The 81,648-nt window shown below is 41.8% G+C and carries 82 protein-coding genes and 2 pseudogenes (1 of these 84 cut by a window edge); 63 read left to right on the top strand and 21 right to left on the bottom strand.

Annotated elements, in window-relative coordinates; translation table 11 throughout:
• Positions 1–465 precede the first annotated feature (465 nt).
• The gene (locus ACGF7G_RS01990) at positions 466–1,155 is read left to right on the top strand and encodes a FadR/GntR family transcriptional regulator (protein ID WP_133814134.1); all 690 of its coding nucleotides are present in this window, start codon (positions 466–468) and stop codon (positions 1,153–1,155) included.
• 69 nt (positions 1,156–1,224) lie between these two features.
• On the top strand, positions 1,225–2,607 hold the full coding sequence (gene mdtD, locus ACGF7G_RS01985) for a multidrug transporter subunit MdtD (protein ID WP_387463188.1): 1,383 nt from the start codon (positions 1,225–1,227) through the stop codon (positions 2,605–2,607).
• 12 nt (positions 2,608–2,619) lie between these two features.
• Here mdtD and rbsR read toward each other — a convergent pair whose 3' ends face one another.
• The 6 genes from rbsR to rbsD all read right to left on the bottom strand — a co-directional run bounded on the left by rbsR (position 2,620) and on the right by rbsD (position 8,443).
• Entirely contained in the window at positions 2,620–3,621 is a 1,002-nt protein-coding gene (rbsR, locus tag ACGF7G_RS01980) for a ribose operon transcriptional repressor RbsR (RefSeq protein ID WP_387463186.1), read from the bottom strand.
• A 2-nt stretch (positions 3,622–3,623) separates the two neighbouring features.
• Positions 3,624–4,553, bottom strand: coding sequence for a ribokinase (gene rbsK / locus ACGF7G_RS01975; RefSeq protein WP_387463184.1), 930 nt, complete (start codon positions 4,551–4,553; stop codon positions 3,624–3,626).
• A 64-nt stretch (positions 4,554–4,617) separates the two neighbouring features.
• Positions 4,618–5,508, bottom strand: coding sequence for a ribose ABC transporter substrate-binding protein RbsB (rbsB, locus tag ACGF7G_RS01970; protein WP_387463182.1), 891 nt, complete (start codon positions 5,506–5,508; stop codon positions 4,618–4,620).
• 24 nt (positions 5,509–5,532) lie between these two features.
• The gene (rbsC, locus tag ACGF7G_RS01965) at positions 5,533–6,504 is read right to left on the bottom strand and encodes a ribose ABC transporter permease (RefSeq protein WP_387463180.1); all 972 of its coding nucleotides are present in this window, start codon (positions 6,502–6,504) and stop codon (positions 5,533–5,535) included.
• Between the two features lie 6 nt (positions 6,505–6,510).
• Positions 6,511–8,016, bottom strand: a complete 1,506-nt coding sequence (rbsA, locus tag ACGF7G_RS01960) for a ribose ABC transporter ATP-binding protein RbsA (RefSeq protein WP_387463177.1) — start codon at positions 8,014–8,016, stop codon at positions 6,511–6,513.
• 7 nt (positions 8,017–8,023) lie between these two features.
• Positions 8,024–8,443, bottom strand: coding sequence for a D-ribose pyranase (rbsD, locus tag ACGF7G_RS01955; RefSeq protein ID WP_133814128.1), 420 nt, complete (start codon positions 8,441–8,443; stop codon positions 8,024–8,026).
• 253 nt (positions 8,444–8,696) lie between these two features.
• Here rbsD and ravA point away from each other — a divergent pair, with 253 nt between their 5' ends.
• Together ravA and viaA are read left to right on the top strand one after the other, a co-directional pair.
• On the top strand, positions 8,697–10,208 hold the full coding sequence (gene ravA, locus ACGF7G_RS01950; protein WP_387463199.1) for an ATPase RavA: 1,512 nt from the start codon (positions 8,697–8,699) through the stop codon (positions 10,206–10,208).
• A 4-nt stretch (positions 10,209–10,212) separates the two neighbouring features.
• On the top strand, positions 10,213–11,670 hold the full coding sequence (gene viaA / locus ACGF7G_RS01945; RefSeq protein ID WP_387463175.1) for an ATPase RavA stimulator ViaA: 1,458 nt from the start codon (positions 10,213–10,215) through the stop codon (positions 11,668–11,670).
• A gap of 6 nt (positions 11,671–11,676) precedes the next feature.
• On the opposite strand, the gene asnA is transcribed toward viaA, so the two are convergent.
• Positions 11,677–12,669 (bottom strand): aspartate--ammonia ligase, encoded by a 993-nt coding sequence (asnA, locus tag ACGF7G_RS01940; RefSeq protein WP_133814126.1) that lies wholly within the window; start codon positions 12,667–12,669, stop codon positions 11,677–11,679.
• A 165-nt stretch (positions 12,670–12,834) separates the two neighbouring features.
• Here asnA and asnC point away from each other — a divergent pair, with 165 nt between their 5' ends.
• The 20 genes from asnC (at position 12,835) to ACGF7G_RS01840 (ending at position 30,712) form a co-directional block, all read left to right on the top strand.
• Positions 12,835–13,296 carry a transcriptional regulator AsnC gene (asnC, locus tag ACGF7G_RS01935; RefSeq protein WP_023044946.1) on the top strand — a complete coding sequence of 154 codons (462 nt, stop codon included), beginning with the start codon at positions 12,835–12,837 and terminating at the stop codon, positions 13,294–13,296.
• Between the two features lie 91 nt (positions 13,297–13,387).
• Complete coding sequence (gene mioC / locus ACGF7G_RS01930; RefSeq protein WP_387463171.1) at positions 13,388–13,828, top strand: FMN-binding protein MioC; 441 nt, start codon at positions 13,388–13,390, stop codon at positions 13,826–13,828.
• A 380-nt stretch (positions 13,829–14,208) separates the two neighbouring features.
• The gene (gene mnmG, locus ACGF7G_RS01925) at positions 14,209–16,098 is read left to right on the top strand and encodes a tRNA uridine-5-carboxymethylaminomethyl(34) synthesis enzyme MnmG (RefSeq protein WP_387463169.1); all 1,890 of its coding nucleotides are present in this window, start codon (positions 14,209–14,211) and stop codon (positions 16,096–16,098) included.
• Between the two features lie 13 nt (positions 16,099–16,111).
• Positions 16,112–16,732 (top strand): 16S rRNA (guanine(527)-N(7))-methyltransferase RsmG, encoded by a 621-nt coding sequence (rsmG, locus tag ACGF7G_RS01920; protein WP_387463167.1) that lies wholly within the window; start codon positions 16,112–16,114, stop codon positions 16,730–16,732.
• Positions 16,733–17,340: 608 nt separating this feature from the next.
• A complete protein-coding gene (atpI, locus tag ACGF7G_RS01915; protein WP_133814122.1) occupies positions 17,341–17,718 on the top strand; it encodes a F0F1 ATP synthase subunit I in 378 nt (125 codons plus the stop codon).
• A gap of 30 nt (positions 17,719–17,748) precedes the next feature.
• Positions 17,749–18,573 carry a F0F1 ATP synthase subunit A gene (gene atpB / locus ACGF7G_RS01910; protein WP_036845268.1) on the top strand — a complete coding sequence of 275 codons (825 nt, stop codon included), beginning with the start codon at positions 17,749–17,751 and terminating at the stop codon, positions 18,571–18,573.
• Positions 18,574–18,621: 48 nt separating this feature from the next.
• Entirely contained in the window at positions 18,622–18,861 is a 240-nt protein-coding gene (gene atpE, locus ACGF7G_RS01905) for a F0F1 ATP synthase subunit C (RefSeq protein ID WP_000429386.1), read from the top strand.
• A 58-nt stretch (positions 18,862–18,919) separates the two neighbouring features.
• Positions 18,920–19,390: a F0F1 ATP synthase subunit B gene (atpF, locus tag ACGF7G_RS01900; protein ID WP_021325028.1), complete on the top strand. Its 471-nt coding sequence runs from the start codon at positions 18,920–18,922 to the stop codon at positions 19,388–19,390.
• 12 nt (positions 19,391–19,402) lie between these two features.
• Positions 19,403–19,936, top strand: a complete 534-nt coding sequence (atpH, locus tag ACGF7G_RS01895) for a F0F1 ATP synthase subunit delta (protein WP_133814121.1) — start codon at positions 19,403–19,405, stop codon at positions 19,934–19,936.
• Between the two features lie 14 nt (positions 19,937–19,950).
• A complete protein-coding gene (atpA, locus tag ACGF7G_RS01890; protein WP_133814120.1) occupies positions 19,951–21,492 on the top strand; it encodes a F0F1 ATP synthase subunit alpha in 1,542 nt (513 codons plus the stop codon).
• A 58-nt stretch (positions 21,493–21,550) separates the two neighbouring features.
• Positions 21,551–22,414, top strand: a complete 864-nt coding sequence (gene atpG, locus ACGF7G_RS01885) for a F0F1 ATP synthase subunit gamma (RefSeq protein ID WP_023044944.1) — start codon at positions 21,551–21,553, stop codon at positions 22,412–22,414.
• A gap of 34 nt (positions 22,415–22,448) precedes the next feature.
• Positions 22,449–23,831, top strand: a complete 1,383-nt coding sequence (gene atpD / locus ACGF7G_RS01880) for a F0F1 ATP synthase subunit beta (RefSeq protein WP_133814119.1) — start codon at positions 22,449–22,451, stop codon at positions 23,829–23,831.
• Positions 23,832–23,852: 21 nt separating this feature from the next.
• On the top strand, positions 23,853–24,275 hold the full coding sequence (locus tag ACGF7G_RS01875; protein ID WP_133814118.1) for a F0F1 ATP synthase subunit epsilon: 423 nt from the start codon (positions 23,853–23,855) through the stop codon (positions 24,273–24,275).
• Positions 24,276–24,403: 128 nt separating this feature from the next.
• On the top strand, positions 24,404–25,774 hold the full coding sequence (glmU, locus tag ACGF7G_RS01870) for a bifunctional UDP-N-acetylglucosamine diphosphorylase/glucosamine-1-phosphate N-acetyltransferase GlmU (RefSeq protein ID WP_387463164.1): 1,371 nt from the start codon (positions 24,404–24,406) through the stop codon (positions 25,772–25,774).
• Positions 25,775–25,881: 107 nt separating this feature from the next.
• Positions 25,882–27,711, top strand: coding sequence for a glutamine--fructose-6-phosphate transaminase (isomerizing) (glmS, locus tag ACGF7G_RS01865; protein ID WP_387463162.1), 1,830 nt, complete (start codon positions 25,882–25,884; stop codon positions 27,709–27,711).
• Between the two features lie 151 nt (positions 27,712–27,862).
• A complete protein-coding gene (locus tag ACGF7G_RS01860; protein ID WP_387463160.1) occupies positions 27,863–28,117 on the top strand; it encodes a type B 50S ribosomal protein L31 in 255 nt (84 codons plus the stop codon).
• A gap of 17 nt (positions 28,118–28,134) precedes the next feature.
• Entirely contained in the window at positions 28,135–28,275 is a 141-nt protein-coding gene (gene ykgO, locus ACGF7G_RS01855) for a type B 50S ribosomal protein L36 (protein ID WP_046974578.1), read from the top strand.
• 1,063 nt (positions 28,276–29,338) lie between these two features.
• The gene (locus ACGF7G_RS01850; RefSeq protein WP_387463158.1) at positions 29,339–29,575 is read left to right on the top strand and encodes a tail fiber assembly protein; all 237 of its coding nucleotides are present in this window, start codon (positions 29,339–29,341) and stop codon (positions 29,573–29,575) included.
• Between the two features lie 39 nt (positions 29,576–29,614).
• Positions 29,615–29,941, top strand: coding sequence for a hypothetical protein (locus ACGF7G_RS01845; RefSeq protein WP_387463157.1), 327 nt, complete (start codon positions 29,615–29,617; stop codon positions 29,939–29,941).
• Positions 29,942–30,712, top strand: coding sequence for a glycosyltransferase family 4 protein (locus ACGF7G_RS01840; RefSeq protein ID WP_387463155.1), 771 nt, complete (start codon positions 29,942–29,944; stop codon positions 30,710–30,712). It begins immediately after the preceding gene.
• A 32-nt stretch (positions 30,713–30,744) separates the two neighbouring features.
• On the opposite strand, the gene ACGF7G_RS01835 is transcribed toward ACGF7G_RS01840, so the two are convergent.
• Both ACGF7G_RS01835 and ACGF7G_RS01830 read right to left on the bottom strand, forming a co-directional pair.
• Positions 30,745–31,086 carry a tail fiber assembly protein gene (locus tag ACGF7G_RS01835; protein WP_387463153.1) on the bottom strand — a complete coding sequence of 114 codons (342 nt, stop codon included), beginning with the start codon at positions 31,084–31,086 and terminating at the stop codon, positions 30,745–30,747.
• A gap of 10 nt (positions 31,087–31,096) precedes the next feature.
• Entirely contained in the window at positions 31,097–32,125 is a 1,029-nt protein-coding gene (locus tag ACGF7G_RS01830; RefSeq protein ID WP_387463151.1) for a pyocin knob domain-containing protein, read from the bottom strand.
• 64 nt (positions 32,126–32,189) lie between these two features.
• On the opposite strand from ACGF7G_RS01830, the gene ACGF7G_RS01825 reads away from it, so the two are divergent.
• Complete coding sequence (locus ACGF7G_RS01825; RefSeq protein WP_387463150.1) at positions 32,190–32,762, top strand: recombinase family protein; 573 nt, start codon at positions 32,190–32,192, stop codon at positions 32,760–32,762.
• 253 nt (positions 32,763–33,015) lie between these two features.
• On the opposite strand, the gene ACGF7G_RS01820 is transcribed toward ACGF7G_RS01825, so the two are convergent.
• Positions 33,016–33,621, bottom strand: a complete 606-nt coding sequence (locus tag ACGF7G_RS01820; protein WP_387463149.1) for a phage repressor protein CI — start codon at positions 33,619–33,621, stop codon at positions 33,016–33,018.
• A gap of 396 nt (positions 33,622–34,017) precedes the next feature.
• On the opposite strand from ACGF7G_RS01820, the gene ACGF7G_RS01815 reads away from it, so the two are divergent.
• The 9 genes from ACGF7G_RS01815 (at position 34,018) to ACGF7G_RS01775 (ending at position 40,320) form a co-directional block, all read left to right on the top strand.
• Positions 34,018–34,182: a hypothetical protein gene (locus ACGF7G_RS01815; protein WP_387463147.1), complete on the top strand. Its 165-nt coding sequence runs from the start codon at positions 34,018–34,020 to the stop codon at positions 34,180–34,182.
• A gap of 283 nt (positions 34,183–34,465) precedes the next feature.
• The gene (locus ACGF7G_RS01810) at positions 34,466–34,702 is read left to right on the top strand and encodes a tail protein X (RefSeq protein ID WP_387463146.1); all 237 of its coding nucleotides are present in this window, start codon (positions 34,466–34,468) and stop codon (positions 34,700–34,702) included.
• A gap of 621 nt (positions 34,703–35,323) precedes the next feature.
• Positions 35,324–36,202: a phage baseplate assembly protein V gene (locus ACGF7G_RS01805; RefSeq protein WP_387463144.1), complete on the top strand. Its 879-nt coding sequence runs from the start codon at positions 35,324–35,326 to the stop codon at positions 36,200–36,202.
• Positions 36,202–36,543 carry a GPW/gp25 family protein gene (locus ACGF7G_RS01800; protein ID WP_387463141.1) on the top strand — a complete coding sequence of 114 codons (342 nt, stop codon included), beginning with the start codon at positions 36,202–36,204 and terminating at the stop codon, positions 36,541–36,543. Before ACGF7G_RS01805 ends, ACGF7G_RS01800 begins: the two co-directional genes overlap by 1 nt.
• A 4-nt stretch (positions 36,544–36,547) precedes the next feature.
• The gene (locus tag ACGF7G_RS01795; protein ID WP_387463140.1) at positions 36,548–37,552 is read left to right on the top strand and encodes a baseplate J/gp47 family protein; all 1,005 of its coding nucleotides are present in this window, start codon (positions 36,548–36,550) and stop codon (positions 37,550–37,552) included.
• Positions 37,545–38,159 carry a phage tail protein I gene (locus tag ACGF7G_RS01790; RefSeq protein ID WP_387463139.1) on the top strand — a complete coding sequence of 205 codons (615 nt, stop codon included), beginning with the start codon at positions 37,545–37,547 and terminating at the stop codon, positions 38,157–38,159. Before ACGF7G_RS01795 ends, ACGF7G_RS01790 begins: the two co-directional genes overlap by 8 nt.
• A complete protein-coding gene (locus ACGF7G_RS01785; protein WP_387463138.1) occupies positions 38,156–39,289 on the top strand; it encodes a phage tail protein in 1,134 nt (377 codons plus the stop codon). Before ACGF7G_RS01790 ends, ACGF7G_RS01785 begins: the two co-directional genes overlap by 4 nt.
• Positions 39,290–39,733, top strand: coding sequence for a phage tail protein (locus tag ACGF7G_RS01780; protein ID WP_387463137.1), 444 nt, complete (start codon positions 39,290–39,292; stop codon positions 39,731–39,733).
• Complete coding sequence (locus ACGF7G_RS01775) at positions 39,733–40,320, top strand: tail fiber assembly protein (RefSeq protein WP_387463135.1); 588 nt, start codon at positions 39,733–39,735, stop codon at positions 40,318–40,320. Before ACGF7G_RS01780 ends, ACGF7G_RS01775 begins: the two co-directional genes overlap by 1 nt.
• Before the next feature lie 135 nt (positions 40,321–40,455).
• Here the strand turns inward: ACGF7G_RS01775 and ACGF7G_RS01770 are convergent, their stop codons facing one another.
• Positions 40,456–40,821 (bottom strand): hypothetical protein, encoded by a 366-nt coding sequence (locus ACGF7G_RS01770; RefSeq protein WP_387463134.1) that lies wholly within the window; start codon positions 40,819–40,821, stop codon positions 40,456–40,458.
• Positions 40,822–40,885: 64 nt separating this feature from the next.
• Here ACGF7G_RS01770 and ACGF7G_RS01765 point away from each other — a divergent pair, with 64 nt between their 5' ends.
• From ACGF7G_RS01765 to ACGF7G_RS01710, 12 genes are all read left to right on the top strand, one after another.
• Complete coding sequence (locus ACGF7G_RS01765; protein WP_387463132.1) at positions 40,886–41,035, top strand: hypothetical protein; 150 nt, start codon at positions 40,886–40,888, stop codon at positions 41,033–41,035.
• Between the two features lie 270 nt (positions 41,036–41,305).
• On the top strand, positions 41,306–42,478 hold the full coding sequence (locus tag ACGF7G_RS01760) for a phage tail sheath protein (RefSeq protein ID WP_387463131.1): 1,173 nt from the start codon (positions 41,306–41,308) through the stop codon (positions 42,476–42,478).
• A gap of 10 nt (positions 42,479–42,488) precedes the next feature.
• Positions 42,489–43,004, top strand: coding sequence for a phage major tail tube protein (locus ACGF7G_RS01755; protein WP_387463130.1), 516 nt, complete (start codon positions 42,489–42,491; stop codon positions 43,002–43,004).
• Between the two features lie 26 nt (positions 43,005–43,030).
• Positions 43,031–43,348: a phage tail assembly protein gene (locus ACGF7G_RS01750; protein WP_387463128.1), complete on the top strand. Its 318-nt coding sequence runs from the start codon at positions 43,031–43,033 to the stop codon at positions 43,346–43,348.
• A gap of 14 nt (positions 43,349–43,362) precedes the next feature.
• Positions 43,363–43,482: a GpE family phage tail protein gene (locus ACGF7G_RS01745; protein WP_011144425.1), complete on the top strand. Its 120-nt coding sequence runs from the start codon at positions 43,363–43,365 to the stop codon at positions 43,480–43,482.
• A complete protein-coding gene (locus tag ACGF7G_RS01740) occupies positions 43,475–45,895 on the top strand; it encodes a phage tail tape measure protein (protein WP_387463127.1) in 2,421 nt (806 codons plus the stop codon). The genes ACGF7G_RS01745 and ACGF7G_RS01740 overlap by 8 nt, the downstream gene beginning before the upstream one ends.
• 2 nt (positions 45,896–45,897) lie before the next feature.
• Positions 45,898–46,362 carry a phage tail protein gene (locus ACGF7G_RS01735; protein ID WP_133814101.1) on the top strand — a complete coding sequence of 155 codons (465 nt, stop codon included), beginning with the start codon at positions 45,898–45,900 and terminating at the stop codon, positions 46,360–46,362.
• A complete protein-coding gene (locus ACGF7G_RS01730) occupies positions 46,359–47,444 on the top strand; it encodes a phage late control D family protein (protein ID WP_387463125.1) in 1,086 nt (361 codons plus the stop codon). Before ACGF7G_RS01735 ends, ACGF7G_RS01730 begins: the two co-directional genes overlap by 4 nt.
• A 76-nt stretch (positions 47,445–47,520) precedes the next feature.
• Positions 47,521–47,742 carry an ogr/Delta-like zinc finger family protein gene (locus ACGF7G_RS01725; RefSeq protein WP_133814099.1) on the top strand — a complete coding sequence of 74 codons (222 nt, stop codon included), beginning with the start codon at positions 47,521–47,523 and terminating at the stop codon, positions 47,740–47,742.
• A gap of 202 nt (positions 47,743–47,944) precedes the next feature.
• Positions 47,945–49,051, top strand: coding sequence for an aspartate-semialdehyde dehydrogenase (gene asd, locus ACGF7G_RS01720; RefSeq protein WP_387463197.1), 1,107 nt, complete (start codon positions 47,945–47,947; stop codon positions 49,049–49,051).
• A 175-nt stretch (positions 49,052–49,226) separates the two neighbouring features.
• Positions 49,227–49,502 (top strand): DUF4225 domain-containing protein, encoded by a 276-nt coding sequence (locus ACGF7G_RS01715; protein ID WP_387463124.1) that lies wholly within the window; start codon positions 49,227–49,229, stop codon positions 49,500–49,502.
• Between the two features lie 780 nt (positions 49,503–50,282).
• On the top strand, positions 50,283–50,597 hold the full coding sequence (locus ACGF7G_RS01710) for a hypothetical protein (protein ID WP_387463122.1): 315 nt from the start codon (positions 50,283–50,285) through the stop codon (positions 50,595–50,597).
• Positions 50,598–51,085: 488 nt separating this feature from the next.
• Here ACGF7G_RS01710 and ACGF7G_RS01705 read toward each other — a convergent pair whose 3' ends face one another.
• From ACGF7G_RS01705 to dnaA, 5 genes are all read right to left on the bottom strand, one after another.
• The gene (locus tag ACGF7G_RS01705) at positions 51,086–51,565 is read right to left on the bottom strand and encodes an Hcp family type VI secretion system effector (protein WP_387463120.1); all 480 of its coding nucleotides are present in this window, start codon (positions 51,563–51,565) and stop codon (positions 51,086–51,088) included.
• 138 nt (positions 51,566–51,703) lie between these two features.
• On the bottom strand, positions 51,704–54,118 hold the full coding sequence (gyrB, locus tag ACGF7G_RS01700) for a DNA topoisomerase (ATP-hydrolyzing) subunit B (protein ID WP_387463118.1): 2,415 nt from the start codon (positions 54,116–54,118) through the stop codon (positions 51,704–51,706).
• Positions 54,119–54,137: 19 nt separating this feature from the next.
• A complete protein-coding gene (recF, locus tag ACGF7G_RS01695) occupies positions 54,138–55,229 on the bottom strand; it encodes a DNA replication/repair protein RecF (protein WP_387463117.1) in 1,092 nt (363 codons plus the stop codon).
• A 21-nt stretch (positions 55,230–55,250) separates the two neighbouring features.
• Complete coding sequence (gene dnaN, locus ACGF7G_RS01690) at positions 55,251–56,351, bottom strand: DNA polymerase III subunit beta (protein WP_133814093.1); 1,101 nt, start codon at positions 56,349–56,351, stop codon at positions 55,251–55,253.
• A gap of 4 nt (positions 56,352–56,355) precedes the next feature.
• On the bottom strand, positions 56,356–57,744 hold the full coding sequence (gene dnaA, locus ACGF7G_RS01685) for a chromosomal replication initiator protein DnaA (RefSeq protein WP_166296037.1): 1,389 nt from the start codon (positions 57,742–57,744) through the stop codon (positions 56,356–56,358).
• Between the two features lie 691 nt (positions 57,745–58,435).
• Between dnaA and rpmH the strand changes: the two genes are divergently transcribed.
• The 5 genes from rpmH (at position 58,436) to mnmE (ending at position 62,283) form a co-directional block, all read left to right on the top strand.
• Entirely contained in the window at positions 58,436–58,576 is a 141-nt protein-coding gene (rpmH, locus tag ACGF7G_RS01680) for a 50S ribosomal protein L34 (RefSeq protein ID WP_036845347.1), read from the top strand.
• 16 nt (positions 58,577–58,592) lie between these two features.
• Positions 58,593–58,952 carry a ribonuclease P protein component gene (gene rnpA, locus ACGF7G_RS01675; RefSeq protein WP_133814092.1) on the top strand — a complete coding sequence of 120 codons (360 nt, stop codon included), beginning with the start codon at positions 58,593–58,595 and terminating at the stop codon, positions 58,950–58,952.
• Positions 58,916–59,176 (top strand): membrane protein insertion efficiency factor YidD, encoded by a 261-nt coding sequence (yidD, locus tag ACGF7G_RS01670; protein WP_133814091.1) that lies wholly within the window; start codon positions 58,916–58,918, stop codon positions 59,174–59,176. Before rnpA ends, yidD begins: the two co-directional genes overlap by 37 nt.
• A 2-nt stretch (positions 59,177–59,178) precedes the next feature.
• Positions 59,179–60,819: a membrane protein insertase YidC gene (gene yidC, locus ACGF7G_RS01665; protein WP_387463115.1), complete on the top strand. Its 1,641-nt coding sequence runs from the start codon at positions 59,179–59,181 to the stop codon at positions 60,817–60,819.
• Positions 60,820–60,918: 99 nt separating this feature from the next.
• Positions 60,919–62,283, top strand: coding sequence for a tRNA uridine-5-carboxymethylaminomethyl(34) synthesis GTPase MnmE (mnmE, locus tag ACGF7G_RS01660; RefSeq protein WP_387463113.1), 1,365 nt, complete (start codon positions 60,919–60,921; stop codon positions 62,281–62,283).
• A 107-nt stretch (positions 62,284–62,390) separates the two neighbouring features.
• Here mnmE and ACGF7G_RS01655 read toward each other — a convergent pair whose 3' ends face one another.
• A complete protein-coding gene (locus tag ACGF7G_RS01655; RefSeq protein WP_387463111.1) occupies positions 62,391–62,909 on the bottom strand; it encodes a hypothetical protein in 519 nt (172 codons plus the stop codon).
• A 350-nt stretch (positions 62,910–63,259) separates the two neighbouring features.
• Between ACGF7G_RS01655 and ACGF7G_RS01650 the strand changes: the two genes are divergently transcribed.
• Together ACGF7G_RS01650 and ACGF7G_RS01645 are read left to right on the top strand one after the other, a co-directional pair.
• Positions 63,260–63,442, top strand: coding sequence for a hypothetical protein (locus ACGF7G_RS01650; protein ID WP_387463109.1), 183 nt, complete (start codon positions 63,260–63,262; stop codon positions 63,440–63,442).
• A gap of 137 nt (positions 63,443–63,579) precedes the next feature.
• Positions 63,580–64,602 carry an Rpn family recombination-promoting nuclease/putative transposase gene (locus ACGF7G_RS01645; protein ID WP_387463108.1) on the top strand — a complete coding sequence of 341 codons (1,023 nt, stop codon included), beginning with the start codon at positions 63,580–63,582 and terminating at the stop codon, positions 64,600–64,602.
• A gap of 26 nt (positions 64,603–64,628) precedes the next feature.
• Here ACGF7G_RS01645 and ACGF7G_RS01640 read toward each other — a convergent pair.
• A pseudogene (locus ACGF7G_RS01640) lies at positions 64,629–65,072 on the bottom strand (IS982 family transposase); the annotation flags it as partial.
• Positions 65,073–65,107: 35 nt separating this feature from the next.
• Between ACGF7G_RS01640 and ACGF7G_RS01635 the strand changes: the two are divergent.
• The gene (locus ACGF7G_RS01635) at positions 65,108–65,428 is read left to right on the top strand and encodes a hypothetical protein (protein WP_387463107.1); all 321 of its coding nucleotides are present in this window, start codon (positions 65,108–65,110) and stop codon (positions 65,426–65,428) included.
• Positions 65,429–65,432: 4 nt separating this feature from the next.
• Here the strand turns inward: ACGF7G_RS01635 and fdhD are convergent, their stop codons facing one another.
• Positions 65,433–66,263: a formate dehydrogenase accessory sulfurtransferase FdhD gene (fdhD, locus tag ACGF7G_RS01630; protein ID WP_387463195.1), complete on the bottom strand. Its 831-nt coding sequence runs from the start codon at positions 66,261–66,263 to the stop codon at positions 65,433–65,435.
• Between the two features lie 188 nt (positions 66,264–66,451).
• Here fdhD and fdnG point away from each other — a divergent pair, with 188 nt between their 5' ends.
• The 3 genes and pseudogenes from fdnG to fdoI all read left to right on the top strand — a co-directional run bounded on the left by fdnG (position 66,452) and on the right by fdoI (position 70,826).
• Entirely contained in the window at positions 66,452–69,499 is a 3,048-nt protein-coding gene (gene fdnG, locus ACGF7G_RS01625; RefSeq protein ID WP_387463106.1) for a formate dehydrogenase-N subunit alpha, read from the top strand.
• 12 nt (positions 69,500–69,511) lie between these two features.
• Positions 69,512–70,219, top strand: a pseudogene (locus ACGF7G_RS01620) (4Fe-4S dicluster domain-containing protein); the annotation flags it as partial.
• The gene (gene fdoI / locus ACGF7G_RS01615) at positions 70,206–70,826 is read left to right on the top strand and encodes a formate dehydrogenase cytochrome b556 subunit (RefSeq protein WP_387463105.1); all 621 of its coding nucleotides are present in this window, start codon (positions 70,206–70,208) and stop codon (positions 70,824–70,826) included. The pseudogene ACGF7G_RS01620 and the gene fdoI, both read left to right, overlap by 14 nt.
• Before the next feature lie 239 nt (positions 70,827–71,065).
• On the opposite strand, the gene ACGF7G_RS01610 is transcribed toward fdoI, so the two are convergent.
• Both ACGF7G_RS01610 and ACGF7G_RS01605 read right to left on the bottom strand, forming a co-directional pair.
• Positions 71,066–72,019, bottom strand: coding sequence for a methyltransferase (locus ACGF7G_RS01610; protein WP_387463104.1), 954 nt, complete (start codon positions 72,017–72,019; stop codon positions 71,066–71,068).
• A 408-nt stretch (positions 72,020–72,427) separates the two neighbouring features.
• Complete coding sequence (locus ACGF7G_RS01605) at positions 72,428–73,387, bottom strand: methyltransferase (protein ID WP_387463102.1); 960 nt, start codon at positions 73,385–73,387, stop codon at positions 72,428–72,430.
• A gap of 683 nt (positions 73,388–74,070) precedes the next feature.
• On the opposite strand from ACGF7G_RS01605, the gene fdhE reads away from it, so the two are divergent.
• The 6 genes from fdhE to ACGF7G_RS01575 all read left to right on the top strand — a co-directional run.
• Positions 74,071–75,000, top strand: a complete 930-nt coding sequence (gene fdhE, locus ACGF7G_RS01600) for a formate dehydrogenase accessory protein FdhE (protein ID WP_387463101.1) — start codon at positions 74,071–74,073, stop codon at positions 74,998–75,000.
• A 21-nt stretch (positions 75,001–75,021) separates the two neighbouring features.
• The gene (selA, locus tag ACGF7G_RS01595) at positions 75,022–76,413 is read left to right on the top strand and encodes an L-seryl-tRNA(Sec) selenium transferase (protein ID WP_133814080.1); all 1,392 of its coding nucleotides are present in this window, start codon (positions 75,022–75,024) and stop codon (positions 76,411–76,413) included.
• Between the two features lie 34 nt (positions 76,414–76,447).
• On the top strand, positions 76,448–78,307 hold the full coding sequence (gene selB / locus ACGF7G_RS01590; protein WP_387463100.1) for a selenocysteine-specific translation elongation factor: 1,860 nt from the start codon (positions 76,448–76,450) through the stop codon (positions 78,305–78,307).
• Between the two features lie 130 nt (positions 78,308–78,437).
• A complete protein-coding gene (locus ACGF7G_RS01585; RefSeq protein ID WP_387463099.1) occupies positions 78,438–80,096 on the top strand; it encodes a sulfatase-like hydrolase/transferase in 1,659 nt (552 codons plus the stop codon).
• Positions 80,097–80,651: 555 nt separating this feature from the next.
• Complete coding sequence (locus ACGF7G_RS01580; RefSeq protein WP_339959250.1) at positions 80,652–80,957, top strand: ADP-ribosylglycohydrolase family protein; 306 nt, start codon at positions 80,652–80,654, stop codon at positions 80,955–80,957.
• 41 nt (positions 80,958–80,998) lie between these two features.
• Positions 80,999–81,648, top strand: the 5' portion of a protein-coding gene (locus tag ACGF7G_RS01575) for a PfkB family carbohydrate kinase (protein WP_387463097.1). It continues 271 nt past the right edge of the window; only the first 650 of its 921 coding nucleotides appear in the window; it begins with the start codon at positions 80,999–81,001; the stop codon falls past the right edge of the window.

The raw sequence follows: 81,648 nt of genomic DNA, 5'->3' as shown, positions 1-81,648 counted from the left end.
ATTAAAAGCTTGATGCTCAAAGAAACTGACTGTTATTTCGTCATGAATTAACTGTTGTTCACTCTTCAAGACTTTAGTGTATTTTTTTGTGATACGGTCTTGTGAGTGCCCACACAGATTGTCTGATTAATTGTTAAAGAGCAGGCTGAAACAAAAATTAATATTCTCGTTCAACCGGGCTGCATATACTACGCTTTTCGCCCGCAGAGTCAAGCGCTTAATTCACTTTACTCTGTCTGGCCTCACACGTTTTGTCAGCGTTGTGTCGGTCAGTGGTGGCGCATTATAGGGAGTTCTTCGGCGCTGGCAAGTATTTATTTGAAAAAAAACTGTTGTTCGCCGATTTTTCCAACGAAATGCGTATTTTTGGAGTTTTTTTACACAAAAATAGATATCATCGACAGTAATTATTCCCAAACTAAAGTAGTATAAATAGATAAATACGGGAAAAGGTTCAAATCTACTATGCAATTTAAAGAACAAAGAAAAGCTTCCCAGAAAAACCTTTCTTATCTTTTAGCTGAAAAAATCGGACAACAGATTTTGTCTGGCGAATATAAAACTGAAGCCATCCTTCCTGGTGAAATAGAACTCGCTGAACAGTTTGACGTCAGCAGGACTTCTGTTCGTGAAGCGATAAAAATACTTGCAGCCAAAGGTATGCTATTACCTCGCCCACGTATTGGTACCCGCATCATGCCAACTATTCACTGGAATTTCCTTGATCAGGATTTATTAAAATGGTGGATGAATCGTGATAATCTTAGCCAAGTGATTGAACACTTCCATATAGTGAGATTAGCAATAGAACCACAAACTTGCTTCCTTGCTGCAAAAAATGCCACACAAGAACAAAAGAAACAGCTTTTACATCTAATAGATGAAATGTATCTGCTGAAAGAAAATTTTAACCGGGAAAAATGGATAGATATTGATTACCAGTTCCACCACACCATTTATAAATCCTGTGGAAACCCATTTTTAGGTTCTTTTGCCAACTTATTTCGCCCAGTTTATCAGAACTATTTCGAAGCTATTATTTCTGATAAAGTTGTACAACTGGAAGCCCATAAAACAATTGTCGATTCAATCATCAAAGGTGACAGTCGTAGCGCACTTCTCGCTTGTCACAAGTTATTAACAGAGCATGAATGATCTTATATAGTAATGTATTAGATTAATATCTAATCAAACATGGTTTAGATAAACACCGTAGGATTATTAATGGTAAAAACCGCTCGTAATATGGCGGGGCTACCCTGGATTGCTGCAATAGCTTTTTTTATGCAAGCTTTAGATGCAACAATTCTCAACACAGCATTGCCCGCTATTGCTGAAAGCCTCGAACACTCACCTCTGGCAATGCAATCTGCTGTTGTCAGCTATACTCTGACTGTTGCTTTGCTCATTCCAGTTAGTGGCTGGCTAGCAGATCGTTTTGGTACCCGCCGGGTATTTATTTTTGCTGTATCCTTATTTTCTTTAGGCTCCCTAGCCTGTGCTTTGTCAGGTAATTTGGCGTTTCTGGTTATTTCCCGTGTAATTCAGGGAATTGGTGGTGCAATGATGATGCCGGTTGCCCGCCTTGCTTTATTACGCGCATACCCACGCAGTGAACTTTTAGCCGTTATGAATTTTGTCACCATGCCAGGGTTAGTAGGACCAATTCTGGGTCCTATGCTCGGTGGATTATTAGTCACTTATGCTACCTGGCATTGGATATTTATTATCAATATCCCAATTGGTTTATTGGGGATTATTTATGCTAAAAAGCATATGCCTAATTTCACAATGCCAAAACGTTCATTCGACTTTTTCGGTTTCATACTTTTTGGACTGAGTTTAGTCATGGTTTCCGTTAGCTTAGATTTACTGGGAGAGAGTTCGTTACCAGGCTATATACCTCTCACAGTTATGTTCGGCGGTTTTATGATATTATTTGGCTACCTGATGCATGCCAGAAAACACCCTCAACCACTTATCAGCCTGAAGTTATTCCGTACTCGCACATTTTCTATCGGTATTATCGGTAATCTTGCTACGCGCCTGGGAACCGGGTGCATTCCTTTTCTGATGCCTCTGATGCTACAAGTTGGTTTTGGTTATTCAGCAATCCTTGCCGGAATGGCGATGGCACCAACAGCTATCGGTTCTGTTATAGCTAAATCTTTTGTTACTAATGTATTAACACGTTTTGGGTATCGTAAGACTTTGGTTAGCATAACAGTCATCATCGGATTAATGATTTCCCAATTTTCGCTGCAATCACCAGAAATGTCCGTTGTTCTTTTAGTTATCCCACTATTTTTACTCGGTATGGCAGTGTCCATTCAATTTACTTCGATGAATACCATTACTCTGGCTGATCTGACCGATAATAATGCTAGCTCAGGAAATAGTTTATTAGCGGTAACTCAGCAGTTGTCTATTAGTTTCGGTGTTGCAGCAAGTGCTGCTATCCTCCGTTTCTATGAGTCCATACCTTATGGAACAACCGTTGATAACTTCCACAATACTTTTATGACAGTGGGAATAATTACTTTACTCTCGTCTTCCACCTTCCTGTTATTACATAAGGAAGATGGCGATAATATGATCAAGAAATAAGAAACAGAATACTTAAGAACGGGAAACTGAGTTACGCTCAATCAATGTTGGAGTTAATACTAACAACTTAGGATCACTATCCGGGTTATCCATCCGATAAAGCAAAGTATCAACAGCCAGTTTTCCCAATTCATCTTTTGGCTGATGAATGGTTGTCAAAGGTGGAATCATATAAGGGGCCAGGTCGATATCATCATAACCAATGATAGAGATATCATCCGGCACGGAAAGCCCTGCTTGATAAAGAGCCTGATAAGCGCCAACAGCCATTGCATCATTGCCAGCAAAAACAGCTTCAGGTGGCTCTGGATGTTGCAGCAATTTTTGCATTGATGCAAAACCACCAGAAAATTCAAAATCACTATAAATTTCATATCCTTCAGGAATAACAAGGCCAGCGTCTGCCATTGCTTTTTTATATCCTTCCAACCGATAGCTAGCAGGCGTTTTATCTTGCGGACCCGCAATACAGGCTATTTTCTTAAAACCACAGCTGATGAGGTAATTGGTGGCCATCTCCCCTCCCAATAAGGAGTTGTCCTGAATAACATCGCTAACAATATCAAATGGAGACCAATCCATCATGACCATCGGTACAGGGGGATAACGGCGTAAAACATTACAAGAATTGTGCTGGTTCTCAGTACACATGATCAGCAGCCCATCTACTCGCTTTTGCAGCAACGTTTCCATGCTGTAATCCATCCGTTTGGTATCACCCTCTGTATTACACAAGATAAGGCTGTAACCACGTTCATAACAGTTTCTTTCAACCCCTCTTACAATTTCAGCATAAAAGGGGTTATTACTGGTTGTTACCAACATACCAATGGTTTTGGTCTGCTTGATTTTAAGACTTCGTGCAAGCGCTGACGGAGCATAATTTAGTTGCTCAATAGCATCATTAACTTTCTTTTTTACACCATCACTGACATAACGGTTATTGTTAATAACATGAGACACAGTTGATGTGGAGACGCCTGCAAAACGGGCAACATCTTTCATTGTAGCCACAGTCAGTCCTGTTCAGTTAAAAATGCATCAATTTCATTTCGCCACGGGACAGAAGGCTGAGCTCCCTGACGGGTTACCGCTATTGCAGCAGCAGAGTGGGCAAACCGTACCGCAGATAACATTGCTTTTCCTTCCAGCAAAGCTGTCACGAACGCGCCATTGAAAGTATCTCCCGCCGCAATAGTATCAACAACGTTAACTTTAAATCCCGGAACAATTTCTCCTTTCTGACCTTTTTCACTCAACCATACACCACGGCTACCCAACGTGATAATGACTATTGCAATACCTTTGTCATGCAATATCTGAGCCGCTTTTTCCGCACCTGAATCATCTTTTACTGTAATTCCAGTCAGGTATTCAGCTTCAGTTTCATTCGGAGTAATGATATCCACCAGCGAGAGCAATTGATCAGATAATTTTTGTGCCGGCGCCGGATTAAGTATTACTTTAGTATCATTTTGTTTAGCTATCTCTGCGGCAAGTTGTACAGTTTCCAATGGAGACTCAAGTTGCATTAATAACGCATCCGCCTCTTCAATAATATTTTGGTAGCGATAGAAATATTCTGGTGTCAGTGCAGCATTAGCCCCCGTATTGATACCAATAACATTTTCACCTTGCTGATTAACGAAAATCAGCGCTACACCGGTTGTTTCCCCTTCAATAACTTCAATGCCAGAAGTTTTAATATTATCCATTGCTAACTGCTGGCAGATACGGGAACCAATATCGTCCTCACCGACACAAGCAATAAATTCAATATCAGCACCACTGCGACCTGCTGCTACCGCCTGATTAGCACCTTTACCACCAAAAGCAATCTGGTATTGTTTCCCGATCACCGTTTCACCCGGACGAGGGAACGACTCAAGATTCAAAATATGGTCAGCATTAATGCTGCCAAGCACTGCAAGTTTTGCTGTACTCATTAAATCTATTCCTTTTCCATATATGTCGTTACCATCAATTTAGCAACAGCACAGTAATACCGATTTATTTTTTAATAACCAACTCCAGTTCTACAGGAATAACGGCATCAACTTTTTCGCTTTTCAGCACCTTGTCTGCTGTCTGAATGCCAATGATACCAATCTGGTCAGGACGTTGAGCGATTGTCGCTCCTAATTTTCCACCTTGAACAGCTTTGATACCCTCTTGCGTGCCATCAAAACCAACAACTAATACATCTCTTTTACCTGCTGTCTGTAAAGCACGCAGAGCCCCCAACGCCATCTCATCATTCTGAGCAAATACAGCTTGTATAGCCGGATGAGCTGTCAGTAAGTTCTGCATAACATTCAAACCTTTGGTACGGTCAAAATCAGCAGGCTGACTAGCCAGCACATTAAACTTATGTTCTCGTGCTGCTTTATTAAATCCTTCACCACGTTCACGGGCAGCCGAAGTACCAGTAATACCTTCTAACTGAATAATGTTGGCTTCATTCCCTAATTTTTCAGCAATAAAATCACCCGCTATTTTACCACCCAGGCGGTTATCAGAAGCAATATGGCTGACAACCGTACCTTTATTCGCTATCCGATCGAGAGTAATTACCGGAATTTTCGCATTGTTAGCTATGATAATGGCATTACCTACAGCATCAGAATCAGTTGGGTTAATCAGCATTAGTTTAGTACCACGTACCGTCAAATCCTGAACATTAGCTAATTCCTTCGCTGGGTTATCCTGAGAATCCAGCACAATTAGGCTATAACCCAATTTATCCGCCTCTTTTTGAGTGCTCTCTTTCATGGCGACAAAAAATGGATTATTTAGTGTAGAAATGACTAACGCGATAGTATCTTTCGCTAACGCATTTACACTTATAGTCGCACCTAGTGTAACAGCAGATAAAATTGTGACTAATTTCTTCATTATCATTGTTTTATTTCCTGTAGGATGAGGTTATTTATCACTTTTGTTATCAACCAGAACGGCCAACAATATTACACTTGCTTTAACAATCATCTGGTAGTTAGAAGAAATACCTAATAAGTTTAGGCCATTATTTAAAAAACCGAGGATTAGCGCACCAATCAAAGTCCCCGTAATTAATCCCTTACCACCAGCCAGACGGGTCCCGCCCAAAACGACAGCAGCAATAGCATCCAATTCATAACCACTCCCCGCCATTGGTTGAGCAGAAGAAAGACGGGCCACTTCAATGATACTTGCTAATGCCGTCAGTAAGCCGCATAAGGCGTAAACGATAATCTTGATTTTATCGACACTGATACCAGACAAACGGGTAGCCGATTCATTACCACCCAGAGCATAAATATAACGACCTAAACGAGTGTGATGCAGGAGATACCATGCAATAACAAAAACTATCAACATTAGCCATATTGGAGTAGGAATTCCCAATGGACGACCAATACCAAACCAGCCAAACAGATCTGCATTATTACTGAATCCTGTATTTATTGGGCTACCATCAGTGTAGACGCGGGTTATTCCACGAAGTAGTAACATCATGACCAAAGTGGCAATAAAAGCCTGTACTTTACCTTTAGCAATAACTATTCCTGTACAAGCACCAATCGCAGTACCTAAAGCCAAAGCACCCACTACAGCCACCAGCGCATTAACTTCCATACCAACCAATGAAGCTGCTACTGCGCCTGTCAATGCAAGCAATGAACCAACAGACAGATCAATACCCGATGTTAAAATAACCAATGTCATCCCAACTGCCATAATGGCATTGACTGATGTCTGTTGCAGAATATTAAATAAATTATTTAACGTGAAAAAATTTGGGCTAAGAGAAGAAACTACGGCTATCAATACTAACAACGCAATCAATGACTTTTGCTTCAGTAGCCATTCTTTAGTAAACCAACGCTTAGATGTCGGTGATATGTTCGAATTCATACTGAATTACTCCCGAATCGCTCCATATTGTTTGCCAACAGCCGCCGCCATCAAAATTTCTTGAGTTGCCTGTTCAGCAAAAAATTCTCCGCTGATGTGACCTTCATACATGACCAAAATACGATCACTCATTCCTATCACTTCTGGCATTTCAGAAGAAACAAGGATGATACTCAAACCCTCTTGTTTAAACTGATTAATGAGTTGATAAATTTCTTTTTTTGCACCGACATCGACTCCCCGAGTCGGTTCATCCAAGATAAGAATTTTTGGTCTGGTCATTAATCCACGAGCAATTGCCACTTTTTGCTGATTACCTCCAGAAAGCAGGCCAATCGTCTGCTCCATTGAAGGTGTTTTGATATTAAATAACTTGATAAAGTCATTGACTGCCTGCTGCTCTTTTTTATGATTCAGGCCACCTGATTTATTACTAAAATAACGTAAAGCAGTAAGAGACATATTCTCTTTAACTGACATATCCAAAACTAATCCATCACACTTTCGATCTTCTGAAATATAAACAATCCCACAAGCTAATCCGTCCTGAGGATTACGGGTTACAACAGGCGTCCCATCCAGAGTGATTTGTCCTTGAGTTTTTGGCAACGCACCATAAATCATTTTCATTAATTCAGTGCGGCCAGCCCCCATCAACCCCGATATACCCAAAATTTCTCCGCTATAAAGGGAAAAGCTAACATTTGTCATACCGGGACCCGAAATTTGCTTAACTTCAAGCCGCTTCTTGCCACGAGGCAAATTTAAGCGAGGATATTGCTCTTCCAGTTTTCTCCCAACCATCATTTCAATCAGAGTCTCTTCTTTTAACTGCTTTACCGGCTTTTCACCAATAAATTGCCCATCACGGAATACCGTAACATCATCGCAAATTTCAAAGATTTCTTTCAGACGATGAGAGATATAAACAATACCGCACCCCTGCGATGTCAGTTCACGTATTACGTTAAACAATGATTCAGTTTCTGTATCAGTCAGTGCATCAGTTGGTTCATCCATGATGATAACTTTGGATTCAAAACTCAGCACCTTAGCTATCTCAATCATTTGCTGATCACCGATAGAAAGTTCAGCTACCCGCCAGTGACTGTTGTAACTCAAATTCAACTTTTTCAAAAGGCGATCGGCTTCCTGATACATTTTTTTCCAGTCAATGGCACCAAATTTATTAACGAATTCACGCCCCAGGAAAATATTTTCAGCAATAGTCAGTTGGGGAATAAGATTTAATTCTTGATGGATAATCCCAATACCCGCGTCCTGAGAGGATTTAGGACCAGAAAAAATCACTTCTTTTCCTAAATAATGAATTGTGCCTGTATCTTTGGTATATATTCCGGTCAATACTTTCATCATCGTGGATTTACCTGCACCATTCTCCCCTACCAATGCCATGACTTTACCCGGATAAACACATAGTGCCGCACCGGATAATGCTTTAACACCAGGAAAAGATTTGCTAATTCCTTTTAGTTCCAGTGCAGGTCGCATAACCACCTCAGAAAGTCACACCAGCACAAAGGATGATATTGGCATAAGGAGAATTCTCTCCAGTACGAATCATCGCTCGGCTATATTCCGTTTTCTCTTTCAATATATTATGACTGATATATTCCACAATAATTGAACTCCCTTGTTGTTCCTCCAGCTCCTTAATCTGAGATAATATTAATTTATGTATCAAAGGATTATAGATAATGATCTCCTCAGCTAAAAATGCAGCTTCAACCTGCATTTCCTGTGTCACGACATTAAGAACGGATATAAAACTAGGGATCCCCTGGGTTAGCGCTAAATCAATCCGCTGGGCTGAAGAAGGAATTGATAACCCAATGTCACCAATTGTAATCTGGTCAGTATGCCCCAGCCGAGAAATTACGGCTGAAATTTCAGAATTAAGTAATACACCTTTTTTCATTTTTTTATTCCATTAGCGAAACGTTTCGCTATTAAAGTAATATAGAAAGTAACATTTAAAATGCAACATTAATAATACAAAAGTGTGATCGTTATCGATAACGTTTCGACAATAAAAAACCAAAAATAAACGTTAACTTATTGAATATTTGACGCTGAATCGATTTTTAAGGTAAATATAGTATCCATCAATAAATGATGATTAAAATCTATGAAGAAAAGTGATTAGATTTTATTTATCCCAACAGATAATATTGGTACGAATTATGCAATTAGTGGAAAAAATAACTTGTTTAAGTAACTATTTGGAGAGTGGTCTGTATGAAAGACAACAGACGATTCGTTTATGCCTGCTAGCTGCACTGTGCGGGGAAAGCGTTTTCCTGCTTGGTCCCCCAGGGATCGCAAAAAGTCTGATAGCCCGCCGATTAAAATTTGCGTTTCATGGTGCCAGAGCATTTGAGTATCTGATGACCCGTTTCTCCACTCCCGAAGAAATTTTCGGTCCTCTTTCTATTCAAGCATTGAAAGAAGAAGGACGTTATCAGCGACTGACCACCGGCTATTTACCTGAAACTGAAATTGTCTTTCTCGATGAAATATGGAAAGCTGGCCCAGCAATTCTCAATACCTTGCTGACTGCAATTAACGAAAGAAAATTCAGGAATGGGGATACAGAAGAGAAAATTCCGATGCGATTACTGATAACAGCATCTAATGAATTACCTGAAGCAGATAGCAGCCTTGAGGCTCTTTATGACCGAATGCTAATCCGTATTTGGTTGGATAAAATTCAAGAAAAACAGAACTTCCGGGCATTACTTACTAACAAAAAAAATGAAAATGATAACCCTGTCCCAGAAAATATTCAGATAACAAGTGAAGAGTTTCATCAATGGCAAAAAGAGATTAATAAAATAGTCCTACCAGAGAATTGTTTTGATATTATCTATCATCTACGTCAGCAACTTGATTCGACGGAACATTCACCTTATGTTTCAGACCGACGCTGGAAGAAAGCAATTCATTTATTACAAGCTAGCGCTTTCTTCAATGGTAGAAGAGAAATATCACCACTTGATTTAATATTGTTAAAAGATTGTCTGTGGTATGATCTTCACTCTTTCAAATTATTACCTCAATATCTGAATACTCTCATGATCGAACAAGCATATCAGCAAAGAGTATCATCTCAGCAAATTGATTCACTTTATCACCAATGGATTCAAGCCCGTCAGGATAAAAACAATCAACAGGCGTTGTACCTGGAAAAACAAACAGGTTTGTTCGGACGCAAAATACAATATTCGCTACCCGATCACATTAATGAAGAAAAATTGACTTTGTTCCTGCATATACCTCTTCATATCCATGATATTCAAGTCAATTTTATTGAAACAGAAAAAAAGACGCTAAATACCTGGATAAATAAAGGTGGAAGTTTACCAGCTCGCCTGAATGGTATCGGTTTTCCACAAGATATAGCAGCCGAAATTAATTCAGTACACCAACCAGAGATTTTTGATATTAGCCGTCGTTCCTCTACTTTATATTTATCGGATGGTCAACATCAACAAAACGAAAAAAACAGCGAGTGGTTGGAAAAACTAGAGAAAATTAATCAAGAAATTTACCATCAACGCCAATTATTTAGTCAACATCAGCCATGTTTATTCATTGAAAACCATTGGCTTGCGGCAATAGAGCAAAGTTTTATCCAACTGACAGATAGAATCAATCAGTTGAAAATAAAGATGGGCAACTAACTAAATGATAAGCCTAGCAACCCTTGATCTTTTACTATCAGTAAACGAAGGTGAACTGATAGAAGAGCTTATATTAACTCTTCTGGCTTCGCCTCAATTAGCCATTTTTTTTGAAAAATATCCCCGCCTGAAACGTGCTCTATTAAAAGACATTCCCGGTTGGAAACAAGATTTACAACAAAGAATTAAAGAAGCGCTGATTCCTGCAACCTTGGCAGAAGAATTTCAGTTATACCAACAATTGCTGTCTACCAACACCGATAATTTTTATCTTAAACTTCCCGATATTTTGGAAATATTGAACCGAATTAAATCCCCTTTTATTGAAGAAGCACAGAAATTGGCAACTGGCACCACTGATCATTCAAATACATTACAAATCCTATTTATCCAACGATGGCGGCTCAGTCTGATCCTGCAAACCACAACTTTCCACAAGAAATTACTGGAACAAGAAAAAGAGCAATTACTGGCAGAATTGCAACAACGGCTAACACTAAGCGGTAATCTTGATCCTATTTTCAGTGAAAATGATAGGGCGGCGGGACGATTATGGGATATGAGTAAAAATCAATTAGATCATTCCCGAAATGCTCAACAGCTATTGATTCGCTACAGTGAATTTCTTCGCCAACAACCGGAACTGGAAAAACTGGCCCAATTACTGGGTCGTAGCCAATCTGCAAAATCAAAACCACAGGAAAGCTATCTTCTCGAACCCTGTACTACCATTAAACGGACACCCGATACCGTTCCTGAACAGGTAAATGGCATAGGGCAAAGTGATGATATTTTACGCCTGCTACCAACAGAACTGGCAATATTGGGAATTGAAGATCTGGAATATGAATTTTATCGCAGATTGGTGGAAAAGCGCTTATTGACCTATCGCTTACAAGGAGATAGTTGGCAACAGAAAACAACATTACGACCAGTCACTCATTATAATCAGGAAGAAAAGCCAAGAGGACCATTTATTGTCTGTGTGGATACTTCCGGCTCTATGGGAGGATTCAATGAAAAATGCGCCAAAGCTTTTTGTCTGGCACTGTTACGCATTGCATTAGCAGATGATCGTAACTGTCACATCATGTTATTTGCTACAGAAATTGTGCACTATGAACTATCTTCACCAGATGGCCTGGAGCAAGCTATTCGTTTTCTCGGCCAGACTTTTAGAGGCGGCACAGATTTAGCTTTTTGTCTGGCAAGCACAATAGAAAAAATGAAAGAGCAATGTTGGAAAGATGCTGATGCTGTTGTTATTTCAGATTTCATTGCCCAGCGTTTACCGGATCCACTAATCCATCAGATAAAAAATCTGCAACAGCATCAGCAACACCGCTTCCATGCGGTCTCCATGTCCCAATATGGTAAGCCCGGTATTATGCGGATATTCGATCATATCTGGCGTTTTGATACCGGACTTAAAAACCGTTTACTGCGAAAATGGCGTCACTGAATTGAATCAGAGCATGCCTTCTACCGTTTCGCGTACTTCAGGTGACCATATGCTGCATTGAACCTGACCGATATGTTTCATTTGCAGCAGTAACATCACCAAACGGGATTGACCAATACCTCCGCCAATCGACTGTGGCATATCGCCTTTGAGTAACGCCTGATGCCAATCATATTGCAAGCGCTGTTCATCACCTGTCAGCGTCAATTGGCGCTCCAGTGCTTCTGCGTCAACACGGATACCCATAGAAGAGATCTCAAAAGCATCCTCTAAAACAGGGTTCCAAACAATGATGTCGCCATTCAGACCAGCAAAGCCATCACTGTTTTGTGTCGTCCAGTCGTCATAATCCGGTGCACGAACATCATGTGATTGACCATCAGATAATTTCGCACCAATACCAATGAGGAAAACAGCACCCAACTCTTTAGCAATCGCACGTTCGCGACCTTTTGCATCCAGATCAGGATAACGGCTCAGAAGCGTTTCACTGTGAACAAAGTGAATTTGATCTGGCAGGAACGGTGCCAGACCAAACTCTTTGCTGACCGCTTTTTCTGTTTCTTTTATTGCTTCGTAAATTTTACCTACTGTCTGTTTTAGATAAGCAAGTGAGCGTTGCCCATCTCCCATCACTTTTTCCCAATCCCATTGATCAACATAAACAGAGTGAATTGGTGTTAAGCGATCCTCGTCCGGACGCAATGCTTTCATGTGAGTGTAAAGCCCTTGCTCCGGCTGAAAATCAAAACGGCCCAGTGTCTTACGTTTCCATTTAGCCAATGAATGCACTACTTCAAAAGTTGAATCAGGTAAAGTTTTCACCTTTACCTGAACCGCCTTTTCATGGCCGGATAAGTTATCCTGAATACCATCACCTAAACAGCTTAGGATTGGCCCTTGTACTTCAATCAGACCCAGCTTGTTTTCCAGCAAACGGGAAAAGAAGGATTTCACGAAACTGATTTGTTGCTGCTTCTCAATAAATGACTTTTTCATAATATTATTCTCAAATTTTTAGGTCGCCCTGATGTCCTGTTGCAAACATTAAGCAATAGAACAAGGTATAAATTCAATATACTTTAATAAAAATAGTCTTTATTCTTTATAAAATTCATTTTTAATATAGAAAAAATGAAAATTCGATAAAAAATGGAGCTGGAAATGGCAGAAATTTATCAGATCGATAATCTGGACCGTGACATACTTCACGCTTTAATGGACAACGCACGAACACCTTATGCCGAACTGGCAAAGAAATTTGCCGTCAGCCCAGGAACCATTCACGTTCGTGTAGAAAAAATGAAGCAAGCAGGGATCATCACCGGTACCAGAGTTGATATCAGTACGAAACAACTTGGTTATGATGTTTGTTGCTTTATTGGCATTATTCTTAAAAGCGCTAAAGATTACCCATCAGCTCTAAAGAAATTAAGTAACCTGAATGAAGTCGTTGAGGTCTACTACACAACAGGTCACTACAGCATCTTTACTAAAGTTATGTGCCGCTCAATTGAATCTCTTCAAGATGTACTTATCAACAAAATACAGACTATCGATGAGATCCAATCAACAGAAACCCTGATCTCCTTGCAAAACCCGATCATGCGAACAATCAAGCCATAAGATAAAATTTGTTATAACCATATTATCCACAGGTAGATCCCAACAGATTCACAGCGTACAATAGCCGCTCTTGAAATCTGTTGGGATCACTATGGCCACTATTACCTTAATCAGCGGCAGTACTATGGGCAGTGCTGAATACGTAGCTGAACATATGGCTGAAATTCTGGAAGATGCCGGTTTTTCCACCGAAATGCTGCACGGCCCCTCTCTTGATAAACTTCCTCAAGAAGGGATCTGGTTGGTAGTCACATCCACACATGGCGCAGGGGAATTGCCAGAAAATATACAACCACTGGCAGAAGAAATTTCTGAACAAAAACCGGATCTCAGCAAAGTAGCATTTGGTGCTGTTGGCATTGGCAGTTCTGAATACGATACTTTCTGTGGAGCGATAAGATCTCTTGATCAACTATTAGTGGAAAATGGGGCCAAACGCCTCGGCGATCGTCTGGAAATTGATATCCAACAACATGAGATCCCCGAAGATCCCGCAGAAGAATGGGTTAAAATTTGGGCAAACACACTCTAATTTGAACAAAAAAACAGCGAACGATTGTGGATAACTCATATAAAAAGCCGGGGTTAACCCGTAGTTATCCATAGTATAACTATCAGTCCATGATCACACTGTGAATAACTTGCTGTTTAGATCCCAGTTTATACCGACTAGGATCACGGATCATTCACAGTAAATGATCCTTTACAATGTTATGATCTTTCTAAGTAAAAATGACTTATCCACAAAAGATCACGATCCTAATAAAAGATCTAATAAAGAGATCTTTAAATAAAAAAGATCTTCTTTTAATTACCGGCGATCTTACCCACTTGGTCTATCGCCTAAACTTGAGTAGAATCCTCTTCCCTTAATACAGCACTAAGCATTCTTATAATTGAAGGTTCATCACCATGTTTTATCCAGAGCAATTTGACGTCATCATTATCGGTGGTGGTCATGCCGGTACTGAAGCTGCTATGGCAGCTGCTCGTATGGGCTGTCGAACCTTATTACTGACTCACAATATTGATACTTTGGGCCAAATGTCATGTAACCCAGCCATCGGTGGGATCGGTAAAGGGCATCTGGTTAAAGAAATTGACGCACTTGGTGGCTTAATGGCTAAAGCCACCGATCAGGCTGGTATTCAGTTTAGAACCTTAAATGCCAGTAAAGGACCGGCTGTCCGAGCAACACGTGCTCAAGCTGACAGAGTTCTTTACCGTCAAGCGATACGGAGAGCATTAGAAAATCAACCTAACCTAATGATTTTTCAACAATCTGTAGAAGATCTCATTGTTGAAAACGAGACTGTCACTGGTGCAATCACCCGTATGGGACTTAAATTCAGGGCCAAAACCGTTGTTCTGACAGTAGGTACATTCCTTGATGGTAAAATCCATATTGGTCTGGAAAATTACAGTGGAGGAAGAGCTGGTGATCCTCCCGCGATTTCATTAGCGCAGCGTTTACGTGAGTTACCTTTACGTGTAAATAGATTAAAAACAGGTACGCCACCACGTATTGATGCCAGAACCATTGATTTTAGCCAGTTAACACAACAGTTAGGTGATAATCCAATTCCAGTATTCTCTTTTCTCGGAAATATTGGGCAGCATCCACAACAGATGCCATGTTATATCACCCATACCAATGAAAAAACGCACGATGTGATCCGCAATAATTTAGATCGCAGCCCAATGTATGCAGGGATCATTGAAGGGATCGGCCCACGTTACTGTCCTTCGATCGAAGATAAAGTCATGCGTTTTGCGGATCGCAATGCGCATCAGATCTTTCTTGAGCTAGAAGGGCTGACCAGTAATGAAATTTACCCAAATGGCATTTCTACCAGCTTGCCGTTTGATGTACAGATGCAAATTGTTCATTCCATGAAAGGGATGGAAAATGCCCGCATTGTTCGCCCAGGCTATGCAATAGAATATGACTTCTTTGATCCAAGAGATCTGAAACAGACACTGGAAAGTAAATTTATCCATGGCTTATTCTTCGCTGGGCAAATTAATGGTACGACTGGCTATGAAGAAGCAGCCGCTCAGGGACTCTTAGCAGGGCTTAATGCAGCCCGTTACGCTTCAGAAGAAGAGGGATGGTTCCCTCGTCGTGATCAAGCTTATATTGGTGTTCTGGTTGATGATTTATGTACTCTGGGCACGAAAGAACCATACCGTATGTTTACTTCCCGGGCTGAATATCGCCTGATGTTGCGTGAAGATAATGCAGATCTCCGTCTAACAGAAAAAGGCCACGAATTAGGATTGGTGGATGATTCCCGCTGGGAACATTATTGCCGTAAGGTGGAGATGATTGAACAGGAACGTCAGCGTTTGCGTAATATTTGGATCCACCCTCACTCAAATAATCTTGGTGACATTAACAACATATTAAAAATGCCATTATCGAAAGAAGCTAATGGTGAAGATCTACTGCGTCGCCCTGAAATGAATTATGAAATCCTAACTTCATTGCCACTGTTTTCACCTGGCCTTAAAGAACCACAGGCAGCTGATCAGGTTGAAATTCAGGTCAAATATGAAGGGTATATTGCCCGTCAACAGGAAGAAATTGAAAAACAATTGCGTAATGAAAACACGTCATTACCGATTGATCTCGATTACCGTCAAATTAGTGGTCTTTCTAATGAAGTTATCGCTAAACTCAATGATCATAAGCCAAACTCAATTGGTCAGGCTTCACGCATTTCAGGGGTAACTCCGGCTGCAATTTCAATTTTACTTGTATGGCTGAAAAAACAGGGCTTACTGCGTCGTAGTGCCTGAGAGGATTTTTATTGTGCTTAATAAACTGGAGTTTTTGCTGACTAAAGCAGGAATAGCGCTTTCACAACAGCAAAAACAGTTGCTCATGGCCTATGTTGATATGCTCAACAAATGGAATAAAGCCTATAATCTCACGTCTGTCCGTGAACCAGAGCAAATGCTGGTGCGTCATATTATGGATAGCATTGTTGTCAGTCCTTATCTGCAAGGTCATCGTTTTATCGATGTAGGCACAGGTCCGGGGTTGCCGGGGATCCCATTAGCTATTGTTCGTCCAGATTCTCATTTCACATTGTTGGATAGTTTAGGTAAAAGAGTCAGATTTTTGCGCCAGGTTCAGCATGAACTTGGTTTGGCGAATATTGAACCAGTGCAAAGCCGGGTTGAAATGTATTCCTCTGAGCCGTTTTTTGATGGAGTCATAAGCCGTGCTTTTGCCTCATTGCAGGATATGGTCTCTTGGTGTTGCCATTTGCCTGAGTCTGTTCATGGACGATTCTATGCACTTAAAGGTGTGCTTCCTGAGGAAGAATTTACCATGTTACCTTCCGGAATTGTTGTTGATTCAGTTATTCAGTTAGATGTTCCTGAACTAGAAGGGCAACGCCATCTGGTTATCCTTAAATCAAACTAAGTTTGTTATTTGTCAATAAAGTTATAAATAATTAGTGATGTTGAGCACAATATACTGTGGTCAACATCGTAAATTATGATTTGTCTCGTTTCAGCTTTAATTTACCGCGTTATTACATAAAAATAACGTTATCTTGATATTAAGATAGTTGGGACTTTAAAAATCAGATAAAGCGTTTTTTCATCAGATTTGCTTTTTTAAAGCAGCTAAAAATTAGCTTGGTAATTTAAGTCAATAATATAATAACCTTTTTCTATTAATTTAAATTAACTTATTGATTTTATTGTTAATTTTTTCTATTTATATTCCCGGTGAATGTTAAATATAACTAACAAATGAAAATTTTATGTGATTCAAATCACATTTAAGTTTGAGAGGATGAAATTATTAGAGATAGGAAATCAGCACAATAATTAGCTTACAATCGGGTGCTAGAGTAAAAAATTTAAATAATTGTTCACCTTTTCGCTACTTATGGATTGAATTCATTTTGGCTGCCCGTATAATTTGCACGTTTTTGTCACTTGACACACTTAAGCAAAGGCAGTTTTATACAACATTTAGCAAAACCTGATATGCAAGGCGTGCAAGGGGAGAAAATAAAAGTCATGTCTGTATCCCTTTACAGCGGTAGAATTGCACTGAAACTGCTTTTTTTGCAGTTAATGACTTTTGTTGTTCTCAGTGTGGCTTTTTGTACCAAAAGTATAGAATGGGGCGCTTCTGCTTTTGCTGGTGGATTAGCATGTTGGTTACCTAATGCCATTTTTATGCTGTTTGCCAGTTTTCAGAAAGTAAAAGAAGAGGGTGTTCCTGTACGTGTTGCATGGTCTTTCGCTGCTGGCGAAGGGTTGAAGGTTATTATTGCAATAGCTGTGCTGATTGTTGCTTTAGGCGTGTTTAAAGCGGCGTTTGCACCACTGGGTTTGGCTTATTTAGCGGTGCTGGTTGTGCAGATCATCGCACCAGCTGTGATAAACGGTTAGGTTTTCAACAACAAAAGGGTAAGAGGCATCATGTCTGCATCAGGAGAAGTTTCAACTGCAAGGGACTACATAGGCCACCACCTGAATAACCTTCAGTTGGACCTACGTACCTTTGAGTTGGTCGATCCCAACTCTGGTGGTTCTGCAACGTTCTGGACGTTGAACATTGACTCGCTTTTTTTCTCAGTCGTATTAGGGATTTTATTTCTGTATGTATTCAGAAAGGTTGCGGTTAATGCCACCAGTGGCGTACCTGGCAAACTTCAGACTGCTATAGAATTAATCATGGGTTTTGTTGATAACAGTGTCCGTGATATGTATCACGGCAAGAGCAAAGTTATTGCCCCTTTGGCACTGACCGTGTTCGTCTGGGTGTTATTAATGAACGTGATGGACTTACTGCCAATCGATTTTCTCCCTTATATCGGTGAACATGTCTTCGGCTTACCTGCTCTGCGTGTTGTACCAACAGCAGATGTCAGTATTACCTTGTCGATGGCTATTGGTGTCTTTGTCCTCATCCTCTACTACAGCATTAAGATGAAAGGAGTTGGTGGTTTTACAAAAGAGCTGACTTTACAGCCTTTTAATCATCCATTGTTTATTCCAGTTAACTTAATTCTGGAAGGGGTTAGCCTGCTTTCAAAACCGGTATCACTCGGTCTGCGACTGTTTGGTAACATGTATGCAGGTGAATTGATCTTTATTCTTATAGCTGGTCTGTTACCGTGGTGGTCGCAGTGGATGCTCAGCCTGCCTTGGGCTATCTTCCACATACTGATTATTACGTTACAAGCCTTTATTTTCATGGTTCTGACGATTGTTTATCTGTCGATGGCATCTGAAGAACATTAATTTTTACCACAATAACTGTGTTTTAACTGAAACAAACTGGAGATTGTCATGGAAAACCTGAATATGGATCTGCTGTACATGGCTGCCGCTGTAATGATGGGTCTGGCGGCAATCGGTGCTGCGATCGGTATCGGCATCCTCGGAGGTAAATTTTTGGAAGGCGCTGCTCGTCAGCCGGATTTAATCCCTCTGCTGCGTACACAGTTCTTTATCGTTATGGGTCTGGTTGACGCCATCCCGATGATTGCTGTGGGCCTTGGCTTGTACGTAATGTTTGCTGTCGCGTAGTTTGCAGAAAAAATCTGAAACTACGTCAACTCATTAATTTAAAAAGAGGTATTGTGCTGTGAATCTTAATGCAACAATCCTCGGCCAGGCCATTGCGTTTGTCCTGTTTGTTATGTTCTGTATGAAGTTTGTATGGCCACCAATCATGGCGGCCATTGAAAAGCGTCAAAAAGAAATTGCTGACGGTTTATCTTCTGCGGAACGCGCCAAAAAGGACTTGGACTTAGCGCAAGCCAATGCGACCGACCAAATGAAGAAAGCGAAAGCGGAAGCTCAGGTCATCATCGAACAGGCTAATAAACAAAAAGCCCAGATCCTTGATGATGCAAAAGCGGAAGCTGAGCAGGAACGTAACAGAATCGTAGCGCAAGCTCAGGCAGAAATTGATGCCGAACGTAAGCGTGCTCGGGAAGAGTTGCGTAAGCAGGTCGCTATGTTGGCTATCATAGGTGCCGAGAAAATCATCGAACGTTCCGTGGATGAAGCTGCTAACAGCGACATCGTTGATAAACTGGTCGCTGAACTGTAAGGAGGGAGGGGCATGTCTGAATTCGCTACTGTAGCTCGCCCCTACGCCAAAGCAGCTTTTGACTTTGCTGTGGAAAAACAATCGCTAGAACAATGGCAGAATATGCTGGTGTTCACAGCTGAAGTGACTCGTAATGAGCAAGTTGGTGAGCTGCTTTCCGGTTCATTGGCATCGGAAACATTAGCCAATGCCTTTATCGCAATTTGCGGTGAACAGGTTGATGAACATGCTCAGAACTTTATTCGTGTTATGGCAGAAAACGGTCGCTTATTGGCGTTACCTGAAGTTTTGCAGCAATTTATTCAATTGCGTGCGTCACTTGAATCAACCGTTGATGTTGAAGTGATTTCTGCAACCGAACTGAGTGAGCAACAGCTAGCTAAAATTTCTGCAGCGATGGAAAAACGTCTGTCACGCAAAGTTAAGCTGAATTGCAAAATTGATAAGTCTGTTATTGCTGGTGTGGTAGTCCGCGCAGGTGATTTGGTGATCGATGGCAGTATTCGTGGCCGTTTAAATCGCTTAACAGACGTCTTGCAGTCTTAAGGGGACTGGAGCATATGCAACTGAATTCCACCGAAATCAGCGAACTGATCAAGCAGCGCATTGCTCAGTTCAATGTAGTGAGTGAAGCTCACAATGAAGGTACGATTGTATCCGTTAACGACGGTATCATTCGTATTCACGGTTTAGCCGAAGTTATGCAGGGTGAGATGATCGCACTGCCTGGCAATCGTTATGCAATCGCATTGAACCTGGAGCGCGACTCTGTAGGTGCGGTTGTGATGGGCCCGTATGCTGATTTAGCAGAAGGCATGAAGGTCAAATGCACTGGCCGTATTCTTGAAGTGCCTGTTGGTCGTGGTCTGCTTGGTCGTGTGGTAAACACGCTGGGTGAGGCAATTGATGGCAAAGGTCCTGTTGAGCATGATGGTTTCTCTGCTGTTGAAATGATTGCTCCGGGCGTTATCGACCGTCAATCCGTTGATCAGCCGGTACAGACTGGTTATAAATCTGTTGACGCCATGATCCCTATCGGTCGTGGTCAACGTGAACTGATTATCGGTGACCGTCAGACGGGTAAAACAGCACTGGCTATTGACGCAATCATTAACCAGCGTGACTCAGGCATTAAATGTGTCTATGTCGCAGTTGGTCAGAAAGCTTCTACTATTGCGAACGTTGTTCGTAAATTAGAAGAGCATGGTGCTCTTGCCAATACTATCGTAGTTGTTGCGACTGCTTCAGAATCTGCTGCATTACAATACCTGGCGCCATATTCTGGTTGTGCAATGGGTGAATATTTCCGCGATCGCGGTGAAGACGCGCTGATTGTTTACGATGATTTGTCTAAGCAGGCTGTTGCTTATCGTCAAATTTCCCTGTTGCTGCGTCGTCCGCCAGGGCGTGAAGCCTTCCCAGGTGATGTTTTCTATCTGCATTCCCGTTTGCTGGAGCGTGCTGCGCGTGTTAACGCTGAATATGTAGAAAAATTCACTCATGGTGAAGTGAAAGGTAAAACGGGTTCTCTAACCGCTCTGCCTATCATTGAAACTCAGGCAGGTGACGTATCAGCATTCGTACCGACAAACGTTATTTCAATTACTGATGGTCAGATCTTCTTGGAATCCAGTCTGTTCAACGCGGGTATTCGTCCGGCAGTTAACCCAGGGATCTCTGTATCCCGTGTAGGTGGCGCAGCTCAGACTAAGATCGTGAAGAAGTTGTCTGGTGGTATTCGTACTGCTTTGGCTCAGTACCGCGAACTGGCAGCGTTTTCTCAGTTTGCTTCTGACCTTGATGATGCAACCCGTAAGCAGTTGGATCATGGTCAAAAAGTCACTGAGTTGCTGAAACAGAAGCAGTATGCGCCAATGTCTGTTGCCCAGCAGTCACTGTCTCTGTTTTCTGCGGAGCGTGGTTATCTGGAAGATATCGAAATTGCTAAAGTTATTGATTTCGAGTCTGCGCTGCTTGCGTATGCCAGCCGTGAACATGCTGATCTTCTGAAAGAGATTGACCAGTCTGGTGGTTACAATGATGAGATCGAAGCAAAGCTGAATGCTCTGCTTAATTCCTTCAAAGCAACTCAGTCCTGGTAACACTATTCGGCCCGGTTTAATTAAACATGGGCCGTCTGGTTAATGAGGAGAATCAGGAATGGCCGGCGCAAAAGAGATACGTACCAAAATCGCCAGCGTGCAAAACACGCAAAAAATCACTAAAGCGATGGAGATGGTTGCTGCGTCCAAAATGCGTAAAACGCAGGATCGCATGGCGGCCAGCCGTCCTTATGCAGAAACCATACGCAGCGTGATTGGTCACCTTGCGTTAGGTAATCTGGAATATAAACATCCATACCTTGAAGAACGTGAAACCAAACGTGTCGGGTATCTGGTTGTTTCTACCGATCGTGGCTTGTGTGGTGGTTTGAACACGAATCTGTTCAAAAAACTGTTGTTAGACATGAAAGACTGGTCTGATAAAGGTGTCCAGTGTGATCTGGCGCTTATCGGCTCTAAGGCGACCTCTTTCTTTGCTTCTGTTGGGGGCAACGTTGTTGCTCAGGTAACAGGCATGGGAGATAACCCTTCACTGTCCGAATTAATCGGGCCGGTTAATATCATGTTGCGGGCATACGATGAAGGACGTCTGGATAAATTGTATGTGGTGACAAATAAGTTCATCAATACAATGTCTCAGGAACCGACTATTACTCAGTTGTTGCCTCTGCCTGCTGGAGATGATGAGACACTGAAGAAGAAATCCTGGGACTATTTATACGAACCTGATCCTAAGGCGTTGCTGGATATACTGCTGCGTCGTTATGTCGAATCGCAGGTTTATCAGGGCGTCGTTGAAAACCTGGCTAGTGAACAGGCCGCACGAATGGTGGCGATGAAAGCCGCGACTGATAATGGTGGCAGCCTGATCAAAGAGCTGCAGTTGGTTTATAACAAAGCTCGTCAGGCCAGCATAACTCAGGAGCTGACCGAGATTGTCTCGGGCGCTTCCGCGGTTTAACAGCTAGGTTTACGAATTACGTAGAGGATTCAAGATGGCTACTGGAAAGATTATCCAGGTAATCGGCGCCGTGGTGGACGTCGAATTCCCTCAAGATGCCGTACCAAAAGTATACGATGCACTTGAGGTTCAAAACGGCGAAGCTAAATTGGTGCTGGAAGTACAGCAGCAGTTGGGCGGCGGCGTTGTTCGTTGTATTGCAATGGGTACTTCTGATGGCTTAAGCCGTGGTTTAAGCGTTACTGATTTAGGTCACCCAATTGAAGTTCCAGTTGGTAAAGCGACACTTGGCCGTATCATGAACGTGTTGGGTGAACCCATCGACATGAAAGGTGATATCGGCGAAGAAGAGCGTTGGGCGATTCACCGCTCGGCTCCAAGCTATGAAGAGTTATCTAACTCTCAAGAGCTGCTGGAAACCGGTATCAAAGTAATGGACCTGATTTGCCCATTCGCCAAGGGGGGTAAAGTGGGTCTGTTCGGTGGTGCGGGTGTAGGTAAAACCGTAAACATGATGGAGCTGATCCGTAACATCGCGATTGAGCACTCAGGTTACTCCGTATTTGCCGGTGTAGGTGAACGTACCCGTGAAGGTAACGACTTCTACCACGAAATGACCGACTCTAACGTACTGGATAAAGTATCTCTGGTATATGGTCAGATGAATGAGCCACCAGGAAACCGTCTGCGTGTTGCGCTGACTGGTCTGACAATGGCTGAGAAGTTCCGTGATGAAGGCCGTGACGTTCTGCTGTTCGTTGATAACATTTATCGTTATACCCTGGCAGGGACCGAAGTGTCTGCACTGTTGGGTCGTATGCCATCGGCGGTAGGTTATCAGCCAACTCTGGCGGAAGAAATGGGTGTTCTGCAAGAACGTATTACTTCCACTAAAACTGGTTCTATCACTTCTGTACAGGCTGTTTACGTACCTGCGGATGACTTGACTGACCCATCTCCAGCTACAACTTTCGCCCACTTGGACGCAACTGTAGTACTGAGCCGTCAGATTGCCTCTCTGGGTATTTACCCTGCGGTGGATCCGCTGGATTCCACCAGCCGTCAGCTCGATCCATTGGTTGTTGGTCAGGAGCACTATAATGTTGCCCGTGGCGTTCAATCTATCCTGCAACGTTATCAGGAACTGAAAGACATCATCGCGATCCTGGGTATGGATGAACTGTCAGAAGACGATAAGCTGGTGGTTGCGCGTGCTCGTAAGATCCAGCGCTTCTTGTCTCAGCCGTTCTTCGTTGCAGAAGTGTTTACGGGTTCACCAGGTAAGTTCGTTTCCTTGAAAGATACGATCCGTGGCTTTAAAGGTATCTTGGAAGGAGACTATGACCACTTGCCAGAACAAGCGTTCTACATGGTGGGAACTATCGAAGAAGCTGTGGAAAAAGCGAAGAAACTTTAATACGGCTGACCGGAGGTTGACATGGCTGCAATGACTTACCATCTGAATGTTGTCAGTGCTGAGAACCGGATGTTTGAAGGTTTGGTACAGAAAATTCAGGTGACAGGTAGTGAAGGTGAGTTGGGTATTTACCCTGGACATGCTCCACTACTTACTGCCATAAAACCTGGCATGGTACGTATTGTTAAGCAGTTCGGTGAAGAAGAGGTGATTTACCTTTCTGGTGGTATCCTTGAGGTACAACCGAGCTGCGTTATCGTACTGGCTGACACTGCGATCCGTGGTAAAGATTTGGATGAAGCTAAGGCGCTGGAATCTAAGCGTAAAGCTGAAGAACACATCCGTAATTCTCACGGTGATGTTGATTATGCTCAGGCATCAGCTGAATTGTCTAAAGCGATTGCAAAACTTCGTGTAATCGAGTTGACAAAAAAGGCAATGTAATACAGGCAGTTAAAGAAAAAAGCCAGTTGGTGAAAGCTAACTGGCTTTTTTGTATTGCGAAATATGTAGTAATTTATCTCGCAAACAGGTTTACTTTTTTCTCTCAAATTGGAGTTATCAGGTTTCTTATGTCTAACAGTGCAAAAAGTGTTGTGATCCTTGCCGCGGGTAAAGGAACCCGCATGTATTCTGATCTCCCTAAAGTGCTGCATTTGCTGGCCGGTAAACCTATGGTTCAGCATGTGATTGATACTGCAATGGCGTTGGATGCTAAAAATGTTCATCTGGTTTATGGACATGGTGGTGATCTGATGAAACATACCTTATCTGATCAAAAATTGAATTGGGTATTGCAGTCAGAGCAGTTAGGGACTGGGCATGCAATGCAACAGGCTGCACCCTATTTTACTGATGATGAAGATATTCTGATACTGTATGGCGATGTGCCTCTGATTGGAGAAGATACTCTTGAACGTCTGCTGGTGGTTAAACCGGAAGGTGGTATTGGTTTACTGACAGCAATTCTGGATAATCCAACGGGTTATGGCCGCATTGTTCGTGAAAACGGAGAAGTAACCGGAATCATTGAACAAAAAGACGCGACTGAAGAGCAACGAAAAGTCAATGAAATCAACACAGGTATTCTGGTCGCTAATGGTGGTGATTTAAAACGTTGGTTATCCCAATTAAATAACAACAATGCTCAAGGTGAATATTACCTTACTGATGTGATTGCTCTGGCTTATAAAGAAGGCCGGAAAATTGAAGCAGTACATCCAAGCCGCTTGAGTGAAATGGAAGGTGTGAATAATCGCCTCCAGCTTTCCGCTCTTGAGCGTATTTATCAATCTGAACAAGCAGCAAAATTATTGCTGGCGGGCGTTATGCTGTTGGATCCCGCTCGTTTTGATTTACGCGGTACACTGACTCATGGCCGTGATGTGGTTATTGATACCAATGTCATTATAGAAGGTCATGTAACTCTTGGTAATAACGTGCAAATTGGCACAGGTTGCATATTGAAGAATTGTATTATTGGCGATGATTCTATTCTTAGTCCATATACAATTGTTGAAGATTCTGAGATGGAAGTTGGTTGTACTGTTGGTCCTTTTGCCCGTTTACGTCCTGGTTCTAAACTCGCTGAAAAAGCCCATGTCGGTAATTTCGTTGAGATGAAGAAATCTTATTTGGGTAAAGGTTCTAAAGCGGGACATCTGGCTTATCTTGGCGATGCTGAGATTGGACGTAATGTCAATATTGGTGCAGGTACTATTACCTGTAACTACGATGGAGCTAATAAATTCAAAACCGTTATTGGCGACGATGTTTTTGTTGGTTCTGATACTCAGCTTGTTGCGCCGGTGATTATTGCCAAAGGCGCTACAATTGGAGCAGGAACAACGGTGACAAAAAATATCGCTGAAAATGAATTGGTAGTAAGCAGAATTAAGCAAACCCATATTCAGGGTTGGAAACGCCCTGTAAAGAAAAAATAAAATAATAATCCCTATTCTACAGGCTCGGGGACCGGCAAAGCCGGAAAACAATCAGGCTCGTGACATATAAAGGGCTTTCATCAGCCCTGTTTTTAGGAATAAAACTGATGTGTGGAATTGTTGGTGCAGTAGCACAACGAGATATTGCTGAAATCCTGATTGAAGGGCTTCGTCGTTTGGAATACCGTGGTTACGACTCCGCTGGGTTGGCGGTTGTTGATAACGAAAATAATATGCTTCGCCTGCGTGAGGTCGGTAAGGTACAAATGCTGGCTGATGAGGTTGATAAGCAACCAGTCCTTGGTGGGACAGGTATTGCGCACACCCGTTGGGCTACACACGGTGAACCAAACGAGAAAAATGCTCACCCGCATATATCCGATTATATTGCTGTTGTTCACAACGGCATTATTGAAAATTATGAAGAATTGCGGGCTCAGTTAATTGAGTGCGGTTATCAGTTTACATCAGATACTGATACAGAAGTTATTGCCCACCTTGTTCATTGGGAGCAAAAACAGAGTGGTACCTTGCTGGAGGCTGTCCAGCGTGTTATTCCTCAGCTTCGTGGTGCATATGGTGCAGTTATCATAGATAGCCGTGATCCTGGAACAATAATCGCTGCAAGATCGGGTAGTCCTTTGGTTATTGGTTTAGGCGTCGGGGAAAACTTTCTTGCGTCTGATCAACTGGCTTTGTTGCCTGTTACCCGTCGTTTTATTTTCCTTGAAGAAGGCGATATTGCGGAAATAACTCGTCGTACTGTGCATATTTTTAATACTCAGGGCGAGCCAGTTGAACGGGAGCAGATCGAATCCAATATTCAGTATGATGCGGGTGACAAAGGTGTTTATCGTCACTATATGCAAAAAGAGATCTATGAGCAACCAATGGCAATCAAAAGCACTCTGGAAGGACGCTTAAATCATGGGCAGGTAGATTTGTCTGAACTTGGTCCTAATGCAGCTGAATTATTATCCAAAGTTGAACATATTCAGATTGTTGCCTGTGGTACATCCTATAACGCCGGTATGGTTTCTCGTTACTGGTTTGAAGCATTGGCGGGTATTCCATGTGATGTGGAAATTGCTTCTGAATTCCGTTACCGCAAATCAGCACGTCGTCCGGGAAGCTTATTAATTACATTGTCTCAATCAGGTGAAACAGCAGATACATTGGCAGCCCTGCGTTTATCCAAAGAGCTTGGATACCTCACATCGTTGACAGTCTGTAACGTAGCTGGCTCTTCTCTGGTACGTGAATCTGATTTTGCTTTGATGACTAAGGCTGGTGCAGAAATTGGTGTTGCTTCAACTAAAGCGTTCACAACCCAACTGACAGTATTGCTAATGTTGGTGGCTTATCTTGGGCGTTTGAAAGGGGTTAATGCTGAACAGGAGAAAGAAATTGTTCATGCATTACATGCATTGCCAAACCGCATCGAAAGCATGTTATCGAAAGATAAAATTATTGCGGCGTTGGCAGAAGACTTTTCTGATAAGCACCATGCTCTATTCCTTGGCCGTGGTGATCAATATCCGATTGCGGTTGAAGGGGCATTGAAATTAAAAGAAATTTCTTACATCCATGCTGAGGCTTATGCCGCAGGTGAATTAAAACATGGCCCATTGGCACTAATTGATGCAGATATGCCTGTTATCATCGTGGCTCCGAACAATGAGTTGTTGGAAAAATTGAAATCCAATATTGAAGAAGTACGTGCCCGTGGTGGATTGTTATATGTATTTGCTGATCAGGATGCGGGTTTTACAGGCAGCGAAGGAATGAAGATCATCTCATTACCGCATGTTGAAGAACTGATTGCTCCAATATTTTATACCGTGCCGTTGCAACTGCTCTCCTATCACGTTGCTCTTATCAAAGGAACTGATGTTGATCAGCCTCGTAACTTGGCTAAGTCTGTGACTGTAGAATAATTTATTTAATAACAATAAATTAAACAAGCCCCTGTACATTAAAAATACAGGGGCTTTTTGTGTTTAATTGAGAAAGTTTCTCATTATTTTCTTGATGATAAAAACAAATTGCGATATTGTAATGTTATATTATTACATTTGTGGTGAAGTTATGAAACCAGATATCCATCCAAACTACCGGGTAGTCGTATTTCACGATACCAGTGTTAATGCCTACTTTACAGTTGGCTCCACTATTCGTACTGAGCGGACAATTACCTTGAATGGAGAAGAGTATCCGTATGTGACTGTTGATGTATCATCGGAATCACATCCTTTCTATACAGGTAAGCAGAAAACTTTGTCTCAAGAAGGCAGCACAGCACGATTCCAGAAAAAATTTGGGCGTTTTATTAGCAGTAAATAAATTGAGGGATCGTAGAAATGCAGGTGTTAAGTTCACTTAAAACGGCGAAAACCCGTCACCCAGATTGCAAAATTGTACGCCGTCGGGGACGGTTGTATGTTATTTGTAAATCCAATCCACGTTTTAAAGCAGTTCAGGGAAAGAAAAAGAAACGTTGATACTAATGGTAGAACTCGCAGCTTATAGCTGCGAGTTCTACCATTAGTTGTACTTCTGATTACTTTGAAAATCACTGACCTAAACTTTGTTTGGAAATGGAGTTAACGCAATTAAATAAAATTTATATTTTATGCAAAATGAAATCTCATCAACACTTTTTTTCATAAACCACAGTTCTGGTCATTTATTGGCACCTAAATATAATCAATCTTCGCTATATGTAACCCTATTTAATACTAATACGAGTCTATTTTTTCGGCAGGGCGGGATTCTACTTTGATCAAAAATTATCCATTTCGCGGATATTGATAACTTCTCACATTCAATACGATCTTATTAATAGGTTTTGATATCTTATTTGTGCATTTATTGCGCTATTAGAAGGTTGTTTTTACCCATAATAACCATATGAAAAATGTGAGATCCCGCCCTGATTCTTTCGGAAATTTCACGGGTAAGTGAGTTTTGAAAAATCATAAAGTTAGCAAAAAATACGGTGTCGAATACTGCTACTGTCAACAGTAAAAAGTTGATTGATAATCCTGTTATTACTTCTCAGTATACCCTTAATGAACAGCCAATTTATTTAGGAGATAAAGCCAACTTGGACAATTACAAAATACCTAATATTTATTACCAAGATTACAATGCTTATGCTTAAAATGGTGTTAATTACCCGTAATCACTTGCAGGCTCGCTTATTGTGCTAAAAACTGCTGGGATCATTCAACGTTATTTTGTTTATAACAGCAGCCGAATATATACTCGCAGCCAATGTGGGAGTATATATCAAAGCGGAATCTGATAGTCGGTATGCAGATAAAACTAATGTAGGGGTAGTAAACCTTTGTCTTGGTAGTTTAGCTACCGAAGGTGGCTGGACAAATGAAAAAAAACTGGGCTGCGCTATACCTCAATGGTATCCCAATATGTTCAATATTTAAAGGATGATAAGAGGAACGACTGGTATAAAATTCAAAAAGAATTTTCAGAAGAAACGATTAAATTTACGTTTAATAAAATAGGAATAATTATTTCATTATAAAAAGACATATTAAGGCAATGCCACGTATATATACCTTGGAAGAAAAAATACGGATAACTGAAAACCATAAAATAGAAAAAATGGTTGCAATCAATATAACTATCCAACCTCTACAAGATGCCATTGATTTAGACATAGCAACAGATAAAGAAATTGAGCAATTGATGGCATGGAAAAAATACAGAGTTTTATTAAGTAGAGTAGATACTTCTCAACCTGATAGAATACAGTGGCCTGAAATTCCTAATAAATAGAAAAATAAGTAAAAAATCAGGATTAGGATAGGTAATGTCATGAATGTTTTAATTACAAATTTTCATACTGGAAATGGTGGTGGTCATACAACATACATAATGAATATAGTTAAATATTTTAACTACAACGAAGGAAGTTTATTCATTGCTTGCCCCCCAGAAAGTAGACTATATAAAGAATTATCTGATTCAGAATTTTACAATATATTTCCATTATATTTTTTCTTTAAAATTAAAAAACTGAAACAAATTATAGAAACCAGTAAGATTTTATCTGGAATATCAAAAAAACATAAAATAGATATTATTCATACCAATGGAACTTCTGATAATAAAATAGCTATTATAGCAAAATTATTTTTCTGAATGAAAAGTAAATTAATTTATACTAAGCATAATCATTATTCAGTATCTTTGTTGTCAAGGATCAGACTTAGAAGATTTAATAAAAAAGTCATTTTTGTGAGTGACTCTACACGTAACCAATGCTCATATTTTATCTCTGATGAGCGTTCAGTTACTATTAAAAATGGCATTAATATTGATAAATGGAGAGTTGAGCACCCAATTACAGAGAGAGGGAAAATAACACTTATTTCCTCTGCTGGAACTGCAGAACATAAAGGCTGGCATTTCTTAATAAGATGTTTGGCAAAAGATAAAGAGCTGTCTGATAAGTTCAGTGTAAAAATTATAGGCCGTATTCCTCATAAGAAGGATATGGAAAAATTAATTGGCATTAATTTTTCTCATGTTGATGTTGAATTTACTGGTTATATAAATGATGATAAAACGATCCTTAGTTATATGAAAAATGCTTCTGTCGGGTTTGTATTATCTACCGATTGTGAAACTATTAGTTTTTCCTGTAGAGAAATGATGGCTTGTGGTCTGCCTGTTATCGTCAGTGATTTTGGTGGGCTACCAGAAAATATTGATCATGGTGTTAATGGTTGGATCACAAGAGCAGGAAATGAAGTATCAATACATAACATTTTGAAATCAATTGTTAGTTTGCCATTTCAAGAGTTAAAAGAGTTTTCTAAAAAAGCCAGAGAAAAAGCTGTTAATGAGTTTGATGTGGAGAAAATGGTTTCAGAAACGATAGATACCTACAAATCAGTTTATAAGTTTTAAATATACGGCCTGAAAAACAGGCCGTTAATATTTTATTCTGGTTGTTCTGGCCATTCAATATTCGGTACAGTGGTATCCATCCGGCTTAACACGACACGATATTTTTTCCATGCTTTCAATACTGTTATTTCATTATCGGTTGCAATACCTAAATCAATAGCATCCTGTAATGGTGCCATTTTAATTGCTGCTTGTTCCAATAAATGATAACGGTGACGATTATCCGATTTGTTTTTTTGTTCGGCAATGGCTTGCTGATATAATTCTTGAGCTTCCTGTATATTGAAACCCATTGAAATCAATTGATGAGGTTCAGCTGGCACATTGACATATTCATAGCCATTTTTGTCTGTTAATTTATTTAATATTATCATATATCCTCACTCATTGTGATTTCTTTTGATAAAGTGAGTCATATTCCAGAGAGTAAGGTATTGTAGTATCCGTATACTCATCACCTAATAATGAATCACTAATGGCTAACGATTTGACCATCCACTTCATTTCACGATTAATATCCGCATTTGACCAACGATATATTTCAACTTCGCCCTCTTCTCGAGAATAATGGATTGGTTGGAAGTTACTGGTCAAAAAATAGGTTAAACCACCACGTAAATAACAACCGCTATAAACGTAGCAACCTGTGATATCACCGGATTTCACATCACCATAGAGAGGATATTTACCATCGATGGGTCTAGCAATGCTTATCATGGCATAACGGATCGCTTTTACCGTTTTACGATAAGTTTGATTTATACGTTTAATATTAAGATATTGTGCATCCCCTCCCCATGGAATATCACCTCCCTCTATTTGTACAAGTAATCCAGCAACATGTGTCACACCCTCACCAAATGGTTTTTTTTCTGCATCATATGGATAGGGTCGATGAAGTGTTAGCCAAGAGTTCGCCCCGATATTAGGCGGATGGTTCCACCAGACTGGATAATAGCGCTCAGTACTCAAACTGGTGAGATCAATCGTAGTCGTGTAGCGAGGTTCAACCTGAATATCCGCCGCAGTGGGTTTATTCAGCGTGTTATATTCTCTAGCCCAAGATGTCCATGGTAAATTGGAATATTGGCTACGTGTATATATTCTGCTGCTGTTATAGACAAAGTAACGTTGAATAATTCCTGCTGCTTTCAGCACAACAAGCGAGCCCGCGAGCGATTCAGGATAATTAGCGCCATTTTGAGCATGAAGATTGTAATCTTGATAATAAATCCCCGGTGTTTTGTAATTATCCAAATTCGCCTTATCACCCAAATAAACTGCTTGCCCGTTAAAGATCTCCTGAGACGTAATTACTGGATTATCAATCAGCTTTTTACCGTTGACAGTGGTGGTATTTGGCACCGTCTTCTGAGCCAACTCCACCGTTTCCATCAAACCAAGGTTTTTCAAAACTCCCTAATCCATGATAATTTCTATAAGAATAGTCTCCTATTGGTATTAAACAGGGTTACACATGGCGAAGATTGGCTATATCCGGGTGTCAACAAATGACCAGAACAGTGATTTACAGCGAAATGCGTTGATAAGTATAAATTGTGAGCGAATTTTTGAGGATAAAATCAGTGGAAAAACAGCCAATAGACCTGGTTTAAAACGAGCTTTAAAACAACTTAAAAAAGATGACACTTTAGTCGTCTGGAAACTGGATCGACTAGGGCGTAGCGTGAAAAATATGGTTACTTTGATTTCTGATTTAAGTGAACGAGGTATTCATTTCCAAAGCCTGACTGACAGTATTGACACTAGCACTTCTATGGGAAGATTCTTCTTTCATGTGATGAGTGCTTTGGCTGAAATGGAGCGGGAATTGATAGTTGAAAGAACAAATGCAGGATTGGTAGCTGCCCGTGCTCAAGGGAGAATTGGTGGCAGACCAGTATCATTTTCATCTGTTGAACAACAACAAGCTGCAAGATTGTTGGCGAAAGGCCACTCGCGGAAACAATTATCATTGATTTACAATACATCGTTATCTACGATATATAAATATTTTCCGGTAAATAAGACGGATTATCGATCAGCTTAATATTTTATGGTGTGGCTAATTAACGGTTTAATTTTATGCTATATAATATCTGAGGCCAGTTGGTATATTAATGTATGCAAAATATATCGCTTTTCTATAGGGACGATTTTTCCGCCACATTATGAAAAAATAGATTAAGAAAAAACTATTTTATGTGAAATCCATTGCTTTTGATATTCTCAAGCAACGGATTACCATCAAGCATGGATTTACACATCTAAAAAAATGAATTTATCAACAATGAAAAAGGTTGTTAGTACTTGGAAATCGTCAGATAAACTCGACCAATAAAGTTAATTTCATCAATTGCACAGTCAAAGGTTACATCATTATCACTGACCCGGATTTTATAGACTGGGATTTTTGTGATCTTTTTAATGCTATGCATCCCTTGAATATCAATTAACCATAAACCATCCTGAACATCAGGCCCTTCTGTATCCAGCAAATACCAAGAGTTGTTGTCATCTACAACGAGAGGTTTTTTTATTTCTTTGGCAATAAATTTATTATCTAAAATCACAGGGTTGGCAGTGTTCAACTTTCCACCGACTAATTTAACGCACTGTATTGTCGGAGCAATAGCGTTTTCTTTTCCTCTTTCTCCTTTAGGGTACATTTTGCCTTGCCCTGTACTTAACCATAGCAATGACGCATTAGTTTCAAGATTGCATTGAATAACCCAGTCTGCTGGAAAGCTGTCCCTTAAATAGCGGTTTGCCATTGTGCTTTTGGATACACCTAAATGATCACTAAGTGCCTGACGTGATTTGAATCCATATGCGCTAACAAGGCGTTCGATAGCTTGTTTTCCTCCACTATCTGCACCCATTTTTATCTCAGTTATGTTTTTTTTCATTGAAAGTACAGTTTAGTGAGTTTGCTGTCTTCACAAAGTTCTCTAATCAAGAGCAAAGTGATCCCAAATGAATTTATTAGATTCAATAAGAGATATTGCATCATAGGCATTCAAATTTCAATCTGTATACTTTGTGAAACTATATTCATCAGAATAAAGAGAAATAAATTCTCTAGTTATAAAATAAGAAAAATTTATTAATTACAGTAAATTGTAATCAGAAAGAAACCTTTTTAATCATTAATTATTTCAATAAAAACAATAATTAATATATTAACACTATCAAATATAGTTCTCAAAAAGGATAAAAAACCACTTTAATTTTTTCTAATCAACGTGTACTGTTCTTATATACAGTTATGTTATACGGGGGTAAGTTTGTCAGTGGACTTTCTTATGGAATCAGTAACAGCTCAACGTATTAATTTTATTGCCAGAATGGCAATAAGCTGTGAATGTAATCATGCTGAAGATAAAGAATTGGCTTTGGCTTGGATTGCTGAGTTGTCAACACCACTTGCAAAACAACTTATTAACCATCACGAAGCACTTGAAGAATAAATGTGATAATTAAATGATATGCATGTGGAAACTCTATGTGATAAACAATCTAAAGTTTCTCAGCCAAGTTATGATTGCATTGGAAAATGAATTGAAAAACAGATTTTTCTTATGGTTCAGTCTATTTGAGAAGATAGATAAGTTGTCGAATTAGCCACTGAAAAGTGGCTTCTTGCTTCCATTTGTACTATTCCCTTAACAATCTTGCCTCATTGTTTCTCTTCTCTTGTTAGCACACCATGACATTTTAACTTAACAATATTTCCTATATAGAGGGCTTCTAATGAAAATAATTGCACAGCAAAATGATACAGTTGATGCCTTATGCTGGCGTCATTATGGCCGAACTCAGGGCATGACAGAACGGGTGTTGGAGGCTAATCCAGGCTTGGTTGAATTGGTATTTAAGAAGTGTCCTAACTTGTCTGAATATAGTGTAATCCTGCCACATGGCACTGAAGTTGAAATGCCGGAGGTTATGCCAGCGACAACAAAACCTATTCTGCAACTCTGGGATTAAAGATAACAAATGGATAAATACAGTTATGCCACTTATGGTATTACCAGTTTGATGACTTTTTTCATGGAATTATCACGTTATGAATAGAGTTTTCTTAATCGGCGATTTTGCCAGCCTTGTTTTGGGGGGCATGACTTATTTATCAACCCACTAAGAGCAGATAAAGCGTACATGAATCTTGCAGGGTATTTTGGGAAACCTAAAAGTTAAGTTTACGTCTGAATCTGAGCTTGCCTGTCAGGGACTGGATAAGTGAGCAATCGAAGCAACTCGTTGCAACTGTGGATGCATTGTTTGTAACATTCGAGTTTGAATCATCAGTAGTGATCAAATCAAGTCACCTGCAATATTATATCTAGTATGTGGTTAGATAGTGCAAAATCGAAATTTTTTGAATTATTGCGTTAAACTCTGATAAAAGAACTACCTACAATTACAGTTTATATAAAAGCCTTTCTCAATTATGGGAAAGGCTTTTTAGTTCATATTATTATCGTTTTTCCTTTCCAAGAAACTTGTCTGATCTTTCCTACAATTCCCTTTTGATGTCGATAGCTATCTTTGATGGCACTCTTTCAGACATAAACCCACAACTACTTAGATGGCATTCTTCCGATATATATGGACACACAACTGACTGAACTTCTGCGCTTACTGCGTAATTTGATTCGAACTGGTGTTGTCACCGAGGTTGATACTCAACGAGGTGTGTGTCGAATTGCGACAGGCAATCTCGAAACTGACTGGCGACCTTGGTTGACAATGCGAGCAGGTAATTCCCGGACTTGGTGGGCTCCCAGCCGTGGTGAGCAGGTTTTACTATTATCTGTTGGTGGTGAGTTGACCACATCTTTTGTATTACCGGCTGTTTATTCTGATCAATTTCCAGAACCATCAACTCTTCTTACAGAAGCTGACTATATTGATTTTCCTGATAGTGGATTACCAGTCATTTATTCTGATCAATCTGCGGCACCACCGGGTCGTTCTGAACAAGCTGTTCATATTGTTTTCCCTGATGGTGCAGTAATGGAGTATGAGCCGAAATTCGGTGCTTTAACGGTAAAAGGTATTAGGACTGCTAGCGTGCAAGCTTCATATTCCATAACACTTGAGGCAACGAATATAACATTAAAAGCACACGATAAAATCTCAATGTCGGCAAATAACAAAATTGAATTGTCATCGCACAACGAAATTTCAATATCGGCAGATAACAAAATTGGATTAACCTCGCACAACGAAATCTCATTGTCGGCAGACAACAAAATTGGACTAGGAGCCAAAAAAGAATTGTCACTGAACGCACATGAAGTCAAGTGTGAAGCAAAAAAAGGAATGGAACTGAAAGCATCAGAACTGACGTTGAAAGGAAAAACTAAACTGGAAGGTGATGTTGAAAATACCGGAGGAAAACTCAGTTCTAATGGTGTGACCTTACATTCTCATCAACACTCTGGCGTCATGTCAGGCGGTGCAACAACAGGAGGTCCAGTATAATGATGTACCTTGGAATGAACCGGAAAACCGGTCGTAGCCTGACAGATTTGGAACATGTACGCCAGTCTGTCAGTGACATTTTATCAACACCTGTAGGCAGTCGTGTTGAACGGCGCACTTACGGCTCTCTGCTACCTGAATTAATTGACTGGCCGCAGAACGCAGCTGTACGCCTACAAGTTATGGCAGCCAGTTATACCGCTATCAGCCGCTGGGAGCCGCGAATTAATCTGACAGCTATCACCATAAATTCCCAACAAGACGGCAAAATGACGGTGGATATAGCCGGTCATTATCAGCAGTCCGCTGGGGAGTTTTCTCTATCCATCCCTGTGAGGTAAAACAATGCCGACCATTGACCTAAGCCAGTTGCCACCACCTGATGTTGTCGAGCCACTGGATTATGACAGCCTATTGGCTGAACGTAAAGCCAACCTGATATCTCGTTACCCAGAAGAACAACGAGATGCTATTACTCGAACACTGGAATTGGAATCCGAACCTCTGGTTAAGTTACTTGAGGAAAATGCTTACCGGGAATTGATATTGCGTCAGCGGGTTAATGAAGCAGCTCGGGCGGTGATGCTGGCCTATGCAACTAACGGCGATTTAGATCAGTTGGGAGCGAATTATAGCGTTACTCGGATAGTGATGGAGTCTGATAACGTTTTTCGTAAACGTATCCAAACAGCCTTCGAAGGATTCAGTGTCGCAGGGCCAATAGGTGCGTATGAACATCACGCCCGCTCAGTTGATGACGGTATTCGTGTTAATAAAGATGATAGAAAAGGTAAAGGTGAATATCAAACTGTTGCGGATGTTTCTGTCATCAGTCCATCACCAGCTAATGTTACCGTAACCATTTTGTCACAAAAATGGATATGGGAAAAAGGTAAGAAAGATGAGGAAGATAAAGAACATAAAGGCGTAGCTTCACAAGATTTACTGGATAAAGTGATTGTGGCACTCAATGACGAAAATGTCAGACCCGTTGCGGACCGGGTAAAAGTACAGTCAGCCCAAATAGTTGAATACCAGATTGATGCAGTACTCTATCTCTATCCGACACCAGAATCTGAGCCTATCCGTAAATTGGCTCAACAAAATATGGATAAGTATATAGAAGAGCAACATAAGTTGGGGCGGGATATCCGGCTGTCTGCTATTTATGCGGCGCTACATGTGGCAGGGGTACAGCAGGTGGAATTAAGAGCACCGACGAAGGATATAATTTTATGTAAAGATCAAGCTCCTTTTTGCATTGGTTCGAAACTGGAACTGGGTAAAACTCAAACTTCTGATTGCTCCAAACCAAATTCATATTTGATAGTGGGAGGTTATGATGAATGACCGTCTGTTGCCAACAGGTTCTACTGTTTTAGAGTTGGCTGCGGCTAAGGCATGCTCGCAATTACAAAACATTCCAGTGCCGCTTCGTCAACTCTGGAACCCTGATACTTGCCCTGAGGCATTATTACCCTATTTAGCGTGGGCATGGTCGGTTGATCGTTGGGATGAAAACTGGCCGGTGAGTACTAAGCGGGAAGTCATAAAAAACTCACTGTTTCTGCACAAACATAAGGGAACCATTGGTGCCGTCCGTCGCGTGGTAGAACCGCTAGGCTATCTTATTCAAATAAAGGAATGGTGGCAGAACAACGAAACACCGGGCACATTCCGGTTAGCGATAGGGGTACAGGAAAATGGGATCACCGAAGAAACTTTTTTAGAGCTGGAACGGCTAATTTCTGATGCCAAGCCTGTAAGTCGTCATCTGATAGGTTTGTCAATCAATCTGGATATTAAGGGCGAATTTTATTGTGCTGCGGCGAGTTATAGCGGAGATGAACTCACTGTTTACCAGTATATCCCTGAAGTCATCACTATTAGCAACAATGCACCTTTAGGGGCTGCAATTCATTTGATTGATACAGATACATTGAGGGTTTCACCATGAAATACTTTGCAATTTTAACCAAGTTGGGAGCAGCAAAGCTGGCAAACGCTGCGGCTTTGGGAACAAAAGTCGATATTACTCACATGGCCGTTGGTGACGGAGGTGGTAAATTACCTGATCCTGACATCAACCAGACAAAATTAATTAATGAAAAGCGCCGTGCTGCGATTAATACGTTGAGTGTCGATCCGGTAAATACCAACCAAATTATTGCTGAGCAAATCATCCCAGAAGGTGAAGGTGGTTGGTGGATGCGTGAGATTGGTCTGTTTGACAGTGAAGGTAACATGATTGCGGTGGCAAATTGCCCGGAAACCTACAAACCACAATTGCAGGAAGGCTCAGGCAGAACACAAACTGTCAGGATGATCTTGATTGTCAGCAGTACTGAATCAGTGACATTAAAAATTGATCCCTCCATAGTTTTGGCAACTCGTGATTACGTAGATAGCTCTATTCAGAAACATGAAAAAAGCCGCAATCACCCAGACGCTACGTTGACAGAAAAAGGTTTTACGAAACTCAATAGTGCTACTAACAGTAATGATGAAACCACAGCGGCAACACCTAAAGCGGTAAAAGCAGCTTATGACTTAGCGGCTAAAGCAAGTGATAACGCTTTAGCAAAAAATCAGAACGGTGCGGATATCCCAGATAAAAATGCTTTTGTGAAAAACCTTGGTTTATTGGAAAGGTTAATTCCGGTCGGTGTACCGCTTCCTTGGCCAGTAGCGACACCGCCAGAGGGGTGGATAAAATGTAATGGTGCGGCCTTTGATAAGTCGAAATTTCCGGAGTTAGCAAAGCTTTATCCGGGTGGTAATGTACCCGATTTACGTGGTGAATTTATCCGCGGCTGGGATGATGAACGTGGAATCGATCCATCACGTTCATTGCTGGTGTGGCAGGAGGGATCTTATTTAGTACAGGAAGTTGGTCAAGTTGATAATGTTGTTAACTTCTCACAGAACGATCGTGTGGCGTTACAGTGGGATACTCCCCAAAATAAAGCTATTTCAGTAAGAGCCAGGAGTGTTGGTTCAGCAACAACTTGGAATCCTAGTACAGCTTATATAGGGGTATCAAGGCCACGCAACGTCGCATTTAACTATATTGTAAGAGCAGCATAAATGAGCATTCCTATATTCGAAGTGATCCCTGTGGGAATACCTCTTCCCTGGCCGATTGACATCCCCCCAAACGGATGGGTGAAATGTAATGGGGCAATCTTTGATAAATCTCTGTATCTGAAATTAGCTGAAGCCTATCCTAACGGTAAACTACCCGATTTAAGAGGTGAGTTTATCCGAGGGTGGGATGATGCGCGCGGCATTGACAGCGGTCGCCAATTACTGAGCATTCAAGTTGATGCGTTCAAAAGACATAATCACAGCATTTATACCACTAACAGTGATAAAACTAGTCTTGAGGATACAGATCCCATGCGTGGCGGTATGACTGGCGGTCCTAACTACCGGGGCAGTTTAGGGGAAAACAAATCTATTGGGATGAATGGTGAAAATGAAACACGCCCGAGAAACGTGGCATTTAATTACATTGTGAGGATTGTCTGATGCATAAGGCTATACTGGATAAAAATAATATTGCCATTGATAGCGGAAATATTATTGTGTTTAATTACAACGCAAGTACGCGAGAATATTTAAGCAGTACTGATGAATATATTTCTGTCGGTGTCGGTCTTCCTGCCAATTCATGTACAGATGCACCACCTGAAGTTAAAGAGGGATATGTTGCCTGCCGTTCATCTGATTTAACTCATTGGCTGATTGTACCCGACTATCGTGGAAAAACAGCTTACAACACGCAAACCCATGAACAGCAGAAAATCATTAAACCCGGTGAATTACCGGAAACACTGACATTTAAACAACCTGACACTGATTTTGATAAATGGGATGGAAAAAAATGGGTAACAGATATTGAAGCCCAAAAAGCCAGTCAGGCTGAACACCAACGCGCCACTCTTCGTCAACAGGCAGATGAAGCCATGACGTTATTACAATATGCTGTTGAAACTGAAATGGCATCAGAAGCAGAAAAAGCGTCATTGTTTGCTTGGAAAAAGTATGTGGTATTACTGAGTCGGGTTGATGTTTCACAGGTTTCTGATATTGAGTGGCCACAAATACCAGAATAAAATGGTTAAGACCGGGTACCTATCCTATCCCCGGTCTCTCTTTCAGTTATGATAATGGTGGAGTTGGCCAGTCAATTTCAGTGCTTTTGAAGTATTAATCCAGTTAGCTATTCCATTCTTCGTTACTCAGAATGGTTAGTATCCGATAGCAATAATAAGTGGATAGCATAGACTCTGCTTTCCTGTACCAAACCATTGTGGGAATACTTTTACCGATGAATTTGTCCAAGAAGATACCTGAAATACTTGATCAGATAATTTGGTGTCATTACCTTTTGTCGAAGTTAGGGCTATTAAACACATAGTCGGAAAAGTGAGCGGAAACTGCAATGTCGGGTAGGTTACATCCTCAGTGTTACAAATTGGGCCAGTCATCCACTGAAATATCCAGTTCTTTTGCACACCATTAACCATCAAAGGAATATTTATGTAACCGTTAGAGTTTAATAAACCCTCAGCCTTAGCCAAATTCACCATTTCCACCAAACCAAGATTTTTCAAAATTCCCTAACCCGTGATAATTTCTATAAGAATAGTCTCTTGTTGGTATTATGCAGGATAATACATGACGAAGATTGGCTATATCCGGGTGTCAACAAATGACCAGAACGATGATTTGCAACGAAACATGTTGATAAGTATAAATTATGAGCGGATTTTTGCGGGTAAAATCAACGAAAAACAGCTAATAGACAAGGTTCAAAACGGATTTTAAAGCAGCTTAAAAATGATGATACTTTAGTTGCTTGGAAACGGGATCGAATTGATAGACCCTTGCTGACAAGGGAATGTGAGTTGGAATAGACAGGTGTTGATTTACCGCGCTTTATTTCCCGCTATTTATAAATGTTTAGATTGGAATTTCCATAAAAAACAATAAATTAACTAATGTTATTTGTATCATCTTCCATACATTTCCTATCGAATGATTTAATAACTCAGATACCTCAACATAGCGGAACACCTTAACAGGAGAACCGCTAATATGGCACAAGATTATCATCACGGCGTCCGTGTACTTGAAATTAATGAAGGTACACGTACCATCACCACAGTTAGCACCGCTATTGTTGGTATGGTGTGTACTGGTCCTGATGCAGACGAAAAAACTTTTCCATTAAACACTCCGGTCTTGATTACTGATGTTTCTATGGCTGTTGGCAAGGCGGGTAAAACCGGCACATTGCCTCAAGCACTTAAAGCTATCGCAGACCAGGCTAAACCCGTTACTGTTGTTGTCCGTGTGGCACAAGGTGAAACGGAAGATCAAACCACCAGCAACATCATTGGTACTACGACTAATGAAGGTAAGAAAACCGGTATACAGGCTCTGTTGGCGGCACAAAGCCAATTGGGTGTGAAACCGCGTATTCTTGGGGTTCCTGGGCTGGACACAAAAGCTGTTGCTACTGAGTTGGCAACTATCGCACAGAAACTAAGAGCAATGGCTTATATCAGTGCCTATGGTTGTAAGACTATCTCGGAAGTTATTAAATATAAAGAAAACTTCGGTCAGCGCGAACTGATGTTGATTTGGCCTGATTTCCTGAGTTGGGACACTGTTTCTAACAGTGAGGCTATCGCTTATGCTACTGCCCGTGCCCTAGGTCTGCGCGCAAAAATTGATGAAGAAACCGGTTGGCACAAAACATTGTCTAACATTGGTGTCAATGGTGTGACTGGTCTTTCCGCAGACGTTTTCTGGGATCTTCAAGATCCAGCCACTGATGCTGGTCTACTGAACGAAAATGGCATCACCACACTTATCCGTAAAAACGGCTTCCGCTTCTGGGGCTCTCGTACTTGCGCCAGTGATCCACTGTTCCAGTTTGAAAGTTACACCCGTACCGCTCAGGTACTGGCTGACACTATGGCTGAAGCACATATGTGGGCGATCGATAAACCACTAACTCCATCGCTGGTACGAGACATTATAGAAGGTGTTAATGCCAAGTTCCGTGAATTGAAATCCGGGGGTTACATCATCGACGGCCAGTGCTGGTATGACGAAAGCGCCAATGATAAAGACACTCTGAAAGCGGGCAAATTAACCCTCGATTACGACTACACACCTGTACCACCACTGGAAAACATGATGTTACGCCAGCGTATTACAGATCGTTACCTGATGGATTTCGCGAAAAGCATAAACGGCTAAGGGGGCACAGATGGCATTACCACGCAAACTTAAATACCTGAACTTGTTTAATGACGGCAATAACTATCAGGGAATAGTAGAAGAACTGACTCTGCCTAAGCTGAGCCGTAAACTGGAAGCTTATCGTGGCGGTGGTATGAATGGCAGCGCAATGGTGGACTTAGGTCTGGATGACGGTGCATTGGATGTTGAATTTACTCTGGGAGGTATGGAAGCTCAGCATTATCGGCAGTGGGGGCTGACTAAAGCCGATGGCGTAATGTTGCGTTTTGCAGGTTCCTGTCAGCGCGATGATACCAGCGATGTGATTGCTGTTGAGGTCGTGATGCGTGGCCGCTTCCATGAGTTTGATCACGGTACTTATAAGCAAGGGGATAACACTCAGACTAAAATCAGCGCTAAAAACACCTATTTCAAATTGACATGGGATGGTGAAGTTCTGATCGAAGTGGATACCGTTAACATGGTTGAAGTGGTTAATGGTGAGGATCGTCTGGCAGATCATCGCCGCGCTATGGGTCTTTAATCTAATCGGATAAACAAGGTTGAACCATGACAGAAACACTCATTACTCAAAACGACGAGCAGCGCACAATCGTATTAGAAGAACCACTTGCACGTGGTGGTAGCAACATCACTGAGGTGGTGGTTCGCAAACCTAACAGTGGGGCGCTGCGTGGTGCTCGGCTACAGGCTTTACTGGAGATGGATGTGGACTCAATGATATTAGTTTTGCCACGCGTTACCACTCCCGCTCTCACTAAAAGTGACCTGTTGGCAATGACACCCGGCGATCTGATTAATCTCAGTGTTGAGGTGGTCAATTTTTTGTTACCGAAGTCGGCCAAGTCCGGTTTCCAGACCGACTAACCGTAGATGAACTGGTGGCAGATATTGCTACCGTTTTCCACTGGTCTCCGGCAGTAACAGATGAAATGTCACTGCCGGAATTATTGGACTGGCGACATCGGGCCATCTTACGAAGTGGTGCAGAAAATGAATAATACACAGTCACAGCTTAAATTTGTCATGCAGTCCGTTAATAAGCTGACCAACGCTTTGAAATCCGCACAGAGGAGTAATAAAAATTTGGTGGATGCCATCCGGCAAAACCGTGGTGAACTCAAGCTATTAAATCAGACTTGTAAAGTGATTAAATCTTATTCTGCTCCTGAATATGCGCAGGAAACTGCGCATACTAGTAGCAAAAAAGAAGAAAATCATGGTGGAAACCGTTATAGCAAAATCAAAGAGTTTCGTGATCGTATTAGCCAACATGGCGCTAATGCAAAATCGGCGGGCATTAAAGTACTGACAACCAGCAAAAATTTTCTGATGCCGGGTTACGATCTTAATGCTCAAATGTCCAAGATTCAGGCACAAACTAATATTGAAAAAAATTCTCCTGAATATGCCATGTTGCTCAATCAAAGTCGTGAGCTAAGTAAAAGAACAGGGATTTCTGCCAGTCAGATTGCACAGGGGCAAAGCTTGTATGCCTCTGCGGGTTATTCTCCTGAACAGATAAAGAATATGATGCCTGGCTCGGTGTTAATGTCACAGGCAAGCGGTACAGATTTTGCTGCTGTGGTTGATATTGGTACCCATGTATTGGAAGGATTCAAATTACAATCCGAAGAGATGAGTCATGTTAGTGATGTTTTAACAGCAACGTTCACGGGTTCAAAAACGACGTTGGCGGCATTGGGTGACACCATGAAATTTGTCGCGCCCGCGGCTGTTGCTTTGGGGGTTGATATTGAAACCGTTGCTGCGGCTACAAGAAAGCTGAGTGACGCCAATATTAAAGGAAGTGAAGCTGGAGAGGCTCTGAGCCGTGTACTAGGACGATTGGCTGAACCACCTAAAGTTGCCGCCGCCGCATTGAAACAACTCGATATTAAAACCCGTGATGCTAAAGGTAATTTACGGCAATTACCGGACATCCTTGCTGAACTGGATAGTAAAACCCGGTCAATGAATAGCGAGCAACGTACGAGTTATTTCACGGCAATTGGTGGTGAAAATACATCTCCAGCTTTGGATGTGCTGGTGAATCAAGCAGGACAGGGAGGATTACAGGCTTTTATCGCCGAACTAAAAAGTGCTCAAGGTGAATCTCAAAAAGTGGCATCTGTAATGACTAATAACCTCACCGGTGATATCCAAAAGCTTAATGCCGCCTGGAGTGATCTGGGGGTACAGATGTTTTCCGGCGTAGAAGGTCCTTTAAGGGGAGTGACTCAGCAAGTAACAAATGTGGTCAATAAAGTCGGTGAGTGGATGAAGGCCAACCCACGTTTGGCTGCAATGCTTGCGACTATCACGATGGTAGTCGGAGGGATGTTAACTGTTTTCGGCGCATTGGCACAGGCGATCGCTTCAATATTACTTCCATTAGCTGTAGCGAAATATAGCCTTACTCTCTTTGGTAGTACTGGTGTGAGAGCGCTGGGGTTTGTCGGCAATGCGCTGAAAATGTTGGGAAGTACTATGATGATTGTTGGTCGCCTGATGATGGCTAACCCAATCCTCGCCATTATTGGTTTGATTTCTATGGCGGCTGTTTATATTTGGCAAAACTGGGAAACATTGGGGCCGAAATTTTCTCAGCTTTGGGAAAATATCAAAACCAATCTAAGTGAGAAATGGGAATCTATTAAACAGAGTGTTCTGCAAACCTGGGAGAATATTAAAACTAATATCAGTAATGCCTGGGAATCCGTTAAACAGAACACATTGGAAACTTGGGAAAATATTAGAATATCGATTTCGGATAAGTGGAATGAAATTATTACCGGTATAATGAATTTGCCCAATCAGTTTAAAGAGTTTGGCATCGAGATAGTTAATGGTTTGCTGGATGGGATTAATGAAAAATGGGAAGCGTTGAAAAAGAAATTGACTTCATTGTCTGATTATATTCCTGACTGGATGCGGCCATGGGAAGATGCTTCAAAAGGCGTCAGTAATAATATGAATCCTAATGTCAGTTCAATTCTGCCTAAACATGACAGAGGGGGAATTATTCCCGTTGGAGGATTTGGTATTGTTGGCGAATACGGACCAGAGATTGTCGCAGGGCCTGTCAATGTCATTAGCCGACGGCAGACTGCCAGACTTGCTGCTGCTGCCGCATTTTCGTTAAGCGTGATGGCACCCTCTGTGGCTGCTAGAACAGCACCGTTGCATACTCAGAGTTTACCGGCTCATGCTTATTCACAGATTCAGGAAAAGGTGGACAGACGCCAAATACAGTACCGCAATGAATCGCCGGTCTATCATATAAATATCTATGGTGCACCGGGGCAATCTGCGCAGGATATTGCCGCAATGGTTAGGCGCGAACTGGATGATCGGGAACGTAAACAGCAAGCTCGTTTACGCAGTTCATTCTCTGATAGAGGAGAATTCTAATTATGATGGCTGCACTGGGTTTATTTGTTTTTATGTTAAAAACGACGCCATATCAGAGTCTGCAACATCAACAGTCATGGCGACATGCTTTTAATAGCCGTATCGGGATACGGCCTGCTTGGCAATTTTTGGGACCAGATAATGACACTATGACACTTTCCGGCTCGTTATATCCCGAAATTACAGGTGGTCGTTTGTCATTGGTGGCTTTACAAGTTATGGCTGATAGCGGTAAAGCGTGGTCCTTTATAGATGGCAGTGGCACGATTTACGGCATGTTTGTGATTGAAAGTATTGATCAGACAAAAACTGAATTTATGTCGGATGGTGCTGCGCGCAAAATTGATTTCACTTTAACATTACGGCGAGTTGATAGTGCTCTGGGTGAAATGTTCGGTGATCTTCAGGATCAATTCTCAATGATTACAGACAATTTGGCAGGTAGAGTCAGGGAGGTATTGCCATGATGTCTGAATTTGACTGGGTTACCGAAAAGGGCAATACACCGGCATTTCTTCTGGAAATTGATAATAAAGATATCAGTGGGCGCATTCAATCGCGCCTAATATCACTGACGATGACGGATAATCGCGGTTTTGAGGCCGATCAGCTTGATATTGAATTGGATGATGCCGATGGCACCTTGATGCTGCCTTCCCGAGGTAATGTGATTTCATTGGCATTGGGTTGGCAGGGGCAATCATTGATTGGTAAAGGACGTTTTACTGTGGATGAAATTGGGCACAGTGGAGCGCCGGATAAATTAACTATCCGCGCCCGTAGTGCTGATTTCCGTGAATCTCTCAATATGAGACGTGAAAAATCTTATCATGAGAAAACGATTGGTGAGATTGTTCATACTATTGCTGCCAGAAATAACCTTACTGCTGATTTACATGAGGATATAGCGAAGGTATTTATTAATCATATTGATCAGACTAATGAGTCTGATGGTAGTTTTCTTACTCGCTTGGCGAAACAGGAAGGAGCAATTGCCTCAGTAAAAAATGGCAAGTTGATATTCATTCGGCAAGGGCAGAATAAAACAGCCAGCGGTGAGGTTATCCCTGCATTAGTGATCACGCGTCAGTCAGGGGACAGCCACAATTTTACTCTCTCTGACCGTGAGGCTTATACCGGTGTGGTGGCAAACTGGCTGAATACCCGTAAGCCAGAGGAAAAACATACTGTAGCCATTGAACGAAAAAGCCAAAAAAATTCTGATAGATCAAATTCCTATCTGGTAGGCAGTAAAGATAACGTACTGGAACTTCCTCGTGTTTATGCTGATGAAGACAGCGCTAAACGTGCTGCAAAAGTTGTCTGGGAAAAAATGCAACGTGGGGCTGCGACATTTTCAATTCAACTGGCTCGGGGACGTGCCGATCTCTACCCTGAAATACCCATAAAAGTGACTGGTTTTAAACCAGAAATAGATGCTGCGGAATGGACATTAACGACGGTCATCCACACGATGAATGGATCGGGGGGAGGTTTTACAACAGCACTGACTCTGGAATTAAAAATTGATGATCTCGATATGAAATAATTATTTTTAAAATAAGACCTTATTGCTATATTGTTCGCATGATGAGAGCTCATGTTTTAGTTAAGGGTAGAGAAATATGATCAAGTGTCCTCTTTGTGGTAAAGCTGCTCATGCACGCAGTAGCTTTGAGCATTCTAGTCAGACAAAAGAACGTTATAACCAGTGTCAAAACATCAATTGTGGTGCAACTTTCGTTAGCCATGAAACGTTTGTCCGTTTTATTTCCAAGCCGGGTGAAGTGATAAGCGTTAAGCCACATCCCAAAGAAAAGCCTAAAACTCAACTGAATTTGGCTTGAAGATTAGAAGTGGGTTGCAGATGTGTGCCACCGATAATAGGTGGCTTTTATTGTGTGCCGGACTTGTTATGCACCTCAATTAACTACGTTGCTCAATATCTCGTGAATAGTGAATAAATTCACTTGCGTCCCCGGTCATATTTTGTCAGCTTTAGTGTAATCAGAATATCTTATCAACACTCACCAAAGCAGGACAATAATGATGAAAAATGTGGGTTTTATCGGCTGGCGCGGTATGGTTGGCTCAGTATTAATGCAACGTATGATTGAAGAACGGGATTTTGATATTATTCATCCTGCATTCTTCACGACATCACAACATGGGCAGACTGCACCTGATTTTACCGGTCAACAGGGTACCTTACAGAATGCTTTCGATATTGAGGCTCTTAGTGTTCTGGACATTATTATTAGTTGTCAGGGTGGCGATTATACCAATGAGGTTTATCCGAAGTTAAGAGCAACGGGTTGGCAGGGATATTGGATTGATGCGTCATCAGCGCTGCGTATGAATGATGATTCCATCATTATTCTTGATCCGGTCAATCATGCTCATATTCAGGAAGGTCTTAATAAAGGTATAAAAACTTTTGTTGGTGGTAATTGTACTGTTAGCTTAATGCTGATGTCTCTGGGCGGTTTGTTTGCTAATGATTTGGTTGAATGGGCTTCTGTTGCGACTTATCAGGCAGCTTCTGGTGCCGGTGCCCGTCATATGCGCGAATTACTGGTTCAGATGGGTTCTTTGCATACTCAGGTAGCAAAAGAGTTGCAAGATCCGGCATCTGCTATCCTGGATATTGAAAGAAAGGTAACAGATTTCACCCGTAGCGGTTCTTTACCAACAGACCAATTTGGTGTACCACTGGCAGGTAGTTTGATCCCATGGATTGATAAACAGCTTGATAACGGCCAGAGCCGTGAAGAGTGGAAAGGGCAGGCAGAAACCAACAAGATCCTCAATACCGGTAATAAGATTATTACCGTTGATGGCTTGTGTGTACGTATCGGCGCTTTACGTTGCCACAGCCAAGCATTTACTTTGAAATTGAAAAAAGATATTCCGATTCCTGAAATTGAGCAATTACTGGCTGCGCATAATGACTGGGTAACAGTGATCCCAAATGATCGTGAGCTGAGTATGCGGGAATTGACCCCGGCAGCGGTAACAGGCACGTTGAATACTCCTGTGGGGCGCTTACGCAAGTTGAATATGGGCCCGGAATATTTATCTGCTTTTACAGTAGGTGACCAATTGTTGTGGGGAGCAGCAGAGCCTCTGCGTCGTATGCTACGTATTCTGGTTTAATCATTTTAATCTATTTAGTTATGTAAAAATCCACTCGTTATTCGGGTGGATTTCTCTATATAGCATTTGATGGTTTTGTTGGTTGTTTCTTTATTGGTTTATTTTTGTTATATTTCATAAATTATATTTATGGTTTGTATCTGCCTGGTAAATCATTTTTATGGAGATGACGGGAATGGAACAAGATAAGCTACTGAGTTTAAAAGTAAGAGAATTAAGAGAGCTGGCAAGAACGTTATCTTTTCGCTATATCAGTCATAGTAAAATTAAATATGGCGTTTTTAGAAAAGTCTTGAAGCCAAGGGAAAAATCCTGGAGCTTATTTAGAAATATCAATAATGATTTTACCAGAGGGTGGAAAGAAATGGATATAATTAGCTTATCAACAGAAGTTACTGCTGATTCTTATACTGCTTGGGGTATTTATAAAATACAAAAGGAAAAAGAATAATGGATTATAATGATATTATTATTTCAACTAAATCATCATGGCTAGATATATTGTATTATTATGTTTTATCTATTCTTATATTATTTTTTTGTTTATTATGAAAAGAATTGTAGAAGAAAATAGTAATAATGTTTTTATTGTTTTTGGTGTTATTTCTGTTCTTATATTATCTAGCATTCAGATAATTTTAACAGGATATGAATACGATATACCGCATTTTATTAACTTTAAAAGTGAAAGTATAAAATTTGGTGGTTTCATATTTTCAATATTATATATTTTTTTGATTCCAAGTAAGTACTCTAAATAAATTTTTTTATAAATGGATATTTTAGCCTATATGTAAAGAAAAGTATTTTTCAACATTAAGTATAGAAGTGGCAGTTGATGGTGTTACTCTTTGGAGTGTTTATAAGATAATAGAAGAAGAGAAATAATATGAGTCAAGAATTAATTATATCTACCCAATCATCTGATCTTGATTTTTTATTATATTTTTTATTTATGATGATTTCTTCTATATTTTTCTTATTTTTTAAAAAATACACAGAAAGTAAAAAAAGTATTTTTATATTTATAGTTAATCTTTTGTTTTTGTTTTCTTTTTGCACAGATCAATTAATTATATCTAAATTCGGTTATTCCTTGATTCCACCATTTAGGTTTTTAAATTTAAATTATGAGGTAATAAGAATAGGTGCGGTGATATTTTCAATTTTAATCATGATAATGTTCCCGCGAAAATTTAAATATTCATACTGACCTCTAATGGTAATAATAATGAATTATATCGATGTTACAATTTCCACTCAATCTACTTGGCAGGATATTTTTCTGTACTATCTTTTATCATTAGCACTTTTGTTTTTTCTTTTTTTCATGAAAATGACCATAGAGAAAAGAAGAAGTTATATTCTCTCTGTTCTTGGTTTTTTTATTATAGTAATGTTAGGCTCAATTCAATTGTTTATTGTTAAATATGGTGGTTATCATGAGATTATATCAATGTTTATTAATTTAAATAGTGAGGTAATTAGAGTGGGTAGTGTAATGTTTTCTATTTTATATGCTTGCATGTTGCCAAAAAAATATTGAAATTATTTTTAGATCAGATTCTTATGAAATTAATTTGTTAATGGGTAGGATAAGCTTAAAATAACTATTTGATTACTGAAAAAATTATAATATTCTATTTTGAGTATTTGTTTATTAAGATAGGAAAAAATATGGATTATATCGATGTTATAATTTCTACCAAACCAACTTGGTGGGATATTTCTCTTTATTACATTATGTCTTTAGTTGTTTTTATCTCATTTTATTTTATAAAAAAGATTGTGGACAAAAAAGTAATTATATTTTGTCTGTTTTTATTTCTATTTTAATAATTATATTTGGTTATATACAACTATTTGTTGTTGGCCTTAATGAACACTATGATTTTATATCGAAATTCATTAATTTAAATAGTGAAGAGATTAAAATAGGAAGTATGATATTCTCTATTTTATATGCTTTGGTCCTACCGAGAAAAGTTCATTAATGAAACAAGGCGTGAAATTAAAACGTCTTGTTTCGCTCTTTTAATAAATTCTGTCATCCCAAATACTATAACTGCCAGTACCTGCGATAAGGTGATTCCAGGTAATGTTTGTATATTTTAACGAAATACTTTCCTGTGGTGGAAGCTCATTATGATTCAATGAATGCAGATGTAAAACACTTATCTCAGTGATTGTGGCACCAGTGATCTTTATATTGTAATAACGTTCTTGAGCACCATTTGAATTAGTTCGGTAAAAATCAATAGAGCATTCAAGAGACTCATTATCCGAAATAGCAACACCAAGTAATGGTGATGATTTGTCGATGGGTTTTTGGATAACAATGGGTTGATGATCGACGTTTTGAGCCCGTGTTATCGCATGGCTTAGGCTATAAACTAATATCTGATCGAAGTGGTTTGCTTGATATTTATTACCAATAGAATCAACAGAAGAACATCCAGCTGATATTAACCCTTGTTTTTTTCCCTTCACCGTCATGTAAATCATATCAGCCATATTATATCCTTAGATTATATTTAAGTTATGTTTTACAGAAACATTAGATAAATTACACTTTATTGGTTATAAATAACAGATAAAAAAACGCTCATAGAGAATAAATATGAGCGCTTTGGAGATTGTCAAGAATAGCAATTAGATATCAATATTGGCCGCTTTCAGAGCGTTCTCTTCAATAAATGCACGACGAGGTTCAACAGCATCACCCATCAGGGTTGTGAACAGTTGATCAGTTGCAATAGCATCTTTTACTGTCACACGCATCATACGGCGGGTTTCCGGGTTCATGGTTGTTTCCCATAACTGCTCAGGGTTCATTTCTCCCAGACCTTTGTAACGTTGTATGGACAGACCACGACGTGACTCTTTGGTTAACCAGTTCAGAGCCTGCTCAAAATCAGAGACAGGTTGGCGGCGTTCACCACGCTCAATATAAGCGTCTTCTTCGATCAAATTGGCAAGTTTGTCGCCCAATTGGGTAATACGATGATATTCACCACCGTGGACAAAATCGAAGTCCAGTAAATAGTCAGTATCAACACCATGTGTACGAACACACAGAACGGGTTCGTGCATTTGGCGCTCACGATTTTCATGGAGGCGATAGCTGTAGCTGCTGCTGTTTTGTTCACGGTCATTCAGACGAGTGACCAACGTTTTAATCCATTCTTCAACTTTGACCTTATCAGACAGCTTTTCTTCGGTTAGCTTTGGATGATAAATCAGATTGTTTAATAAACTTAGTGGGTACAGGCGCTCCATACGTTTAATGATTTTCTGCACGCCATTGAATTCTGTCACTAGTTTTTCCAGTGGTTCCCCTTTCAGGGCTGGGGCGTGTTTGCTGGTGTAAAGTGATGCGCCATCCAATGCAATGGACAGTTGGTACTCATCCATCGCTTCATCATCTTTAATGTATTGTTCTTGTTTGCCTTTTTTCACTTTATACAGTGGCGGTTGCGCAATAAATACATGACCACGTTCAATGATTTCTGGCATTTGACGATAGAAGAAAGTCAGCAACAGAGTACGGATATGAGAACCATCGACATCCGCATCCGTCATGATGATAATACTGTGATAACGCAGCTTATCCGGGTTGTATTCGTCACGGCCAATACCGCAACCTAACGCAGTGATCAAGGTTGCGACTTCCTGAGAAGAGAGCATCTTATCGAAACGCGCTTTTTCAACGTTCAGGATTTTACCTTTCAGTGGCAAGATTGCCTGATTTTTACGGTTACGCCCCTGTTTTGCGGAACCGCCCGCAGAGTCCCCTTCCACTAAGTAGAGTTCGGACAGCGCAGGGTCACGCTCCTGGCAATCTGCCAGTTTGCCAGGCAGACCGGCCAGATCAAGCGCTCCTTTGCGACGTGTCATTTCGCGTGCTTTACGAGCTGCTTCACGAGCGCGGGCCGCGTCGATAATTTTGCCGACGACGGTTTTGGCGTCATTTGGATTTTCCAGCAGGTATTCCACCAGCTTCTCGTTCATCAGTGTTTCAACTGCTGTTTTCACTTCGGAAGAAACCAGTTTGTCTTTGGTCTGAGAAGAGAATTTTGGATCAGGGACTTTAACGGAAATAACCGCGACCAAACCCTCACGGGCATCATCACCGGTGGCACTGACTTTAGATTTCTTGTTATACCCTTCTTTGTCCATATAGCTGTTGAGGGTACGGGTCATTGCGGTACGGAAACCCACTAAGTGAGTACCGCCATCACGTTGCGGGATGTTGTTGGTAAAGCAGTAAATATTTTCCTGGAAACCATCGTTCCACTGCAAGGCAACTTCAACACCGATGCTATCTTTTTCTGTTGAAAAATAGAAAACATTGGGATGGATTGGTGTTTTGTTTTTATTTAAGAATTCAACAAACGCTTTAATACCACCTTCATAATGGAAGTGATCTTCAATATTGGTGCGCTTATCAAGCAAGCGGATAGATACACCTGAATTCAGAAAGGACAGTTCACGCAGACGTTTAGCCAGAATGTCGTGCTGGAATTCAGTGTTGTTACTGAAAGTATCCATGCTCGGCCAAAAGCGGACACGAGTACCAGTCTGTTCGGTTTCACCGACAACTTTTAGTGGGCTTTGCGGCACACCAAGGTGATAAGTCTGTTCATGAACTTTGCCATCACGGCGGATAACCAGTTCCAGCTTTTCAGACAAGGCGTTAACAACAGAAACCCCTACGCCGTGCAAGCCGCCGGAAACTTTATAAGAGTTATCATCGAATTTCCCCCCCGCGTGCAGCACCGTCATAATAACTTCGGCTGCTGAAACACCTTCTTCTTCGTGTATACCGGTAGGGATACCGCGGCCATCATCCTGTACGGAGACAGAGTTATCAGCATGGATAGTGACGATAACTTCACTACAGTGGCCTGCGAGGGCTTCGTCGATAGCGTTGTCGACAACCTCGAAGACCATGTGGTGTAAGCCGGTACCATCGTCTGTATCACCGATATACATGCCCGGACGTTTACGAACCGCATCCAGCCCTTTTAATACCTTGATACTTGAGGAGTCATATGTATTCGACATCAACGTTTCTCGCTCATTTTTAATCCTGTGGTTGAACCTCTATTTTGCCATTTTCCACGCGAAACATCCTGCTATTTCCATCAAGCATATCGGTTACCTGACCAGGGCTTATCGCACTAACAAAGACCTGAGCTTGCGTGGATTTTAGACGTTCGGCCAGTAACTGACGGCGGCCGGCATCCAGTTCGGAGGCAAAATCATCAAGCAGATACAGACATTGTTGTCCGCTCTGTCGGGTGAAATATTCACCCTGTGCTAGCCGCAGTGCACACATCAGCAATTTTAATTGACCGCGGGATAACATATCTTCTACTGGCGTTCCTTCTGCACGGATGCGCAGATCTGCCTTATGTGGGCCGGAAGCCGTGTAGGTTAATGCTCTGTCACGCTCAAACTGGCGTTCCAGTAATTCAGCGTAATCACTCTCTTTGTCCCATCCCTGTTGGAAAGAGAAACTCAATATAAATTCGGGTAAGAACTGTTTACAGGTATCAGCAATATCCTGAGTGATGTTTGTAACATATTCAGTTCGCCACTGGTTTATCTGATTAGCCAGGGGCGCTAGTTCTTGATCCCAGGGCCGTATCTGGCTGTAGCGAGTAACTTGTCGCAGTGCTGCATTGCGTTGTTTAAGCAGCCGTTTCAAGTTTACCCAGGCAGAAAAAAAACGTGGCTCATTGTGGAAACAACCCCAGTCAATAAAGGCCCGGCGATACTTTGGCCCGCCATTTAACAGGGTGAATCCTTCCGGGGTAATAAGCTGCATAGGCAGCATCTTGGCGAGTTCTGAAATTTTACCACCATCATTGCCATCAATTCTGACTTTGCTATCGCCATGACGGTTTTTGCTCAGACCGATAGACAGTTCCCGTTCATTCTTCTGTTGTCCTAGTCGTCCATGCAAAACAAATTCATCACAGTTATGGCGGATGACTCGCCCAGCCTGAATGCTGCGGAAAGAGCGCCCGTGACCCAGAGTATAAATCGCTTCCAGTACACTGGTTTTGCCGCTGCCATTAGAACCAACCAGAAAATTAAATCCGGTAGCCAGAGGCAAATCTGCGGCGGCGATATTACGAAAATCGCGGATAAGTAAACGCGTAAGAGTCATATACCTGAAATGTAAATCCGGTTACAGGCGCATTGGCATCACGACATAAGCCGCATTGTGGTTGGCACAGTCTTCTATCTGAACACTGGAAATAGCGTCGGTCAGCAGTAAACGAACCTCTTCACATCTTAATGTGTTGAGTACGTCCAGAACATAACTGACATTAAAGCCTATTTCCATTTCAGTACCTTGATAGCTGACATCGACAATCTCTTCGGCTTCTTCCTGTTCAGGGTTATTTGCTGTGATTTTTAGCTGGTTCTCACTAAAATAGAGGCGAACTCCGCGGAATTTCTCATTAGAGAGAATTGCCGCACGTGAAAAAGCCTGTTTCAGCATATCGCAACTGGCTTCCAGGGTTTTATCCGGGCTTTTCGGTAATACGCGGCGATAATCAGGGAAACGCCCATCGACCAGTTTAGAGGTGAAAATAAAGTCGCCAACGTGGGCACGAATATTGTTACTGCCGATTTGTAACTGTAACGGCGTATCGCCGCCATCCAGTAATCTCATCAGCTCAATAACGCCTTTACGTGGCACGATCACCGAATGGGAAGGCAGATTTTGACCAATTCCCATAGAGCAGACTGCCAGACGGTGACCATCCGTTGCCACTGTCCGCAGTTCTTCGCCTTCGGTTTCAAACAACATACCGTTGAGGTAATAGCGGACGTCCTGATGAGCCATTGAGAACTGCGTCGATTCAATAAGACGTTTCAGTGTGGCTTGTGGCAGCGAAAATTCCACTTCACTTTGCCAGTCGTCAAGATTTGGAAAATCAGCAGCGGGCAATGTAGAAAGCGAAAAACGACTGCGGCCGGAGCGTACCAGCAGGCGGTCTCCATCCAGTTCCACACTGATTTCGGCACCATCCGGCAAACCGCGCCAGATATCAAAGAATTTACGTGCCGGTACAGTGGTTGCACCTGCTTCGTGTGGCAATGAAAGCGCGACACGCGCCATCATTTCCATTTCTAAATCTGTGCCGGTCAACAATAGAGAACCTTCTGTGACCTGTAATAATAAATTACCCAGAATCGGCAGAGTAGGGCGCCCGCCCAGTGGGCTGCTGACCTGTTGCAGTGGTTTTAACAATTGCTCACGTTCGATGATAAATTTCATAGCGCTAGGAAGACAATGTTCTGATTAAGTTAGAAAAATCCTCTTTGATGTCATGACTTTCTTCGCGCAGTTGCTCGATTTTACGACAAGCGTGCAGCACGGTTGTATGGTCACGTCCACCAAAGGCATCCCCGATTTCAGGCAAGCTGTGATTGGTTAACTCTTTCGCCAGCGCCATTGCCATTTGCCTTGGTCGGGCAACGGAACGGGAACGCCGTTTGGAAAGTAAATCAGCCACCTTGATTTTATAATACTCAGCGACTGTTTTCTGAATATTATCAATGGTAACCAGTTTTTCTTGCAGTGCTAACAAGTCACGTAATGCTTCACGTACAAAATCAATAGTAATCGCCCGGCCGGTAAAATTGGCATTCGCTATTACCCTGTTCAATGCACCTTCAAGCTCGCGGACATTAGAACGCAGGCGTTTGGCTATAAAGAAAGCGACTTCTCCTGGCAACTGGATTTCGTTTTCGTCCGCTTTTTTCATCAAAATAGCGACACGGGTCTCCAGTTCCGGTGGTTCAATAGCAACGGTTAGCCCCCAGCCAAAACGGGATTTTAACCGATCTTCTACCCCATTGATCTCTTTTGGATAGCGATCTGATGTTAGAATAATCTGTTGATTACCTTCCAGTAATGCATTGAACGTATGAAAGAACTCTTCCTGAGAACGCTCTTTATTGGCAAAAAACTGAATATCATCGATCAGTAACGCATCGACAGAGCGGTAATAGCGTTTGAACTCTTCTATTGCATTGTTTTGTAATGCTTTGACCATATCCTGAACAAAACGTTCAGAATGCATATAAACCACCTTGGCGTTTGCCTTACGTGCCATAATACTGTTACCTACGGCATGTAATAAGTGGGTTTTACCCAAACCTGTACCACCATAAAGGAATAGTGGATTGTAGGCGCCACCGGGGTTATCGGCTACCTGTCTTGCGGCAGCGCGGGCAAGCTGGTTGGATTTACCTTCAACAAAGTTATCAAAATTATGTTTGGGATTAACATTAGAGCGGTAAGACAGCTCTGGTTGTACCGCAGAGTTATCCCAACTGGGACGTACTGAGGCGCTCTGTGGTGCAGGTGTAACCGGTGTATGAGCAACAACCCTCTGTGGTCGGCTGTCGTTTTGGGAAACAGGTTTATTGCCAACTTCGAAACGTAATAACGGTACTTCTGCTCCACAAAAGTCATTCAACAACCCATTGATATTGTTGATATACTTTTCTCTTACCCAATCCAGAACAAACCGATTTGGGGCATAAAGTGCCAGAGTGTTACCACTTAGCTCGGCCTGAAGGGGGCGTATCCACATACTGAATTCTGTGGCAGGTAACTCATCCTGCAATCGGGCAAGACATTGCTGCCAAAGCGAAAGTGACACGGCGGACTCCCCTAAAACAAGGCCAATTAACAATTAAAGAAATCGGAGTGGTTAGCTCATTAATATTGGGTACAAAACAACGATTCCTTCAAGGCAAGGAAGGATCAATTGTCATGTTTATGGCGATTTTTAATGTCATCGCTCACCCATGATCCGCAGATAAGATCCAGATCATGACCTGCGATCATAGCGCAAAAGACGATATAGATCTTCATTCTTTTACACAGTTTAAGCGCTTTTTATCCACAGGTTAAAATTGCCTGTGAAATAAAGGGCTGTAAAAGGTGCTTTAATGTGGTTATGGCATATATCAAACAAAGATCGAGGATAAGCCGATATTTAAGACAAAACCGGACCTATGATCATAATAGAAAACGAAGATCAACGGGTGATCATTGCGCTTTGCTCAACAGTCCGTATAATATTGCACCCTGCGTGCAATGCCAGAGTTTTTTGCCGGTAGTAGCTGGTGAGGGGTTCCGGTGTAAGCACGGGCAGGTTGTTGGTAAACATTCAACTCAGTAGAAAAGCCGGCCGGCTTGTGTCATGCCAATTGACTCATAGCTGTACATTTTATTACAATCCCGCTTCTTTATATTGATGTTGCGATTGAGGCATCGGTGTCTACTTCTCACTGGTTGCCAACGCGTTTACTGAATCAGTAATAATTTTAAGTTAGGTAGAAATCGCTATGAAACGCACTTTCCAACCGTCCGTACTGAAGCGTAACCGTTCTCACGGCTTCCGCACTCGTATGGCCACCAAAAATGGTCGTCAGGTTCTGGCTCGCCGTCGTGCAAAAGGCCGTGCTCGTCTGACCGTTTCTAAGTAATAAAGCTAACCATCTAGTGGTTACGCTCGCTTTTCCGAGGGAGTTACGCTTGTTAACTCCCAAGAATTTCACTTATGTTTTCCAGCAACCCCAACGGGCAAGTTCACCAGAGATTACTATCCTTGGTCGCCTTAATGAGCTGGGGCATCCCCGCATCGGTCTTACTATAGCCAAAAAAAATGTTAAACGTGCTCATGAGCGTAACCGGATTAAGCGGTTGGCCCGTGAGAGTTTTCGTTTGAACCAACATAATTTGCCTCCTATGGATTTTGTGGTATTGGTTAAGAAAGGGGTTGCTGAGCTTGATAACCGTGAGTTAACGGAAGCTTTGGGTAAATTATGGCGTCGTCACTGTCGCTTGGCTCGCGCTTCCTGATCGCATTAATCCGAGGATACCAGTTAGTGATAAGTCCACTGCTGGGACCTCGTTGTCGTTTCAATCCTACGTGTTCTCAATATGGAATTGAGGCGCTGCGCAGGTTTGGGATGATAAAAGGCGGTTGGTTAACGGTGAAACGCATATTAAAATGCCATCCTTTACACGAAGGTGGTGATGATCCTGTCCCACCTGAAAAAAACAACGATAACAGAGAACACTAACGATGGATTCGCAACGTAATCTTCTTCTCATCGCTTTGCTGTTCGTTTCTTTCTTGGTCTGGCAAGCATGGGAAGCAGATAAAAATCCGCAACCAACTACAGTACAGGCCACGCAACAAACGGATATGCCTAGCAGTGAGAATCAGGCAGTGCCAGGCAGTGGAAAAGGTAAACTGATCACGGTTAAAACTGATGTGCTCTCTTTGACCATCAATACTCGTGGCGGTGATATTGAAGAGGCTGACTTGTTAGCCCATCCTGATACCCTGGGTTCAAGCAACCCATTTAAATTACTGGAAACAACATCTGCTTTCACTTATCAGGCACAAAGTGGGTTGACGGGTAAAGATGGCCCGGATAACCCGGCAAATAGTGAGCGCCCGCTGTATACCGCAGCACAGGATAGCTATGTATTGGCGGATGGGCAGGATGAATTACGTATCCCAATGAATTTCGTCGCTAAAGATGGCGTTGTTTATGTCAAAACATTTGTTTTAAAACGTGGTGCATACGCGATTAGTGTGGATTATCGCATTCATAACACGACAGAAAACCCGTTGCAGATGACCTTTTTTGGTCAACTGAAACAGAGTGTTGAATTGCCAAAACATCGTGATACCGGCAGCAATAACTTTGCATTGCATACTTACCGTGGTGCGGCTTATTCTTCAGACGAAACTAAATATAAAAAATACAGCTTTAGCGATATTGAAAGTGAACCGTTATCCGTCACCACTAAAGGCGGTTGGATTGCAATGTTACAGCAATATTTTGCTACGGCCTGGGTGCCCGCTGCTAATGAAACTAGCACTTTCTATACTGCCGCATTAGGTAAAGAGATGGCTGCGATTGGTTATAAAAGTGCGCCAATCTCTGTTGCCGCTAATAGTGAAAAAACGATCGCTTCTACGCTGTGGATTGGCCCGGAAATTCAAGATGAAATGGCTGCTGTAGCACCTCATCTGGATCTGTCCGTGGACTATGGCTGGTTGTGGTTTATTTCTCAGCCGTTATTTAAACTGTTGAAATTCTTGCATGGTTTCATCGGTAACTGGGGCTTCTCCATTATCGTCATTACCTTTATCGTGCGTGGTATCATGTACCCGCTGACCAAAGCGCAATATACTTCAATGGCGAAAATGCGCCTGTTGCAGCCTAAATTAGCGGCTATGCGTGAGCGTATTGGTGATGATAAACAGCGCATGAGCCAGGAAATGATGGCGTTGTATAAAGCGGAGAAAGTGAACCCACTGGGTGGTTGTTTGCCTCTGTTGATCCAGATGCCAATTTTCCTTGCTCTGTATTACATGCTGATGGGTTCTGTTGAATTGCGTCATGCACCGTTCGCTGGCTGGATTAATGACTTGTCTGCACAGGATCCTTATTACATCCTGCCATTGCTGATGGGTATGACTATGTTCGTCATCCAGAAAATGTCGCCGACAACAATCACTGACCCGATGCAGCAGAAGATTATGACCTACATGCCTGTCATGTTCACCATCTTCTTCCTGTGGTTCCCGTCAGGTCTGGTTCTGTACTATATCGTCAGTAACCTGGTGACCATTATTCAGCAGCAACTGATTTATCGTGGGCTGGAAAAACGTGGTCTGCATAGCCGCGAGAAAAAGCCGGCGAAATAAAATATAGCTTTAGTCAGAACGCGTTCTGGCGGTTATAACAGAAAAGGCGGTCATTGGCCGCCTTAACTATTTGAGTTAAAAAGCAAAAGAGAGATAACCATGAATACCACTGATACGATTGTCGCTCAGGCTACCCCACCAGGACGGGGTGGTGTTGGCATTTTACGCGTTTCCGGCCAGAAAGCAGCACAAGTGGCTGAGGTGGTATTAGGGAAATTACCCAAACCCCGTTATGCAGATTATCTGCCATTTCGTGATGCAGATGGCAGTGTGCTTGATCAGGGGATTGCTCTTTATTTTCCTGGTCCCAACTCCTTTACCGGGGAAGATGTACTGGAGCTTCAGGGACATGGTGGGCCGATTATTCTCGATTTACTGCTGAAACGTATTCTGACTTTGCCTGGTGTGCGAATCGCTAATCCGGGTGAATTTTCTGAGCGTGCTTTTCTTAATGACAAACTGGATCTGGCTCAGGCGGAGGCCATTGCTGACCTGATTGATGCCAGCTCGGAGCAAGCTGCTCGTTCTGCGCTGAATTCCTTACAGGGTGCCTTTTCCGATCAGATTCATCAGATGGTGGAAGCACTTACTCACTTGCGGATCTATGTGGAAGCCGCTATTGATTTTCCAGATGAAGAGATCGACTTTCTTTCTGATGGAAAAATCGAAGCCAATTTGGATGAAGTGATGGTTGAACTTGAGCGCGTACGTTCTCAGGCTCGCCAAGGTAGCCTTTTGCGTGAGGGGATGAAAGTCGTTATCGCTGGTCGCCCTAATGCAGGGAAATCCAGTCTGCTTAATGCACTGGCAGGCCGTGAAGCGGCAATTGTGACAGATATTGCGGGCACGACCCGTGATGTGTTGCGTGAACATATCCATATTGACGGTATGCCGTTACATATCATTGATACTGCGGGGCTGCGTGAAGCCAGTGACGAAGTGGAACGTATTGGTATTGAGCGTGCATGGCAGGAGATTGAACAGGCTGATCGTGTACTGTTTATGGTGGACAGTACGACAACCGATGCGGTTGAGCCGGTGGAAATCTGGCCTGAATTTATGGCTCGTCTGCCTGAATTACTTCCTATCACCGTCGTTCGTAATAAAACGGATATGACAGATGAAAAGGTGGATATTATTAAAGTAAGTGGTTACTCACTAATCCGTCTTTCAGCCCGTAGTGGTGAAGGAATAGATTTACTGCGTGATCATCTGAAAGAAACGATGGGTTTCAACAGCAATACGGAAGGTGGCTTTCTGGCCCGTCGTCGCCATTTACAGGCATTAAATACTGCGGCAGAGCATCTACAACAAGGCCATGAACAGCTGGTGGTTGCCCGTTCAGGTGAATTGCTGGCGGAAGAGCTACGTTTGGCACAACAGGCACTGAGCGAGATCACCGGTGAGTTTACCTCTGATGATCTGTTGGGTAGGATTTTTTCGAGTTTTTGTATTGGGAAGTGAGTTGTAAAAGAGAAAAATAAAGTCATTAATTGATTTTAACAGTATATATTCCTTTTGTTACTTTATTTCTCCCCTCATCTCTTAAGAATGCGGGGAATAAAGAAACATTAACGTCCCAGTGCTTTGTTTATTAACCCAATGGCAATATTACAACCATTGGGGTTTGATATTTCTGAGTGTGCGCAATCTACCAACTCTACGGTTATTCTGTCGGCGCATTTTAACTTGTCGATAAAGTATTTTTCATCGTTGGAGAAAAACAACGATGTCGATTTTACTGGTTTCACATCCAGGTAATCGCGGATACGTGAACCAAAGATGCAAATAAAATGCTGAACTGGTAAATTTCTGTCATTAGAAAGTCGCCATGCTACAGTCGCGCCGATACTGAATCCAACCAGTATCACTGGAGTATTGATGTATGTAAGGGAATCCCTTACTTTGTATGTATATTCATCTATTGATGAAACGCTATGAAAATATTCGTACATCGCTTCTTGATTATTTGACGTTTCGTTTTCTTTTTCATAAGGGGAAATGATTAACCCATCACCACCTAAACGTTTTGCAATTAATTTTATGTGCTCTGAAACTCCATGAATATCCGTTAAAAATATAAATTTCATTTAATTCTCATTAGATCAATGATGTAGAAGACTAAGGTGTACGATTTAATCATATAACTAAGTTGATGTTGTATGATTTATTGAATAATAAGTTATTGTAGTTAATTTTATGTTAATATACAATTTCTTATTGACTTCATTGTTATGGAGTTAATTGAATCGAATTTTCATTATCTCTTTACTTAATTCATTATAAGTGAAAAATTTTTTTTATATAATTTAAAGTTGTTAATCATTATTGCCTTAATAACCTCTGGTTTATTGACTGCTTGGTTATGAGGTTCTTGCTGTTATGTTTAACTATGAGATTTTTATAAATTTTACAGATTATATTTACCGGGAATCCTACTTTGAAAATACAAATTATTATTCAGTCTGCTGAACAGAGACCTGATTTAAAAGATGCCGCCGATGGGATTATTTATCATAACTGGCCTTTGTTTATGCAGAATTCTCCAATGGGATATGAGTATTGGAACGAATTATTTAAGCCAGACTTTAGCCGTTTTCAACAATTTGCTATTTTAACCTGAATTTTGCTTAAGAAGGAAATTAGAGTCTCTGAGATGCGATCAACGTTTTTGTCAAAGAACATTCAAAACATCACAGTCCGCTCGATTTCTTGCTTAATATTCCTTCAATATAAAAGAAAATATGCTACCATTCGCCGATGAAGAGAAAAAATACACCAATGCTACATGACGCTGTTTTTAAACAGTTTTTAGGTCATATTGATACGGCCAGAGACTTTCTGGAGATACATTTGCCCGCGACATTACGGGCCGTTTGTGATCTGGATACACTGCGGTTGGAATCCGGGTCGTTTATTGAAGACAATCTGCGGGCGCATTATTCCGACATTTTGTATTCATTGAAAACAGCGCGGGGTGACGGTTACGTGTATTGCGTGATTGAACACCAGAGTTCCCCGGATAAGATGATGGCATTCCGGTTGATGCGTTACAGTATTTCAGCCATGCAACGGCATCTGGAGCAGGGACATGAAAAATTGCCGCTGGTCATTCCGATGTTGTTCTATCACGGGAAAATCCAGCCGTATCCCTGGAGTACCCATTGGCTCGACTGCTTTGATGATCCGGCTCTGGCGAAGGAAATCTATTCCGGTCCATTCCCGCTGGTCGATGTGACGGTGATACCTGATGATGAAATCCTGACGCATAAACGGGTCGCGCTACTGGAAATGGTGCAAAAGCATATCCGGCAGCGAGATATGGCGGAGCTGCTGCAAGAACTGGTTATGCTGCTGACGTATGATTACTATACAGATGAACAGCTAAAAAGCGTGCTAAACTACTTATTACAGGCGGGAGATACCGCTGATCCAGAGGGTTTTATCCGGCGACTGGCAGAACAGTCCCCGAAGTATGAGGAGGTACTGATGACAATAGCGCAGAAACTGGAGCAGAAGGCGCGCCAGAAAGGATTTATTGAAGGGCGTCAAGAAGGGCGTCAGGAAGGGCGTCAAGAAGGGCGTCAGGAAGGGCGTCAAGAAGGACGTCAGGAGGGGCGTCAGGAAGGACGTCAGGAAGGACTCCAGGAAGGATTGCATAAAGGCGAAAAACAGGGGATCCTGAAAATCGCGTGTGCGATGATCGATATGGGTATCGACCGTGAAACGATAATGAAAACTACCGGGTTGAGCCGGAACGAACTTGAGCAAATACGCCGCTAACTCGTGCTGAGAGTTTCTAATCAACCTCAGCTTCGTTTAAAAATAGCGATATCATTATCCTGTAAATTCAAGCTCGGTTTTTTAGGTTGGAATGTATAAGCAATAAGGCCCGCGGCAATTTCCAGCAGAAAACTGAGCTGACTACGATGTCTTGAATGCGCTATCTGAGAAATATTTTTGAGCGGGTTAATGACCGTTTCTATCAAAAAGCGCCGTCTTAACATCAACCTATCCCAGAGCGATAATGCTTTGGCTTTCATGTTACTGCGAACATGCGTGATTAACGTAACGCCTTCCGCTTCCAACTCATCGCATAAAGCCTGTGATAAATACCCTTTATCGCCATATAAACATCCCGTTAACCCTTTTGCCAGCGCTTTGACAGGGTGACGATCATCCTTGTTTCCTGCGGTTAATTTTACGGCCAAAAGTTCACCACAATCATTGATAATCAGATGAAGTTTTACGCCGAGGTGTGCTTGCCCGTGGAAAAGCGGAAGCGAAAATGTTGTTGGCATTATCAGTAACGGTATCTCCTGAATTTCGCGGGAAGAATTTACCGGCATTGCTTATTGGTGGTTTAAAGCAAGTTGCCATTAACGCCGGGTTTAAAGGGCTGGTTGTTCTAGTCAGACCAACGTTAAAGAAGAACTATCCATTACAGGATTTTGCACAATACTGTAAATGGAAAAATGACAACAATGAACCTTTTGATCCGTGGATTCGGATGCATTGGCGGTTGGGAGTGAGAATTGTTCAACCTGCCATGCATTCAATGTATAAGGTTATTACATTGAACCCAACTTATGGATGTTTTACTGCCTGAATGATTAATCTATTAACCGTTCAGGATGAGTATAAACCGTCGCCCTGCCGGGTTTGCAGAAACCAACCAATGTCAGATTACATCGATCAGCGACTTCCACTGCCAGTGAAGTCGCTGCTGAAACAGCAAACAAAATTTCAACGCCACAGGTAGCAGATTTTTGTACCATTTCATAACTGGCGCGGCTAGATACCAGAACCGCACCTTGTTGCCAGCCTGTTTTTGCTTTCATTCCCAGTATCTTGTCCAGCGCAACGTGACGACCTACATCTTCGCAGCCACCTAATAACTCACCTTCCGGATTGATCCAACCAGCCGCGTGAGTACAGCCCGTCATTGCACCAATATCCTGAATATTGGTCAATTGAGAGAGAGCATAGTCAAGATGGCTTAATGAAAAGGTTTGCGTGAAAGGCAATGGGATAATCGGGCGGAAAATATCAGAAAGTTGTTCCGTACCGCAGATCCCGCACCCCGTCCGTCCTGCCATATTGCGCCTGCGCTCTTTCAACCCAGCAAAGCGGCGGCTGGAAAGCTCTATTTGCAGCTCAATTCCGCCACGACAATTGATGAGAATATCAATGCCACGAATTTCTTGTTGAGATTCAATAATGCCTTCAGAAAGTGAGAACCCAACAGCGAAATATTCGAGATCTTTAGGGCTGGCCATCATTACGACATGTGAGATACCGTTGTAGACTAAAGCCACTGGAATTTCTTCTGCAACCCAATCCGCTTTTAGTGTGTTGAGATGATGCTTTTGTTGCACATTTGTTTTTTTTGCACCCTTAATCACATCAAATTGTAACAACTTCCCTGATCTTGTGTTATGCATATGCATTAGACGAAATACCTAATAGTGTTGTTACATAATAATTATGTGGAAAAAAGAGTCTATACTATTTATCAGGCAATGAATCTGATCCCGCTATGGAAAGTGATTAATAAATAGAGAACACATTCAAGATTTTTCCCGTGAGGGAATGGACAGTTGTTTAAGACAATGTGAGTGAGGAGATTCCCATGCAAGTCAGCAGAAGGCAGTTCTTTAAGATCTGCGCTGGCGGTATGGCAGGTACGACGGTGGCAGCGTTGGGCTTTGTTCCAACCACAGTTCTTGCACAAACACGTAACTATAAACTATTGCGTGCGCGTGAGACCCGAAATACCTGTACGTACTGCTCTGTCGGTTGTGGACTGTTGATGTACAGCCTTGGCGATGGCGCAAAAAACGCGAAAGAAAGTATTTTCCATATTGAGGGTGATCCTGATCATCCGGTGAATCGAGGCGCACTTTGCCCTAAAGGAGCAGGTCTGATTGACTTTATCCACAGCGAAAGTCGTCTGAAATATCCAGAATACCGTGCTGCTGGTTCTGACAAATGGCAACGTATCTCTTGGGATGAGGCATTTGATCGCATCGCTAATTTAATGAAAGCCGATCGTGATGCCAATTTTGTTAAAACCAACAAAGAGGGTGTCACCGTCAATCGCTGGCTGACGACAGGTATGCTGTGCGCATCTGCTTCCAGTAATGAAACAGGCTATTTGACTCAAAAATTTAGTCGCGCTCTCGGTATGCTTGCCGTAGACAACCAGGCGCGTGTCTGACACGGACCAACGGTAGCAAGTCTTGCTCCAACATTTGGTCGCGGTGCGATGACCAACCACTGGGTTGATATTAAGAACGCGAATCTGATTGTCGTGATGGGAGGTAATGCAGCTGAAGCCCATCCGGTGGGATTCCGCTGGGCAATGGAAGCAAAAATCCATAATAACGCCAGGTTAATCGTGATCGATCCACGTTTTACCCGTACAGCATCTGTAGCGGATTTCTATACACCAATTCGTTCCGGTACCGATATTGCTTTCTTGTCAGGTGTGATTTTATACCTGTTAACCAACAATAAGATTAATCACGAATATGTTGAGGCGTACACCAACGCCAGTCTTATCGTGCGTGAAGATTACTCGTTCGATGATGGTTTATTCAGTGGTTATGATGCAGAAAACCGTAAATATGACAAAACCAGTTGGAACTATGCACTGGATGAAAATGGTTTTGCCAAACGTGATATCACACTAAGCCATCCTCGCTGTGTATGGAACCTGTTAAAAGAGCACGTTAGCCGCTATACGCCCGATGTCGTCAGCGATATTTGTGGTACACCAAAGGATGATTTCCTGAAAGTCTGTGAATATATTGCAGAGACTTGCGTTAAAGACAAAACCGCGTCCTTCCTGTACGCACTGGGTTGGACTCAACACTCAGTAGGTGCACAGAACATCCGTACTATGGCAATGATCCAATTGCTGTTAGGCAACATGGGGATGGCGGGGGGTGGTGTTAACGCATTGCGTGGTCACTCGAATATTCAGGGATTGACTGATTTGGGGCTGTTGTCGCAGAGCTTGCCGGGATATCTGACACTGCCGTCAGAAGAACAAACCGATCTGCAAACTTACCTACAGGCAAATACACCGAAACCTCTGTTGCCAGGTCAGGTTAACTACTGGGGTAATTACCCGAAATTCTTTGTCAGCCTGATGAAGAGTTTCTACGGTGATAACGCCCGTCAGGATAACGATTGGGGTTTTGACTGGTTGCCTAAGTGGGACAAAAGTTATGACGTCCTGCAATTTTTCGAAATGATGTCGAAAGGTGAGGTGAATGGCTATATTTGCCAGGGCTTTAACCCGGTTGCTTCATTCCCGGATAAAAACAAAGTGGTTGATGCCCTGTCGAAGCTGAAATTCCTGATCACTATCGACCCGCTTAATACTGAAACGTCAACTTTCTGGCAGAACCACGGTGAATTTAACGAAGTTGATTCATCCAAAATTCAGACAGAAGTTTTCCGCTTGCCGTGCTGTTGTTTCGCAGAAGAAAACGGTTCAATTGTTAATTCTGGCCGCTGGTTGCAATGGCACTGGAAAGGGGCTGATGCTCCGGGAGAAGCTATTGGTGATGCTGAAATTCTTTCTGGTATCTTCAAACGTATGCGGGATATGTATCGTGCAGAAGGAGGAATATTACCCGAGCAGGTACTGAATATGACCTGGGATTACTTTAACCCGGATAGCCCCACTTCGGAAGAGGTGGCTCAGGAGAGTAATGGCCGGGCTTTGGTTGATCTGATTGATGCTGATGGCAACGTCATGGTGAAGCAAGGCCAGCAATTGACCTCTTTTGCCCAATTACGTGATGACGGCACGACCGCCAGTGGTTGTTGGATCTTTGCTGGAAGTTGGACGCCGGAAGGCAACCAGATGGCTCGTCGAGATAACTCTGATCCGTCAGGTTTGGGTAATACGCTGGGGTGGGCTTGGGCGTGGCCGTTAAACCGTCGTATTTTATATAACCGTGCATCGGCTGATCCGCAGGGTAAACCGTGGGATGTGAAACGTCAGTTATTGGCGTGGAGTGGGGCTAAGTGGCATGGGGCTGATATTCCTGATTACAGTGTGGCTGCACCGGAAACCGATGTGGGTCCGTTTATCATGCAGCCGGAAGGCATGGGACGTCTGTTTGCGATTGATAAGATGGCGGAAGGGCCGTTCCCTGAACACTACGAACCCTTTGAAACGCCGTTGGGTACCAATCCGTTGCATCCGAATGTGGTATCCAATCCGGCTGCCCGTGTGTTCAAAAGTGACTTTGAGGCTATGGGTAAGGCAGATAAATTCCCCTACGTGGGAACCACTTACCGCCTGACTGAACATTTTCACTACTGGACAAAACATGCATTACTGAACTCGATTATCCAGCCTGAGCAGTTTGTGGAAATCGGTGAAAAACTGGCTGAGAAGAAAGGTATCAAGCACGGTGATACTGTCAAAGTCAGTTCAAACCGTGGCTACATTAAGGCGAAAGCGGTCGTCACCAAACGTATTCGGACTCTGCATGTGCACGGACGTGAAGTGGATACTATCGGTATTCCCATTCATTGGGGTTTTGAAGGTGCGGCTAAAAAAGGCTTTATTGCTAATACGCTGACACCTTTTGTTGGTGATGCGAACACACAAACGCCTGAATTCAAAGCGTTCCTGGTTAACGTGGAAAAGGTGTAAGGGGGAAAAATTATGTCATTGCAAACTCAAGACATCATTCGTCGCTCTGCCACCCACTCCTTCACTCCTGCACCACGGGTGCGGGATGACCAGGAAGAGGTTGCGAAGCTGATTGATGTAACAACATGTATTGGTTGTAAAGCCTGTCAGGTGGCCTGTTCCGAATGGAACGATATCCGTGATGAAATCGGTTATAACGTGGGTGTTTATGATAACCCGGCTGATTTAACCGCTAAATCATGGACCGTGATGCGCTTTTCTGAAGTTGAAGAGAATGGCAAGCTGGAGTGGCTTATCCGTAAGGATGGCTGTATGCACTGTGCTGATCCGGGTTGCTTGCAAGCATGTCCGGCGGAAGGTGCGATCATCCAGTATGCAAATGGGATTGTTGATTTTCAGTCGGGACACTGTATCGGCTGTGGTTACTGTATTGCCGGTTGTCCGTTCAATGTGCCGCGGATTAACAAAGAAGACAACCGGGTATACAAATGTACCTTGTGTGTTGACCGCGTTGGTGAGTTGAAAGGCTGTGGTTATGAGAATGCGGGCTTGTACGATCCGGAAGGGGCTGGGGGTACTCACGTTATGTATGTGTTGCGCCATGCTAATAAACCACAATTATATCATGGTCTACCTGATAATCCTTCCATTAGCCCGACAGTGACTTTCTGGAAAGGTATTTGGAAGCCTCTGGCCGCAGTGGGGTTTGCGGCGACATTCACCGGTTGAGTGGGTAAACCACTGGGCGGTAGAACTCTGTTTTCTGTTTACCGCCATCAGCGGATTGGGATTCTTTTTCCCCTCTTTTCACTGGCTGATGAATATTTTCGGTACACCTCAGTTGTCACGGATCCTGCATCCGTTTGCTGGCTCAGTGATGTTTGTTTTGTTTATCTTTATGTTCTTCAGATATTTCAAACATAACTTTATCGACAAAGACGACATTATATGGCTGAGAAATATTCGTAAAGTTTTGCGAAATGAAGAAGTCGGTGATATCGGTCAATATAACCTGGGTCAGAAAGGTGTCTATTGGTCTATTAGTGTTTGTCTGATATTGCTGGCCGTCAGTGGTATTATTATCTGGCGCCCCTATTTTGCTGATTTTTTCTCTATCCCGGTGATCCGTATTGCTCTTCTGGTCCATTCGATGTCAGCCATTGGTTTGATCCTGACTATTCTTGTTCATGCTTATGCGGCATTTTGGGTGAAAGGTTCTGTTCGGGCGATGGTTGAAGGTTGGGTGACTCGCGGCTGGGCGAAGAAGCATCATCCACGTTGGTATCGTGAAGTGGTGAAACAGGAGCGACAGGAAGATAAACGCTGATATGTAATAATTAGGGCAGGGTAGCTATGTCCTGCCTATTGTTGATTAAATTTGAGCAGTACAGGATTTTATTAAATATTAAAATAAAAATGGTATCAAATATTTCGATACCATTTCTTATATATCCAGTTCTTAAAAACGTAATGTCCATATGATTATCTTTAAAGGTGTCCTGACTGGCTGATAACTTATTTTACACCCAGCTAGATAATTGGTGAAATTTCATGATTATTTATAATTTATTTTATTCCTAGTTGGATAATTGAAGATGATTCATCTATATCTTTAGTATCCTGAATAACAAGCCCGGCTTGGTTAGCCAAATATTCTAATTCATTTAAGAAACGTTCTTTTCCTGAAAATAATACATCCATTAATATGTCTAAAGATATAATCATACTGGATTGTGGCTTTTTCATGTAGTTTATCAATAGGACAGTTGCACCGTTGTCTATCGCCTTTCGGCAATTTTCTAAAATTAATATGGCGTCATTATCAGACCAATCATGGATAATATTCTTTAAAATATATAAATCATAACCTGATGGAACTGACTTTAGAAAATCTCCGTTTATGAAGTCTATATTTTCTGAAACAGGAATTTCATTATATCTGTCCAATACAGCATAGTGTTTTCCTTTTACTTTTTCTCTGATTTTTATTAAAAGATTTCCCTCTCCACCTCCAACGTCTAATATTTTGTTGTATTGACTAAAATCATAAATATCAAGTAACTTTTCAACTATTCTGTCTGAGGTTTTTGACATTGCCGAGTCAAAAACTGATCTGACTAATTGATTGTTATCAAAATATTCAAAGAATGGTCTTCCATGTGCTATTTCAAATGCCGATTTTCCATCATTTTTAAGTAAGGATTTTGGGTACATTGACCAAACGTTCCAGCAATCTGGGCTGAGTTCCCACTTTATAAATAATGATTCCATACTTTCAGGATCAGCAAGTGCATGGCACTCATCAGAAAGTGAAACTTTATCGTTGTTGCTCGTTAATACCCCTATTTCGATTAAGAAATCACATAATCGGCTAAGGCGAGAATGATCAATACCAGATTTATGAGAAAGTTCGCTGATATCGACATAGGCCCCATCTTTAAAGTGGACCGATAATCCTGTATCAACAAAAGCATAAATTGCAGCTGATTTTCTATATGATGTAATAAGTTCGACTAGCATTGAGTTATCCTTTATGTCTTTATATTATAAAGAAATGACGTGTTCTATCTAAAGTCCAGGAAGTGCTATTATGACTGATTGGATATTTTCACTAAAATGTGATTATTAGCTTTGTTATTTTTTCCTAGTGATATAGTGAAGATTTAATTCTCCTTACTTTATAATTGTTCAACTCAATTTGGTCACGTGTTTGAGTTAGATTATCTTAAATCTGATAAAAAGAAATGATGAAGATCACAATTGGCAGAACATAACCCGATCGCTGAATATTATTTTAATACGTATATGTCACGTTGATATAAAATGAAAATTGGCATCGAAGATTATGATGCCAATTTATATATGAATTTTTTAGTAATGCAATATCCATATAATCATCTTTGGAAGTAATCCGTAACTACCTATAATTTATTTCACTTTTAGTTCAATAAGTGAAAATGTTTCATCTATATCTTTACTATCTTTAATGGTGAGCCCTGCTTGATTAGCCAGGTATTCAACTTCAGTCAAATAACGTTCTTTCGATAAAAATAGCATATCCATTAATATGCTCATAGAGTTAGCTATTGGGGATTGTGGTTTTTTCATCATGTTTATTATTGCGATAGTTGCATTATCATCCATTGCTTTTCGGCAATTATTTAAAATTGATATTACGTCATTATCAGACCAATTATGGATGATATTCATTAAGATATATAGATCATAACCTGAGGGAATTGATTTCATAAAATCTCCATTTATGAAATCTATATCTTCTGAAACAGGAAGTTCATTATATCTGTCCAATACAGCATAATATTTTCCTTTTCCTTTCATTTTTTCATTAATGCTTTTCAGAAGGTGTCCTCTTGCACCGCCAACATCTAATATTCTGTTATATTTATTAAAATCATAAACATCAAGCAAGTTTTTAATTAATGTATTGGAATTTTTTGTCATTAGAGCATCGAAACCTGCTCTGAGTGGTTTATTATTGCTAAGATGTTCGAAGAGTGTCTTTCCATATACCATTTCAAATGCTGATTTACCATTATTTTCAAGTAAAGATTTTGAATACATTATCCAAGAGTTCCAATGCTCTTGGTTAGTTTCATATTTTATCATTAATGACTCTAGACTTTCAGGGTCGGTAAGTGCTCTGCATTCATCAGAAAGTGTTATTCCGTGATTGTTGCTAACCAATACTCCTATTTCAATTAAGTAATCACATAATTGATTAAGGCGAGAATTGTCAATGCCAGATTTATGGGAAAGCTCGTCTATATCTACGCAGGCCCCATTTTTAAAGTGATCAGATAATCCTGTATCAACAAAAGCGTAAATTGCGGCTGTTTTTCTATGCGATGTAATCAGGTCGATTAGCATTGAGTTATCCTTTATGTGATTATTTTATAAACAAGGTATTTTATCTAAAATCCAGGAAATATCATTATGACTAATTAGATATCTTTGGAACATACTTTAACCAAAATGTAATTATTAACTTTGCTATTTTTTCCTTATTAGGTAATGAGGTTTTAATTCGGTTTGCTTCCGAATTGGTTAACTCAATTTGATTGATCATGGTTAATTTATCCAATATCAAGATAGCATAACATTCGGGATGTCAGAATTACATAAACAGAGCAGTAAATCAACGATGTATTATTAAAGTATTGCATTTGTCATCTTAATTACTCATTTTTAGGAATGAATTATTAACTAAAGATTATATTAAATCGAATAAAAATAAATGACGAAGATCACAATTAACTATTTTTGTTTTTACAATCAAATGGAAGGAAATAACATAGTGGGATATTTTTTTATATATTAATTTATGGAAAAAATTAATAATTATAAAACCTGAAAAATTATAGGTGTTTTTTGAATATATTGGTTGCTGTTGAGTAGACAATTTTCTATATCATTACCTAAATTTTTACTGTAATTTCCTAATTCTATCTGTGGCCCAGAGCCCGCTTTTGATCTATGCTGAGGTTAAAAACAGGCTTAAGATTATTATTAGCCTAAAAGCCGCAAAGCAGATAACAGGAAGATAGAGCTTAATGAGTATTCGCATCGTTCCTAAAGAACAATTGAGCAAAGATCGTACCAACGAAAAAGCAGCAGATTATATCCCGCCACTGCTTTTTGCTAATCTGAAAAATCTCTATCAGCGCCGGGCTGAACGTCTACAACAATTGGCAGAAGATAACCCATTTGCTGACTATCTTAACTTTGCAGCAGAAGTTGCTCAGGCTCAACAAAAAGTGCTGCATGACAATCCATTGAAAATAGAGATAGTGGGTATTCTGGAAAAATCTGCCGCTGAAGGCAAACCACCTCTGGATTGCAAAACATTTCCACGCACTAAACATTGGCAGAAACTGTTTCACTCTCTGATAGCAGAATTACTGCCGGATGCACCGGAACACGTCAGTGTCGCTCTGGATAATCTGGGAAAAGTGTCAGAGCAGGAGCTGGAACAGATGGCTAATGCTTTGCTGAAAAATGAATTCAGTAAAGTCAGTCCTGAAAAATCACTCTTTATCTGGGCCGCCCTTTCCCTGTATTGGGCACAAATGGCAAATCAAATTCCAGGAAAGGCGAGGGCAGAATATGGTGAGCATCGTCAATTTTGTCCGGTTTGCAGCAGTATTCCCGTCGCCAGTGTCGTTCAGATTGGCACAACCAACGGGCTGCGTTACCTGCATTGCAGCTTGTGTGAAAGTGAATGGCATATGGTACGGGTGAAATGCAGTAACTGTGAACAGACTCGCGATCTGAATTATTGGTCATTAAAGAGTGAGCAAGCCGCAGTGAAAGCGGAAAGTTGCGGTGATTGCGGCAGTTATCTGAAAATCCTCTATCAGGAAAAAGATCCAAAAGTTGAGGCTATTGCTGATGATCTGGCTTCGCTGATCCTTGATGCCAAAATGGAAGAGGAAGGTTTTGCCCGCAGTAGCATCAACCCGTTCTTGTTCCCAAATGAGTAAGTGTTAATTGACGGAATTGCCATGACACAAAAACCGTGCCCGCTATACAGCCAGATCCCTGCCATTGATCGCCTGTTGCATGAGCCACAGATAGCACCGTTTGTGGAACAATATGGACAAACGTTAATCACTGCGACATTAAGAAGAATGCAGGAGCAGGCCAGAATAAACATCAAGCAGTATCAGGAATTGCCTGATTGGTGTGATAACTGGGCTGCGGCACTTGGTCAGCGGCTGGAGCGGAAGCAAGCTTTGGCTTTAAAGCCGGTGTTTAATCTTAGTGGCACAGTGCTTCATACCAATCTTGGCCGGGCATTATTGGCCGAACCGGTTATTGAAGCGGTAACACAAGTGATGCGTTCACCGGTAACGTTAGAATATTCTCTCAATGGCGCAGGGCGTGGGCACCGTGATCGCGCTTTGGCGAATTTACTGTGTGAATTAACGGGGTCGGAAGATGCCTGTATCGTTAATAACAATGCAGCGGCTGTGTTGTTATTGTTGGCAACGGTGGCGTCAGGTAAGCAAGTTGTCGTTTCCCGTGGTGAGTTGGTGGAAATTGGTGGCGCATTCCGTATTCCTGATGTGATGGTTCAGGCAGGGTGCCAATTGGTTGAAGTTGGTACGACTAACCGTACTCACCTGAGAGATTATCAGCAAGCTATCAACGAAGAGACCGCCCTTCTGATGAAGGTGCATACCAGTAATTACAGCATCGAAGGTTTTACTGCGGAAGTGTCTGGTAGTGAATTGGCTACTTTGGGGGTGAAATCTCAAATTCCTACAGCAATTGATCTGGGTAGTGGCTCCATGATTAATATGGCGCAATATGGGTTGCCGGCTGAACCTATGCCTCGGGACTATCTGGATCAAGGCATCGATTTGGTTACTTTCTCTGGTGATAAATTACTGGGGGGGCCACAGGCTGGAATTATTCTTGGTAAAAAACAATGGATAGAAGCTATTCAGCGTCATCCACTGAAACGTGCTTTGCGGGCAGACAAAATGACTTTAGCAGCTCTGGAAGCGACTTTACGGTTGTATCAGCGCCCTGAACAACTCTGCCAGCAGTTGCCAACGTTGCGTTTGTTAACCCGCCAACAGCAAGAAATGCATGATATGGCACAACAGCTATTGCCTGAGATTCAGGCATATTATGGTGACCGATTTATGGTTCGTAGTGAGCCATGTTATTCACAGATTGGCAGTGGCTCACTGCCGGTTGATCGGCTGCCTAGTTGGGCTTTAACGTTCGCTGCCGCTGATGGTCAAGGGAGAACACTAGAACAGCTGGCCCGCAGTTGGCGTGGACTGGCGAAACCCGTTATTGGCCGTATCTCTGGAGGGCGCTTGTGGCTCGATTTACGTTGTCTTGAAGATGGAAAGGCATTGTTGCAGGCACTATTACTATAATCTTCTGGAACTACCATAATTTTCTGAAACTACTATGATTTTTGCCACAGCAGGTCATGTTGACCATGGTAAAACCACACTGATTCAAGCTATTACCGGCGTTAATACGGCACATTTGCCGGAAGAGAAAAAACGGGGTATGACCATCGATCTGGGTTATGCCTATTGGCCGCAGTTGGATGGATCTTCAATTGGTTTTGTGGATGTGCCCGGACATGAGAAATTCCTCGCTAATATGCTGGCAGGGGTCGGTGGTATCGATCATGTTTTGTTAGTGGTCGCCTGTGACGATGGGGTAATGGCTCAGACGAGAGAACATTTAGTCATTCTGCGTTTAATTGGCTGCCCGATGGTGATCGTTGTGCTCACTAAAGCAGATCGGGTGGAACCGCAACGGATAATTGACGTTCGCCAACAGATTGAATATGAACTGGTAACTCAAGGTTGGATGGGTTCCCCTCTATTTGTCACGGCTGCTGCTGAGGAAGAAAGTGTTGTCCCTCTGAGGCAACATCTGTTGCGGTTACATCAGCAAAATCAGCAGCATGAAAAATTACATCAGCGTTTTCGTTTGGCGATTGATCGTGCTTTCAGTGTAAAAGGCGTGGGTTTGGTGGTGACGGGCACGGCATTAGCCGGTCAGGTTAGTGTAGGAGATATCCTCTGGCTGACCGGCAGTGATGAACAAGTCAAAGTGCGTGGCTTGCACGCTCAGAATCAACAGGCAAGTACGGCTCAGGCCGGGCAGCGTATTGCACTAAATATCATCGGTGATGTGAGTAAAGAACAGGTTTCCCGCGGTGACTGGCTACTTTCCCAAAAGCCTTTTGAAAATGTGGAGAGGGTACTGGTGGAAGTGGAAACTGATGAACCTTTGCAAAATTGGCAATCTCTTCATATTCATCATGCCACCAGCCATATAACGGGTCGGATTTCATTACTGAATCAGCTGTCTGATACGCCTCGGTTGGCTGAATTGGTGCTTGACAGCCCATTATGGTTGGTTGAGCATGACCGGCTGATATTGCGCGATATCAGTGTCAGAAAAACACTTGCCGGGGCACGGGTGATAAACCTCAATTCTCCCCGCCGAGGTAAGCGCCAGCCAGAATTTTTGCATTGGCTCACCCTGCTTGCCAAAACATCGGACCATGCGACTAACTTAACGCTCCATTTGCTACGAGGTGCACTTTCTCTCAGCCATTTTTCCTGGGCGCGCCAGTTAACGGAAGCGGATCTCCATCAGTTACTGGCTGATATGGATGTGATTATTGCCGATGGTATGGTGTTATCACAGAGCAATGCCAGATTGGCGGAACAGAAATTGTTACAGGTTTTGGCTGAATATCATCAACAACATGCTGATCAACTGGGTTTGGGAAGGGCGCGCCTGAAACGGATGGCTTTGCCAACGCTGAATGAAGCGCTGGTTTATACTCTGATAAATCTCTTGCTCAGGGATGGGCAATTAAAACAGTCACATGGTTGGTTATATCTTCCTGAGCATGGTTTGGCTTTTAGTGATGAACAGGCAAAACTGTGGCAACGAGTAGCCCCCTATTTTACAGATGATCCCTGGTGGGTACGTGACTTGGCTGCTGATTTAAAGGAAGAAGAGGCGACAATTCGCAGTTTGTTGAAAAAATCGGCTCAATTGGGACATATTACGGCTATTGTTCCGGATCGCTATTATTGTAGCCAACGGATTCAGCAGTTCGCGGAACTTATCCGCAAGTTTAATCAAAATCATGGTGCGATTACTGCCGCCGACTTTCGTGATGAATTAGGTATTGGTCGTAAATTAGCTATTCAGATCCTGGAATTCTTTGATCACAGTGGTTTTACCCGTCGTCAGGCTGAATCACATATTCTTAGGGATAATGGGCTATTCTGATAATCTTTTTGTTTAAAATATGGGCAATTTCGGCAAAATTACAGTTTTGTTTCTGTTGATTTAACCAGCTTGTGTTATTTTTGCTAACTGTTATCGGCGTGAGCTTTCTATTAACGGGATTTAGTACGGTATGAAAAGAAAGATAATATCGGGTATTTATCTGGGATTATTGTTTATTGCAACTTTAATACTGGTTTTTGAAAAAAGTGAAGATATTTACCCGGCACTGATAGCTGTCGGTGTGTTTGGTGTGATATTTGGTCTGGTGTTTTTTGTGTCAGCCCGGTTACTGTTTTCTGCCGTCTTTACCGGAACACTATTTATTATCTTTAAATTCCTTAATCAGATAAAGGTTCATTACTACAAAGAACAGCTGATGTTCTCTGACCTTAACCTGATGTTTGATCCTTCTAATCAGGAAACATTGCGACACTATTGGCTGGCTGGCCTGGGAATTGTCGCTATGTTTATCTGGTTGATGTTTAATATGACTCTGAGCTGGAAAAAATCATCACCTTTACGTGGCTTCAAATGGCGTACTGCCAGCCTGGTGCTGGTTGCGTTCTGTACATGGGAAGTGAGCGTTACTGCCAACGCGTTTAGAGATCCATGGGAATCTTCACTGCCAAAAGGGCGTGGTACAGTGACCAATATGGTGATGTCAGCTAAAGATGCCAAACATCGTGTGCCTCAGTTTGGGCAATCATCTGATTATTTCCTGCAACAGGCTAAGAATGTCACGCTGCCTGTGCCTCAGTCAGAAATTAAACCCGATGTGGTGTTGTTATTGCAGGAGTCTACTGTTACTCCGCATATCTATCAGCTGCCTGATAATGCCCATCTGCCGGATCTTTATATGTTCCAGCGGGATCCCGGGGTCAGCGCACAAAGTCCAATGCGGGTACAAACTTTCGGTGGGGGTACTTGGTTATCTGAATTCTCTGCCCTGACGGGTTTGAATACCGATGATTTTGGCTCACGCAAAAATGCTGTTTTTTATTTTATCGTTGATCACCTGAAATATAGCCTGTTCCGAGAGATGAAACAGAATGGCTATTACACTGTTGTTCTGACACCATTTAATAAATCCTCCTATCATTCTGGTCATGCTTATCAGACACTGGGTGTTGACCGTATTATCCAGCCGCAGGAGCTAGGATATCCCGCGAGTCCTGATGAAAATCTGTGGACCATCTCTACACAAGAGATGTTGAGTTATGTGAAAGAAATTCTGGCACAGGAAACCGATAAGCCGTTGTTTATTTTCTCACTGACTATGTATGAACACGGCCCATATGATGAAGATCATTCAGATGATTACGGACTTTCCGGGCATGTGAAAAATTCACAAGCTGTTGGTAAGTTCAGTCACTATATGGAGAAAATCAAGGCTTCTGACCCGGCAATCAAAGATTTCGGTGAGTTTGTTGCTAAACGGGAAAAGCCGACCATTTTTCTCTACTTTGGCGATCATCAACCCAACCTCGAACTAGGTCAGTACAATAGCGTATTTTCAAATCCGGGTTATATCACTCAGTTCACTATGCGGGATAACCTAAAACAAGACCCTGTTCAGACTGATGAACTGACAGATATTTCATTCCTTGGTGGAATGATTATGGAGAGAGCTAAACTGGATGCTTCACCTTTTTACCGGGCGAATATGACGATGCGCCACCTTTGTCGGGGGGCGCTGGATGATTGTCAGGATAAAGCGTTGGTGGATAGTTACAAACACTATATCTATCAGCAATTGGAAGTGGCAGGTAAAAAGCAAGCCGTAAAATAATAAGTGAGCGGGTGCCATATAAATATGGCGCTTGCTGCACTTCAGATGCAGGTAAACACTCTCCAACTTTCTGCTACTGCTTTGCCATTTCACTCTCAATCATTTATTGCGACAGAATATGGCAGGGAAAATCACTTTTCTTATCGGGCTGTTAGCATATCCAGTCAATAAAATCATTTTATCCAATTGATAATAATGGAAATTTATTATATTCGATGTGCGTTAGTATTGACCAATAGATTTAGGATCAGCGGGACTCGTCGTTTCTGCTTATTGAGGCTTATGTCAGACGTGTCAGGGGAGAGCAACAACGGATGAAGTAGTCAGTCTGGTCCGATCTGGCAGGGAGCAGTCACATTGATATCACATAATTATACAGGCCGACTTTTATTGAAGCTGATTGATGTTAAGGTATAAATATTTCTTATGCATTTTATTCGGATATTAAGGATGACTAAATCCGTCTCAGATACCACTCCAGGTTATTTCTATGGTTATGGTCAGGCAATTGGTGATGCAACAGGTATGTCTTCTGAACGATGGATTTTGTAATAAGTGGCTGCATTTTGGCTGAATAAGCTGAAAGAACTTTATGACTTTATTGGTGCCGGAATGGTCATCATGGAGTCTGTTCCTTGTGCTCTGGTCATGGTGGATTTAGTTGATGGTCATTCGGTTCGGTGTGTGATTTTTTGCGCCAACCTCGGGGGAGATGCGGATGCCATCGGTACCATGGCCGGGGCCATTTCTGGGAAGCGATCTTTATCTACTGTAAATAGGATTATCAACAGTGGATTTATTGATGGTCTGTTGATGTGGATCCCAGTTCTGGATTATTTGCCTCTTTCTTTGTCAGTCTGATGGAATTGTGGCTTATATTTGACCAGTAAAAGGAGGGACTAATGGGGGGGTTACTGCCGATTACCGTAATTGGTGCTGCCGCAGGAGATATTGTTCTTAGCTTACCAAAGCTTCCTCGCAGTGGTGAAGATCAGGAAGCCAAAGAGATTGATCAACAGATCGGCGGTTCAGGTTTTAATGTTGCCCGGGCTTTGGCTCGCCTGCAAATCCCTGTGGTTAATGGTATACCCGTTGGTAACGGATATTGGGGTAAGCGGATAACTAAAGAGATGCAGGATCTTGGGCTTGGGGTCACATTAACCAACTCATCGCTTGATAATGGCTGGTGTCTGGCAATGGTCGAACCGGATGGTGAGCGAAGTTTTGTCTCTGTTAGTGGTTGTGAAGTTGACTGGAGTTCGGCGATGCTCTCGGCTATTGCTTTGCCGGAAAGGGGGTATATCTACTCCAGTGGTTATGTTATGGCGAGTAAAACAACGGCGATTTTGTGTGACTGGTTATTGGCGTCACCACCTGGGCAGACATTATTGTTGGATTTTGGTCCCCGTTTACCCAATATAGATTCTGCTTTCATTGATGCATTGCCTGTTGGCCGAACCATTTTGACACTGAATCGTGATGAAATGACGATGTTGTGTGGAGAAGGTGATCCTGTCGCTCAGGCCAGCAATTATTCCAGTAAAAGAAAAAT

This window comes from Photorhabdus sp. RM323S, from assembly GCF_042879375.1.
GTDB classification, from domain to species: domain Bacteria; phylum Pseudomonadota; class Gammaproteobacteria; order Enterobacterales; family Enterobacteriaceae; genus Photorhabdus; species Photorhabdus tasmaniensis.
This window is presented reverse-complemented; position numbering and strand designations above follow the sequence as displayed.

Bases quoted from the DNA above. Each gene is read 5' to 3' on its own strand.
- ACGF7G_RS01730 (WP_387463125.1), top strand. From the start codon at position 46,359: ATGATGTCTGAATTTGACTGGGTTACCGAAAAGGGCAATACACCGGCA.
- mnmE (WP_387463113.1), top strand. From the start codon at position 60,919: ATGAATACCACTGATACGATTGTCGCTCAGGCTACCCCACCAGGACGG.
- ACGF7G_RS01635 (WP_387463107.1), top strand. From the start codon at position 65,108: ATGTTGTTGGCATTATCAGTAACGGTATCTCCTGAATTTCGCGGGAAG.
- rbsK (WP_387463184.1), bottom strand. From the start codon at position 4,553: ATGAGTACAGCAAAACTTGCAGTGCTTGGCAGCATTAATGCTGACCAT.
- ACGF7G_RS01735 (WP_133814101.1), top strand. From the start codon at position 45,898: ATGATGGCTGCACTGGGTTTATTTGTTTTTATGTTAAAAACGACGCCA.
- ACGF7G_RS01765 (WP_387463132.1), top strand. From the start codon at position 40,886: ATGACGAAGATTGGCTATATCCGGGTGTCAACAAATGACCAGAACGAT.
- mioC (WP_387463171.1), top strand. From the start codon at position 13,388: ATGGCCACTATTACCTTAATCAGCGGCAGTACTATGGGCAGTGCTGAA.
- ACGF7G_RS01715 (WP_387463124.1), top strand. From the start codon at position 49,227: ATGGAACAAGATAAGCTACTGAGTTTAAAAGTAAGAGAATTAAGAGAG.
- ACGF7G_RS01750 (WP_387463128.1), top strand. From the start codon at position 43,031: ATGACAGAAACACTCATTACTCAAAACGACGAGCAGCGCACAATCGTA.
- ACGF7G_RS01845 (WP_387463157.1), top strand. From the start codon at position 29,615: ATGAATGTTTTAATTACAAATTTTCATACTGGAAATGGTGGTGGTCAT.
- ACGF7G_RS01810 (WP_387463146.1), top strand. From the start codon at position 34,466: ATGAAAATAATTGCACAGCAAAATGATACAGTTGATGCCTTATGCTGG.
- ACGF7G_RS01780 (WP_387463137.1), top strand. From the start codon at position 39,290: ATGAGCATTCCTATATTCGAAGTGATCCCTGTGGGAATACCTCTTCCC.
- ACGF7G_RS01760 (WP_387463131.1), top strand. From the start codon at position 41,306: ATGGCACAAGATTATCATCACGGCGTCCGTGTACTTGAAATTAATGAA.
- selB (WP_387463100.1), top strand. From the start codon at position 76,448: ATGATTTTTGCCACAGCAGGTCATGTTGACCATGGTAAAACCACACTG.
- ACGF7G_RS01785 (WP_387463138.1), top strand. From the start codon at position 38,156: ATGAAATACTTTGCAATTTTAACCAAGTTGGGAGCAGCAAAGCTGGCA.
- ACGF7G_RS01805 (WP_387463144.1), top strand. From the start codon at position 35,324: ATGGACACACAACTGACTGAACTTCTGCGCTTACTGCGTAATTTGATT.
- ACGF7G_RS01795 (WP_387463140.1), top strand. From the start codon at position 36,548: ATGCCGACCATTGACCTAAGCCAGTTGCCACCACCTGATGTTGTCGAG.
- fdhD (WP_387463195.1), bottom strand. From the start codon at position 66,263: ATGCATAACACAAGATCAGGGAAGTTGTTACAATTTGATGTGATTAAG.
- ACGF7G_RS01725 (WP_133814099.1), top strand. From the start codon at position 47,521: ATGATCAAGTGTCCTCTTTGTGGTAAAGCTGCTCATGCACGCAGTAGC.
- dnaN (WP_133814093.1), bottom strand. From the start codon at position 56,351: ATGAAATTTATCATCGAACGTGAGCAATTGTTAAAACCACTGCAACAG.
- ACGF7G_RS01835 (WP_387463153.1), bottom strand. From the start codon at position 31,086: ATGATAATATTAAATAAATTAACAGACAAAAATGGCTATGAATATGTC.
- ACGF7G_RS01585 (WP_387463099.1), top strand. From the start codon at position 78,438: ATGAAAAGAAAGATAATATCGGGTATTTATCTGGGATTATTGTTTATT.
- ACGF7G_RS01645 (WP_387463108.1), top strand. From the start codon at position 63,580: ATGAAGAGAAAAAATACACCAATGCTACATGACGCTGTTTTTAAACAG.
- rbsC (WP_387463180.1), bottom strand. From the start codon at position 6,504: ATGAATTCGAACATATCACCGACATCTAAGCGTTGGTTTACTAAAGAA.
- fdhE (WP_387463101.1), top strand. From the start codon at position 74,071: ATGAGTATTCGCATCGTTCCTAAAGAACAATTGAGCAAAGATCGTACC.
- ACGF7G_RS01655 (WP_387463111.1), bottom strand. From the start codon at position 62,909: ATGAAATTTATATTTTTAACGGATATTCATGGAGTTTCAGAGCACATA.
- asd (WP_387463197.1), top strand. From the start codon at position 47,945: ATGAAAAATGTGGGTTTTATCGGCTGGCGCGGTATGGTTGGCTCAGTA.
- yidD (WP_133814091.1), top strand. From the start codon at position 58,916: ATGGCGTCGTCACTGTCGCTTGGCTCGCGCTTCCTGATCGCATTAATC.
- ykgO (WP_046974578.1), top strand. From the start codon at position 28,135: ATGCAGGTGTTAAGTTCACTTAAAACGGCGAAAACCCGTCACCCAGAT.
- gyrB (WP_387463118.1), bottom strand. From the start codon at position 54,118: ATGTCGAATACATATGACTCCTCAAGTATCAAGGTATTAAAAGGGCTG.
- ACGF7G_RS01610 (WP_387463104.1), bottom strand. From the start codon at position 72,019: ATGCTAGTCGAACTTATTACATCATATAGAAAATCAGCTGCAATTTAT.
- ACGF7G_RS01705 (WP_387463120.1), bottom strand. From the start codon at position 51,565: ATGGCTGATATGATTTACATGACGGTGAAGGGAAAAAAACAAGGGTTA.
- rpmH (WP_036845347.1), top strand. From the start codon at position 58,436: ATGAAACGCACTTTCCAACCGTCCGTACTGAAGCGTAACCGTTCTCAC.
- ACGF7G_RS01990 (WP_133814134.1), top strand. From the start codon at position 466: ATGCAATTTAAAGAACAAAGAAAAGCTTCCCAGAAAAACCTTTCTTAT.
- ACGF7G_RS01860 (WP_387463160.1), top strand. From the start codon at position 27,863: ATGAAACCAGATATCCATCCAAACTACCGGGTAGTCGTATTTCACGAT.
- atpB (WP_036845268.1), top strand. From the start codon at position 17,749: ATGTCTGCATCAGGAGAAGTTTCAACTGCAAGGGACTACATAGGCCAC.
- ACGF7G_RS01775 (WP_387463135.1), top strand. From the start codon at position 39,733: ATGCATAAGGCTATACTGGATAAAAATAATATTGCCATTGATAGCGGA.
- glmU (WP_387463164.1), top strand. From the start codon at position 24,404: ATGTCTAACAGTGCAAAAAGTGTTGTGATCCTTGCCGCGGGTAAAGGA.
- ACGF7G_RS01875 (WP_133814118.1), top strand. From the start codon at position 23,853: ATGGCTGCAATGACTTACCATCTGAATGTTGTCAGTGCTGAGAACCGG.
- asnC (WP_023044946.1), top strand. From the start codon at position 12,835: ATGGCAGAAATTTATCAGATCGATAATCTGGACCGTGACATACTTCAC.
- ACGF7G_RS01755 (WP_387463130.1), top strand. From the start codon at position 42,489: ATGGCATTACCACGCAAACTTAAATACCTGAACTTGTTTAATGACGGC.
- rbsA (WP_387463177.1), bottom strand. From the start codon at position 8,016: ATGCGACCTGCACTGGAACTAAAAGGAATTAGCAAATCTTTTCCTGGT.
- mdtD (WP_387463188.1), top strand. From the start codon at position 1,225: ATGGTAAAAACCGCTCGTAATATGGCGGGGCTACCCTGGATTGCTGCA.
- ACGF7G_RS01740 (WP_387463127.1), top strand. From the start codon at position 43,475: ATGAATAATACACAGTCACAGCTTAAATTTGTCATGCAGTCCGTTAAT.
- ACGF7G_RS01850 (WP_387463158.1), top strand. From the start codon at position 29,339: ATGCCACGTATATATACCTTGGAAGAAAAAATACGGATAACTGAAAAC.
- ACGF7G_RS01825 (WP_387463150.1), top strand. From the start codon at position 32,190: ATGGCGAAGATTGGCTATATCCGGGTGTCAACAAATGACCAGAACAGT.
- atpA (WP_133814120.1), top strand. From the start codon at position 19,951: ATGCAACTGAATTCCACCGAAATCAGCGAACTGATCAAGCAGCGCATT.
- ACGF7G_RS01790 (WP_387463139.1), top strand. From the start codon at position 37,545: ATGAATGACCGTCTGTTGCCAACAGGTTCTACTGTTTTAGAGTTGGCT.
- ACGF7G_RS01840 (WP_387463155.1), top strand. From the start codon at position 29,942: ATGAAAAGTAAATTAATTTATACTAAGCATAATCATTATTCAGTATCT.
- atpG (WP_023044944.1), top strand. From the start codon at position 21,551: ATGGCCGGCGCAAAAGAGATACGTACCAAAATCGCCAGCGTGCAAAAC.
- yidC (WP_387463115.1), top strand. From the start codon at position 59,179: ATGGATTCGCAACGTAATCTTCTTCTCATCGCTTTGCTGTTCGTTTCT.
- mnmG (WP_387463169.1), top strand. From the start codon at position 14,209: ATGTTTTATCCAGAGCAATTTGACGTCATCATTATCGGTGGTGGTCAT.
- atpE (WP_000429386.1), top strand. From the start codon at position 18,622: ATGGAAAACCTGAATATGGATCTGCTGTACATGGCTGCCGCTGTAATG.
- ACGF7G_RS01710 (WP_387463122.1), top strand. From the start codon at position 50,283: ATGAATTATATCGATGTTACAATTTCCACTCAATCTACTTGGCAGGAT.
- recF (WP_387463117.1), bottom strand. From the start codon at position 55,229: ATGACTCTTACGCGTTTACTTATCCGCGATTTTCGTAATATCGCCGCC.
- selA (WP_133814080.1), top strand. From the start codon at position 75,022: ATGACACAAAAACCGTGCCCGCTATACAGCCAGATCCCTGCCATTGAT.
- rbsB (WP_387463182.1), bottom strand. From the start codon at position 5,508: ATGATAATGAAGAAATTAGTCACAATTTTATCTGCTGTTACACTAGGT.
- atpI (WP_133814122.1), top strand. From the start codon at position 17,341: ATGTCTGTATCCCTTTACAGCGGTAGAATTGCACTGAAACTGCTTTTT.
- ACGF7G_RS01800 (WP_387463141.1), top strand. From the start codon at position 36,202: ATGATGTACCTTGGAATGAACCGGAAAACCGGTCGTAGCCTGACAGAT.
- atpH (WP_133814121.1), top strand. From the start codon at position 19,403: ATGTCTGAATTCGCTACTGTAGCTCGCCCCTACGCCAAAGCAGCTTTT.
- rbsD (WP_133814128.1), bottom strand. From the start codon at position 8,443: ATGAAAAAAGGTGTATTACTTAATTCTGAAATTTCAGCCGTAATTTCT.
- ACGF7G_RS01820 (WP_387463149.1), bottom strand. From the start codon at position 33,621: ATGAAAAAAAACATAACTGAGATAAAAATGGGTGCAGATAGTGGAGGA.
- atpD (WP_133814119.1), top strand. From the start codon at position 22,449: ATGGCTACTGGAAAGATTATCCAGGTAATCGGCGCCGTGGTGGACGTC.
- ACGF7G_RS01605 (WP_387463102.1), bottom strand. From the start codon at position 73,387: ATGCTAATCGACCTGATTACATCGCATAGAAAAACAGCCGCAATTTAC.
- viaA (WP_387463175.1), top strand. From the start codon at position 10,213: ATGATAAGCCTAGCAACCCTTGATCTTTTACTATCAGTAAACGAAGGT.
- asnA (WP_133814126.1), bottom strand. From the start codon at position 12,669: ATGAAAAAGTCATTTATTGAGAAGCAGCAACAAATCAGTTTCGTGAAA.
- glmS (WP_387463162.1), top strand. From the start codon at position 25,882: ATGTGTGGAATTGTTGGTGCAGTAGCACAACGAGATATTGCTGAAATC.
- ACGF7G_RS01815 (WP_387463147.1), top strand. From the start codon at position 34,018: ATGGAATCAGTAACAGCTCAACGTATTAATTTTATTGCCAGAATGGCA.